Consider the following 115,343-nt stretch of genomic DNA (forward strand, 5'->3'; position numbering starts at 1 on the left):
TGCAAGTTGATGCGGTACTTGGTCAGCACGTTGGCGATCGCGTACAGCAGGCCCGTGCGGTCGTTGGCGGCCACCGACAGCAGGTAGTACTGGCCTTTTTCATCGGGCCGCAGGTCCACCGTCGGCTGGAAGGGGAAGGTGCGCGACAGGCGCGACAGCCGTCCCTTGCCCGGCGGCGGCAGCGGCGTTTGCGACTGCAGCAGCTCGCCCAGCTCATGCTCGATCAGGCTGATGATGTCGCGGTAGCTCTTGGCGAAGTTTTGCTCGGTGACGAGGAAGGTGTCGAGCGCATAGCCATTTTTCGTCGTGTGGATCTTCGCGTCGAGGATGCTGAAATTCTTGCGGTCGAAATAGCTGCAGATGCGCGCGAACAGGTCGGGCTGGTCGGGAATGTACACGGCCACCTGCAAGCCTTCGCCGATGGGCGCCAGCCGGCATTTTACCACCGGCAACTTGCTGTCGAGCTTGTCATACAGCGAGCGCGTCTGCCAGGCGATGTCGGACGCGTCGTGGCGCAGGAAATAGGCCACGTCCAGCTGTTGCCACAGTTTCAGGTGCGCATCGGGCGGCAAGCCATACAGGCGCAGGGTGGCCAGCGCTTCCTGCTGGCGGTTTTTGAGCTCGCGGTCGGCCGTGTGCGGCTCGCCGCCCAGCACGCGCAGGGTGATCTTGTACAGGTCTTCCAGCAGCTTGCCCTTCCAGGCATTCCACACTTTCGGGCTGGTGCCGCGGATGTCGGCCACCGTCAGCAGGTACAAGCCCGTCAGGTGGCGCTCGTCCTTGACCACTTTCGCAAAGGCGGCGATGACGTCGGGATCGGACAAGTCCTGCTTTTGCGCCACTTGCGACATGGTCAGGTGATTTTCCACCAAGAAAGCCACCAGTTCCGTGTCCTCGGCAGACAGGCCGTGCTCCTGGCAGAACTGGGTGGCGTCGGCCACGCCCAGCTTCGAGTGGTCGCCGCCGCGGCCCTTGGCGATGTCGTGGAACAGGGCCGCCACGTACAGCAGCCACGATTGCGAGAAATCGGCCATCAGCTGGCTGCAGAACGGATATTCGTGCGCGTGTTCGCTCATGGTGAAGCGGCGCATGTTGCGCACCACCATCAGAATGTGCTGGTCGACCGTGTACACGTGGAACAGGTCGTGCTGCATCTGGCCCACGATGCGGCGGAAATTCGGCAGGTAGCGCCCCAGGATGCTCATCTCGTTCATGCGCCGCAGCGCGTGGATGATGCCGACAGGGGCTTGCATGATGCGCAGGAACAGGGCGCGGTTGACGGGATCCTGGCGGAAGGCGGCGTCGATCTTGAAGCGCGCGTGCCACAGGGCCCGCGTGGCGCGCGAGGTCATGCCCTTCAGGGCCGGGCGCTCCGTCATGAGCACGAAGACTTCCAGCATGGCCGATGGGTATTGCTCGAACGTGTCGTCGGCGCTGATGTCGATCAGGCTGTTGACTTCATTGAAGCGCTCGTTGATGGGCACGGCCACGTCGTCCTGCGGGAACAGCCGCGCTTCGATGTTTTGCAGCAAAATCGTGTTGAGCTGGGTCACCGTCTTGGCGGCCCAGTAGTAGCGTTGCATGAGGAATTCGCTGGCACGGCGCATGTGCGGCCCGCTGCCCGTCGCTTGCAGGCCCAGCGATTCGGCGATCGCCGTCTGCACGTCGAACACGAGGCGGTCTTCGCGCCGCCCCGCGTGCAGGTGCAGGCGCACGCGGATATCCTTGAAGGCGCGCTCCTTTTCCATCAGCTGGCGCGCTTCCGTCAGGGTGATCAGTCCGCCCGTGGCCAAGGTGCGCCACGAGTTCGCCAGGCCGGCCGCCTTGGCCACCCACAGGATCACCTGCAGGTCCCGCAGGCCGCCCGGGCTTTCCTTGCAATTCGGTTCCAGGCTGAAAGCCGTGTCTTCGTACTTGGCATGGCGCTGGCGCATTTCCGCCGTTTTTGCCTGGAAGAAGGCTTGCGGGTCCATGGCCGCGTCATAGCGCTGCTGCAATTGCGCGAACAGGTCCGCGTTGCCGCACACGAGACGCGCTTCGAGCAAGCTCGTCTGCACTGTGATGTCGGCCTTCGATTCGACCAGGCATTCATCGACCGTGCGGATGCTGTGGCCGATTTCCAGGCCCAGGTCCCACAGCAGTTGCACCAGTTCCTCGAGCTTTTCCTGCGTGGCGGCGTCCGGCGATTGTTGCAGCAGGATCAGCAGGTCGACGTCGGAATACGGAAACAGCTCGCCCCGGCCATAGCCGCCCACGCCCACCAGGGCCGTGCCTGGCGGCAAGCCCGCTTCCTGCCAGGCCCGCGCCAGCACGCCATCGACGCTGTGGCGCAGGCTGCGCAGCAGTTTTTCAGGCTTGCCGTCGGTCTGGAAGGCCGCAATGACGACCTGGCGGTCGGCTTTCAGTTGCTGTTTCAGCTGTTCCCGAACTTGCTTTTTCATCTGGGCCCTGGGTGGCGGTGGGTCGGGTGGGGTCAGGCTTGATTAATGACGCTTATCAGGCTTTATTGCCGATAAAGGCGGGCGGCGGCGGCATGCCCGGCGAGACGGTCAGCACTTCATAGCCCGTTTCCGTGACCAGCACCGTGTGTTCCCATTGCGCCGACAGGCTGCGGTCCTTGGTTTTGATGGTCCAGCCATCGTTCATTTCGCGGATTTCGCGGCGGCCCGAGTTGATCATCGGTTCCACCGTGAAAATCATGCCCGCTTCCAGGCGCTCCAGGGTGCCTGGCTTGCCGTAGTGCAAGACTTGCGGCTCTTCATGGAAGACCTTGCCGATGCCGTGGCCGCAGAATTCGCGTACCACGCTGTAGCCGGCCTTTTCCGCGTGCTGCTGGATGGCGTGGCCGATATCGCCCAGGTGGGCGCCCGGCTTGATCTGATCGATGCCCAGCCACATGCACTCATAGGTGATTTCCGACAGGCGCTTGGCCAGGATGGTCGGCGTGCCGACAAGGAACATGCGGCTGTTGTCGCCGTGGTAGCCATCCTTGATGACGGTGATGTCGAGGTTGACGGAGTCGCCGCTTTTCAGGACCTTGTCGCCGGGAATGCCATGGCAGATGACGTCGTTGACGGAAGTGCAGATGGCTTTCGGATAGGGCGTGTAGCCGGGCGGGCAGTAGTTGAGCGGGGCAGGGATGGTGCCTTGCACGTTGACCATGTATTCGTGGCACAGGCGATCGAGTTCGCCCGTCGTGACGCCCACCTTGACGAAGGGGGTGATGTAGTCGAGCACTTCGGCGCCGAGCTTGCCGGCAATGCGCATGCCTTCGATGTCGGCGGCGGTATTGATACGGATGGTGGACATGGTGTAATTCGCAATCTGCAAGAATTCAGGTGAAAAGCACAGACGATTCCTGCTGTATGGGGAAAAGTCTGCAAATATGCCGAAATTATAAACGAGGCGCCCTGAATCCGCCGCCTCCTTCCTATGGCCGGGAGGGGATTTGTGGGGAGAAAGCGGATGAAAAGGCGGTGCGGCCACGCCTTGCACCATCGTGGTGCGCCGGCTGTTTCCGCAGGGCGCGCGATTTGCGGTGCGGACTTGATGTGGCAGGCATTTCAGTGTAGAATCCCGGGTTGCTTGAATTCTCTTTTAAGCAATGCAGTAAAACAGTGTCTTTAATTTATATAAACACGCGAATCCGGTCGACAAGGGTGCCTGTATGGTGACTGATCGGATTCCAGACCCAACCCTGGAGTTAATAATGTCCGTAACAATGCGCGAAATGCTGGAAGCCGGTGTCCACTTTGGTCACCAAACCCGTTTTTGGAATCCAAAAATGGCACCGTTCATCTTCGGCCATCGCAACAAGATCCACATCATCAACCTGGAAAAAACCATGGCGATGTACCAGGACGCAATGAAGCACGTGCGTCAACTGGCTGCAAACCGTGGCACCATCCTGATGGTTGGCACCAAGCGTCAAGCTCGCGAAATCATCGCTGCTGAAGCACAACGCGCTGGCGTGCCTTTCGTTGATCAACGTTGGTTGGGCGGCATGCTGACCAACTTCAAAACGATCAAAACCTCGATCAAGCGTCTGAAAGACATGGAAGTGATGATCGAAGACGGTTCGATCGAGAAGCTGTCGAAAAAAGAAGCGCTGATGTTCTCCCGCGAAATGATCAAGCTGCAAAAATCGATCGGCGGCATCAAGGACATGGGCGGCATTCCTGACGCAATCTTCGTCGTCGACGTCGGCTACCACAAAGGTGCGATCACCGAAGCAGCTAAACTGGGTATCCCGGTCATCGGCGTTGTCGATACCAACCACTCCCCAGAAGGCGTGAACTTCGTGATCCCAGGTAACGATGACTCCTCGAAAGCCATCATGTTGTACGCTCGCGGTGTTGCTGACGCAATCATCGAAGGCCGTGCAGCTGCCGGTAACGAAGTTGTTGAAATGGTTAAAGCAGCCGCTGGCGACGAATTCGTCGAAGTTAACGAACAGGCTTAATGGCCAGGCTATCGCAAGATAGCCGTTTGTAAGCACAGCAGTAAGGGAAAAGGGGTGGCAGCAGCTCCCCCTTTTTTTAACAAAAAAAACGATAGTGACCGCTGGCGAGGCATGCATGCCCGGCCGCGACTATCGACTCACCGAATCAGGAGAAACACATGGCAGCGATTACAGCAGCGATGGTAGGCGAATTGCGCGGCAAAACCGACGCACCAATGATGGAATGCAAAAAAGCACTGACCGAAGCCGAAGGCGACATGGCGCGTGCGGAAGAGATCCTGCGCGTCAAACTGGGCGGCAAGGCATCGAAAGCATCGGCACGCATCACCGCTGAAGGCGTCGTGGCAACTTACATCGCCAATGGCGTAGGCGCCCTGGTCGAAGTGAACTCGGAAACCGACTTCGTTGCGAAAAACGACGATTTCCTGGCACTGGCCAACAACGCTGCCCGTCTGGTAGCGGAACACAACCCGGCTGACGTCGCTGCCCTGCTGGCCCTGCCACTCGATGGCAAGACCCTGGAAGACGTGCGCGCTGCCCTGATCGGCAAAATCGGCGAAAACATGACCATCCGCCGCTTCCAGCGTTTCGAAACCAGCGCCAAGCTGGCTTCGTACCTGCACGGTTCGCGCATTGGCGTGATCGTCGAATTCGACGGCCCCGATGAGCAAGTGGGCAAAGACGTAGCCATGCACATCGCTGCCATGAAGCCAGTGTCGCTGTCGTCGAACGAAGTTCCTGCGGAACTGATCGAAAAAGAGCGTTCGGTTGCACAACTGAAAGCCGAAGAAGACGCAGCCAAAGCGGCCGCCGAAGGCAAGCCAGCGCAATCGCCGGAAATCCTGGCCAAGCGCCTGGAAGGTTCCGTACAGAAGTTCTTGAAAGAAGTTTCCCTGCTGAACCAAGCTTTCGTGAAAAACGACAAGCTGTCGGTTGAGCAAATGCTGAAGGCGGCTAACACCAGCGTCAAAGGTTTCGCCATGTACGTAGTGGGCGAGGGCATCGAGAAGAAGCAAGACGACTTCGCAGCAGAAGTCGCAGCACAGATGGCTGCCTCCCAGGGAGCGTAAGTAAAGCGGGCCGAGAGGCCCGTTTTTTTGGCCCGCCCGCACCTGTGTGCCGGGCGGCGGCATGGGCAGCTTCCTCCCGCCTATCCGGCGCTGCAAGGCGCTGCGCCATGTCATACTCGAATAACCTCATTTATGGAGCCCCAGCTCATGTCAAAACCAGCCTACAAGCGCGTCCTCCTCAAGTTGTCCGGCGAAGCCCTGATGGGCGATGATCCCTACGGCATCAACCGCGCCACGATCGAGCGCATGGTGGCCGATGTGGCCGAGGTGGCGAAGTTGGGTGTGGAACTGGCAATCGTGATTGGCGGCGGCAATATCTTCCGCGGCGTCGCGCCTGGTGCGCAAGGCATGGACCGCGCCACCGCCGACTACATGGGCATGCTTGCCACGGTGATGAACGCACTGGCCCTGGCCGATGCCATGCGCCATGTCGGCATTACCGCGCGCGTCATGTCGGCCATCGGCATCGAACAAGTGGTCGAGCCGTACGTCCGCCCGAAAGCCCTGCAATACCTGGAAGAAGGCAAAGTGGTCGTCTTTGCCGCCGGTACCGGCAATCCGTTCTTCACCACCGATACGGCAGCCGCCCTGCGCGGTTCCGAGATCAGCGCCGAGATCGTCCTGAAGGCCACCAAGGTCGACGGCGTCTACACGGCCGATCCGAAGAAGGATCCGAACGCCACCCTGTTCCACACGATTACGTTCGACGACGCCATCGCCAAGCATCTGCAAGTAATGGATGCCACCGCATTCGCCCTGTGCCGCGACCAGAAACTGCCGATTAAAGTGTTTTCGATCACCAAGCCGGGCGCGCTGATGCGCGTCATCATGGGCGAAGACGAAGGCACCTTGGTTCACGTATAAGGGAAGCGGAGCGCCGAGAAGCCGTCCATGGCTGCGTTGCAGTGCCTTGCCGTACATTCGGCGCCGCGCCTTGCCCTGAACGGTTTTTGGCACTCCCGACTGCGCTGGTGTTTTCATCGCAAGCGAAGTAGCAATATTCATTATTATCAAGACAAGGAGTACAGCAATGTCCTTAGCTGACGTTAAGAAAAATACCCAGGAACGCATGACGAAGTCGCTGGAAACACTGCGGGCCGACCTGGCCAAAGTGCGTACCGGCCGCGCCCATACGGGTATCCTGGACCACGTGATGGTCGAGTACTACGGTTCGCCGACGGCGTTGACCCAGGTGGCCAACGTGACCCTGATCGATGCGCGCACCATCGGCGTGCAGCCGTACGAGAAGAAGATGGCCAACACCATCGAAAAAGCCATCCGCGACGCCGACCTGGGTCTGAACCCATCGGCACAGGGCGACCTGATCCGCGTTCCGACGCCGCCGCTGACGGAAGAGCGCCGCAAGGAAATGGTCAAGCTGGTCAAGAGCGAAGCGGAAGACGCGAAGATCGCCGTGCGTAACATTCGCCGCGATGCGAATGAGTCGCTGAAAAAACTGGTCAAGGAAAAAGCCTGCTCCGAGGACGATGAGCGCCGCTCGTCGGAAGAAGTGCAGAAGCTGACGGACAAGTTTATTGCCGACATCGACAAGATGGTTGTCGACAAAGAAAAAGAAGTGCTGACCGTCTAGTTTTCAGTCCTTTTGGCGCTGCCCGGGAAAGCACGGCTTTTCCGGGCAGTGCTATTTGGAGCATAATAGTTATCTTTTATTTTTTGGTATTCGTGTTTTCATGATCTATTCGAGTTCGACAACGGCAGTACCTGAAGTGGGCACGGTGCCGCGCCATGTGGCAATCATTATGGATGGCAATGGTCGCTGGGCAACCAAGCGCTTCCTGCCGCGTGTGGCTGGCCACGTCAAGGGCGCGGATGCCGTGCGCGGCATCGTCGAGGCTTGTATCGAGCGCGGCGTCGAATACCTGACCCTGTTTGCTTTCAGCTCGGAAAACTGGCGCCGCCCGGAAGAAGAGGTATCGATGCTGATGCGCCTGTTCGTCACGATGCTGGAACGCGAAGTGGTCAAGATGCATGCGAACGACATCCGCCTGAAGGTGGTGGGTGACTTGTCGCGCTTCAACGACGAGCTGCAAACCCTGATCGCCAATGCGGAGCGCAAGACGGCGAACAACACGCGCCTGACGGTGTCCATCTGCGCCAACTACGGCGGCCGCTGGGACATCATGCAGGCAGTCAATAAAATGACGGCCGAGGCGCTCGCCGATGGCCAGCCTGCCGGACACGCTTACACGGAAGAGCAACTGGCGCCGCACCTGGCCATGGCTTACGCACCCGAGCCCGACCTGTTCATCCGCACGGGCGGCGAGCAGCGCATTTCCAATTTCCTCCTGTGGCAACTGGCGTACACTGAGTTGTTTTTCACCGAAACTTTCTGGCCCGACTTCAATGGCGAGTGCCTCGACGCGGCAATCGCGTCTTACCAGCAGCGCGAACGGCGCTTTGGCCGTACCAGCGCGCAATTAACTGAAAAGACAAACTGATGCTGAAAACACGGATAATCACCGCCCTGGTCCTCCTGGCGGTCTTGCTGCCGGTTCTGTATCTGAATTATTTCCCCGCCTTCGCCGTGATCGCCACGGCGTTCTTCGGCGCCGCCGTATGGGAAAGCTTCCGCATCTTCAAAAATCGCCAGGCGCTGCTGATCGCCGCCGTCTGGACTGCCGCCTTCGCGTATACTTTTTTTGTCGGCAACGGCATGGCGCAGCTCAATTTCTGGTTCGCCCTGTGCGTGGCCATCTGGCTGATCCGCTTCGTGCCTTCGCTGGCAACAGGCTTGCCGCCCACCGAAGGCCTGGGCAATACCTTGCTCAGCTTCGTGTACCCGGTGACCATCGTCGGCTGCTTCGTCGCCATCATCGCCCTGTTCCTGCATAGCCCTTTGTACCTGCTGTCCGTGATGGCCCTCGTGTGGATCGCCGATATCGGCGCCTATTTCTCGGGCAAGGCGTTCGGCAAGCGCAAGCTGGCGCCAAGTATTTCCCCAGGTAAGTCCTGGGAAGGCGCCATCGGCGGCGGCATCGCCGTGCTGGTCATCTCCGCCATCACCATCGTGGCCGCGCCATCGCTGCCGGTATTGCAAGACACCTTCGCCGTGCAGCTGCAATTGCGCCGCGGCTGGCTGGTGGCCTTGCTGGTGCTGCTGCTGATCGTTGCGGCCAGCATCGTCGGCGACCTGTTCGAATCCCAGCTGAAGCGCCGCGCCGGCATCAAGGACAGCAGCAAGCTGCTGCCCGGCCATGGCGGCGTACTCGACCGTATCGATGCGCTGATCCCGGTCTTGCCATTTGCCGCCCTCGTGGCCAGCTGGCTTTAAGGAAACTCATGCAATACATCACCATTCTTGGCGCGACCGGCTCGATCGGCGTGTCCACCCTGGACGTCCTCGCGCGTCATCCGGAGCAATACAGCGTGTATGCGCTGAGCGCCCACAGCCGCGTGGCCGAACTGGCCGCCCAGTGCTTGCAATTTCGCCCCCGGCGCGCCGTCGTCGGCACGGCCGACGCCGCCCTTGAACTGACGCGCTTGCTGCGCGGGCAGGGCGTCGATACGCAAGTCGAGTACGGCGTGGACGCCCTGTGCGACATCGCCAGCGCGCCGCAGGTGACGGGCGTGATGGCGGCCATCGTCGGCGCGGCCGGCCTGGCGCCCACCCTGGCGGCAGCGCGTGCCGGCAAGAAAGTGTTGCTGGCCAATAAAGAAGCGCTGGTCATGTCCGGCCAGCTGTTCATCGATGCCGTGCATGACAACGGCGCCGTGCTGCTGCCCATCGACAGCGAACACAACGCCATCTTCCAATGCATGCCGCACGCCCATGGCCGCGCGCCGGGCGCCGCGGGCGTGGCGAAAATCGTGTTGACGGCTTCCGGCGGCCCTTTCCTGACGCGCGACGTCGAGACGCTCGACACGGTCACGCCGGACCAGGCATGCAAGCATCCGACCTGGGCCATGGGGCGCAAGATTTCCGTCGATTCGGCCACCATGATGAACAAGGGCCTGGAAGTGATCGAGGCGCACTGGCTGTTCGGCGCGCCGGCCGACCAGATCGAGGTGTTGATCCACCCGCAAAGCGTGATCCATTCGATGGTTTCGTACATCGACGGTTCCGTGCTGGCCCAGCTGGGTAATCCGGACATGCGCACGCCGATCGCCCATGCGCTGGCGTATCCGCAGCGCATCGCTTCCGGCGTGGCGCAGCTGGACCTGGCCCAAGTGGCCACCTTGCAGTTCGAACGTCCCGATTTCCGCCGTTTCCCCTGCCTGGCGCTGGCCTTTGACGCCTTGCGTGCGGGCGGCACGGCGCCGGCTTTGCTCAATGCGGCCAATGAAGTGGCCGTGCAAGCGTTTCTTGACGAACAGATCGGCTTCCGCCAGATCGACAGGGTCATCGCGCACGTGATCGAGACGGTGCCGCATGGCGCCGCTTCGAGCATCGACGCCGTGATGGAGCAGGACCGCCTGGCCAGAGCGGCCGCGCACGCGTATATCGCGCAAAGGCTGGCTGCATGACGCTCATCACCACGTTGCTGGCCTTTATCGTCGCGCTCGGTTCGCTGATTACCCTGCACGAGCTGGGCCACTACCTGGTGGCGCGCTGGTGCGGCGTGAAAGTGCTGCGTTTCTCGATCGGCATGGGGAAAGTGGTGTATTCGCGCAAGTTTGGCAAGGACCAGACGGAATGGGCGATCTCCGCGCTGCCGCTGGGCGGCTATGTCAGCATGCTCGACAGCCGCGCGCAAGACCTCAGCGACTTGCCGGAAAGCGAATTGCGCCGCGAATTCACGCGCCAGAGCGTGTGGCGCCGCATCGCCATCGTGGCCGCCGGCCCGCTGGCCAACTTCCTCGTCGCCATCGTGCTGTACGCGGGCCTGTTCATGCATGGCATCGAAGAGCCGTCGAGCAAGCTCGGCCCCGTGGCCGAACAGACTGCCGCCCATGCGGCCGGCTTGCGCAGCGGCGATACGGTCGAGTCGGTGAATGGCAAGCCCGTGGCCAGCTGGTCCGAGCTGCGCTGGGAACTGATCCAGGCTACCCTCGACAAGCTGCCGGCGCGCATTGAAGTGCGCCGTCCCGACCGTGGCCAGCAGGAAGCGACCTTGCCGACGGCCAGCCTGACGGAGACGGATCTGGAAGGCGACGTGCTGGGCAAGCTGGGGTTGACCCTGGCCCGTTCCGCGCCCACGCTGATGGAAATCATGCCCGATGGCGCCGCCGCGCGCGCCGGCCTGCAGAAAAACGACCAGATCCTGGCCATCGACGAACAACCCGTGCACGACGTGGCGGCCGTCATCTCCACCCTGAGCCAGGCGCCGGGCCGCACCTTGCAATTGCAGCTCTTGCGCCAGGGCCAGGACCTGACCTTGCCCATTACGCCGGACGCCGTGCCGGGCGCCGGGGCAGAGGGAGCTGTAACAGTTGGTAAGATACAAGCAAAGCTGGGACAGGTGCCGGATATGATCACCGTGGCCTCCGGACCGTTCTCTGCCGTGGGCAAGGCGTCCGCCAAGGTCTGGGATACCAGTGTCATGAGCCTGAAAATGCTGGGCAAAATGATCACCGGCCAGGTTTCTCTGAAGAATGTGACGGGGCCCATTACCATCGCCGATTACGCGGGCCAGACGGCGCGCATCGGCTTGGTAAGCTACCTGAGCTTCATCGCCTTCATCAGTATCAGTCTGGGCGTGATGAATTTGCTACCCATTCCTGTTCTGGATGGCGGGCATTTGCTGTATTATTCGCTGGAAGTTTTGACCGGACGCCCCTTGCCGGAGCGCGTAGGCGAGATTGCCCAGCGCCTGGGGATAGGTTTGTTGCTGACCTTGATGGTGCTTGCCGTCTTTAATGACGTGTTGCGATTGCTGAATTAGGACGCTGGTTGAGGCCATTGCGTGAGTCGCACAAGCAATCTTTTGTGTATGTTGTCCATTGATTTACCCATTGAATAACCCCAATGAAATTACATTCTGCTCGTTTTGCCTTGCCTTCCTTTCGCCGCAGCCTGATCGGCGCCGCCGTCATGGCCATCTGTTCCGGCCACGCGCTGGCCGTCCAGCCATTTACAGTCAAGGACATCCGGGTCGAAGGGATCCAGCGTACTGAAGCGGGCACCGTCTTTGCCTACCTGCCGGTGCGGGTCGGCGAAACGTTCTCCGACGAGAAGAGCGTTGCCGCCATCAAGGCCCTGTATGCGACGGGCATGTTCAAGGATGTGCGCCTGGAAGCCGATGGCGACGTGCTGGTGGTACTGGTCGAGGAACGTCCGGCCATCGCCAGTGTGGCATTTACCGGTACCAAGGAATTTGAAAAGGACGTGCTGGTCAAGGCGCTGAAGGAAATCGGCGTCGGTGAAGCCAAGATTTTCGACAAGGCCTCCGTCGACCGCGCAGAACAGGAACTCAAGCGCCAGTACCTGTCGCATGGCCTGTACGGCGTGAAGATCACCACCACCGTCACGCCGATCGAGCGCAACCGCGTCAACGTGGTGTTCGCCGTCGACGAGGGCGACGTGGCCCGCATCAAGCAGATCAACATCGTCGGCAACAAGGCCTTCACGGACAAGGAACTGCGCGAGCAGCTGGCCCTGAACACGGGCGGCTGGTTCAGCTGGTACACCAAGGCCGACCAGTATTCGAAGACCAAGCTGACGGGCGACATCGAAGCGCTGAAGTCCTACTATCTGGACCGTGGCTACATCGAGATGCAGGTCGATTCGACGCAAGTGTCGATCACGCCCGATAAAAAAGATATTTATCTGACGATCAACATTACCGAAGGTGAAAAGTACAAGATCGCCGGCACCAAGTTCGAAGGCGAGATGTTCGGCCGCGAAGAAGAGCTCAAAGCGCTGAACCTGATGCGCGAAGGCGACATCTACTCGGGCGCGCGCCTGACGGCGACGAACAAGCGCATCCAGGACCGCCTGGCCACATTCGGCTATGCGTTTGCCAACGTCAACGCCAATCCCGAAATCAACCGCGAGAAGCATGAAGTCGGTTTCACCTTCTTCATCGATCCGGGCAAGCGCGTCTACGTGCGCCACATGAATATCGCCGGCAACACCACCACGCGCGATGAAGTCATCCGCCGCGAATTCCGCCAGTTCGAATCGTCCTGGTACGACAGCAACAAGATCAAGCTGTCGCGCGACCGTGTCGACCGCCTCGGCTACTTCAAGGACGTGACCATCGACACGCCGGAAGCGCAGGGCACGACCGACCAGGTCGACGTCAACGTGACGGTGGTGGAAAAACCCACCGGTAACTTCCTGATCGGCGGCGCCTTCTCGCAATCGGAAAAATTCACCCTGTCGGCCTCGATTTCGCAAGCCAACTTCGCCGGTAGCGGCAACACGGTCGGCATTGAACTCAATACCAGCCATTACAGCCGCACGATCGCGTTTTCGCAAACCAATCCGTACTTCACGGACGACGGCATTTCGCGCAGCTTCGAAGTCTATCTGCGCACGACGGAACCGCCGGCGCTGAACATCGGCAGCTACAAGATCAAGCAGACCGGTGGCCGCGTCAGTTTCGGCGTGCCGTTCTCGGAAGTCGACACCGTCTTCTTCGGCATCGGCGCCGAGCGCTCGCGCATCGAAACGGACATCACCAGCCCGATCCGCTTCAAGCAGTACGTGATCGACAATGGCGGCCCGTCCGACGGTATCGGTTCGGCCACCACGAATTCCATCCCGCTGACGGCGGCATGGCAGCGCGACAGCCGCGACAGCGCCCTGACGCCATCGATCGGCCGCTACCAGCGCGTCAACCTCGAGGCCGACCTGATCGGCGACCAGAAATACTTCCGCGCCATTTATGAGCACCAGTATTTCCGTCCGTTGTTCAGCAAGGTCACCCTGGCGCTGAAGGGCGAGATCGATTACGGCCACGGTATCGGCAAGCACGTGTATCCGGTCTTCAAGAACTTCTACGGCGGCGGCATCGGTTCGGTGCGCGGCTACCTGAGTTCCTCGCTGGGCGCGGTCGAACCGAGCACCAACGATGCCTTGGGCGGCGCTTCGCGCCTGATCGGTAACGCGGAACTGCAGATGCCATTCCCCGGTTCGGGCAATGACCGCAGCTTGCGCTGGTTCGGTTTCCTTGACGGCGGCCAGGTCTACCAGGAAGGCGAAAAAATGCGGATCTCGCAATTGCGCTATTCTGCTGGCTTGGGCATCAGCTGGATTTCACCGGTGGGCCCGCTCAAGCTGAGCTACGCCAAGCCGCTGAACGCCAAGCCGACGGACCGCCTGGAGCGCTTCCAGTTCCAGATGGGCACCGGTTTCTGACCGGCCATCTGAACGGGGGCGACAGCTTTTACTTTTTGACCATGGAGTATCATGAACACCGCATCCGCTACCCTGCCCAAGACCCTTGCCGTGATCGCATTGTGCTGGAGTTCGCTGTTGCCGGTGCAGGCGCAGGCTCAGGAGTCGAAGATCGCCTGGATCAGCAGCGAACGTATTTATAACGAATCGAGGCTGGCCAAGCTGGCCAGCGCCAAGCTGGCCGAAGAGTTCCGCTCGCGCGAAAAAGCCGTGCAGGAACTGGCTGCCCGCTTCAAGGTGGCCAACGAAGCCCTGGAAAAGGACATGCCGACCCTGAGCGAGGCGGAGCGCGCCAAGCGCCAGCGCGAGTTTTTCGAGCTGGACAAGGAGCTGCAACGCCGCCAGCGCGAGTTCCGCGAAGACCTGAGCCAGCGCACGAATGAAGAGCGCAGCGCCATCGCGGAAAAGGCCAACACCATCATCCAGCAGATGGCGCATATCGAAGGATATGACATCGTGCTGCAGGAAGCCCTGTGGGCCAGCCCGCGCATCGACATTACCGACAAGGTATTGAAGGCGCTGGACAAGTGATATTAGAATAGAGGTAATTAGATGGGCACTCGACTAGGAGAATTGGTCGAACGCTTCGGCGGGCAGTTGGCGGGCGATCCCAACCTGGAAGTGTCAGGTATCGCACCGCTGGCCGACGCCGGCGCTTCGCACATCAGCTTTCTCAGCAATAGCAAATTCCGCGCACAGGCGGCCCAGAGCGGCGCCGCCGCGCTGATCCTCACGCCGGCTGACGATGCGCTGATCGGCGGCGACTACGCCGGCGCGCGCATCGTCACCCCGAATCCCTATGTGTATTTCGCGCGCGCGGCGCAGTATTTCGCCGCCCTGCACGAGATCAAGGCACCAATCGGCATCCATCCGGGCGCCTTTGTCGACGCCAGCGCGCAGGTTGACGCCAGCGCCTCCGTCGGCGTGCATGCGGTGATCGAAGCGGGCGCCGTGATCGGCGCCGGCTGCGTCATCGGCCCCGGCTGCGTGGTGGGGCGCGACGCCGTCATCGGCGCCGGTACCCAGCTGTTCGCCAACGTGACCTTTCACGCGCGCTGCGTGATCGGCCAGCGCGGCATCATCCATTCGGGCGCCGTGATCGGCACCGACGGATTCGGCTTCGCCAACGAAGGCGGCGTCTACATCAAGATACCGCAGACGGGCAGGGTGGTGATCGGTGACGATGTCGATATCGGCGCCAACACCACCATCGACCGCGGCGCACTGGCCGACACCATCATCGAAGATGGCGTCAAGCTCGATAACCAGATCCAGATCGGCCACAACTGCCATATCGGCGCGCACACGGCCATGGCCGGCTGTGTCGGCGTGGCCGGCAGCGCCATCATCGGCAAGTACTGCACCTTTGGCGGCGCCGCCATGGTGCTGGGCCACCTGACCATTGCCGACCGCGTCCACGTGGGCTCGGGCAGCATGGTCTCGCGTTCGATCCTGGAAGCGGGCCAGTACACGGGCTTTTATCCGCTGGCCAAGAACGCCGACTGGGAAAAGAGCGCCGCCATCGTGCGCAACCTGTCAAGCATGCGCGAGAAGATCCGCGCGCTTGAAAAAACAATTAAAACACTGACCACGCAAGACGAAAAATGACTACTGAAAAAAAAACCCTCGATATCCTCGCCATCAAATCGCTGCTGCCGCATCGCTACCCGCTGCTGCTGGTCGACCGCGTGCTGGACTGGGAAGCCGATAAAACCATCACCGCCATCAAGAACGTGACGGTCAACGAAGAGTTCTTCCAGGGCCATTTCCCGCACAAGCCGGTCATGCCCGGCGTGCTGATGATCGAAGCGCTGGCGCAGACGGCGGCCCTGCTGTCGTTCCTGTCGATGGGCGTGAAACCGGATGAAAATTCGGTGGTGTACTTCGTCGGCATCGACAATGCGCGCTTCAAGCGTCCTGTCGAACCGGGCGACCAATTGAAGATGGATGTGGAAATCCTGCGCGTCTCGCGCGGCATCTGGAAATACAAGGCCGTCGGTACGGTTGACGGCAAGCTGGCGGTGGAAGCGGAACTGATGTGCACGATCCGCAGCGCGCAAGATGCCAGCCAGTCTGCGAGCCAGCCAGCGGGGCAGTAACATGGCGGCCATCCACTCCACGGCAGTCATCGATCCGAAGGCCGAGCTTGACAGCTCGGTCGAGGTGGGTCCGTACACCATCATCGGTCCGCACGTGCGCATCGGCGCCGGCACCAGGGTCGGCCCGCACGTGGTGATCGACGGCCATACGACGATCGGCCGCGACAACCACCTGTTCCAGTTTTCTTCCATCGGCGCGCAGCCGCAGGATAAAAAATGGGCGGGCGAGGCGACGCGCCTGGAAATCGGCGACCGCAACACCATCCGCGAGTTCTGCACCTTCAACACGGGCACCGTGCAGGGCGGCGGCGTGACGCGCCTGGGCAATGACAACTGGATCTCGGCGTATGTGCACCTGGCGCACGACTGCCTGGTGGGCAACAACACTATCTTTTCGAACAACGCGCAGCTGGCGGGCCACGTGGAAATCGGCGACTGGGTCATCATGAGCGGTTTCGCCAATGTGCACCAGTTCTGCAAGATCGGCGCGCACGCCTTTGTCGGCATGAGCACCAGCCTGACGCAGGATGTGCCGCCGTTTGTGCTGTTGAACGGCAATCCGGCACAGGCGCATGGCGTCAACATCGAAGGATTGAAACGCCGCGGCTTTACGCGCGAGCAGATCAACGGCATCCGCGCCGCGTATAAGCTCATCTACCGCGCGGGACTGACCCTGGAAGAGTCCAAGGCGGCCCTGTTCGAAGAAGAGCAGGCTTCCTCGCCCGAGGTGGCGCAACACATTCGCGCCATGCGCGAATTCCTTGGCGTGGCGTCGCGTGGCATCGTCCGCTGACCAGGACCGCGGCCTCGGTGTCGCCAATGTCGCCATCGTCGCCGGCGAGGTGTCGGGCGATTTGCTGGCCAGCCGGCTGCTGTCCGGCCTCGTGCCGCAGCTGCCCGGCGCGCGCTTCCACGGCATCGGCGGCGAGCACATGGCCAGGCAGGGCTTCGTGTCCGACTGGCCGCTCGACAAACTGACCGTGCGCGGCCTGTTCGAGATCATTCCCCGCTACCGCGAAATCAAGGGTATCCAGAACGCGCTGCGCGACCAGCTGCTGGCGGAGCGTCCCGCCGTCTTCATCGGCGCCGACTACCCGGGCTTTAACCTGGGCCTCGAACAGCAGCTGAAGGAAGGCGGCATCCCTACCGTGCATTACATCGGACCGCAGATCTGGGCCTGGCGCGGCGGCCGTATCAAGAAAATCATCAAGGCCGTTTCGCACATGCTGGTGATTTTCCCGTTCGAGGAAGAGATATACCGCAAGGCGGGCGTGCCCGTCACCTATGTCGGCCATCCGCTGGCCGAGATGATCCCTTTGCAGCCCGACGAGGCGGCCGCGCGCCGTGTCCTGGGCTTGCCGCAAGACGCGAATGTCGTGACCCTGATGCCGGGCAGCCGCATGGGCGAACTCAAATACAATACCGCGGCGTTTGTCGGCGCCTGCAAGCTGCTGCTGGCGCGCGATCGCTCCCTGCGTTTCGTCGCGCCCATGGCCGGCGAAAAGCAGCGCCAGTACTTTTTGCAACTGATCCGTGAGGCGGGCTTGCAGGACGTCGAGATATTGCTCACCGATGGCGGCTCGCACACGGCCATCTGCGCCGCCGATGCGGTGCTGGTGGCTTCCGGAACGGCGTCGCTGGAAGTGGCGCTGTACAAGAAACCGATGGTCATCGCCTACAAGATGATGCGCGCCTCGTGGGAAATCATGCGCCACATGGGCTACCAGCCGTGGATAGGCTTGCCGAACATCCTGGCGCGCGATTACCTGGTGCCCGAGCTGCTGCAAAACGCGGCCAGCCCGCAAGCGCTGGCGGACGCCATGTGGCAGCAGCTGAGCGACGTGCCGGGCCGTTTGCGCCTGGTGCAGCGCTTCACGGACATGCACCACAGCCTGCTGCGCGACAGCGCGCGCGAAAGCGCCAACGCCGTCATGCAGGTCATCGCCGCCAACCGCAAGTAAGCCCGAATCACCGCTTCAACCGCAGTACCAACCAAAGATTCAACGTGAAAAATATCTATCCCGGCCTGTTTGACGACTTGCCATTCTCGCTCGATGAAATCATCTGCGGCGTCGACGAGGCAGGCCGCGGTCCGCTGGCCGGCCCCGTGTTCGCCGCCGCCGTGATCCTCGACCCGAACCAGCCCATCGACGGCTTGCGCGACTCGAAGAAACTCAGCGAAGCCAGGCGCGACCTGCTGGCGCCGCAAATCAAGGCCAAGGCCCTGGCCTGGGCCATCGCCGAAGCGTCGGAAGAGGAAATCGACCGCCTGAACATCCTGCAGGCGTCGATGCTGGCCATGCGCCGCGCCGTCGAGGCCCTGGCGACCGTGCCGACCCTGGCCCTGATCGACGGCAACCGCTGCCCCGTGATGCCGATACGCGGCATGGCCATCATCGGCGGCGACGACAAGGTCGATTCCATTTCCGCCGCCTCGATCCTGGCCAAGACGGCGCGCGACGCGGCCCTGGTGCACCTGCATGCGGCCTATCCCGAGTACTGCTTCGACCAGCACAAGGGCTATGGCACCAAGCTGCACCTGGAGCGCCTGCACCTGCACGGCGCCTCGCCCGTGCACCGCCGCTCGTTCGCGCCCGTGCGCAACGTGATCGCGCTGTTTGGCGGGCAGGAGGTGGCGGCATGAAGACGATTACCTCGCGCGACAATGCGCAATACAAGGATTTATTGAAGCTGGCGGGCAGTTCGCAGGCGCGCCGCAAGTCGGGCCGCACCCTGCTCGACGGCGTGCACCTGTGCCAGTCGTACCTGCAGCTGCGCGGCATGCCGGAGCAGTGCATCGTCAGCGAAAGCGCCTTGCAAAATCCGGAAGTGGCGGAGATCGTCGGCCAGCTGGAAAGCCGGCGCGCGCACGTACTGGGCTTGCCCGATGCGCTGTATAACGCGGTGAGCCAGGTCGAACATGGCGTGGGCGTGATGTTCCTCGTCGAGACGCCGGAACGGGCCGTCACGCAGCCTCTGAGCGTGTCGGCCGTGCTGCTCGATAACCTGCAAGACCCGGGCAACGTGGGCTCCATCCTGCGCAGCGCGGCCGCCGCCGGCATCACGCAGGTGTACTGCAGCGCCGGCACGGCTTTCTGCTGGTCGCCCAAGGTGCTGCGCGCGGCGATGGGCGCGCACTTCGTGCTCGACATCTTTGAAAACGTCGACCTGGCGGCACTCGTATCGAACGCCAAGGTGGCGACGCTGGCCACCAGCGGCTACGCCACGCAGCGTCTGTACGACGTTGACCTGCGCCAGCCCGTCGCATGGCTGTTCGGCCATGAAGGGCAGGGTGTCGCCGACGACCTGCTGTCGATGGCGACGCACCAGGTGGTCATTCCCCACCTGGGCCAGATCGAATCGCTGAACGTGGCCGCCTGCGCCGCCGTGTGCTTCTTCGAGCAGCTGCGCCAGGGCCAGTCCTGACATTTTCACACCAAGGCCCGCCATGCCTGATCATCCGGTTTTTCCTTTGCTCGCCGACGGTGCCGCACGCGACGAGGCCTGGTGGCGCCAGGTCGCCGCGTTCTATCCCGCGCCGCCGGACGCCATCGTCAATCTCGAACACGGCTATTTCGGCGCCATGGCCGCCCCCGTGCAAGCGGCCTTCGAGCAGGCCGTGCGCTACACCAACGAGCAACTGAGTCCTTTCGTGCGCGGCGAATTCACGCGCACGCATGTGGATATTCTGCGCCGGCGCGTCGCCGCGCTGATCCATGCCGAACCGCATGAAATCCTGCTGACCCGCAGCGGCACCGAGTCCATGCAGGTGCTGATCACGCAATACCACGGCCTGGCGCCCGGCGATACCGTGCTGTGGAGTAATCTCGACTATCCGGCCATGCGCACGGCCATGCGCTGGCTGGCGCAGCGCCGTGGCGTCACCAGCACGCAAGTCGCATTGAACTTGCCCATCGGCGATGACGAGATCATCGCCCGCTACGCGCAAGCCATGCGCCAGGCCGTCAAGCCCAAATTGCTGCTGCTGTCGCAGGTGACGCCGGCCAATGGCCAGCAAATGCCGCTGAAGGCCATCATGGCGCTGGCGCGCGAACACGGTATCGACGTGCTGCTCGACAGCGCTCATGCGCTGGGGCAGGTCGACGTCGACGTGCAGGCCATGGGTGTCGATTTTGCCGGATTCAATCTGCACAAATGGCTGGGGGGGCCGGCGGGACTCGGCGTCGTGTATATCCGCGCCTCGCAATTGCACAAGATCGAGCCGCATTGTGGCGACGACGATTATCCGCTGAACGATATCCGCAGCCGCCTGCACATGGGCATGCCGCCGATCGGCGCCATCCTGGCCGCGCCTGCCGCCTTGGACTTCCATGCGCGCCTGGGCGGCACGCCGGCCAAGAACGAACGCCTGGCCTGGCTGCGCAATTACTGGGTCGAGCGGGCGGCGCAGTTGCCCGGCGTGCGCATCCTGTCGCCGCTCGATGCCAAACGCGGCACGGCGCTGGTCGCCTTTGCCGTCGACGGCATGAGCGCGCGCGATCTGCAGCAAGCCTTGCTGCAGCGCTTTGGCATATTCACCGTGCAGCGCAATATCGGCGATGCCGACATCGTGCGCGCCACGGTGGCAATCACCACCACCACCGCTGAACTGGACCAATTGGTGGCGGCGCTGACGGTGCTGTCCAGCGAGGCGAACGCCTGACAAAACCGTCGCGAGCGCACGCGCAGCAGGTTTGGTCAGGTGTTCTAGTACTCGCGGCGGTTCGGCTTGATCTCTTGCAGGATCGTCGTGGAGATCTCTTCGATCGACTTGGTGGTCGAGGAGAGCCAGCGGATACCTTCGCGTTTCATCATTTTTTCCGCCTCGTTGACTTCGTAACGGCAGTTTTCAATTGCCGCATACTTGCTTCCAGCGCGTCTTTCGTTGCGTATTTCCGACAAACGTTCGGGCGTAATGCTCAATCCGAAAATTTTATTCTTAAATTCCAGCAGGGCCGATGGCAGCTTGTCGCGCTCGAAATCGTCGGGAATCAGCGGATAATTGGCCGCCTTGATACCGTATTGCATGGCCAGATACAGGCTGGTCGGGGTCTTGCCAGAGCGCGAAACACCCACCAGAATGACATCGGCCGAGGACAGGTTCTTGTGCGACTGCCCATCGTCATGCGCCAGCGAATAGTTGATCGCCTCGATGCGGTTCTTGTATTCCTCGCTGTCGACGATATTGTGCGAGCGTCCGATGGTGTGGGTCGACATCACGCCCAGCTCCTGCTCCAGCGGGGCCACAAAGGTCTGGATCAGGTCCATGTGCATGCCGCTGGACTTGCGGATCACGGCCGACAGGTCGTTCTTCACCAGGGTGGAGAAAATGATCGGGCGCTGGCCATCGGCGGCGAAGGCTTCGTTGATCTTGCGCGCCGCATCGTATGCCTTGTCCATGGTGTCGATGAAGGGCAGGCGGATCTGACGGAAGCGCAGGTCGAACTGCGTCAGCACCGAGTGGCCGAACGTCTCGGCGGTGATGCCGGTACCGTCGGAAACGAAGAAGACGGTGCGGGCCGCGGAGGGCAGAGGAGGGCGTGGTTCTTGTGTCATGGGTTTTCGGATCAAGATTGTGCGTCGTCAATTTGCGCCGCACAAGGTAAAATGGCTGCAACGGTATGATTGTGCTGCACGACGCCAAGAATAACAAGAAGACTGTCTGTGCGCCGCGCGTAAAGATTTCTATCATCAGTAAGGGTGTCATTATGACCAACGCAGTATCGCAACAGCAGGAAGACAAGGACGCGGTGTATGTTGCCTCGTTCGAGCATTTGCGCATGACGGATGTCGAATCCGTCGGCGGCAAGAACGCCTCCCTGGGCGAAATGATCAGCCAGCTGGCGGAAGCCGGCGTGCGCGTGCCCGGTGGCTTTGCCACCACGGCGCAGGCATTCCGCGATTTCCTCTCGTATAGCGCCAACGGCGGCTTGCCGCTGGCCGAACGCATCGCCCAGCGCCTCGAAGGGCTGAACATCGATGACGTGCGCGCGCTGGCGCAAGCCGGCGCCGAGATCCGTCAATGGATCGTCGAAACGCCGTTCCAGCCACGCCTGGCCGCTGAAATCGATCAGTTCTACGCCAAGCTGGTGGCCGATTCCGACACCGAAATGTCGTTTGCCGTGCGTTCCTCGGCCACGGCGGAAGACTTGCCGGACGCCTCTTTTGCTGGTCAGCAAGAAACCTTCCTGAACGTGGTCGGCATCGACAACGTGCTCGAAGCCATGAAACAGGTGTTCGCGTCGCTGTACAACGACCGCGCCATCTCGTATCGCGTGCACAAGGGCTTTACGCACGCTGAAGTGGCCTTGTCGGCCGGCGTGCAGCGCATGGTGCGTTCCGACCTGGGCGCGGCCGGCGTGATGTTCACCATCGATACCGAGTCGGGCTTCAAGGACGTGGTCTTCGTCACTTCCAGCTATGGCCTGGGCGAAACCGTGGTGCAGGGCGCCGTCAATCCCGATGAATTCTATGTGCACAAGCCGATGCTGGAAAAAGGCAAGTCGCCTGTGATCCGCCGCAATATCGGCTCGAAGCTGCTGAAGATGGAATTCACGAACGAAGCGAAAGCCGGCCGTTCCGTGAAAACCGTCGACGTGCCCGTCGAAATGCGCAACCGCTACTCGCTGAACGACAGCGAAGTGGTGGAGCTGGCCAAGTACGCCGTCATCATCGAAAACCACTACGGCCGTCCGATGGACATCGAGTGGGGCAAGGATGGCCGCGACGGCAAGCTGTACATCCTGCAGGCGCGTCCTGAAACCGTCAAGTCGCAGCAAAAGGCGACCGACGTGCAGGAACGCTTCAAGCTGAAAAGCACGGGCACCGTGCTGACGTCCGGCCGCGCCATCGGCCAGAAGATCGGCGCCGGCCCCGTGCGCGTGATCCACGACCCGGCCGACATGGAGCGCGTGCAGCCAGGCGACGTGCTCGTTGCCGACATGACGGACCCGAACTGGGAACCGGTCATGAAGCGCGCATCGGCCATCGTCACCAACCGTGGCGGCCGCACTTGCCACGCAGCAATTATCGCCCGTGAATTGGGCGTGCCGGCCGTCGTCGGCTGCGGCGACGCGACCGACGTGCTGAAAGACGGCACGTTCGTCACCGTCGTCTGCTCCGAAGGCGACGAAGGCAAGATCTACGATGGCTTGCTGGAAACGGAAGTGTCGGAAGTGTCGCGCGGCGAATTGCCGAAGCTCGATACCAAGATCATGCTCAACGTGGGCAATCCGCAGCTGGCGTTCGACTTCCAGTCCGTGCCGAATGCGGGCGTGGGCCTGGCGCGCCTGGAATTCATCATCAATAACAATATTGGTGTGCATCCGCGCGCGATCCTGGAATATCCGAACATCGATGCCGACCTGAAAAAGGCCGTGGAATCGGTGGCGCGCGGCCACGCTTCGCCGAAAGCGTTCTATATCGACAAGCTGGCCGAAGGTATCGCTACCATCGCCGCCGCGTTCTGGCCGAAAAAAGTCATCGTGCGCCTGTCCGACTTCAAGTCGAACGAGTACAAGAAGCTGATCGGCGGTTCGCGCTACGAGCCGGACGAGGAAAACCCGATGCTGGGCTTCCGCGGCGCGGCGCGCTACCTGTCGGCCGACTTCTCCGAAGCGTTCAACATGGAATGCGAAGCGATGAAGCGCGTGCGCAATGACATGGGCCTGACGAACGTGGAAATCATGGTGCCATTCGTGCGCACCCTGGGCCAGGCCGAGAAAGTCATCGACCTGCTGGCAAAGAATGGCCTGAAGCGCGGCGAGAACGACCTGCGCGTCATCATGATGTGCGAAGTGCCGTCGAACGCCATCCTGGCCGACCAGTTTCTCGACCATTTCGACGGCTTCTCGATCGGTTCGAACGACCTGACCCAGCTGACCCTGGGCCTGGACCGCGATTCCGGCATGGAATTGCTGGCCGCCGATTTCGACGAGCGCGATCCCGCCGTGAAAGCCCTGCTGGCCCTGGCCATCAAGGCTTGCCTGGCACGCGGCAAGTACATCGGCATCTGCGGCCAGGGGCCTTCCGACCATCCGGACTTCGCCGTCTGGCTGATGGAGCAGGGCATCGAATCGATGTCCCTGAATCCCGACTCGGTGATCGACACCTGGCAAAAGCTCGCTGCGCTGAAAGCGTAAGCGTCTTTCCCGCCCTCTGAAAACCCGCTGCCACTGACCTGGCAGCGGGTTTTTTTATGCCTGCTGTGGAGCGCACGGCAGTATCCGATGGGCTTGCGCCAGATCAGCTAAAATGATTCCACCAATACATTGAAACGGGAGTTCACATGGCAAGCAAGAAACCGAGCAAAGTGGCAAAGATCGACATCGGCATTTCCGAAGCGGACCGCGCGAAGATTGCGGAAGGCCTGTCCGGCCTGCTGGCCGACAGCTACACCTTGTACCTGATGACCCACAATTTTCACTGGAACGTCAAGGGACCGATGTTCAACACCCTGCACCTGATGTTCATGACGCAATACACGGAGCAGTGGGCCGCGCTGGACTTGATCGCCGAGCGTATCCGCGCCCTCGGCTATCCGGCGCCGGGCACCTACAAGGAATTCGTCAAGCTCGCTTCGATCAAGGAAATCGACGGCGTGCCGCCGGCGCTGGACATGGTCAGCCACCTGGTGTCGGCACAGGAAGCGACCGCGCGCACGGCGCGCCGTTTGTTCCCGTTGCTCGAGAAAGCCAATGACCAGCCGACGGCCGATTTGATCACGCAGCGCCTCGATTTGCATGAGAAGACGGCGTGGATGTTGCGCAGCCTGCTCGAGGAATAAACGCCGGGCCGGCGGCGCTAATTCGCCGCCGGCTATTGACGTCATCCGGAATTGCGTTAGACTGCTTGTATATAGGTGTTTGGCAAGAATAATATCAGGCAGTGCAGCGCATTAAACCCCGTCGCTTATATAGGCTGCGGGGTTTTTTATTTTGGATTCACAAGGATGGAGGCATCATGGCTGAATGGGTGGGCTGGTTTGTCGCGGCTGGCGCGGTATTGATCCTGGAGCTGTTTACGGGCACGTTTTATCTGCTGATGATCGCCATCGGCGTCAGCGCCGGAGGATTGGTGGCGCTGGCGGGCGGAAATGGCAGCTGGCAGGCCCTGACGGCCGCCATTGTCGGCGTGGCGGCTACGCTGTTATTGCGGCGCAGCCGTTTTGGCAGGGCGGCGCGGCGCGATGCGGCGCAGGATCCGAATGTGAATCTCGATATCGGCCAAAGCGTGGCGGTCGCGCACTGGGTCGATGGTGCGGCGCGCGTCATGTATCGCGGCGCCTTGTGGGATGTGGAATTGATTCCCGGCAGCGATACGCAGGCCGGTCATTACACCATACGTGCCGTGCGTGGCAGCCGTTTGATTGTTGGATAACCTGGAGAATAGATTATGGAAGTAAGCATCGGAAGCGTGTCGCTGATCTTGTTATTGCTGGCGTTGGTATTTGTCTTCAAGACGGTCAATGTGGTGCCGCAGCAGCATGCCTGGGTGGTGGAACGCCTGGGCAAGTTCCATGCGGTATTGGGGCCTGGCCTGAATATTGTCGTACCTTTTGTTGACCGCATCGCTTACAAGCATGTACTCAAAGAAATTCCACTCGACGTGCCGCCGCAGGTGTGCATTACGCGTGACAATACGCAATTGCAGGTCGATGGCATTCTGTATTTCCAGATTACCGATGCGATGCGTGCTTCATATGGTTCGTCGAATTATATTGCCGCCATTACGCAATTGGCGCAAACGACCTTGCGATCGGTGATCGGTAAAATGGAACTCGACAAGACATTTGAAGAGCGCGACCATATCAATACTGCCATCGTGAATGCCATCGATGAATCGGCGGCGAATTGGGGCGTCAAGGTATTGCGCTATGAAATCAAGGATTTGACGCCGCCCAAGGAAATCCTGCATGCGATGCAGGCGCAGATCACGGCCGAGCGCGAAAAGCGCGCGCTGATTGCCGCCTCGGAAGGACGCAAGCAGGAGCAGATCAATATCGCCAGCGGCGAGCGCGAAGCGAACATTGCCCGCTCCGAAGGCGAGAAGCAGGCATCGATCAACCGCGCCGAAGGTCAGGCCACAGCCATCGTTGCGCTGGCACAGGCCAGTGCCGAGGCGTTGCGCCAGGTCGGCGCCGCCATCCGCGAGCCGGGCGGCGAAGATGCCGTCAACCTGAAAGTAGCCGAACAGTATGTGGGCGCCTTCGCGCAATTGGCGAAGACAAATAACTCGATTATCGTGCCGGCCAATCTGGGCGATATGAGTGGTTTGATCGCCGCGGCAATGCAGGTGGTCAAAACCCAGAAGCCGAAAGGTGGCGTGGCGATTCCTTGATTGCCGGTGAATAGCACACTCGTAGCAAGTTTTTCGTCAATACTGCCCGCCATATCGCGGGCAGTTTTCATTTGCGCCACTGGAATATATGGCAGCAGCAGGGCTGGAGTATCAGAGTTGGAATCAGTAGCGCTGAGAATATTTTCTTTATGCTATGCTGTGCGCACTTTCTGGGTTATATGCTGTCGTGCGACGCTTATCTTTTTGATTGAAGTGGAACCTGCTGCACCGATGTCCGCGATGGACGACGACGCGGGATTGGAGGCCGGTGCATGGTGGCCGATAGTATTGGCCCCGTGTATGTTTTGAATTGCAATTTTTAATTACTATAAATTGCAATGAAACAAAAAATACTGCAGAATAAATGTGACCGATGGCGCTGTATTGAATCGCCGCCGCACAAAATACAGGTACTGGCGCAGACGGTACACTGCGGTGTCCGTCCCCTTGATTGAAGACTTGCATCGCCTGAAAGCCGGGAAGTGGGGTTTTTGGAAAAGAATTGTAAAAAACAATCAAATCTTCAGAAAAAATCACCTCAATCGCGTTACAATTGGATAGAATTTAACTGTTCAGTTATATTTTTCAACTCACACAAGGAAATATCATGGATCTGTCCAGCTTATCCCTGTCCGAACTGCGCACCTTGCAGGACGACATCAAGAAGCAAATGAAAAAACGCGAACAAGACGATCTGTCCAAAGCGCGTGAACAAATCCTGGCGATCGCACAGAGCGTCGGCGTTTCCGTAAAAGATCTGGTTGGTACGGGTATCCGCGCTAAAACGGGCACGGTTGCCGTACGCTATCGCAATCCGGATGATGCGACGCAGCAATGGACTGGCCGTGGCCGTCAACCGAAATGGGTCAAAGAGTGGACCGATTCGGGCAAGTCGCGTGACCTGCTGAAGGTGTAATGTAATACGCCATTCATTCGGATGCTTGTCCTGAGCGGTAATACAGGTGTACAAGGCAGCATGCAAGCATCCGGAACTTTCCTCGTTTTTTGTCTTTGGCGAGGCAGGCAGAGTTGATGTCCTTCGCCGTATCTCCATGGCTTTTTCGCCAATAGCGCTTTATTTCCCGCCTTACCTCTTTCTTTTCCCTGCCTTATTCCGTCGCGCTGAGTTTTTCCCGCTTGCCGCAGGCAATCGGCAAAATAAAACCCGGCATATAGCCGGGCTTGTTGGTATTGGCGCAGCAGGCTGCGCGCGGTGCCGGATCAGCGGCGGTGCGATTTCATGGCCGCTTGCACTTCGCGCGCGCCATCGCGGTCGCGTTCCGCAGCGCGTTTGTCGTGCTGTTTCTTGCCCTTGGCCAGGCCGATTTCGCATTTCACGCGACCGCCCTTGTAGTGCAGGTTGAGCGGCACCAGGGTATAGCCGGAGCGTTCCACCTTGCCGATCAGTTTATCCATTTCAGCGCGGTGCAGCAGCAGCTTGCGCGTGCGTACGGCTTCCGGGTGGATATGGGTGGAGGCGGTCGGCAGGGCGCTGATATGCGCGCCGAACAGGAAGAGTTCATCGCCGCGGACGACGACGTAGGCTTCCTTGATTTGTACGCGGGCGTCGCGGATGGCTTTGACTTCCCAGCCTTCCAGCACGATGCCCGCTTCGTAGCGATCCTCGATAAAGTAGTCGTGGAAGGCTTTTCTGTTGTCTGCTATGGTCATGAGATGGTAAATGTGCGCGGGTCGGTTAAACTACTGTCTCGCGCAAGCGCGATAAAATCAAATGTATCCAACATCATAGCAAATGGTTCTTCAATGGCAGTAGTACATAAATCAGTTTTTCTCGGCTATAGCGCCGAACAAATGTTCGCGCTGGTGGCGGCGGTGGAAGATTATCCCAAATTCCTGCCCTGGTGCGGTGCGGTCGAGATTCGCGAGCGGGGCGAGAACACGGTCGTCGCCAGCGTGGGCATACATTACCACGGCGTACGCCAAAGCTTCACCACGTCCAACGAGAACGTGCCGCCGACGTCCATCAAGATGAAGCTGGTGGACGGTCCTTTCAAGACCCTCGACGGCGTGTGGACCTTCAAGGCCCTGCGCGAAGACGCCTGCAAGATCGAACTGGACCTGCACTACGAGTTTTCCAGCCGCGTACTGGAACAGATCATCGGCCCCGTCTTCGGCATGATTGCCAACAGCATGGTCGATTCCTTCTGCAAGCGCGCGGAGACCGTGTATGGCTGAGACCAGCATGCAGGTGCAAGTGTGTCACGCGCTGCCGGACAGCAGCTTTTTGCGCACCTTGACGGTGCCTGCCGGCACCACCATCGGGCAGGCGGTGGCGCTGAGCGGCTTGCTGCAGGAAATGCCCGGCATCGACCTGGCCGTGAACATGGTCGGCATCTATGGCAAAAAGAAGCCGCTCGATACCGTATTGCACGAGCATGACCGCGTGGAAGTGTACCGCCCCTTGCAGGCGGACCCGAAAGAGGCGCGCCGGCGCAGGGCCAGCGGCAAGCCTGCGAAGGGCTGAGCGGGCAGGGCGGCCGCTGCCTGGCGAGCGCCATTTTTTGCTATTTTCAAATATCTTTTCTATGCTGCAAGGACGGAGGGCGCTTTTTTCTGTATAATCTGCTTTTGCGCCAATAGGAAATGCTATGCGTCTACTTCAAAAAGCACTCACATTCGATGACGTGCTGCTCGTCCCAGCCTACTCCAACGTTCTGCCCGCCGATACGTCCCTCAAAACTCGCCTGACCCGCAACATCACCCTGAATATTCCCTTGCTGTCCGCAGCCATGGATACGGTGACGGAAGCCCGTCTGGCGATCGCGATGGCCCAGGAAGGCGGCATCGGCATCATCCACAAGAATTTGAATCCGAAGGACCAGGCACGTGAAGTGGCCCGCGTAAAGCGTTTCGAAGCTGGCGTGCTGCGTGATCCGATCACGATTCCGCCGGAAATGAAAATCCGCGACGTGATCGCACTGACGGAACAATACGGCATCAGCGGTTTCCCTGTCGTCAAAGGCAAGGAAGTCGTCGGCATCATCACCAACCGCGATTTGCGCTTTGAGCAGGAACTCGACGCGGAAGCTTCCGCCAAGATGACCCCGCGCGAAAAACTCGTCGTCGTCAAGGAAGACGCCGATACGGCCGAAGCCAAGCGCCTGATGAACAAGCACCGTCTCGAGCGCGTGCTGGTCGTCAACGACGCATTTGAGTTACGCGGCCTGATCACCGTCAAGGATATCCAGAAGTCGACCTCGCACCCGTTCGCGTCGAAAGACAGCCAGGGCAAACTGCTGGTCGGCGCTGCCGTCGGCGTCGGCGCCAAGGATGAAGAGCGCATCGACCTGCTGGTCGCCGCCGGTGTCGACGTGCTGGTGGTCGACACGGCCCACGGCCACTCGCAAGGCATCCTCGACCGCGTACGCTGGATCAAGACCAAGTACCCGCAAGTCGAAGTGATTGGTGGCAACATCGCTACCGCCGCCGCCGCCAAGGCGCTGGTGGAATACGGCGCCGATGCGGTCAAGGTCGGCATCGGTCCTGGCTCGATCTGCACCACGCGTATCGTCGCCGGCGTGGGCGTGCCGCAAATCACGGCCATCTCGAATGTTGCCGAAGCACTGGAAGGCACGGGCGTGCCATGTATCGCCGACGGCGGTATCCGTTTCTCGGGTGATATCTCGAAAGCGCTGGCCGCTGGCGCCTCGACCGTCATGATGGGTTCCATGTTTGCCGGTACGGAAGAAGCACCAGGCGAAGTGATCCTGTATCAGGGCCGCAGCTACAAATCGTACCGCGGCATGGGTTCGCTGGGCGCGATGTCCGACGGTTCGGCTGACCGTTATTTCCAGGATGCCACCATGAAGGCCGACAAGTTCGTGCCTGAAGGTATCGAAGGCCGCGTGGCCTACAAGGGCAGCGTGCTGGCGATCATCTTCCAGCTGGTGGGCGGCGTGCGTCAATCGATGGGGTACTGCGGCTGCGCCACCATCGACGAGCTGCGCGAAAAGGCGGAATTCGTGGAAATCACCTCGGCCGGCATGCGCGAGTCGCATGTCCATGATGTGCAGATCACGAAAGAAGCGCCAAATTATCGCTCCGAGTAAGCGGTAACGAAAGTCCAGACCGGCGCCCAGTGCGCCGGTTTTGCAATTGACCCTGAATAAAGCTCCGACCATGCATTCTAAAATCCTCATTCTCGATTTCGGTTCCCAAGTCACCCAGTTGATCGCCCGCCGCGTGCGCGATTCCGGCGTGTTTTCCGAAGTCTTCCCGTATGACGTCAGCGACGAATTCGTGCGCAACTATGGCGCCGCCGGCGTGATCCTGTCGGGCAGCCACAACTCCACGCTGGACGGCGACTCGCCGCGCGCGCCGCAAGCCGTGTTCGAGCTGGGCGTGCCCGTGCTGGGCATCTGCTACGGCATGCAAACCATGGCGGCCCAGCTGGGCGGCAAGGTGGAAAACGGCCTGGTACGCGAATTCGGCTACGCCGAAGTGCGCGCCCGCAGCCATACCAAGCTGCTCAACGGTATTGCCGACTTCGTCACCGACGAAGGCCACGGCATGCTGAAAGTATGGATGAGCCATGGCGACAAGGTGCTGGAAATGCCGCCAGGCTTCAAACTGATGGGCAACACCCCAAGCTGCCCGATCGCCGCCATGGCCGATGAAGAGCGCCAGTTCTACGGCGTGCAATTCCACCCGGAAGTAACGCACACGGTGCAGGGCAAGGCCATGATCGGCCGTTTCGTGCATGAAATCTGCGGCTGCAAGTCGGACTGGAACATGCCTGACTACATCAGCGAAGCGGTGGAAAAGATCCGCGCGCAAGTGGGCACCGATGACGTCATCCTGGGCTTGTCCGGCGGCGTCGATTCGTCCGTGGCCGCTGCCCTGATCCACCGCGCCATCGGCGACCAGCTGACCTGCGTCTTCGTCGACCACGGCCTGCTGCGCCTGGACGAAGGCAAGATGGTGATGGACATGTTCGCCAAGAACCTGGGCGTGAAAGTCATCCGCGTCGATGCGGAAGACCAGTTCATGGGCCACCTGGCCGGCGTCACCGACCCCGAGCAAAAGCGCAAGATCATCGGCCGCGAGTTCGTCGAAGTGTTCCAGGTCGAATCGGGCAAGCTGGTCAACGCCAAATGGCTGGCGCAAGGCACGATCTACCCGGACGTGATCGAATCGGCCGGTAAAGGTAAAAAAGGCCAGACCATCAAGAGCCACCACAACGTGGGCGGCTTGCCGGACACCATGAAGCTCAAGCTGCTGGAACCCCTGCGCGAACTGTTCAAGGACGAAGTGCGCAAACTGGGCGTGGCCCTGGGCTTGCCGCATGACATGGTCTACCGCCACCCGTTCCCGGGTCCGGGCCTGGGCGTGCGCATCCTCGGCGAAGTCAAGAAAGACTACGCCGACCTGCTGCGCCGCGCCGACGCCATCTTCATCGAAGAACTGCGCAACACGCCTTATGAGCCGGTGGTGGTGCCTGGCTTCGACCAGGATAGCGTACCGACCAACTGGTACGAAGCGACGAGCCAGGCTTTTGCCGTCTTCCTGCCCGTCAAATCGGTGGGCGTGATGGGCGATGGCCGCACCTACGAATACGTGGTGGCACTGCGCGCCGTGCAGACACAGGACTTCATGACGGCTCACTGGGCGCACCTGCCGCACAGTCTGCTGGGCAAGGTCTCGAACCGCATCATCAATGAAGTGCGCGGCATCAACCGCGTCGTCTACGATATTTCGGGCAAGCCGCCGGCGACCATTGAGTGGGAATAATCTCCCGTCCGGCACCGTAAGGTAACGCCGGGTCAATGCAACAGCTAAGCCCCTGATTTTTCAGGGGCTTTTTTTATTTTGTCTGGCAAACCCAAGCAACCCATGGCAGAGCCAAGCACGCTTTTTTGTGGGTATTTTTAAGGGGACTCAAATTGCCGTAGGGAATATTTAACATTTGGTTCTTACTGGTCATTTCCACCGCGAGGGTATCAATGAGGGTATTTTTTATGCCAAGTCATTGATTTTAAGGTTAATTTTAGGTTCCGGGGAAGCTCGTCGGGGCGAGGGTATCTGGGCCTCGCGAGTGGTGGTGGATATCACTTTTTTCGTACTCAGCGATTGATTGTTTGAAATGCGTCCGGTGCCGGTACAGACTTGTGAATGAATGGGAGGTGCCCATGCTGACCGATACAAAATTGAAAAATCTGAAACCAGCTGAAAAAGCCTACAAGGTGCCGGATCGTGATGGAATGTATGCAACGGTCCTTCCCAGTGGCACGATCTCGTTTCGCTATAACTACCGCCTCAATGGCCGATACGAAACCTTGGTGCTTGGACGGTACGGTGCCGGTGGCTTGAGTTTGCAAGAGGCGAGGGAGCGCCTGCAGGACGCGAAGAAAGCGCAATCGGAAGGCAAGTCCCCGTCGCGGCTCAAAGCCCAATCGCGCAATCAGCTGGCCGATGGAGAGCCTTTTAGCGTGTGGGCGGAGCGTTGGTTACTGAAGTACAAAATGGCGGAGTCGACGCGCGACATGCGGCGTGCGGTGTACGAACGCGATCTGAAACGCCCCTTTGGCAGTCTCCTGCTACATGAAATTACGCACAACGAGTTGCGTTCCGTATGCGATGCCATCCTCGCACGTGGCGCCCCCGCGACGGCCGTGCATGCGCGCGATATCGTGAAACTGGTCTTTAAGTACGCAGAACAAAGAGGGAAGAAGGTTGAAAATCCTGCGGATCTGGTTGCTCCCTCATCCATTGCTGTATTTGAGCCGCGCGACCGCGCGTTGGGTGCCGAAGAGATCGCGCTTTTCTACGAACATATCGAGTACGTGCAGTGCGCGCCGACCTTGCGCCTGGCTTGCAAATTACTGTTGCTCACGATGGTGCGCAAATCCGAACTGACGGACGCAACATGGAGTGAGGGTGCGCGCGGTCAATTGCAGTCCTACTTGACGCGACTACAAACTGCGGAGAGCATGCTGCGGCCCTACATGGGAACGCTGATCACGGTGAGGGGCGTCGTTATGACAGGGGACGGGGCGCCGCAGAGCTATATCGGGGCCACGCCATCGCAACGTAGCGACCCATATCTCAACGACGTTTTAGGTATGCAACCGCCTGGTTCTGTGATGCCTGGCGTGGAGACCCGTGACCAGAACCGGCTCGACTATTTTGTTGCTTTGAATGGTTCCGCTTAGAAGGAGTACTGGGCCGAGGAATGGCTGCTGGGGGGAAAGCTCGGCAACACCTTGTCGGGCACGTTCGGGCGGTGGTGGGCGGGAGCGGATGTGGCCTTGGCCGGGAAAGTGAGTTCGTCGGCTGGCGGCAATCTGAGCGCCAGTAAAATCACCGATAAAAGCATGCCGTTACGATTGCTCCCGTCGGAACAAGCCGTCCTTGCGCAAATAGGCAAACTGCCCAACACGACGCTGCAAGGCGACCTGCGCGAGTATGTGGCCAATAGCTATTTCATGCGAAATGGATTCACGTCGTTTGAGGGTAAATGCGGTAGAAATTGCTTTGATGGGGTATATGTCAAGGGGGATCTGGTGTATATCAACGAGGTCAAACCGTTGAATGCGAATGGGTCGATAAAACTCACTGGAGCGAATAGCGGAACTAAGCTGGACGCACAGATGACCGATGAATGGATATCTGGAGCGATTAAGCGTCTTAATGACTCAGGTGACGAAACTTTGATGCAGACCGCCGCGTTGTTGACCAAGGCGAAGAATAGCGGTCGACTTGTAAAAATGGTTACAGGTGTTGGCGATGATGGGGCAGTGGTCATAAAATTAAATGGAGGTAAAAAGTGACGGTAGAACGTAGTCCAGCAGACAGGTTGAAAAATCTTTTGTCGATTTTTGAGGGGGGAGTTCCCGACTCCGTTGATAGCTATATGTATCGGCGCAAGCAAATGCGGCTAGGTGCTGTTCTCACAACTCTGGCTGAACACGCGCGTGCGTGCGCCATTTACGGTTTCTTCGTGGAAAGAAATCTCGATAAGTTCAAGCAGAACTGTTATCTCGCTAGCCGGTTGACACTGGCGAGCATTGTGCAGGATGGTGGCGCGAGCTTCTGTGTTGGAGGTGAATTGTTGTATGGTATGCTTTCCGACAACGAGAAAGTGATCGCAGCAATCGCAGTTGCGGAAACCGAAGAGCTTATTCGACAGCGTAACGCCCCCACCCTCACTGCATTTCATGTCCACATGATCCAACTTGCATTGCGTGGTGACGACGGTGCCTTACTGTCCAAAATTGAGAAGGTGGCCAAGAATGGCCGCAAGCCAGATCGTGCCGATAGTGCTGCAGGCCAGGATTTTTTCTCCCTTTTGCTTAAACGTGACCAAGCTGGCTTGGAGAATTTCATACAGACGCGAAGCGCAAGCATCAAAAGCTCGGATGTGGCCGAGGAGGATTTCTTTTCCTATCTGGGTGTACTGCAGACCAAGCTATGCTGGATCAGGGGTATTCCTGTCCAAATCGATAGCCCTCTGGTACCGATGGCATTGATGCCGGTGCGCCCCTTGGCGCACTATGACGATGTCTATGAATTTCTTGCTCCTGAATGGGTTCCTGCTCCCCAAGGTGTCGTCGCAGACATTCTCCGTTGGCTAAAAAGACAGTTTAAGTAATTCGGTAAGCTGCTGAGCCAGCAGCGGGCCGGGGGCAGGTCCATCATTCATATACGATCTCAGCCTTGGCCGTCTTGATCTGCAGCAGGTGCGCTTTACTAAATACCGATACGGCTCGACTGACTGTTTTGCTCGATACGTGAAAAGCGGCGGCAGTGTGGAGCATGGTATAGGCCGTAGAAAGTTGTTGGGCCATATGTTTGTGAGATTGATTGTTCTCGCTAGTGAAGTACTGATCCCGTGTGGGTATTTCTGAGGGTATCGGCAACTGAATAACGTGGAAAACACTGAAAAATCAAGCGTTTAGCCAGCTCGTTGACAATCGAGTGGGAGCGAGTCCCCATAAAGAAACTTTGCATTTCCGAATAAAGCGAGTAAGCCAAAGCCCTGTTTTTACAGGGCTTTTTTTTTATACATCAATGCCGGACGCCATTGCCTGCTGTGCCGCCGCCGGGCCGCGCGGGGTTTTACTAGTGGTAATTGGATAGTTGAAAGACAGTTACCAAACAGCTAAAGTTCTCAAGAAATAAATAAAGTTGCCCTATAGAAATAATTAATTTATAATTTCCTTACGTAAATAATTACTTAAGGCAACATATGCACCTGCGCTTGACGCCATGGTGCGGTGTATTTTTGTTCAGCGGCACCTTGTGTGCCGCCGTGTCCGCGCAGACCCGTCCCGAAATCGCGCCGCCGCTTCCCACCCCGCCTGGCAGCAGCCAGCGCGACGATGCCAGCCAAGAATTGATCCGCCAGCAAGAACGCGAGCGCCTCCTGCGCCAGCAGCAGGAGCGCACGCCCGACGTGCGCCTGCTCGAGGCCCCCGCGGCCGCAGCCGCGAACCGCCTGCCCACAGGCGAATCGCCGTGCTTTACCATCGATCATCTGCAATTGCGGGGCGAGGACGCCGCCCGGTTCCAATGGGCGCTGGCCGCCGCCGGGCACGACGACCTGGGGGCGCCGGACTCGCCGCTGGGACGCTGCCTGGGCACGCAGGCCATCAATGTGCTGATGGGGCGCATGCAGAACGCCATCATCGCGCGCGGCTTTGTCACCACGCGCGTGCTGGCCGAGCCGCAGGACCTGAGCCGTGGCACCCTGGCCTTGACGCTGATACCGGGGCGTATCCGCCAGATCGGCTTTGCGCCCGGCACCAACCCCCGCGCCACCTGGTGGAATGCCGTGCCGGCGCGGCCGGGCGACTTGCTCAATGTGCGCGATACGGAACAGGCGCTGGAAAACTTCAAGCGCGTGCCGACGGCCGAGGCCGATATCCAGATCATGCCGGCCGAAGGCGGCAATGCGAAGCCGGGCGAGAGCGACCTGCAGATCCAGTGGAAGCAGGGTTTGCCGTTCCGCCTGGCGCTGGGCCTCGACGACGGCGGTTCGCGCTCGACGGGCAAACTGCAGGGCAGCGTGACTCTGTCGTATGACCACTGGCTGACCCTGAACGATCTGTTTTACCTGAGCCTGAACCAGAACGTTGACGGCAACCGCAATGGTCCGCGCGGCACAGGCGGCATGGTGGCCCACTATTCGATTCCCTACGCCTACTGGCTGCTGGCCTTCACGGCCAGCGACAGCCGCTATCACCAGTCCGTGGCCGGCATCAGCCAGGATTACAACTACAGCGGCGCCAGCCAAAACAAGGAAGTGAAACTGTCGCGCCTGGTGTACCGCGACGCGTCGCGCAAGACGACGCTGTCCCTGCGCGGCTGGCAGCGTGCAGCGCAAAACTTCATCGACGACACGGAAGTGGAAGTGCAGCGCCGCCGCATGGCCGGCTGGGAACTGGGCCTTGGCCACCGCGAATTCCTGGGGCAGGCCACCCTGGACCTCAACCTGCAATACCGGCGCGGCACGGGCGCGATGCATGCGATGGCGGCGCCCGAGGAAGCGTTTGGCGAGGGTACGTCGCGTTTCAAACTGATCCTGGCCGACGCGGCCCTGTCGGCGCCGTTCAAGCTGGCCGGCCAGCCGCTGCGCTACGCGGGCAGCTGGCGCATGCAGCACAACCGCACGCCGCTGGTGCCGCAGGACCGCTTTGCCATCGGCGGGCGCTACACGGTGCGCGGCTACGACGGCGAAAGCAGCCTGTCGGCCGAACGCGGCTGGCTGCTGCGCAACGAGCTCGGCGTGCCGCTGGGCAGCAGCGGCCAGGAAGCGTATGCGGGCCTGGACCACGGCGAAGTAGCGGGACCGTCCGCCGAATGGCTGATCGCGCGGCGCCTGACGGGCGGCTTTGTCGGCTTGCGCGGGCAGTGGCTGGGCGTGCAGTACGACGCCTTTGTCGGCTGGCCCGTGCGCAAACCTGAGCTGTTCCGTACGGCCAGCCATACGGCCGGCTTCAATTTGAACGCGAGCTTTTAATCATATATCCGACACCATGAGTACCTCTTCTTTGGACATTATCGCCCCCGCCTTGGGCTTGCCTGGGCACAGCGAGGCAGAACTGTTTGGCGCGCTGACATGGCTTTGCATGCATTCTAAGAATCATCGCGATCTGCCGCTAGCGTCTTTCAGCCAGACTTTGTTGAATCCGATCAAACAGCAGCAGTTCATGCTGGCGTTGACGTCGCTCGATGGCGTTCAGCAGCCGGTGGCTTACGTGGCCTGGGCAAATTTCGATGCCGATGCCGAAAGCCGCTATCTGGCAGACGGTAACCATACCTTGATGCGCCCGGAAGACTGGAATAGCGGCGACCGCATGTGGATTACGGACTGGGTCGCTCCATTTGGCCACACGGCATCGTTCGTACGCGAAGTTTCTACACGCCTTTCCGAATCCTGTTACCGGTTTTTGTATCACAAGGGAGACGAGACGGGTTTGCAAGTAAAAACATCCCGCGGTTGCGCGGTTTCCAAGGAGCAGGCGGCCAGCTGGTGGAGCGCCAGGCCCATGCATGCCAATTACGCCAAAACGACATCCATTTAAATATTTATAACACCTAGCGCAGCAAGTTTTGTTAGGTGTTCTCAACGAGAAGAATCCATGAATAAGCACCTGTACCGCATCATATTCAATCAACGCCGTGGCCAATTGATGGTGGTGGGCGAGAATGCCACGTCGCAAGGTAAAGCTCCTGGCGGCGAAAGTGTCATGAACGACGGTGCAGGGGGAGGTGGCGCGGAATTGACGCTGGCAACGTTGCGGCCGGCCTGCCTCGCGGTATTCAGTGCCTTGGGCATGCTGCTTTTTGTGACCGGTGCTGCGCATGGTCAGGTCGTGGCGGATCGCAATGCCCCGGGAGGCCAGCGTCCAACCGTGTTGCAGACAGCAAATGGCATACCGCAAGTGAATATCCAGACGCCGAGCGGGGCAGGCGTGTCGCGCAATACGTATAGCCAGTTTGACGTGCAGAGCAATGGCGTCATCCTGAATAACAGCCGTGGCAATACGCAAACCCAGACCGGTGGCTGGGTACAAGGCAATCCGTGGCTGGCCGGCGGCAGCGCGCGCGTCATCCTGAACGAAGTCAATTCCGCCAATCCCAGCCAGTTGCGCGGCTATGTCGAAGTGGCGGGACAACGCGCAGAGGTCATCATCGCCAATCCTTCCGGGGTAGCTGTGGATGGCGGCGGCTTTATCAACGCCAGCCGCGTGACGTTGACGACAGGTTCTCCCATTGTCAATGGCGGCAATCTCGACGGCTATGTGGTGCAGCGGGGCATGGTCACCGTCAGCGGCAGGGGACTGGATACGTCACAAAGCGATTACACGTCCATTCTGGCGCGGGCTGTGCAAGTGAATGCTGGCATATGGGCCAACGATCTGCGGGTCGTCACGGGCGCGAACCGGATGGATGCAAATCATGCGGTCGAGGCTGCCGCATCTGGCGATGGCGCGAAGCCTGCGTTTGCATTGGACGTCGGCCAGTTGGGCGGCATGTATGCCGGAAAAATTACACTGATAGGCACCGAGGCTGGTATCGGTACGCGTAACGCCGGAACCGTGGCCGCATCGGTGGGTAATGTGGTGCTGCATTCGGATGGCTGGATCAGCAACAGTGGCTATATTCAGTCTGGTGCTGAAGGTGGCCAGGTACAGGCCAGCGCAGCGGGGGATTTGCAAAATGCGGGCACGATTTATGCCGCAGGCGATACTGGTATTTCAAGCGGTGGTGATATCAGCAACAACGGCGTGATCGCTGCTGCTGGCAATACTGCGCTGCATGGAGGCGGCCGCGTTGATTCAGCCGCCGGTGCGGTGCTGGCTGCTGGCCTGAATGCTGACAATATGCTTCGTCCAACGGGCGATTTGACCGTCGAGGCAAATGCCGGTGCAGGTATCCATGGCATCGGCGCCGCGGGCAATACGGTGCGGATTGCGGCAACCGCAGTCGATCTCGCCGGGGCTAATCTGTCCGCCAGACAGCTTTCTGCCGTGGCAAGCCAGGGAGACCTGGATGCCCGGCACGCCGGGCTGGCCGCGCGCGACACGCTGGCGCTGCAGACCACGCGTTTACTGCGTACCGATGGTGCGCAGGCAACGGGCGGAGAGGTGAGTATTGCTGCGCATGACATATCGAATGTGGGCGGCCAGATTTTGCAACTTGGCGAAGGCGACCTTGCGCTTCGTCTGCCTGGTCAACTCGATAATAGTGCTGGACGGATTGCCACCAATAGCCACAACCTGACCGTGGATGTGGCGGCGCTGGTCAATACAGGCGGCAAGATCGAACATGCGGGCACGGGTGCCCTTGCTATTCATGCCGCCTCGCTGGCAAATCAGCGTGGACAGATAACCGGCAATGGCGACCTTGCGCTCGCGGCTGACGCAGTGGACCACCGCGAGGCGACAACGCTGGCCAGGCATCTGACTGTGCAAGCAGGTACGCTGGATAACCGCGGTGGCAGCCTCATTCAAACGGGAACCGAGCAAACAACGGTGGATGTTGCGCGGGGGCTGGAGAATAGCGGCGGCAGGCTGGAAACCAACGGCAGTCTTGGCCTGTCGGCAGCCAGTGTGCTGAGCGAGCATGGCCGCATTGCCGCAGCGCAGGCCGTCAACATGAACGTTGCCGGGGGCCTGAACAACACGGGCGGTGTGTTGGCTGCTGGACTTTCCCTGACCTTGAATGCTGGCGACGTGAACAATACGCGCGGCCAGATCCAGGCGGTATCCGGTGCGGCCAGCCTGGCCATCGGCGATTTGCGGAATACGGCCGGCAGCGTGTTTGCGGCGGGTGACCTGGCGATTGCGGCCGGCAAGGTCGACAACAGCGGCAGCCTGTACGCAGGCGCGCATCAAACGCTCAAGGCGACGGGTGCCATTGTGAACACGGGCGTGATCGCGGCGCAGGGCAATGCGACGCTCCAGGCGGCCAGCCTGGACAGTTCGGCATCGAGCCTGCTGGGCGCGGGCGTGAAGGCCGATGGCGGCTTGCTGGCGGCGGGCGACTTGCGCGTGACGACGGCACAGGCGCTGCTGGCCAAGGGACAAAACCTGGCGGCGGGCCAGCTGGCCCTGAGCGGCGCGGCGCTGGACCTGACGGGCAGCCAGACGGGCGCGGCGAACATCGCATTGACGGCGACACAGGGCGATGTGCTGACGCGCCAGGCACTGCTGACGACGCCGGGCACCCTGGCGGTGACGGCGGGAGCACATGCGGGCCAGACCCTGGTCAATGAACAGGGGCAACTGAGCGCGGGGCAGCTGGACTTGCAACTGAGTAACCTGGACAACCGCCGCGGCACCGTGGTGCAGACGGGCGCCGGCGATACGCGCATCGTGTTGAGCACGCCGGCCGGCGTACTGGACAACACCAGCGGCCGCATCGCCGTCAACAGCGCGAATGCGACCCTGGATGCGGGCAAGCTGATGAATACGGATGGCAAGCTCGAACATGCGGGCAACGGCACGCTGGCGCTCCACGCGGCAACGCTCGATGGCGAGCGCGGCAGCATCCTCGGCAATGGCCTGGTGCGCATCGACGCGGGCATCATGCGGCATGACCAGGCCAGCACGGTGGGGCAGCAAGTGACGCTGCAGGCCGATAGCCTGAGCAACCGTGGCGGCCATGTGCTGCAGACGGGCAATGCGGCGATGACGGTAGCCACGACGGGACAGCTCGACAACAGCGGCGGCGAGATCGGCGGCAACGGCGGCGTGCAGGTGCGGGCCGGCGTGCTGGACAACAGCAAGGGCCGCATCACGTCCGCGGCTGCGGCATCTGTCGCCAGCAAGGGTGCTGTGAATAACACCGATGGCGTGCTGGCGGCGACCACCGACCTGCAGGTCGGCGGTGCCGCGCTGGACAATACGCGTGGTGTCGTGCAAACGGGCACCGGTGCCTTGGCGCTGGATGTGGCCAGCCTGCTGAACCAGCAGGGCACGCTGAGCGCGGGCACGGACCTGGCGGCCAGGGTCGGCGGGGATCTGAACAACTCCGGCTTGCTGTATGCGGGCCGCGACCAGCTCCTGGTCGTCGGCGGCACGCTCGGCAACAGCGGCTCGCTGGCGGCGGGACGCGATGTCAGTGTGCAAGCAGGCAGCATCGACAGCAGCGGTTTGCTGGGCGCGGGCATGCGGGCCGATGGCACGCTGGGCCAGGCAGGCAGCCTGGTCGTGACGGCTACGCAGGCTTTACGGGCGACAGGCCAGAACTTGGCAGGGGGCGACGCAGTGCTGGACGGCGCCGCGCTGGACCTGACGGGCAGCCAGAGCAGTGCTGCGAATATTGCGCTGACGGCGCGCGCAGGCGACGTCCTCACCAGCCAGGCGCAGGTGAGCACGGCAGGCTTGCTGGCGATCACGGCCAATGGCAACAATGGACAGGTACTGGTGAATGCGGGCGGCCAGCTGAGTGCGGGACAACTGGCGCTGGCGGCGGCCAATGTGCGCAATGTGAAGGGAACGATCGTGCAGTCGGGCGCGGGCAGTACCGTCATCGACACGGGCGTGCTGGACAATACGGGTGGGCGCATCGCCGTCAACAGCGGCAACTTGAGTCTGGGCGCAGGCGCGCTGACGAATATCGATGGCAAGATCGAACATGCGGGCACGGGCACGCTGGCGATTCGCGCCACGAACCTGTATGGACAGCGGGGCCAGATCTCAGGCAACGGTGCATTGGTCGTGACGGCCGATAGCTTCGACCACCGCGACGGCGCATTGCTGGCCAGGCAGGTGACGCTGCATACCGGCACCCTGGATAATCGCCAGGGCAGCGTCACGCAGACGGGAACTGGCAGTGGCAGCGTGGCGGCCACCGGTCATCTGGACAACCGTGGCGGCAAGATTGAAGGCAATGGCGACATGGCGCTGAGCGCCGACATGCTGTTGAATCAGAACGGGCGCCTGGCGTTCGCCGGCGCGGCCGAGATCGTTACTGGCTCGCTGGACAATACCGATGGAGGCGTGCTGGCAGGCGGCCTGAATATACGTGGCGGCGACGTGAACAATACGCGCGGCCAGATCCAGGCGGTATCCGGTGCGGCCAGCCTGGCCATCGGCGATTTGCGGAATACGGCCGGCAGCGTGTTTGCAGCGGGCGACCTGGCGATTGCGGCCGGCAAGGTCGACAACAGCGGCAGCCTGTACGCAGGCGCGCATCAAACGCTCAAGGCGACGGGCGCCATTGTGAACACGGGCGTGATCGCGGCGCAGGGCAATGCGACGATCCAGGCGGCCAGCCTGGACAGTTCGGCATCGAGCCTGCTGGGTGCGGGCGTGAAGGCCGATGGCGGCTTGCTGGCGACGGGCGACTTGCGCGTGACGACGGCACAGGCGCTGCTGGCCAAGGGACAAAACCTGGCGGCGGGCCAGCTGGCCCTGAGCGGCGCGGCGCTGGACCTGACGGGCAGCCAGACGGGCGCGGCGAACATCGCATTGACGGCGACACAGGGCGATGTGCTGACGCGCCAGGCACTGCTGACGACGCCGGGCACCCTGGCGGTGACGGCGGGAGCACATGCGGGCCAGACCCTGGTCAATGAACAGGGGCAACTGAGCGCGGGGCAGCTGGACTTGCAACTGAGTAACCTGGACAACCGCCGCGGCACCGTGGTGCAGACGGGCGCCGGCGATACGCGCATCGTGTTGAGCACGCCGGCCGGCGTACTGGACAACACCAGCGGCCGCATCGCCGTCAACAGCGCGAATGCGACCCTGGATGCGGGCAAGCTGATGAATACGGATGGCAAGCTCGAACATGCGGGCAACGGCACGCTGGCTCTCCACGCGGCAACGCTCGATGGCGAGCGCGGCAGCATCCTCGGCAATGGCCTGGTGCGCATCGACGCGGGCATCATGCGGCATGACCAGGCCAGCACGGTGGGGCAGCAAGTGACGCTGCAGGCCGATAGCCTGAGCAACCGTGGCGGCCATGTGCTGCAGACGGGCGATGCGGCGATGACGGTAGCCACGACGGGACAGCTCGACAACAGCGGCGGCGAGATCGGCGGCAACGGCGGCGTGCAGGTGCGGGCAGGCGTACTCGACAACAGCAAGGGCCGCATCACGTCCGCGGCTGCGGCATCTGTCGCCAGCAAGGGCGCTGTGAATAACACCGATGGCGTGCTGGCGGCGACCACCGACCTGCAGGTCGGTGGTACCGCGCTGGACAATACGCGTGGTGTCGTGCAAACGGGCACCGGTGCCTTGGCGCTGGATGTGGCCAGCCTGCTGAACCAGCAGGGCACGCTGAGCGCGGGCACGGACCTGGCGGCCAAGGTAAGTGGCGATCTGAACAACTCCGGCTTGCTGTATGCGGGCCGCGACCAGCAGCTGACCGTGGGCGGTCTGCTGAACAACACGGCTTCCATCGCCGCCGCCAATCACACAACGATCTCCGCTGGCAGCGTCACCAGCAGCGGCTTGCTGGGTGCCGGCATGAAAGCGGATGGCAGTCTGGGTACGGCAGGCAATCTGACCGTCAACGCGGATGGCGTGCTGCAAGCGAGCGGGCAGAACCTGGCGGCGGGCAGCGCCGTGCTAATGGGTTCCAGCGTAGATCTGTCGGCCAGCCAAACGGGCGCTGGCAATATCGCCATCACCGCGCGCAGCGGCGACGTACTGACAAACAAGGCAGTCATTTCCGCCAGCAACGTGCTGGCCATCACCGCCAATGCCAATAATGCCCAGGCGTTGGTGAACAGCCAGGGTCAGCTGGTGGCGGGCCAATTGCAGTTGAATGTGGCGAATCTGGACAATGCCAGCGGCGACATCGTGCAGACGGGCACAGGCGATACCGTGATTACCACCGGTAAGCTGGACAACACGGCCGGCCGCATCGCCGTCAACAGTAATAACCTGGCCCTGAACGCGACGGTGTTGACGAACCTTAACGGCAAGCTGGAGCATGCAGGTGCGGGCATACTGTCCATCAACGCGGGCCAGTTCAACAACCAGTTCGGCAAGATCACGGGCAATGGCAAGCTCGACATCACGGCAGTCGCCTTCGATCACCGCAATGCGACGACGGTGGCGAATCAGATGACCGTCAACGCCGGCAGTCTGGATAATCGCGCCGGCAGTCTGGCGCAGACGGGCGCGGGCATGCTGACGGTGACTGCCACCGGGCAGCTGGACAATACGGGCGGCAAGATCGAGAGCAATGGCGATGCATTGGTGAAAGCTGGCGCCTTGCTGAACAATACGGGCCGCGTCGTGGCGGCGCAAGATGTCGAATTGAAAGCGGGAAGCCTGGACAATACGGAAGGCACGGTGGCGGCCGGGCGTCACTTGGTCTTGAACGGTGGTGACATCGACAATACCAAGGGGCAATTGCAAGCCGTTGCCGGTAACGCGACCTTGAACGTCGGCAAGCTCCACAACACTGCTGGCAGCGTGTTTGCAGGCGCCAACTTGAACGCCACGCTTTTCAGCTTGAATAACACGGGCAGCATGTATGCTGCCGGGAATCAATCCATTACCGCCAGCGGCGGCGTCGCCAATACGGGTGTGATTGCGGCGCAAGGCAATACCAGTCTTGCGGCCAATAGCCTCGATAGCAGTGCAAGCAGCTTGATCGGTGCAGGCATGCAGGCCGATGGCAAGCTGGGCGCGGTTGGTGACTTGACGATCAATACCGCGCACATGCTGGCCGCACATGGCCAGAACCTGGCGGCCGGCGCGGCGAACCTGTCGGGCGCCAATGTGGATATCACGGGTAGCCAGACCGGTGCAACGCAGATCAGCCTGGCCGCGACGAGCGGCGATGTGTTGGCCGCCAAGGCCGTGGTGAGCACGCCGGGCACGCTGACGGTCCGCGCGCACGATACCTTGCGCAATACGGAAGGGCAACTCAGTGCCGGCCAGCTTGACCTGCACGTGGGTCACCTGGATAACACCAAGGGCACCGTGATCCAGACGGGCACGGGCGACACCGTCATCCAGACGGGCAAACTGGACAATAGCGTGGGACGCATCGCCGTCAATAGTAATAATTTGATCTTGGGCGCGGCCAGCTTGACGAATGCGGGCGGCAAGATCGAGCATGCGGGTGCAGGTACCCTGGCCATCACGGCGGCCACCTTGCAGGGCGCAGGCGGCAGCATCATCGGCAATGGCGCCGTCGATCTCAAGGCCGGTCTGTTTGACCATGCCAACGCCACCACCACGGGGCGGTCCCTGAGCGTGCAGGCTGACAGCTTGAGCAACCGGGGTGGCCATTTGCTGCAGACGGGCGCGGGCGGTATGACGGTGGCCGTCAGTGGCCAGCTCGATAATACGAATGGGGAGATGGCCGGCAACGGCGTGTTGTCGCTGCAGACCGGCAGCCTGGACAATACCAAGGGCAAAATCACCTCGGCAACGTCCGCCGACATCGTCAGCACTGGCGCACTCGTCAATACCGACGGCGTGATCGCGGCGGCGACCGATCTGCACCTGGGCGGCGCCATCGACAATACGCGCGGCCTGCTGCAGGCAGGCACGGGCGCCTTGAGCCTGGATGCGGCCAGCGTGCGCAACGTACAAGGCACACTCGGCGCGGGCACGGATATCACGGCCAAGGTCAGCGGCGACGTCCTCAACGCTGGCGTGCTGTATGCGGGCCGCAACCAGACCCTGGAGATCGGTGGTTTGCTCAGCAATACCGGTTCGCTGGCGGCCCTGGGCAATACGGCGATCACGGCGGGCAGCCTGGGCGGCAATGGATTGCTGGCGGCAGGCATGCGCGCCGATGGCAGCTTTGCCTCGGCTGGCGATTTGACGGTGAAAACGGCCGGCGCCTTGCAAGCTGGCGGCCAGAACATGGCGGCGGGCCAGTTGCAATTGACGGGCGGGTCGGTCGACGTGGGCGGCAGCCAGACCAGCGCAGCCAATGTCGGCTTGACGGCCTTGACGGGCAATGTGACGACCAGCAAGGCCATCGTATCGACGAATGGCTTGCTGGCCATCACGGCGAATGCCGCCAACGGGCAGGCACTGGTCAACCAGGGCGGCAGCCTGAGCGCCGGGCAGCTGGCCCTGCGGGTGGCCAATCTGGACAATACCAAGGGTACCTTGATACAGACGGGCACGGGCGACACGGTCATCGAGACGGGCAAGCTGGATAACACCGGCGGGCGCATCGCCGTCAACAGCGCCAATCTGCGCCTGCAGGCGGGCGACCTGACGAATATCGATGGCAAGATCGAACATGCGGGCAAGGGTGTGCTGGATATCCACGCCACGCATCTTTACGGCCAGCGTGGCCAGCTCACGGGTAATGGCGCGCTGCAAGTGGCGGCCGATTACGTCGATCACCGCAATGCCAGCGCGATTGCGCGCCAGCTGACGGTGACGAGCGGTGCCCTGGACAATCGTCAGGGCGAGATCATCCAGTTAGGAACCGACCTGGCGAGCATCGTTGCCACGCGTAGTCTGGACAACAGCGGCGGCAAGATCGAGGGCAATGGCGATGTGCAGGTCGAAACGGCGACCCTGCTCAACGACCATGGCCGTCTTGTTTCGGCACAGAATCTCGGTGTGAACGCCAGTACGGCTTTGAACAATACTGAGGGAAATATTCTGGGTGGGCGCAAGCTGACACTGCGCGGTGGTGCAGTGGATAATACGCGCGGCCAGATCCAGGCGCTCGATGGCAATGCGGAGCTGGCTATCGGCGACCTGAACAATACTGGCGGCAAGGTGTTTGCCAGTATCGACCTGAATACGGTTGCCGCCAACGTCGTCAACAGCGGCAGCCTGTATGCTGGTGCCAACCAGACTCTGCGTGCCTCGGGCGATGTCAGCAATACTGGCACTATCCTGGCGCAAGGACACAACACGATCAATGCAGGCAGTCTGACCGGTTCCGCGTCGAGTTTGCTGGCTGCGGGCGTCAAGGCCGATGGCAGTTTGTTGGCCGCAGGCAACCTGAACGTGACGACGGCCCAGGCCTTGCGCGCCTCCGGTCAGAATCTGGCTGCGGGCAACATGGTTTTCAGCGGTGCTACGGTGGATGTGGCGGGGAGCCAAACCAGTGCGTCGAACATCGCGCTGAACGCGAGCGCGGGTGACGTCTCCACCAGCGGCGCCGTGGTAACGACCCCTGGCACACTTGAAGTCCATGCCGCCAATCACTATGGCCAGCGTTGGGAGAACGGCCGCGGCCAGGTCAGCGCAGGTCAATTGACCGTGCAAGTGGCGAACCTGGGCAATGTACAGGGCAGCATCATCCAGACGGGCAGTGGCGCCAGTTCGCTCAACCTCACTTCGCCCGGCGGCGTACTCGATAATACGAGCGGACGCATCGCCGTCAACAGCGTCAGTTTGAACCTGAACGCTGGCGTGCTGGCAAATACGGACGGCAAGATCGAACATGCGGGTAGCGGAACACTGACGATGCATGCAGGCCAGATCAGCGGCCAGCGGGGCCAGATCACCTCGAATGGCAGTCTGGACATGACCGCGGCGGCGCTTGACCATCGCAATGCCAGCACGATCGCGCAGCAGGTAACGATCTCATCCGGTACGCTCGACAATCGTCAAGGAAATATTACCCAACTCGGCCTCGGACAGACCGCTATCGGCGCCAGCCAGAGCCTGGATAACCGCGGCGGCACGATCGCCAGCAATGGCAGCACCAGCATCGCTGCCTACTCTTTGAATAACCAGGGCGGCACGCTGCAGGCGGCTGGCAGCGGCAGCCTGGATATTCGCGGTGGCGGCACGCTGGACAACAGCAAGAGTGGCGTGATCGCAGCCGGCGGCAATTTCACGGCGGCGGTGGGCGAGCTGTTGAACCAGGGCGGCAAACTGACGGCTGGCGGTACGCTGCACGCCAGCGCGGCCCAGGTGCTGCGCAACGAGGCCGGCTTGCTGGCCGCGACGGGTAACGTCGAACTGGCGGCTGGGTTCCTGGACAATACCGGCGGTAATGTTGCCACAGTGGCAGGTAACTTGAATGTCATCAGCGGCGGCGTCTTGAAAAACGACGGCGGCACGCTGCAGGCCGTTGGCGACATCACGCTTCGGAGTGCTGACTTGAGCAATACGGTCGCTGCCGGACAAGGCGCCGCCGGTATGATTGTTGGCAAGAATATCCGGATCGATACGGGCCTATGGGCGCTGGATAACCATCTGGGCACCATCGCCGCCAGCGAGACGCTGAGCGTGTACTCCGGCCCGTTGACGAATGACGGCGGCCTGTTGCAGTCTGGCGCTGGCATGCGCATCGACACGCGCGGCCAGGTCCTGAGCAACGGTAGCGCTGGCGCCTATGCTGCGCGCAACCAGGGCAATGTCGGCGGCATCGTCAGCGGTGGCGACGCCGTTCTGTCGATAGGCAGCTGGAACAACACGGCAGGTTATTTCGGTGCGGCAGGGGCGATCAGCGGCACCACCGGTTTGATCAACAATGCGGGTGGGCAGATCGTCGGCCAATCCAGCCTGGCGTTGTCTGGCGCTGGCCTCGATAACCAGAATGGCCAGATACAGGTGGTGGGCAAGCTGTCGTTCGCTACTCCCGGCGGCATCGACAACCGGAATGGATTGATACGCTCCGGCGCCACGGTCAGCCTGACGGCGGGCACGATCGACAACAGCACGACGCAAGGCAGTAACCAGGGTATCGAGGCGATTAACGCCATCCTGACGACGGGCTCGCTGAGCAACCGGGCGGGAGCGTTGCGCACCGATGGCAATCTGGATATCGTCGGCTCAGGTGTTTTTGATAATACACAAGGTCTGGCCAGCGCCGGCAGGGCGCTGAGCGTGGCCGATCTGGCGGCGAACCGCAGCCTTGCCATCATCAATACGGGAGGGACGGTGATTGCCGGCGCGCTGGCCGATGTGCGTGCCGCCAGTCTGACGGGCGATGGACGCCTGTTGTCGCAGCTGGACATGAACCTCGATCTGAGCGGTGGCTATAGCCATGGCGCCGGTGCGGAGCTCGTCGCCAACCGCAACCTTGGCATCGCCACCGGTGGTCAATTCCTGAACATGGGCAAAGTGCGCGCGGGCGGCACATTGACCCTGCGTACCAATTCCAACATCGATAACACGGCCTACGGTGACATCAGCGCGACCATCACACGCCTCAGTGCCGGCGGTCTGCTGGTGAATCGGGGCGTGATCGACGGTGTTGCCACTGAGATTAATGCAAACATCATTCATAACATTGGCACCGGACGCATCTATGGTGATCAGCTCAGCATTGGTGCCGGGACCCTGAACAATGATGTGGAAAATGGTGTTGCCGCGACCATCGCTGCGCGCAACGACCTGCAGATTGGCGCACAAACCATCAATAACTTCGAACACGCGCTGATTTTCAGCGCCAACAGCCTGTCTATCGGCGGCAGTATTGACGGCAATCGCCAGGCGACCGGGCGCACGGCGGTCTTGAATAACGCCAGCGCCACCATCGAAGCGTTGGGCAGCCTGAGCATGAGCGCTGCCCAGATCAATAATCTGAATAAGCATATTCAGATGAAAATGTCCTCATCGACGAAACAGGAGTCCGTGACCGAGTACCAGGGCGCCGGCGCGGCGAAACGCTATGTCGCCGGCACGCCGGGCGTGGAGACATATGATGACGAGTCGCTGCATCTGCGCACGCCAGATGGCGCGTATGAAGTGTGGACGCTCTACAAGACCACGCGTACTTCGCGCCAGAGCGAGATCGTCAGTTCCGACCCCGGGCGCATCATTGCTGGCGGCAATATCTCCATCAGTGCCGACCTGGTTGCCAACGAAGACAGCCATATCATCGCGGGCGGGCTGCTGGACATGCATGGCAGCCGCATCAGGAATGGACAGACGCAGGGACAGAAAATCAGTACTGACAAAGGTACGGCGACCCTATACAAGCGAAAGTTCAAAAAAGGGCGCGATAGTACCAGCATTGGAAAACCGGCGGCTTTTACCGGGGCCGAGAAAACCGAGAGCATCACTCTTAACATTGCGCGGGAAGAACAGTTTGCCACGCCGCAGGGCAGCGGCATCAGCTTGTCCGGCGCCGCTACTGGCGGCGTCAATGCCTCCACCAGCGCGGCCGGCGCGGCCAGCGCGCAAGTGCAGGGCAAGGCCATTGTCAGCGTGCTGGCAGGCCTGGCCGGGGTTGCCAATGCGGCAGGCCGTCAGGCCGGCGCGGCCAGCGGCGGCAGTGGGCCGAACGGAACGACGCGGGTGGCGGGGGCCGGCCTGGGCGGCACTGTCGGCAGCGTCTCCGGGAGCGCAGTCGATGCGGTTCAACAAGGCAATGGCCCGACTGGTGCTTACCCGGGCGCCATTGCGCTTGGCACGGCGGCAACGGGTGCCATGGCCCAAGAGATGCAGCATGTCGGCGGTACAGCTTCAACTACTGGCACGGATCGCCTCGGCCAGGCCGGCCAGGGGGAATTCGTTCGTACGGTCGCCGGCGCGCTTGCCGCCACCGTGACAGGTTCGAATCAGCTTGGCCAGGTCAGCCTGGCGTCCGGGAGCACGACTAGCATCGGCAATGCCTCCGGAGGCGTTTCCGCGGCGACCGGCGTCGGTGGCGTGCCGGGTGCGGCGCGCGGGGCCGGCGTCACGGAAGCGGCACTGGGCGTGCTGCCCGCCGACATGCAGGTGGGGCGCGTGACGGGGGCGGATGCACACGGCCAGGCCAGCCTGGCGCCGGCGGGCAGCACCAGCATCGGCAATGCATCCGGCACCGCCGCGCAGGCTGCCGGCCTGGGTGGCGTACCGGGCCAGACACGCCTGCCCGGCATTGCGCAAGTGGCGCTTACGGACGCTTCCGGCCGGGCGCAGTTCGTGCGCACCAGCAGCCCGTCAACGGCCTTGCCCAATGCAAGCCTGTTCCGCACCTTGCCGTCGCTGTCGTCGCGTTACCTGGTCGAGACGGATCCGCGCTTTGCCAATTTCCGCGAATGGACAGGTTCCGACTATCTGCTCAATCAGGTCAAGGTGGACCCGTCGGTGACGCAAAAACGCCTGGGTGACGGCTTCTATGAACAAAAGCTGATCCGCGAACAGGTGGCGCAGTTGACGGGGCAGCGCTTTGTCGGCGACTACACGAACGACGAGCAGCAATACCGTGCCTTGATGGACGCCGGCGTGGCATATGCGAAGAATTACGATCTGCATCCTGGTGTTGCATTGACGGCCGAGCAAATGGCAGCGCTGACGAGCGATATTGTCTGGCTGGTCGAACGCGACGTGGCGCTGCCAGATGGCTCGGTGCAGAAAGCGCTGGTACCGCAAATTTATCTGCGCCTGCGTGAAGGAGACCTGGACGGTAGCGGAGCACTGCTGGCCGGCAAGGACATCAATATCAATCTGTCGGGCGACCTGACCAACAGTGGCACGATTGCCGGGCGCAGCGTTGTCAAGCTGACCGCGGACAATGTGGAAAACATGGGTGGCCGCCTGAACGGCGACGCCGTCGCCGTGGCCGCAAGGAACGACCTGAACAATATCGGCGGCACGATCTCGGCCAACAGCGAGTTGATCGCTACCGCCGGGCGCGACATCCATATTGCCAGCACCACGCACAGTGCCAGCAGCAGCGCTGGAGGCAACAGTTTCAGCCGCACGGATATCGACCGGGTGGCGGGGCTGTACGTGACCGGTGATGGCAGCAGTGGCGGCGGAACGCTGGTGGTGTCTGCGGGCCGCGACGTGAGCATGCTTGCCGGGGTCATCGGCAATGCCGGCAAGGATGGCCAGACCATCGTCAATGCCGGCCGCGACATCAACCTGGGAACCTTGACGACGGCCAGCAGCAGCAGCCTGAGCTGGGATGCGAAAAACTACCGCAAGGACAGCAGCAGTACCGAGGTGGGTAGCCAGATCCAGGGCAGTGGCAGCATTGTGCTGCAGGCCGGCAACGATCTGACTGCCCGGGCAGCCGATGTGCAGGCAGGCGCGGGCCTGTCTGTGACGGCGGGCCATGACATCGTGCTGAGCGCTGCCGCGAACCAGCTTACCGTCGACGAGGGACATGTACAGACCGGCAAGGGTTTCCTGAACAAGAAGACCATCACCACGCGCGACATGCTGGACCTGGGTACCTCGGCCGGCAGTGCTTTTGGCGGCGCTACGGTGGCGTTTGCTGCAGGCAACGACATCAAGCTTACGGGCGCGCAAATTCTCAGCGATGGCTCCGCCAGTTTGCTGGCGAAGAACGATATCAGCATAGCCGCGGCAAGCGAAACGAGCAAGGAACTGCACCACCGCGACGTCAAGGAAAGCGGCTTCATGAGCGGTGGCGGCTTTGGCTTCAGTTATGGCACGCGCACCACGACTACCGACCAGGAGCGTGACGCCGTCATCCAGAGCGGCCAGGCGCGCAGCACCGTGGGTTCGACCAGCGGCGCCTTGACCATCGTTGCAGGCAAGGACCTGAAGATCGGCGGCAGCGATATTGTCGCGGCCACTGACCTGAACCTGGCGGGCACCAGCGTGAAAATTACGCCGGGACAAGATAGTGATAAGGGGAAATTCGAGACCAAGACCACGCAGGATGGCTTTACCGTCGCCTTGGGCGGCAGCGTGGTGAGCGCCATCCAGACCTTGCAAACCATGAGCACGGCAGCCAGCACGGCGAAGAACAGCCGGGTGACGGCCATGGCTGCGGCGACCACGGCCATGGCGGCGAACGCCGCGGCCAAGGACATGATGAAGGAAGGCGGACCAAGCATCAGCATCAGCCTGACGGCGGGCCATTCGGAAAGCCAGCAGACGCAAACGACGGCGAGCACCACGCACAGCGGCAGCGTGTTGACGGGCAACAATATCAACATCACGGCCACGGGTGGCGGCAAGGATAGCAATATCACCATCCTGGGCAGCGACCTGAACGCGAAGAACGATATCCGCCTGCATGCCGACAACAACGTCAATCTGCTGGCCGCGCAGGATACGGAAAGCCAGCACAGCAAGAGCTCAAGCATGAGTGCATCGGTGGGCGTGCAAGCCATTGTCAGCACCAAGGGCACCTCGTTCGGCTTCACGGCCAGCGTCAGCGGCAGCAAGGGGCATGAGGACGGCGATGGCACGACGCAGCTCAACACGCATGTGAACGCGGGCGACAAGCTGATCATCAGCAGCGGCGGCGACACCAACATCAAGGGCGCCGTGGCCAGCGCCAACCAGGTAATTGCCGACATCAAGGGCAACCTGAACCTGGAAAGCCTGCAGGACACGGCCAAGTTCGACAGCAAGAGCCAGAGCATCTCCGCCAGCGGTACCGTCGGCTTTGGCGCCAGCGTCAGCGGCAGTTATAGCCAGAGCAAGATGCATAACGACTACGCCAGCGTGCAGGAGCAGAGCGGCATCAAGGCGGGTGACGGCGGCTTCCAGATCAAGGTGGGTGGCAATACGGACTTGAAGGGTGCCGTCATCAGCGCCACGGAGGCGGGCAAGCTTGACAGCAGCTTGATTACCTCGACTTTGACGCATAGTGATATTGCCAATCATGCGATTTCGAAGGGGAGCAGTGTTGGGGTGTCGGGAGGAGTGTCGTTCGCAGGCACGGGGCCTAAGAACGATAACCTCACCAACGTCGGCGGCGAGAAGGATGCCAAAACCGCAGGTTTGCCTATTATCGTGGGGACTAGCGAAAATGCCAGCAGCACCACGCGCAGCGGCATCAGCGGCGGCACACTCGTCATCACAGACGACGCGGCCCAGCGCGCGGCGACCGGCAAGGGAGCGGAAGAAACTATCGCGGGTGTGAACCGCGATGTGACGACCGGTGTGGATAGCAGCGGCAAGATCGGCAATAATTTCGACAAATCCAAGCTGCAGGCGACGATGGATGTAACGGCGGCGTTTGCGGCGGCGGCGGCAAATGAGGTGGAGGAGTACGCCAAAGACAAGCTGGCGGAAGCATTTGATTTGAAGGACGCAGCGTTTCGTGAGCCTGACAAGACGAAAAGAGACGAAATGTTGCTCCAGGCAGCAAAGATTGAAAGCGATTGGGCTGAGGGGGGCACTTCCCGACTGCTGGCCTCCACGGCGATTGGTGCGCTGAGCGGTGGTTTGACTGGGGCGGCAGTGAATGCCGCTGGCACCAGTGCTTCTGGCTTACTCAATCGTCCAAAATTACCGGATTCTTTCAAGTTGTTGTCATTAGAGCAGCAGGCCCAAATTGGGTATATCGGAGCTGAGTTAGGCCTCAATGCGTCTAGTTCACCTGATGAATATAAAGTATTGAAGGAAGTGACTGATCTGCAGCACGACCCTTCATTGCAAGATATTTCGCCCGCTGAAAGACTGCGTCGAGTAGACAATTATTTGAGCTTACGAGGGGCAACAGCTGAGCAAATTGCAGATATCCATGAATCTTATGTGCGGGCAGGTTTCATTAAAAATCCTAATGTAGAGATGCACACCGTTCCTGCTTCGGACGTTTCGAATGAAAATTTATCAGATGCGAGCAGTGCGGTGCCAGACGCATTCTTGCTATTTCGACATCTCGACAAAGGTTCCCAGCATGTCGGGACTGCGGTCAAGGAATTTGGTAATTTTATTGAGAGTAAGCCTGAAGCGAAACTTGTCTTGGCCGGGGCGGACTTCATGGCCGGACCTGTGATGTTTGGTGTCAAGCGGGTTCCCGTAGTAGAAAAAATGATCGACAAGGCGACAGGGGAAGTGACCAACTTCCTTGCTGGAGGATTTGAACGAGCAGGCTACGTAGGCAGCGATGTTGACGATGGCGCCATTGGCACTACTGTTATACTGTCGACTGGTATTGGTGGTATTGTTGATGCAGTCAAAAAACTGGGGAAATCCATTGATTTTTCGCGCAATACTGCTCAGGTAGCAGAGCGAACTATCGACACTAGCCCAATTCCTATACGAAATGCGGAATTGATTGGCGCGGATGGAAAAGTCATAGCGCGCCAGAATCCGTTGACCAATGCATGGGAGCCTAGTGTTCCTGCTTTGTCGAAGGATGGGGAAGCCGCCGCAAATAAGGCTGCTAACGTGAGATCTTACCCTGATGGCAGTTTGCGTACGCCAGATGGAAAATTTTCGAGTGTTAGCGGCGCGCCTGCACCCGGTACAGTTAATGCCAGTAACTATGCTGATTTTTTAAGGTCAAATGGTGTAAATGTAGTGGGCACCGAGCTGGAAGTTGCCGGTCCACTCGGAGTTCGCAAATATGACATCATGACCAGAAATCCTGATAATTCATTATTTGGAATTGAAATTAAGAGCGGCGGTGCACGTGCTACACCATACCAAGCATTTTCGGATATGCATGTGAATCGATTTGGAGCAGTTGGGACTGGCCGTATTGGCGGGCAGCCAGTGACTGGTTCGATGACGATATATTTACCTTCAGGAGGTCATTAATTCATGCGTTTAGAAGTCGAGAAAAGACCTGTTGTTGAGCAAGTGAGCGTTGCGCAAGTACGTTCTGCCATAGCAGGACTGCGTAGTTATGGCCCCTCATCGTATGCGTCGTTAACCGACGACGAGGGGAATTATCTCCAAGTTGCCGGTGGTGGGATCACGTGCATGCTGGAGCGCCGCGATGTTGCCACAGGTCGCCACTATCGTGCTTATCACGACGTTGCAAGCAAGGTTTATCCGGACGGGACTATTCTTGCTTTCGGCGGAGGCGAAATAAAGTTGTTGGCAGATGAATGGTTTACCGCCCCCGTGGTTGCGGATGTTTTTGTTGCATTTGTTAACGGACATGAGCTACCGCCATCGGTTAAGTGGCGTGACGTAACGGCTACATTTACGGGTAGCTGATTGCAGAAAGAGGGGCGGGGTCGGATACTGTCTTGGGGGCGGAGGCAGGTCCGCCATTCGGGGAGCCAGGGTCAGGTCCGCCATTCGGAGAGCCAGGGTCAGGTCCGCCATTCGTACACGAGCTCAACCTTGGCCGTCTCGATCTGCAGCAAGTTGCGCTTTATTAAATGCCGATACGGCTCGACTGACTGTCTTGGTCGAGACGTGAAAAGCGGCGGCGATATGGGACATAGTAAAAGCGGTTGACAGATACAGGGCCAGGGTCACAGGGCCAGGGTCAGGTCCGCCATTTGTACACGATCTCAGCTTTGGCCGTCTCTTTTTTTTGCAAGTTGCGCTTTATTAAATGCCGATACGGCTCGACTGACTGTCTTGGCCGAGACGTGAAAAACGGCGGCGATATGGGACATGGTAAAAGCGGTAGACAGATACGCGCGTGCCATTGCCTCGTCTCTGTCGGCATAGCGGGCCTGATATTGCGCGAGTGACAGTGTGACTGCGCGGCGTTGCTGCCTTGGCGCATCTTTGAATGCATTGGACCGCTGCGATTTCTGATGTGCCGAAACAAAGGCGTCATCGCCCAGTAGCATCTGGTGGCAAGTGTGGGCGAGCGGACTAGTTTCACCCATACCGGCCGCGACAAACCGAGAATAGTTGGCGGCCGCCTCGTCGCGCGTGGCGCCAAACTGGCTCAAGAGCCAGTCACGCGACAACCAGCATGGAGACGCTGCTTCGTCCAAAACGTAGTGATGGCTGCTCCAGTACCAGTCGCCGGGTGATGCCACCATGTGCGCCCGGACTGGATTCAAGACGATGTAGCGGGCCAATTCCAACAGATAATTTTCCTGCTGTACCAAGATGGCTTTGTAGCGGCCTTGCAATACGTGCCCGACAAGCTTGTGGCGCCGATTGAAATGCTGGGTATAAACGCCATTCAGCTGGCGCATGCCCTGCGACAGATTCGCCTCGACCGTTTCAACGAGCAGATGATAATGATTGCTCATCTGGCAGAAACTGTACACGACAAAATGGTACCGCTCGCAGACCAGGGCTAGTACCTCTTGCCAGGCAAGGCGATCGGTATCGTCCCGGTAAATGGTGCCACGCCGGTCGCCGCGCGAAGTAACGTGGTAGAGGGCGCCGGGAAATTCAAGGCGTAGTGGTCGCGTCATGCGGTAGACGTTATCTGATTTGTACGCATTGCCACTGAGATCGCGCAGAGGTTTGGACATTGGCATGGCTGAGGTCGTGTTTGAATACCGGACCTGACCCCGTCCCCCAGACTCCATTTCCAATCAAGGTTCCACGAATGCAGTTTCAGATATCTCCCCCCGATTAACTGCTCGATTGGATGCTTGGCGCTCGTATCAGCAAAATGGTGGAAAAATGACACTGCAGGAATGGGTGCCGGCACTCAGCGACAGTATGGTGGGGTCTCAGGTGGCTATCAAAGTGGATATGCGAAATGGTCAAATAGTTTAGATGGTGTTCACGGAAATAGTTTATCGGCGTCTGGCCCACATGATGTTTATGTAATTCGGGATGCAAAATCGAGAGAGTTACTTTACTTCGGGGAAACAGGTCGTGACTACCTTACACGGTTTACAGAGCATCAGCGTGTTTTCGCGAAAAAAGATATAGCACTAGATGTCGATTTATTGCGTACGGCAGAGGGGAAGAAAAATGCAAAGGAGCTTGAGTTAAAATATATACAAACCTATACTAAAACTTTCGGAAAACGCCCTCCGTATAACCCAGTAAACCATTAGTCATATGAAAATTTCTCTCAGTTTTGCAGCAAAAAACCCTCAATTTTTAAAAAAAATACGCCGAATTAGATCGGACTTTGAAGGTTTTTTTGATGATTTCTCATTGGTGGATTTAATCAATCCAATTCATGAGGCAATATTAATTGGTGTGACTGAGTCAAGAGGGGATGATTTTTTGAAATAATTAAAAATAGAGATGGATACTTTAAAACTCTTGCAGGTTTGGGCGGCTTTAATGATGATGAGGTATTGAGGAGAAAATTATTCCTCATAGTGTCTAGATCAATATCGGCGTGCCCATTTTCAAATCCTGACAGGGAAAAATTTTCTACTCTTTTGAAAAAATGGGAGGATGAAATAATGAAAAATTGAGTTTCTCCGATGATCTAAGTATTTAGATTTGTGTGATTATGGCCCCATCCGTAGCTGGCCCCCTCTTCAAGGCTCGGCATGTTTTGAGTACACTCTTTCCTTCCGCCTAATACGGGAATCGACCGAGTCGCAGGCCGAGCTGGTGCGTCGTTACAATGTTACGCGGCAAACCGTCGGTCCCGGGGTCAGGTCCGCCATTTGTACACGATCTCAGCTTTGGCCGTCTCTTTTTTTGGCAAGTTGCGCTTTATTAAATGCCGATACGGCTCGACTGACTGTCTTGCTCGAGACGTGAAAAGCGGCGGCGATATGGGACATGGTAAAAGCGCTCGATAGATAAGCGCGTGCCATCGCCTCGTCTCTGTCGCTATCGTGCGCCCGAAACTGCTCTAATGACAGCATGACAGCGCAGCGCTGCGACCTTGGCGTATCTCTGGGCGTCTCGGTGCGCTGCGATTGCTGATGTGCTGAAATGAAGGCCTCATCGCCTAGAAGAATCTGGCGGCAGATGCGAGCCGCCTTGGATGCGCAGATCAGAGCACAGGGCTTCACGCCGCTTCCACCAAAAGTGGTCGTTCCTACACGCACACCAAAACCATGATAAGAGAATTCGATGACTGAGAAAGCATTTGCAATAGGACTTTATAGTTACACGACTCCAGCTCCAGGTGCTGATGGCTTGAAGGCATTCCATGATTTAGTTACGTCAATTTTCCATCGTATCGGGATTGCACCAACATATTTTGCGGCCGAAGGTTTAGGTTATAAAGGCGAGTTAACAAAAATTGGTGGAAGAGTATACACAAAGGCGCTGAAATCTGGCTTTTCTGATATTCATGTTATGTCATTGGTTGCAAATCCAGAAGGCAGCGCAGAGCCTGGCTATGATAGTTTTGCTTCGGCCTCTTTAAGTTATGTTGAAGAGATTGATGAGACGTTGTTTTGTTTGGCAATTGAAGAGCGCTTCTTGGAGTTTGGCGGCGATATTTTTGAAAGAATTTTAATGTCGTGTATTGGTCTGAGGCACTGGGATTTTGGGTATGCTCTTTCTGAATTTATTGAAAAGAAACCCGAATTCCATGTCCTGGGTCTGGACGTTGGAAAGCTGACGGCTGAGGATCGAAAGCGTTTAAATAAATGGTATGCGTCACTACCTGAAGTACGCTTCCAAAAAATTCGAGATGTGTATCCAGTAAACGTCCTAAATGATACACAATTAAATGCACAGGTTTCAGCTTCTCAGACCTTGGAAGATATTATTCGTGCAGATTCATTCTCTTCTTTGCGGCGTGTTGGCGATCGTCAGCTTTGGTTGTGGGAAGTCCAGCTAGGTGGTTTAGATGATCTTCGAAATATGCTTGCAACCGGCAGCGTATTGATCACCTAAGTAAGTGCTGATCAATTCGCTTTCGTAGCGAGTTTTGGCGCGCCAAATGGTCGACTGGCGCGTCGCTCGAGCCCGCACGGCCGGTGTCACGCACGGACTAGCTCAACCTAACCCCATCCCCCTGGATATGATGACGTCATTAAAAACAACTAAGCGATAATAAAGTGAGGAAGATTATGATTGAAATATTGCATCCAATGGAATTTGAATTGCCTTGTCCGCTACCCATTGAAATGTCCATAATATTAAATTCTGTTATAGAAAAGTATTTTGTTCATGATATAACTGCTGGTGATTATGTTAGGGCTGCTGAAGGTTTTTTCCGTTCTGTGAAAAGACGAAAAAATAATAATTATGTTGAGTATGTATTGGGGAAAACGCAGGAAATTTATGATGTGCTAATAAAAATCCAAGATTATATTAAAATTTCCAGGATTGACTATTTGCTAAAATCTGGGTTGATGATTGGTGTGTATGTTATGAAAGATAAGGGGGAAGTGGTCGGTTGCATAAAGGGATGCCGTGCGGATAAAATGACTGAGGAGGAATTTATTAATTCGAATTATGAGTAGTTAAGAAAAACTAATATTTTCTTTGGTTTGGCGGTTTGGTTGGCGTGTTAATAATTAATGAAATTTGTTTTTAAAAAATTAATTGATGCATGGAGAGCTGGCAGGAGCGGGGGCGGTGTTAGGTCCACCATTCGTACACGATCTCAGCCTTGCTTATGTCTATCTGTGACAAGTTGCGCTTATTAAATACCGATACGGCTCGATTACTGTCCTGCTTAAAATGGCAGAATAGCCACTGTCTATCCACCTCTCTATATGCTTCTCTCGTTCTGGTGTTGCTGGTAGCTCATTGCATGACTATACTTCAGGGGATATTTTTCACGTTTGGAAATAAAGAGCGATAGTGCATGATTTTTTCAAAACTTACAGGGTAGGCGAATTATGTTTATAGAAGCCATTGAATTCCCTTTTCTTGCTCGTTTACAAAATGAATGGTTGGTGATCAGGGATGAGCTTGTTGCGTTAAGGGCGGCTTGTTGGACGGAGTGGCCGGAGAGGGATATTTATGACGGCGACTGGAAAGTATTTGGCCTGTATGTTTTTGGTGAGAAGAATCTCGAATTTTGTAACCTGTGTCCGCGTACAACCGAAATTATCGAGGGAATTCCTGGCATGGTGACTGCGGGTTTTTCATCAATGGCTGCTAATACTCATATAACGCCACATCGTGGCTATACGAACGATGTATTGCGCTGCCACTTGGGGTTGGTTACTCCCGAAAATTGTGCTTTGCGCGTTTCGAACCAGATACGCACATGGACGCCTGGTTCCTGTTTTGTCTTTGATGACACTCAGGAACATGAGGCATGGAATCGGAGCAATGCTACGCGCATTGTGCTTTTGCTTGATTTTAAACGTGATGAAGGCATTGATATTATTTTCCCAGAGGAAGTGTTCGCATATGGCCTGAATTAATCAGCCAGAATGGCAAGTAGCCGCGACCGTTTCAACAAGCCGGAACGCCAGGGGCGAGTCGGCCAGTTGTGCACGATCTTAGCCTTGAGGCGTGTGGTATAGCTTGTAGCTTGAGGCCAGTCGCAAAACTGTTGGCGAGATTTGCATCGGCTAAGCCGTCTGTCCCAAGCCGACCAGCCGGCCCAGCGTCTCCTGCGCATTCATGCTCTTGGCCAGCTTGACGGCAGTCATGCCGCGGCTGTCCACGGCATCGATGCGGGCGCCGTGTTGCAGCAGCAGGTCGAGGATGGCGAGGCGGTTGAACATGGCGGCCATCATCAACGGGGTCTTGCCGTCCGGGCTGGCGCCTTCCACATGCGCGCCATGCTGGAGCAGCAGTTCGGCGATCTCCAGATAGCCCTTGTAGGCCACGCCGGCCAGCGGCGTCTGGCCCTGGTCGTTGGGGACGTTGGCGTCGGCACCCGCTTCGAGCAGCAGGCGCGATGTTTCCAGGTGGCCATGGTAGCTGGCCAGCATGATCAGGCTGTCGCCTTTTTCGTTGCGGAAGTTGACCGGCACGCCCTGGGCAAGCATGGGGCCCAGTTGCTGCGTATCGCCTTCGCGCACGAGGGCGAACAGGCTCTGGATGAATGCCAGGGTTTCGGCATCCATCGCTGCCGGGAGTTTTCGTACATCGGCGGTCATCGTGTGCTTTCTGTGAGGTTGGGCCAGGCTTGCAGTCTACTATGCGCCCGCCGCCAGCGCCTTTTGCCGCGATGCCAATGCCGCGCCGATGAACAGGGCGATGGCCGAGGCGATCAAGCCCCGCTCCAGTCCGGCCGGGCCGTCGGCGATCCAGCCGACGACGACGGGGCCGACGATCTGGCCCAGCGCGAACACGGTCGTGTAGGCGCTGATGCCGGCCGTCCACGACTGCTGCGGCAGGTTATGCCGCACCAGGGCCGTGGTCGATGCCACCACCGACAGGAACACGGCGCCGAAGACGAGGCCGGAGAGGAAGACGACGGGCACAAAGCTTGTCAGCGCGGGCAGGATGGTGACCACGCCCAGCACGCCATTTAATATCGCCAGCGATTCGCCGCCCCTGTAGCGGTCGAGCATGCGCGCCCAGATGCGCGACGAGGCCACCACCGCCAGGCCCAATACCGTATAGAACACGGTGATCAAGTTGGCACGCATGCCTTGCTGCTTGAGCAGGGCGATGACGAAAGTCATGTAGCCGATGTAGCCGACGCCAAACATGAAATAGCCAGCCAGGCTGGGAGAAAAGTCGCGCCAGGCGAAACGCCGCGGCGTGTCGAGGGCGCGCGGCGTTTCGCCGATCGTTTTGGCCGGCAGGGCCATGAGGGCGGTGGCGGCCAGGCAGGCGAGTCCCAGGGCCAGCCACGGCCATTGCCAGGCATGCGCGGCGCCGTGGTCTTGCGCGGCGGCCAATGCCGTCGGCACCAGCAGGGCCGACAGCGCGATGCCGAAGCCCGTGCCGCCGTAGTACAAACCGATGTAGAAGCCGGCGCGCTGGCTGTGCATGGAACCGAGCCGCGCCGCCAGCACGCCGCCGGCGATGAAAATGAAGGCGCTGGCCACGCCCGCACACACGCGCTGCAGGAACAGGGCGGCCGTATCGCTGACCAGGCCCGACATCAGCATGAAGACGCTGGCCAGCACGGAACCGGCGATCAGCAGGCGCCACACGCCCAGGCGGCGCATCAGGGCCGGCGTGGCCAGCGCGCCGAGAAAATAGCCGAGCGCATTGAAGGTGTTCATGGCCCCGGCCAGCAGGTAGGACCAGCCCAGATCGTCACGCATGGGCGGCAGCAGCAAGCCATAGGAAAAGCGCGACAGGCCCAGGGCGACTGCGGCACCCAGCGAGAGCGCCAGCGCCGTGGCCAGCGGATGGGACGGGGAATGATCGTGTGTCGGCATGGCCTAAATACCCGTTTATGTGAGAGCGTGGAGTGGGCGCCGGGCGGGGCAATCGGCGGGCAAGGTCTGTGCGGGACAGCGGCTGTGGCGCTGACGACACGCTTTTTTAATGCCAAGTTAATGAACAGGAGCCTGGAAGTCAAGCAGGGCCGCGCCTGTCATGGCAGTCAACAATGCAAATTCTGTCATCGTTACTTTTGGAGAGAATTGTGAGACATGCAATCTCATATAATTGCAATTAGGAAATTAACTTGCCAAAATTCAATTTTGCGGGTTGCTCCTGATCCTCCATATCTTAAGGGCACTATGAACAAGAATAAACCTGGCGCGTTGTTGATTGCAGCGCTGATTGGCGCGGCGTTGGCTGGCTGCGCTTCCGAATCGTCGCAAGCCCTGGCTGTTCCCACAGTCGCCAGTGCGGCCCGACCTTACGTCGGTCCACGCACGCTGATCGCTGTCGGCAAGTTCGACAACCGCTCCAACTTTATGCGCGGCATCTTTTCCGATGGTGTCGATCGTCTGGGCAGCCAGTCGAAGACAATTCTGATTGCACACCTGCAAACATCCAACCGCTTCAACGTCCTCGACCGCGACAATATGGCCGAGCTCAAGCAGGAAGCTGACTTCAAGAAGCAGGGCCAGAACATCAAGGGCGCGGACTTTGTCGTTACGGGCGACGTGACCGAATTCGGCCGCAAGGAAGTGGGCGACAAGCAATTGTTCGGCATCATGGGCCGCGGCAAGACACAAGTGGCATATGCCAAGGTCACCTTGAACGTTGTCAATATCGCCACCTCGGAAGTCGTGTACTCGGCCGGCGGCGCCGGCGAATACAGCCTGTCGAACCGCGAAGTGCTGGGTTTTGGCGGCACCGCCAGCTATGACGCCACCCTCAACGGCAAAGTCCTGGATCTGGCCATGCGCGAAGCGGTCGAGCGCCTGGTGGCCGGCGTCGAAGCGGGCGCATTGCGCAAACAATAAGGTATCCCATGACAACAATGATGAACAAGGGCGCTGCCCTGCTGGCCATGCTCGCCTGTGCCGCCCTGACCGGTTGCGCCACGCAATCGAAGACCCTGTACCAATGGGAAGGCTACCAGCCGCAAGTGTACGAATACCTGAAGGGCGAAAGCCCGGAGCAGCAGATGGCCGCCATGGAAAAAGACCTGCAAGTGATCGCTGCCAAGGGTAATCATGCGCCGCCGGGCTTCCACGCCCACCTGGGCATGCTGTACTCGATCGCCGGCAAGCCGGAGCAGGTCGCCGCACAGTTCGAGGACGAGAAAAAACTGTTCCCGGAATCGACGCCGTACATGGACTTCCTGTTGGGTAAATTGAAAAAAGGCGAGAAATTATGATGTCGCGCATGTTGAAAATGGCCCTGTGCCTGGGTCCCGCCATCTTCATGGTCGGTTGCGCCACCAAGCAGGCGGCATACGATTACACCGCCTTCAAGGCGGCCAAGCCCCGCTCGATCGTGGTCTTGCCGCCGTTGAACAACTCGCCGGAAGTCAATGCCGGCAACAGCGTCTACGCGCAAGTGACCTATCCGCTGGCCGAAGCGGGCTACTACGTGCTGCCGGTGGCCGTGGTCGGTGAAACCTTCAAGCAGAACGGCTTGACGAACGCGGCCGATATCCACGGCGTCGATGCCAAGAAGCTCAACGAGATCTTTGGCGCCGATGCGGGCCTGTACGTGACGATTTCCAAATACGGCACGACGTACGCCGTGATCGACAGCGTGACGGTGGTGGCGGTCGATGCCAAGCTGGTCGACCTGAAGACGGGCGCCTTGTTGTGGCAGGGCGCCGCCAGCGCATCGAGCAATGAAGGCAACAACAGCGGTGGCGGCGGCCTGATCGGCGCCCTGGTGACGGCGGCGGTCAAGCAGATCATCAACACCAGCACCGATGCCAGCCATCCTATCGCCGGCACGGCGAATGCGCGCCTGCTGTCGGCCGGCGTGCCGAACGGCTTGCTGTACGGCCCGCGTTCGGAACGCTACCTGGCGCAGTAAGCGTCCTGCCGCACCCGCACGGGGCCTGCATCCGCCAGGGCCTGTCGCAGGCCTGCCAGGCCGGTGTCGAAAGGCATGCCTGGCAGCGCCGAACTGTTCGTCCACGATCATCACATCCCGGCCTGCGCGATGCGCACCCGGACATGACGCAGCCCGCAGTCCGCGGAGCCTGTGAGACTTCGACTGGCGCAAGCCCACTTTCCCCAGCCACGTTAAGATAGCGGTATTTTCAAGACTGCGAGGGGACCAGGTGCGCGTGTTGCTGGTGGAAGACGATCCGATGATCGGGGAAAGCCTGGTCGAGGGCTTGCGCGGCGAGTGCTATGCCGTGGACTGGGTGCGCGACGGCCACGATGCGGAGCTGGCGCTGGCCGGCTTCGCCTACGATTTGATGCTGCTGGACCTGGGCTTGCCCGGCAAGCAGGGCATGGACGTGCTGCGCGCCATGCGCGCGCGGGGCGCCGAGTTGCCCGTGCTGATCATCACGGCGCGCGACGGCACGCCGGCCCGCGTGGAAGGACTCGACAGCGGCGCCGACGATTACCTGGTCAAACCGTTCGACCTCGACGAGCTGCTGGCGCGTATCCGCGCGCTGCTGCGGCGCCGGGTCAGCCGTTCGCGCTCCGTCATCGAGCATGGCGCGCTGATCCTCGACCTGGCCAGCCACGACGTGACGTTCGAGGGCGAACTGATCAAGCTGCCGCCGCGCGAGTTTTCCGTGCTGCGCGCCTTGCTCGACCATCCGGGCAAGGTGGTGTCGAAGCGTCAGCTGAGCGAAAAGCTGTACGGCTGGGATTGCGAAGTGGAAAGCAATACCGTCGATGTGTACGTCTACCAGCTGCGCAAGAAGCTGGGCGCGGACGCCATCCAGACCGTGCGCGGCGTGGGCTACAAAATGCGGGTGGCGTCTTGCTGACCATCCGCCGCCAATTACTGCTCGGCTTGCTGGCCGCCACCTTGCTGTGCGTGCTCGGCGCCGGCATTTCGCTGTTCCGCTCGCTGCTGGAAGAAACCAATGAACTGGCTGACTTGCAGCTGCGCCAGCTGGCCGTGGCCTTGCCCGACGAGTTCGAGCCGCAGGCGGGCCTGGCCGCCGCGCAGGAGCCGGAAGAGGCGTTCGTGCTGCAGGCGTGGGACGAGGACGGCAAGCCATTGCCCATCCTGCAGGGCCAGCCGGCATTGCCGCGCTATGCGCTGGCCGGCTTTGCCGATGTCACATTGCACGGCGAGGACTGGCGCCTGTACGGCGAGACGCGGCGCGGCCGCTACGTGCAGGTCGCGCAGGCGCAGGCCGTGCGTGACCAGCTGGCCTGGCAGATGACCATGCGCGCCGGCGCGCCCCTGCTGGTGTTCGCGCTGATCCTGGCGCTGCTGATCGTCGCCGTCGTGGGGCGCGCGCTGGCGCCGCTGCACCGGCTGGCCGCATCCGTGGCCGGCCGTTCGCCGGAAGCGCTCACGCCGCTGGCGGCCGACGACATGCCGCCCGAACTGCGGCCCGTGGCGCTGGCGCTGAACAGCCTGATGGGCCAGTTCGAAACGGCGCTGACGGCACAGCGCACCTTTGTCGCCGATGCCGCGCATGAATTGCGCTCGCCGCTGACGGCGCTGAAACTGCAGCTGCAGGTGGCCGAACGGGCCGGCAGCGAGGAAGAGCGCCGCGTCGCGCTGGGGCGCCTGCATGAACGGCTGGACCGCAGCACGCACCTGGTGCGGCAATTGCTCAGCCTGGCGCGCCATGAAACGGCGCTCACGGCCAGCCAGCTGCACACGGTGGACCTGGGGCAGTTGCTGGAAGCGGCCGTGGCCGACCACAGCGCGCTGGCCGACAGCCGCGCGATCGACCTGGGCGTGGTGGAAACGCTGCCGGCCCCGGTGCTGGTACAGGCCGATCCCGACGGCTTGCAGGTCTTGCTGAATAACCTGATCGACAACGCCTTGCGCTACACGCAGCAGGGCGGCCGGGTCGATCTGCAGGCGGCGCTGGAAGAGGGGCGGCCCCTGCTGCGCGTATCGGACAACGGCCCCGGCGTGCCGCGCCAGCACCATGCACGGCTGTTCGACCGCTTCTTCCGTCCCGACGGCAACGACGCCTGGGGCTGCGGCCTGGGCCTGTCCATCGTGCGCCACATCGCCGAGCACCACCAGGCGGACATTGTACTGGCCGAAGGCGAGGCGGGGCGGGGCTTGCAGGTGACGGTGCGCTTTCCGCAAGCGGCCTGAACGAAAAAAAAGCGAATGCCGGCGAGGGCATCCGCTTTTCAGTCACGCGCGAGGCGCTTAGGCCAGCTCGGTGATGAATTGCTCGCGCGCGGGGCGCACTTTTTTCAGGTCCACCAGCCAGTCGCCCTCGTCGGCGCGGTAGCCGAGCGGCAGCATGACGACGGAGCGCAAGCCTTTTTCGCGCAGCTTCAGGATCTCGTCGACCTTGGCCGGGTCAAAACCTTCCATCGGCGTCGAATCGACTTTTTCCTGCGCCGCGGCGATCAGGGCCGTCCCCACGCCGATATACGCCTGGCGCGCCGCGTGCTGGTAGTTGGTCTCGGCATCGCGCTGCGGATACGTGGCCAGGATCTGCTGGCGGTACGCTTCCCAGCCTTCATTCTTGAAGCCGCGCACGGTGTTGACCAGGTCAAAGCGGGCGTTGATGCGTTCTGCCGTGTAATTGTCCCAGGCGGCAAACACCAGCAGGTGCGAGGCGTCCGTCACTTGCGACTGGTTCCACGCATGCGGCTTGATCTGCTCGCGCAGGGCCGGATTCGTCACGACGAACACTTCGTAAGGATGCAGTCCGCTGGAGCTGGCCGTCAGGCGCACGGCTTCCAGGATGCGCTCGACCTTGTCTTGCGGCACCGTTTTCGTCGGGTCCATTTTCTTGGTGGCGTAACGCCATTGCAGTGTTTCGAGCAAATCGGACATGTGAATCCCTTTCAGAGTGAATAGTTCAGATTGGAAATGATAGCGGATTCAGCCATTTCAAGTGCGGCCCCTCAAAGAGAGTTGTATAGATGAGCTGTCTCTTGCCCTTTACAGCCCCACCATGGCCAGCTCCACTGCCGGGTAGCGCGCGCCTTGCACGCTGGCGGGCGCGATGGCGGCGCCGATGGCGGCCAGCTCGGCGCCGCTCAGGGTGAGTTGCGCGGCGGCCACGTTCTCTTCCAGGTGGGCCAGGCTGCGGGCGCCGGGAATCGGCACGATGTCGTCGCTTTGCGCCAGCAGCCAGGCCAGGGCCAGCTGCGCCGCCGTGGCGCCGCGCGCCGCCGCCAGGCGCTGCAGCTCGGCAACCATGTGCGCGTTGGCCGCCATCGCCGGCGGCTGGAAGCGGGGCAGGCTGTGGCGGTAATCGTCTGGCGCCAGCGCGGCGCTGGATGCGAGCCGGCCCGTCAGGAAGCCCCGGCCCAGCGGGCTGTAGGGCACGAAGCCGATGCCGAGCGCGCGGCAGGCGGGCAGCACGTCCGCTTCCACGTCGCGGCTCCACAGCGAGTATTCGGACTGCACGGCCGCAATCGGGTGCACGGCGTGGGCGCGGCGCAGGGTGGCGGCCGACACTTCCGACAGGCCCAGGTGGCGCACCTTGCCTGTACGCACCAGTTCGGCCATGGCGCCGACCACGTCTTCGATGGGCACGGCCGGGTCCACGCGGTGCTGGTACAGCAGGTCGATGCACTCGATGCCGAGCCGGGACAGCGATCCTTCCACCGCCTGGCGAATATGTTCGGGGCGGCTGTCGACACCCGCCATGCGTTCGACGCCCTGGCCGTGCGGCAATATCTTGAAGCCGAACTTGGTAGCGATGCTGACTTTGCCGCGCAGCTGTTTCAGGGCGCGGCCTACCAAGTCCTCGTTGGCGTAGGGGCCGTACACTTCGGCCGTATCGATCAGGGTCACGCCCAGCTCCACGGCCCGGTGCAGCACGCGCAGCGAGGCGGCCTCGTCGGCGCCGCCATAGGCAAAGCTCATGCCCATGCAGCCCAGGCCGATGGGGGCGACGCGCAAGCCGGAGTTGCCCAGTGTTCTGTGTTCCATTGTCATTTCCTTTCAAAAAAAGATGCAAGGAGTATGGATGAAGCAACAGCATGCGATAAGATGGCTAATCCTGCATGCATTACTGAATTTTTCTCATGAATTTTTTCCTCGACAATGGCTGACCTCAACGAATTGACGGCCTTTGCCGCCGTCGCCCGCCTGCGCAGCTTCCGCAAGGCGGCATTGGAGCGGGGCGTGTCCGCCTCCGCCCTCAGCCATGCATTGCGCGCGCTGGAAGAGCGCCTGGGCGTGCGCCTGCTGAACCGCACCACGCGCAGCGTCACGCCGACCGAGGCGGGGCAGCAGCTGCTGGCGCGGCTGGCGCCGGCCATGCGCGAGATCGACGATGCCTTGCAAGACTTGAGCGCCCTGCAGGATGTGCCCGCAGGCACGCTGCGCCTGAACGTGCCCCGTCCGGCCGCCCGGCTGCTGCTGGGGCCCATGCTGGCCGGTTTTGTCGCGCGCTATCCGCGCGTGCAGGTCGAAGTGGTCACCGATGACGGCATGATCGATATCGTGCGCGACGGTTTTGACGCGGGCATCCGCTTCGGCGAACAGGTGGCGGCCGACATGATCGCCGTGCCCGTGGGTGCGCCGCAGCCGTTCGTGGTGGTGGCGTCGCCCGCCTACCTGGCGGCGCATGGCGCACCAGGCACGCCGCGCGACTTGCTGGCGCACGCCTGCATAGGCCGGCGCTTTCCCAGCGGGCGCCAGTATGTGTGGGAGTTCGGGCAGGATGGGGAAGCCGTCAGCATCGCCGTCGGCGGTCCGCTGGTGTTCGACGACGATGAACTGATGCTGCGCGCGGCCCGCGACGGGGCGGGACTGGCCTATGTGTACGAAGCCGACGCGCGCGCCGATATCGCGGCGGGCCGGCTGGCGTGCGTGCTGGAGCGCTGCCTGCCGCCGCCGTCCCGTTACTTCCTGTACTACCCGAGCCGGCGGCAGATGCCTGCCGTGCTGCGCGCCTTTGTCGACATGGTCCGCGCCGACGGTCTTGCCTAGGCGGCGGCCGGCGGCGCGCCGTGCTCGACCGGCCACTTGACGGTAAACACGCTGCCGCCCGCCTTGCCGCGCGTGCAGGCGGCGCTGCCACCGTGCGCGCGCGCGATGGCTTCGACCACGGCCAGGCCCAGGCCGCTGCCCGCGTTCAGGTCGCCGCCGTCGCTGTCGCCGCGGCGAAACGCCTCGAACACGTGCGGCGCCAGTTCCTTTGCAATGCCGGGGCCCGCATCCTCGACGCTCAGGTAATACTGGCCGGCCTGCACGCGGGTGCGCACGCGCAGCAGGCCCGGCTGCGCATAGCGGCGTGCGTTGTCGAGCAGGGCCAGCACGATTTGCCGGATGCGCGCCGCGTCGCAGCAGACGGGATGGTCGGACAGGTGCAGCTGCAGCGTAAAGCCGGCCGCCTCCATTTCCTGCGCCAGCAGGCGGCCCACTTCCTCGATTTCCAGGGTCAGGTCCGTCCACGCCATGCGCAGCTGCATGTGGCCGCTGTCGGCCAGGCTCAGGGTGCGCAAATCCTCGATCAGGCGGCCCAGATCCTCGACTTGCGCCAGCAGGCTGGAAAACGGCACTTCCTCGGGTTTGAAGACGCCATCGACGACGCCCTGCAAGGTGCCGCGCAGGATGGTCACGGGCGTGCGCAATTCGTGCGCGATGGCCGCATTCCACGTTTCGCTTTCCTTGGCGCCCCGCTGCAGGCGCTCGGCCATGCTGTTGAAGTCATCGACCAGCATGGCCGTCTCGCCCAGGCTGCGGTCGCCCGCGAAGGCGCGCGCGGACAGGTCGCCGTGGGCCACGCGGCGCACGCTGTCCATCACGGAATTGATCGGTTTCAGGATGCGCGCGGCCAGCTTGAAGGCGAAAAAGGCGGCCAGCCCCAGGCCGAAAATGGTGATGGCAAAGATCCACAGCCATTCGACGGTGCTGGGCGACCAGTCGTCGGGCTCGGACAGCATGCCGGGATCGATCTTGAAGGCGACGGCAAAGAAGATCCACGAGCCGATCCAGATGATCAGGATGCTGCACACCATCAGCACGGACATCGACAGCACGATCTGCCGGTTCAGGCCAGTGAAGCGCATCAGAGCTCGCTTTCCAGGCGGTAGCCCACGCCGCGCAGGCTGGCCGGCATGTTCATCACGCCCGCTTCCTCGAGCTTCTTGCGCAGCTTGCTGACGTGGCTGTCCACCGTGCGTTCCATCGAATTGCTTTCGGGCATGCACGACTCCAGCAATTCCAGGCGGCTGCAGACGCGGCGCGGCGTGCGCGCCAGGTGCGCCAGCAGGCGAAATTCCGTCAAGGTCAGGCTCAAGGGCACGGGCGCGCCGTCGCGCAGCACGCTGGCCACGTACGTTTCCTGGTCGATTTCGATGGGGCCGCAGCGCAGGCGCTGGCCGCCCACCGGGTGGTGGCGCACGCGCGAGCGGCGCAGCACGGCGGCCACGCGCGCCACCACTTCGGCCGGGTTGAAGGGCTTGATGATGTAATCGTCGGCGCCCACGCGCAGGGCGGCCAGCTTGTCGGCATCCTGGTCGCGTGCCGTCAGCATGATGACGGGCGTTTCGCCGCGCCGCCGCACTTCGGCCAGCACGGCCCAGCCGTCGACGCGGGGCATTTGCACGTCGAGCAGCAGCAGGTCCGGCGCCAGCGCCAGGTGCTGCTGCAGCGCTTCCTGGCCATCGAGGGCGAAGGCCGTGCGGTAGCCGTCGCGCTCCAGATAACCGGCGAGGATGCGGGCGATTTGCGGTTCATCTTCGGCGATCAGGATGAGGGCGGAAGGGGGCGTGGTGGCAAGAAAAGAGGGCTGGCTGGCGCTGTGATGATAGTTCATGCAAATAGTCTAGCATTCTTCTTTCTCTCCATCGAATCTCCACATTTCTTTGACGAAATATCCACCTTGGCCTTTTATGCTGCGCTTATCTGTCGACCGGACCGCCGGTTGGGATCTGCCATAGAGAAAGACCATGCATCCGAGCCACTTCACCAAGAAAAACATGTTGATCGCCGCGGCACTGCTCAGCCTTGCCGCCTGTTCCAAACCCGCGCAGGAAGAAGCGGCCGCGCCGCCCGCCGCCGTCACCGTGCTCAAGCTGCAGGCGGCGCCCGTCGTCCTCAGCGACGAATTGCCGGGCCGGGTGGCCGCCTTCCGCACGGCCGATATCCGCCCGCAGGTGGGCGGCATCGTGCTGCGCCGCCAGTTCGAGCAGGGCGCCGACGTGACAGCGGGACAGAAGCTGTTCCAGCTCAATCCGGCGCCATTCCAGGCGGACGTCGATTCGGCCGCCGCCGCCCTGCAGCACGCGGTGGCCACGGCGAACCGCGCCAGCAGCCAGGCAGACAGGCTGAAACCGCTGGTGGAAGCGGACGCCATCAGCCGCCAGGCGTATGACGACGCCGTGGCCCAGCGCGAGCAAGCCGTGGCCACCGTGGCGCAGGCGCGCGCGACCCTGGCGCGCCGGCGCCTGGACCTGGCCTTTGCCAGCATCGAGGCGCCGATTGCCGGGCGCATCGGTTCCGAACTGGTGACCGAAGGCGCGCTCGTAGGCGTGGCCGATGCTGCGCCGATGGCGCGCATCCAGCAGATCGACAAAGTGTATGTCGACGTGCGCCAGCCGGCCGCCGCGCTGGCCGCGCTGCAAGCCTCGGGTACGGGCGGTGCCGACAAGCTGCCCGTGACCATTCTGGGCGCCGACGGCCAGCCGCATCCCGTCACGGGCCGCATCCTGTTCTCGGGCATCAGCGTCGATTCGGGCACGGGCGACGCCGTCATCCGCGTGCTGGTCGACAATCCGCAGCGCCAGCTCTTGCCCGGCATGTTCGTGCGCGCCCGCATCGCCCGCGCCGTGCAGGCCAACGGCGTGCTGCTGCCGCAGCAAGCCGTCTTGCGCAGCAGCGGCGGCCAGGCGCAGGCCTGGGTGCTGGACGGCACGAACAAAGCCAGCCTGAAACCGATCGCCGTGGGCGACGTGGTCGAGCACCAGTATGTGGTCAGCGGCGGCCTGAAGGCGGGCGACACCGTCGTCATCGAAGGCCAGGAACGCCTGCAGCCGGGCGCCACCGCCGCGCCGCAGCCATGGAAGCCGGCCGTCGTGGCAGCCGCAGCTGCCGCCAAAGCGCATTGATGCGCCATTTGAATCCAATGAAAGTCTAACGACATGCCTCAATTTTTCATCAACCGCCCCGTCTTTGCGTGGGTGGTGGCGGTCTTCATCGTCCTGTTCGGACTGATCGCCATACCGCAATTGCCGATTGCGCGTTTTCCTTCCGTGGCGCCGCCCAGCGTCAGCATCAGTGCCGTGTATCCGGGTGCCACGCCGCAAACCATGAACGATTCCGTGGTGGGCTTGATCGAACGCGAACTGTCGGGCGTCAAGCACCTGCTGTATTTCGAGTCGTCCACCGACACCTCGGGTTCGGCCTCGATCACCGTCACCTTCCAGCCGGGCACGGACCCGGAAATGGCGCAGGTGGACGTGCAAAACCGCCTGAAAGCCATCGAGCCGCGCCTGCCGCAAGCCGTGCGGCAAAACGGCTTGACGGTGGAATCGGCGTCGTCCGGCTTCCTGATGATCGTCAGCCTGATTTCCGAGAATGGCCAGCACGATGAAGTGGCGCTGGGCGACTACCTGGCGCGCAACGTGACGGAAGAGCTGCGCCGCATTCCCGGCGTGGGCAAGGTGCAGCTGTTCGGTTCCGAGCGGGCCATGCGCATCTGGGTCGACCCGGCCAAGCTGGTGTCGTACAACATCGCCATGGGCGAGCTGACGGCCGCCATCGCGCAGCAAAATGCGCAGATCGCCCCGGGCCGCCTCGGCGATTCGCCCGCCGTGCACGGCCAGCGCGTGACGATTCCGCTGACGGTGCAGGGCCAGCTGCAAACCCCGGCCGAATTTGCCGCCATCGTGCTGCGCGCGAATGCGGATGGCTCGAAAGTGACCATCGGCGACGTGGCGAAAGTGTCGCTGGGCGCGCAAAGCTTCAATTTCAGCATCCGCGAAAACGGCCAAGCCGCGTCGGGCGCCGCCATCATGCTGTCGCCCGGTGCCAACGCCGTGCAGACGGCGGCCGCCGTGCGTGCGCGCATGGCCGAACTGGCGCACACCATGCCGGCCGGGATCAAGTACTCGGTGCCGTTCGATACGGCGCCTTTCGTGAAAATCTCGATCGAAAAGGTCGTCGTCACCTTGCTGGAGGCGATGGTGCTGGTCTTCCTCGTCATGTACCTGTTCCTGCAAAAGATACGCTACACCCTGATTCCCGCCATCGTCGCGCCGATCGCCCTGATGGGCACTTTTACGGTGATGCTGATGGCCGGCTATTCCGTCAACGTGCTGACCATGTTCGGCATGGTGCTGGCCATCGGCATCATCGTCGATGACGCCATCGTGGTGGTGGAAGCGGTCGAGCGCCTGATGGCGACCGAAGGCCTGTCGCCTAAGGAAGCGACCTCGAAAGCGATGCGCGAAATCACAGGTGCCGTGGTCGGCATCACCCTGGTGCTGACGGCCGTGTTCATCCCGATGGCCCTGGCCAGCGGTTCCGTGGGCGCCATCTACCGCCAGTTCACGCTGGCGATGGCCGTGTCGATCCTGTTCTCGGCGTTTCTGGCCTTGACCCTGACGCCGGCCCTGTGCGCCACGATGTTGAAACCAATCGGACCGCATGACCATGATAAAAAAGGCTTTTTCCTGTGGTTCGACCGCCAGTTTGAGCGCATGACGGCCCGCTACGAAAAAGGCGTGGTGGCGATGCTGAAACGCGCCGGCCGCTCGATGGTGCTGTACGGCGCCATCGTCGCGGCGCTGGGCGTGGCCTTCATGCAGCTGCCGTCGGCCTTCCTGCCCGAGGAAGACCAGGGCTACTTCATCACCTCGATCCAGCTGCCGTCCGACGCCACCATGGAGCGCACGCTCGATGTCGTCAAGCTGTACGAGCAGCACGTGGCCACGCGTCCCGGCATCGAAGTGAACCAGTCGATCCTCGGCTTCAGCTTTTCCGGCGCGGGGCCGAACGCGGGCCTGGCCTTCACCATGCTGAAGGACTGGAAACAGCGCAACGGCGCCACGGCGCAGGAAGAAGTGGCGCTGGCGCAGGCCGCCATGTCGCAGGCGAAGGAGGGCGTGATCATGAGCCTGATGCCGCCCGCCATCGATGAACTGGGCAACTCGTCCGGCTTTTCCATGCGCCTGCAAGACCGCGCCAGCCAGGGCATCGCGGCCCTGCAGGCGGCGCAGAATCAGCTGCTGGGCCTGGCCGCGCAAAGCAGCAAGGTGGCGGGCGTGTATCCGGACGGCTTGCCGCCCGGCGCCAGCGTGCGCCTCGATATCGACCGCACCAAGGCCGAAGCGCTGGGCGTGCCGTTCACGGCGATTGCCGACATGCTGACGGCGGCCATGGGTTCGACCTATGTCAACGATTTTCCGAACGCGGGCCGCATGCAGCAGGTGATCATCCAGGCCGACGCGCCGTCGCGCATGCAGCTCAACGACGTGCTGGCCTTGCGCATCCGCAATAACGCGGGCGGCATGGTGGCCCTGGGCGAACTCGTGCGCCCCGTGTGGAGCGAGTCGCCGCTGCAGCTGGTGCGCTACCAGGGCTACCCATCGGCGCGCATTTCCGGCAGCGCGGCGCCCGGCGTGTCCAGCGGCGACGCCATGCTGGAAATGGAGCGGCTCGTGAAGCAGTTGCCGCCGGGCTTCGCGCTGGCGTGGACGGGCCAGTCGCTGCAAGAGAAGGAATCGGCGTCGCAGGCGCCCATGCTGATGGCGCTGTCGATGCTGGTGGTCTTCCTCGTGCTGGCGGCCCTGTATGAAAGCTGGTCGATTCCCGTCTCCGTGATGCTGGTGGTGCCGCTGGGTTTACTGGGCGCCGTGCTGGCCGTGATGCTGCGCGGCATGCCGAACGACGTGTTCTTCAAGGTGGGCATGATCACCATCATCGGCCTGTCGGCGAAGAATGCGATTCTGATCGTCGAGTATGCGCGCCAGTTGCAGGCGCAGGGCAAGGGGCTGGTCGAGGCGACGGTGGAAGCGGCCCGCCTGCGCCTGCGCCCGATTTTGATGACGTCATTGGCGTTCGCGCTGGGCGTGGTGCCGCTGATGCTGGCCACGGGCGCCAGCGCCGAGACGCAGCACGCGATTGGCACGGGCGTGTTCGGCGGCATGATTACCGCCACCGTGCTGGCCGTGTTTTTCGTGCCCGTGTTCTTTGTCGTGGTGCTGGGCGCCGTCGACAAGATGGGTACGTACTTCAACAAACGCAGTGATCGCATCGCCGTCAAGGCGGTGGAAGGAGAGTTGTAATGCGTTTCTTTTTTCTCACGCCCCTGGCCGCGCTGGCCTTGTCGGCGTGTTCCCTGACGCCGCCGCTGGTCAAGCCGGCGGCACCGATACCGGCCAGCTATGCCGAATCTGCCGCGCCAGCCGCGGCCGACACCGCGGCCGACTTGGGCTGGCGCCAGATGCTGCTCGATGCGCGGCTGCAGCGCCTGGTCGATATCGCGCTGGAAAACAACCGCGACTTGCGCGTGGCTTCGCTCAACGTGGAAGCCGTGCGGGCGCAGTACCAGATCCAGGATGCGGGCCGCTATCCGGCCATCGGCGCGAATGCGGGCGGCGTGCGCCAGCGCGGCGCCGATGTCAAGGTTCAAAACACGTTCACGGCCGGCATTGCCATGAGCGCATTCGAGATCGACCTGTTCGGCCGCCTGCGCTCGCTGTCGGACGCGGCGTTTGCCCGCTATCTGGCCACACAGCAGGGCCAGCGCGCCGCGCATATGGCCCTGATCGGCGCCGTGGCCGACGCCTACCTGGAGCAGCGCCTGGCCGAGGAACAGCTGGCGCTGGCCCGGCAAACCCTGCTTGACTGGCGCCAGGCGCTGCTCCTGACGCAGCGCCTGCACGGCGCACAGCAGGGCAGCGGCCTGGACGTCGCGCAAGCGCAAGGGCAGGCGGCGACAGCGGAAGCGGACGTGCAGGCGCGAGAACGGGCCAGTCTACTTTCGCGCAACAACCTGGAATTGCTGCTCGGTGCGCCGCTGCCCACGGACTTGCCCGCCGGCCGGCCGCTCGATGGCCAGCCCGTGCTGACGCAGCTGCCGCCCGGCCTGCCGTCGGACTTGCTGGCGCGCCGTCCCGATATTTTGCAAGCCGAGTACACGCTGGCGGCGGCGAATGCGGAAATCGGCGCCGCCCGCGCCGCCTTCTTCCCCCGCCTGTCGCTGACGGCGTCGCTGGGCTTTGCCAGCCCGGAACTGGGTGACCTGTTCCGCGGCAGCGCGCGCAGCTGGTCGTTCGCGCCGCAGGTGACGCAGCCGCTGTTCCAGGGCGGCCAGCTGCGCGCGGAACTGCAGCTGTCGCGCCTGCGCAAGGACGTGGCCGTGCTGCAGTACGAGCAGGCGATCCAGGCGGCGTTCCGCGAGGTGCGCGACGGCCTGGCCGGCAGCGCCACGTTTGCGCAGCAGATCGCCGCGCAGGAGCGCGTGGTGGCGGCGGCGCGGCAGCGCCAGCGCCTGTCGCAGCTGCGCTACGACGCGGGCCAGGACAGCCGCCTGGAATTGCTCGACGCGCAGCGCCAGTCGTATGCGGCCCAGCAAGCCCTGCTCGACGCGCGGCGCGACCAGTTCAAGTCGGCCGTGGCGCTGTACAAGGCGCTGGGTGGCGGCCTCGAGGAGTAAACCTCCGTCTACCAGGGCAGCGTCACGGGCACGCTGTCGCGGTGCTTCGCCTGGTAGTGGGAACGCAGGAATTGCGCCAGGAAGGTGAATTCGTTGTAGCAATGCATGAGCAGGGCGCGGGCGAATGCATCGGGGAAGAGGGCGGCGATCTCTTGCGGGCTGTGGCCGGCGTCCGGCAAGTCCTGGCCCATGTAGAAATGGCTGCGCAAGGTCATGCCCCAGGCCGTGTCGCGGCCCATGTGCAGCAGGCGCCCGCCGATGACGGCGCCGTCCGCGGTGCGGGGCGGCGCATAGCTCATGCCCACCCTGGCGCACACGGCGGCTGAAATGCGGCCCTCTGCCCGCGCCGCCTCGTATTGCCGTCCCTCGAAGAATTCACGGGGATCGCGGAACTGGATGGCCAGCTGTTCGGCCGGCATGCCGCTGAAAAATTCTTCCGCCAGATGGATGGAGCCGATGTGCGTCTCGGCGCTGCCTTCAGCCCAGCCGCTGGCCAGGTGGTCGACCGGGTGCCACATCAGGTAGCGTTCCGTGTCGGGCCGCGAGCGGAACCACCATTCAAACATCTCGCCAGTGCAATTTGGCAAGTCGGTGCGGCACGCCACGTGCAGCACGCCGCTGGGCAGCCGTTCGAAGCCCGTTTCCAGCGCCAGGGGAGCGGGGTGCAGCAGGGCGTGGACGTCGTTGAGATCCATGGTCTTACCTTTCAGTGTGGGTGGTGGAAACAGCGGTGGTGCCGGCCGGGCGGCGGCGCAGCAGCGGGGCGGCCGCCACGGCCGCGCCCAGCAGGGCCAGTGCGGCCGTGGCCGCAAACATCGCCGCGTGGCTGCCGGGCAGATACGTCATGAAGGAAGAGAGAAATTGCCCGCCGAAGATGGCCATCGACAGATAGGCGAGGTTGCGGTTGCGGCTGGGCAAGTGGCTGCGCTCGACCGTCATGTGCGTGCACAGGGGCACGGACAGGCCGAAGCCCATCCCCAGCGCCACGGCGCCGGCCAGCAGCGTGGACAGCGCGGCGGCCCCCGCGAACAACAGGTGTGCCAGCGCATAACAGGCGAAGGCGGCGCCCAGGGTGCCGTGTTCATGCAGGCGCCGGACCACCTGGGGCATCAGCCAGGCGGCCGCCACGGCCACCAGCGACACGAAGGAAAGCAAATACCCGGCCCGGTCCTCGCTCCAGCCCAGCTGCTGCAGGCGCAGGGGCAGGATGATGATGGCGGCGAAAAACACCGTCATGGAGAGTGCCGCCAGCGCATGGACGAAGAGCAGGGCGCGCGACGGGCCGGGCGCTGGCGGCGCGCCATCCATGCCGGCATCCCCGGCAGGGGCAAGTGCCGGCACGCAGCGCCAGGCGCATGCCAGCAGCACCCACGAAGCCAGATACAGCAGGAAGGGATAGCGCCAGCCCGCCGTGGCCAGCAGGCCGCCCAGGGCGAGGAACAGCACGCCGCCCAGTTCGATCGTCATGCCTTGCCTGGCGATCATGCGCAGCCTTGCCTGGCCGCTGAACAGGGCCGAGATCAGCCCGGTGCCCGATGCCATCACCAGCGCCGTCGGCGCGCCCAGCAGGAAACGGTTGGCGAACACGGCCAGGTGGCCATGCAAAAACATGCCCGAGACGCCCAGCAAGCCGTACAGGAACAGCCCCGCCAGCAGGCTGCGGTGCAGTCCCAGGCGCTGCATGAGCATGGCGGCGAAGGGGCCGGACAGCACCACGCCCAGCGAGGGCAGCGTGACGAGCCAGCTGGCGGCGTCGGCCACGCCGAGCCGCGCGGCGATGGACGGCAATCCCGGGACCAGCACGCATCCCACCATGATGGTCAGGCTGGCAACGGAAAGGAGCGTGCACGTTGCTGTCTTCGATATACTGCGGCTGGACATGCGCCTCCCCCGGTGCTTACGTTAAAAACCGTTAATCGGAACACTGTTCCGAATGATGGAACAATTATAGGGCCATGTACAATGCCGGTCAATGCCATCACGGCAGCTATCGTCATGCACAATTGGGTAAAGAAATGAGTGAAGAAAACGAAGGCAATAGCGGCAAGCAAGTCATTGCGCGCGCGGCGGCGGTGCTGCGCGCGCTGGAAAACCAGACGGGCGGCCTGAGCCTGGCGCAGATCGCCAAGGGCGCGGACTTGCCGCGCACCACGGTGCACCGCATCGTCGCCGCGCTGGAAGCCCAGCAACTGGTCAGTTCCGGCGCCGGCGGGGTGAAGCTGGGTCCGGCCATCGCGCGTCTGGCGGCGTCGGCGCATACGGACGTGGTGGCGGTCCTGCGGCCGTATGCGGAAGCGTTGGGCCGGCGCACGCGCGAAACGGTGGACGTGTGCGTGTACCGCGGCCTGCATGCGGTGTCGGTGGACCAGTACTGTTCCGACCATGAGCTGCGCGTCGTGTCGGCCGTGGGAACGGCCTACCCGATCCACTGCACCGCGCATGGCAAGGCCTTGCTGGCGCGGATGCCGGAAGACGCGCTGGCCCGGCTGTTCGGCGAACGCCTGGAAGCGCGCACGGACCAGACCATCACGGCGCTTGCGCAACTGCTGCCGCATCTGGAACAGGTACGCGCGCAGGGCTACGCCGTCGATATGGAAGAGCACGCGCCGGGCGTGTGCGGCATCGGCGTGGCCCTGAACACGGGGACGAGCGAGCGCTACGCGCTGTCGCTGGGCGTGCCGGCCCTGCGTTTCCACGCCCAGCGGGAACAGCTGCTGTCGGCGCTATTGCAGTGCAAGGCGGAAGTCGAAGCCGTGCTCGGTGCGCCGGGCGGTGCGTAGCGCACACCATGTGCAGGCATAAGATGGCTTGATTGCCGGCGAATCTGCTTTCGGAATGCTACGCGGGCTTGACGCATCGCCATTTCCCGCTGTTGCTTGCCGCCATGCGTATGGGGCGCGCCTGTCGTGCGTGGAAATGATTTCAAAATAACAAGCGTTCTGCCGCCTTGATGTTATTATAATTGTAACATCACTATTCCTCAGTGTTCTGCGGGACTGGTGTCTTTTCTGGTTCACATTGCAAAAGGAGTAGATATGCGTCAGTCCCATGTCGCGCTGTTGTTATCGGTTTGCATAGGCGGCGCACACGCTGCGCCCGCGATCCTGGCATTCGATGCCGATCACCTGAAGGTGGTTGAGGGCCAGCCGGTGCGCCTGCACTGGGAGGTGAGCGGGGCAGCCACGGTCACGCTCAATGGCGTGCCGGTCAGCGGCAACAGCCAGATTGTCAGGTATGCGGCCGGCGATGCCTCCACCTTACGCCATACCTTGACGGCCAGCACTCCCGGCGGGGTGGAAACCGCCACACGTACCATCGAACTGTCTCCCGGGATAGTGCTGGACAAGGACTATATTCCCGAAGCGTACGCGACCGGCTGCAAACCCGTGCAGGAGCCCGATTTTGTCCTCAGCCATGAGTATGCGCGCATCGAGCCGCGCGACTGCGCCTCGGTGAAGGTGCGCAACCCCGTGTTTGTCTGGCCGGAGATTTATAACGCCACGCAGATGGTCTTGACGCTCAATTTCCCTAGCGGAAAGAGTCCATTGCAGATAACCACGACGCGTACCTCGCTGATCCTGCCGGAACTGTTGAGTGAAACCGGGCTGTACACGTGGCAGGTGCAGTATCGCCTGCCGAACGGCCAGAGCAGGTCCGGCGCGGTCCGGCGCTTTCATTTCGACGGCAATGCCGTCGACAACCTGCCCGATCTGCCCACCGCCGCCGAAGTCATCGCCAGGATAGGACCGCGTTTGCATCCGCGCTTGATTCCGCTGGCGGCCGATGGCCAGGTCATGCAAGCGTCGGCCATCCACGCCGCCGTGCAGGCCAGCCCCCTGGCGGCATCCTACAAAACGTACCTGGCCGAGGCGGAGCAGGTATTGGCCAATACGAAGTACGCCATGCCCGCGGAGCCCATCGGCCTGAAACCGGAAGTTATCGCCGACGCAGCGTTCAGGGCTGCCCAGGGGATAGAGCGGTTGTCCGTGGCGGCGCTGCTCAAGGGCGACCAGCGGTATCACGCACAGGCCATCGCCCGCCTGCTGCAGCTGGCCAGCTGGGCGCCCGACGGCGCTACCGGCGAATGCCAGCAGGACCAGGCCAACAGGCAGATCATGCTCACCCTGGCCCAGGGGCTGGACATGTTTTACAACAACATGAACACGGCGGACCGCTATGTGCTGATCAATGTGATCAACCAACGGCTCAACCCGCTGATGTACAAGATGGAGGCGAGTTTGCGCGCCAATCCGTATGACTCCCATGTGCTGGCCGCGGCCTATTATGCGGTGCAAACCCTGATGCTGTCGGCCGGTGCCGTCGGCCAGGGACCGGCCGGCGACGTGACGTTTGAACAGGGTGCCGAATATGACAAGTCCTGCAATGCAAAAGGCAAGCCGCTGGCGCCGGTTGACCGTTTTACCACTGCCTGGGAAACGCTGATCACGAGTTCGGGCACGTGGGGTGGCGGCACGGACAGCGCGTTCGGCAATGGTGTCAGTTACGCGTGGAACACGCTCAATGCCTATGCGCCGGCCTTGGCCTCGTATCTGTTGATGGCCAACGTGGATCTCAGCCGTATCCCCGCGCTGCGGCAGTTCGGCGATAATTTCCATGCGCAGACGGTGCGGAACCGCTGGAGCAAGGTGCGCGGCACGTTCGGCGACGGCAGCAACCTGACGGGGGATTATGAATCCTATGCCTGGAACTCCTACCGCCTGTTTGCCCAGGTATCGCAGAATCCTGTCGATGAATGGTATTACCGGGACAATATTGAGCAGACACAGTCCTTTGCCTTGCCTTTCCATCATTATTTTCTGACGGCAATCAGACCGCCCGTTGAGCCCGCCGTGCTGCCCATCTTGAAACGCACGTATCTGTTCGAGGATGCGGGCGTGGTCGCCATGCATTCCAATACGGCCTATCCGCAGCGTTCCAGCCTGTTCTTCCGTTCCAGCCGTCTTGGCGCCATCAACCACAGCCATGCGGACAACAATGCGTTTACCTTTGTGTCAAAAGGCAAGAGTATTTTCATTTCGGGCGGCATCTATGATGAATTTGGCAGTTTGCCGGAGCAGAAGATAAGGCGCGCCACGCGCTACAAGAATGCGCTGACGTTCGACGCGGGAGAGGGATATGAGGACGCCGGCATAGGCCAGGCCGAGCCGGCGGCAAGCCCCGTTGCGCCGGGGGCGCCGCTGTTTTATATGCAGCCACATGGCAGGCTGATCAATTTTCATGCGGCCGAGACGAGCGACTGGTCGGTCGCCACCGGGGATGCCACGGACGCCTACCGCAGCCGCGACATAAAAACGTCAGTCTGGAACCCCTTGCTGCAAGGCGCGGTGCGCACGGTCGCCTATAACCCGAAGGCGGGCGTGGCCCTGATCTACGATTGGGCGCAAAGTGCGACCAAGCGCCGCTGGCAGATGAATTATCAGACGCTGGTGGCGCCGGTGGACATCGGCGCGCGGGAATTCCGGGTCGATGCGGGCGATGGCGTCAGCGTCTGCGTCAGTTATCACGGCTATGACGGAACGTTTTCGGCGCCGGAAAAGATGTCCAAGGTAGCCCAGGATACGCAACTGGCATGGCCGGCAGGGGAACCTGAGCAATATCATACGGCGTACAAGACGAATATACGCAGCAATTCCATGGCCAGCCTGATCGTCCTGAAGGAAGACTGCGATGCTGTTTCCGTGACGGCCGAGTATTTGTCGCCGACCAAGCTGCTCGTCAAGGTCGATACGAGCTGGTTCCTTTTCGATAAAAAAGCTGTGCAGCTATCGGAATAGGGAGGGCTTGGCAAGGCGCCGTGCCGGCCAGTTGCGGTCAGGTGAATGATGGCTTTGATTCTATTTGATATTTCCAGTATTATGGAATCATTGCATCCACTCACCGGCCTTGGCGCGATTGCGCGCCTTGCTGCCCTCTCCGGAACCTTGCCGTATGCTCACCGCCTTCCTGATCTTTCTCGCCACCTTAACCCTCGTCATCTGGCAGCCGCGCGGCCTGGGCATCGGCTGGAGCGCCGTCATCGGCGCCGGCGCGGCGCTGCTGGCCGGCGTGATCCACTGGGGCGACATCCCCGTCGTCTGGCATATCGTGTGGAACGCCACCGGCACGTTTATTGCCGTCATCATCATCAGCCTGCTGCTGGACGCGGCCGGCTTCTTCGAGTGGGCGGCGCTGCACGTGGCGCGCTGGGGCGGCGGCAGCGGGCGCAAGTTGTTTACCTTGCTGGTCTTGCTGGGCGCCCTGGTGTCCGCCGTGTTCGCCAACGACGGCGCCGCGCTGATATTGACGCCCATCGTCATCGCCATGCTGCGGGCATTGAAGTTTTCCGCCAGGGCCACCCTGGCCTACGTGATGGCGGCCGGTTTCATCGCCGACACGGCCAGCCTGCCGCTGGTGGTGTCGAATCTGGTCAATATCGTCTCGGCCGACTATTTCAAGATCGGCTTTGCCGAGTACGCGTCCGTGATGGTGCCCGTCAACGTCGTCGCCGTGGGCGCCACCCTGGCGGCCTTGCTGATCTTTTTCCGCCAGGATATCCCGTGCGACTATGACGTGGCGCAGCTGAAGCGCCCGGGCGCCGCCATCCGCGACTTGCCCACCTTCCGCGCCGGCTGGCTGGTGCTGGCGCTGCTGCTGGTAGGATTTTTTTCGCAAGAAGCCCTGGGCGTGCCCATCAGCCTGATCGCCGCCGTGGGCGCCGCGTTGTTGCTGGGCGTGGCGGGCAAGGGCCATGTGATTTCCACGCGCCATGTGCTGCGCCATGCGCCATGGCAAATCGTCGTCTTTTCGCTGGGCATGTATCTGGTCGTGTACGGCTTGCGCAATGCGGGCTTGACGGCTTACCTGACGGGACTGCTGAACCACTGTGCCCAGTACGGCGTGTGGGGCGCGGCCATGGGCACGGGCGTATTGACGGCCTTGTTGTCGTCCGTGATGAACAACCTGCCGACGGTGCTGGTGGGCGCGCTGGCCATCGACCCGACGACGGCGCAGGGCGCCGTGCGCGAGGCGATGATTTACGCCAACGTCATCGGCAGCGACCTTGGCCCGAAGATCACGCCCATCGGCAGCCTGGCTACCTTGCTGTGGCTGCATGTGCTCGACAGCAAGAATATCCACATTTCCTGGGGATATTACTTCCGCGTCGGCATCGTGCTGACCGTGCCCGTGCTGCTGGCGACCCTGGCGGCGCTGGCGCTGCGCCTGTCCTGAGTTCCGTGTATGGTGGTGGCTGACAGCAACTTTAACGGGAAAGCCATGAAATTATTGCTTGTGGGCGCCACCGGCCTCGTGGGCCGCGAAGTGCTGCGCCTGGCGCTCAGTGACGCGCGCGTCAGCCAGATCGTCGCCCCCGTGCGCAATCCCTTGCCCGCGCATCCCAAACTCGATGCGCCGCTCGTCGATTTCGACCGCTTGCCGCCCGGCGCGCCGTGGTGGCAGATGGATGCCGTCATCTGCACCCTGGGCACGACCATGAAGGTGGCCGGTACGCGGCAGGCGTTCCGGCGCGTGGACCACGACTATCCGCTGGCCGTGGCGCGCCTGGCGCTGGCGGCCGGCACGCGCGCGTACGCGCTCAATTCCGCGGCCGGCGCCAATCCCGGCTCGCGCATCTTCTACAACCGCGTCAAGGGCGAACTGGAACGCGACCTGGAGCAGCTGGGCTTCATGTCGCTCACCTGCGTGCGGCCCGGGCTGATCGGCGGCGAGCGCGCCGTGGCGCGCACGGGCGAGGGCGCCGCCTTGCGCCTGCTGCGCGTGCTGGGCCCCGTGCTGCCGCGCCGCTGGCGCATCAATCCCGCGCCGCACATCGCCGGCGCCCTGCTGGAAGCGGCGCTGGCCGCCGCGCCGGGCGTGCATGTCGTCGGTTCGGAACAGCTGGCCTGAACGCGCAGCCCGTATAATCGGCGTTCATGTTCTTTTGAGTACGCAAAATGCAAACAGTACGTCCTTACCGCGCCGGCGACCGCGACGCCTGCCTGGCTCTTTTCGACGGCAATACGCCGCGCTTTTTCGACCCGTCCGAGCGCGCGGCCTTCGTCGCCTGGCTGGAAGCATCAACGCAGCCGTATCTGGTCATCGAACGTGAGGTCGAGGGAACAACGCGCATCGTCGCCTGCGGCGGCCATGCCATCGAGGCGGGCGGCACGGTCGCCAGCCTGTGCTGGGGCATGGTGGCGCAGGACGTGCACGGCCAGGGACTGGGCCGCGCGCTGACGCAGGCGCGCCTGGACGCCATCCGCGCCGCGCCGCAAGTGGCCGGGGTGAGCATGAACACCAGCCAGCACACGCAGGGCTTTTATGCGCGCTTCGGCTTCGTGCCGGTCAAGGTGACGTCCGATGGCTTCGGACCCGGCATCGACCAGTGGGACATGATGTTGCAACTGCCGGCGTAGCCATTGCAGACAGCCATGGCGTCAAGTGGTGCTCAGATATTGATTGAAATGCCAACCTTCATCGCCTACCATCGTTGGATGTTTCAACTAGGAAAGATTCCCATGCAACCTACGTTCTTGTCCGATTTTGCACCGCACAGCTTCGCCAGACACGGAGGCCACCATGGCGGATGACCGCCACCCGACGGCGCCGCTCGTCATCGTCGCCAGCAACGGCACCGGCGGCGACATGCAACCGTTTATCGCGCTGGCGCAGGGCTTGCGGCAACGGGGGCGGCGCGTGCTGCTGCTGGTGCCGGGCTGGCAGGAAGCGGCTGCGCAGGCGTCAAGGCTGTCGTATCGCACCTTCGGCACGCAGGAAGAGGGGCAGGCCATGCTGGGCGACCCGGGCCTGTGGGATGAGCGCAAGGGCTGGGGCGTCGTGTGGCGCGGCCTCGTGCCGTACCTGGGCGCCGTGCGCGACGTCGTGCAAGGCTTGCCGGACGGTGAAGAGTGCGTGGTGCTGTGCCATCCCTTCCTCGTGCCGATGGCCGCCCTGGCACGCTCGGTACGCCCGGACCTGCGCATCGTCGCGGCCTATCTGGCGCCATCGAACCTGTGCAGCAGCCATGATTTCCTGGCGGCCGGCTCGCTGCGCATTCCCGCCTGGGTGCCGCTCGCCTGGCGCCAGGCCCTGTGGCGGATGATCCACCGCGGCATGGTCGACCCGGTGCTGCTGCCTGGCCTGAACGGCGCGCGCGCGCAGCACGGACTGCCGCCCGAAGCGCATTTTTTTGCGCACATGCTGGCCGCGCCCGATGCCTCGCTGGGGCTGTTTCCCGCCTGGTTCGCCGCCCCGCAGGCGGACTGGCCGCCGCATTTCGTGCAAGCCGGTTTCTCCGGCGCCGCCCCGCATGGCGCCGCGGCGCTGCCGCCGGAGCTGGAACGCTTTCTGGGCGAGGGCGAGCCGCCCATCGTCTTTACGCCCGGGACCGGGCACCAGCACGCGCAGCGCTATTTCAGCATCGCCCTGGACGTGTTGCGGCGGCTGGGGCGGCGCGGCTTGTTCCTCACGTCCCATGCGGCGCAGCTGCCGCAGCACTTGCCCCCCAGTGTCATGTGGCAGGCGTACGCGCCGTTCGCGGCCCTGCTGCCGCGCGTGGCGGCCGTGGTGCACCATGGCGGCATCGGCACCAGCGCGGATGCCTTCCGCGCGGGCATCCCGCAACTGATCGTGCCGTTCGCCTACGACCAGTTCGACAACGGCTGGCGGATCAAGCGGCTCGGCGTGGGGGATGTCTTGCTGGCCAGGCGTTTGTCGGCCGGGCGCATGCGGCGCCAGCTGGCGCGTTTGCTGGCCGCGCCCGAGGTTCAATTGGCGTGCGGCGAGGTGGCCCGCCGGATGGGGCAGGGGCCGCAGCCAACGCACTTGCTCGATCAGGTCGAAGCGGCGCTGGCGGCCCGGACTGCTTAGGGCGTGTTGTGCGGAGTATCGTCGAGGGCGATGACGCGGTCGTGCGGGCCGGGCACGCAGCCGTCGGCGACCGGTTCCCAGCCCCGGTGCACCACCACCTGCTTGCCGTCGTGGCAGATTTCCACGCGCTCGCTGGCGGGCAGGCGCTGGCGCGCGAACGCTTCCAGGCTGGCCGGCAGGCTCACTGCCAGCCGCATCGTGCCGATGGCTTCGGGCGGATGGTCGTCCATGTGCACGAGGGGCACGAAGATGGAACCGAGCATCAGCCAGCGGGCGCCCACGTCGACGGGCGCTGGTTGATACGGGGCGGCGCGCAGCCAGTCCTGGGCCCGCGCGCGCAAGTCGCTGCCTGCGGCCAGCTCCCCCCAGGCGGCGGCCAGCATTTCCGCCACCCACTGATTGCAGTTCTGGTATTTCAAATTGAAGGCGTACGCATTGGCGCTGTAGCGGCCCGCCAGCAGCTCTTGCACGCGCACGGGGTCGAGCAGGGCGCGGCGCAGGGGCGGCACGGTTTCGGCCGGCAGTTTCACGAGCGCGATGTAGCCGAGCGCAGGATTGGCCGTGCCCATGGCGAAACCGGCCGTGCCCTGGTCGAAGATGCGCGGACGGCCTTCATCGCAGGCGTAGTACAGCTGGCGCGCGGACCAGCCGCTGTCGTTGTCGTGGCGCCAGGCCAGCGCCGCGTGCGAATAGCGGATGCCGAAGCGGGCCAGGTCCAGGCCGGAGCGGCTGATCAGGGCCACGCTGCCTTCGCTGGCGGCCAGTTCCTCGCGCACGACGGCGGCAAAGCGCAGCAGCCGGTCCTGTTCCGTGGCCGTGAGTTCCTGCGCGCGGTCGCAAAAGCGCGACGAGGCCAGCGAGGTGCCTGCCTGGGCGGCGCCAGCGCTGAAGATGGCGCAAACGCCCAGCAGCAGTGCCGGGCGGTGCGGGAGAAAACGAATCAAAGGCTGACGGGACGCGTGGCCAGTTCGCCGTACCAGTCGTCGGCCAGCACGAGGAAGAAGGCGGCGCGCGTGTCGTTGCGCGAGAATTCGATGCCGTAGGCGCGGTTTTGCGCATGCACCAGGTCGCCTTGCGCCAGCTGCTGTTTGTCGAGCGCCGCCTGCGGCAAGTCCAGCACCAGCGGCGTGGCCGTGGCCTCGGCCTGCATGGTCAAACGCGTCATGCCGTCGCGGCCCGGCACGGCGGCCACGTCGATGATGCGGTAGGGGCCATTGGCCACCTTGTTGTCGCGCGAGGAACTGTTGCTCGAACCGTTGAGCGAATCGGATATGCTGCCGCTCGACTGGGAGCCGGCGCTGGAGGCCGAGGAAACGAAACTGTCGGCGTTGGCGTTGCACGCCATGGTCAGAGCTGCGGCCAGGCCGAGCATGCGTAGGGAGGTAGTCAAGGCAGTTTTCCAGTGCGCGTCAATGAAAGCGGGCCGGGTCCGTCCGGGCCTGCGCCATCATAGCAGATCGGCCGTCAGCTGAGCAGCACCTTGATCAGGGCCTTCGCTTCGGCCGACGGCTGCGTGCGCAGCGCCTGCAGCACGGGGTCGTGCTCCAGGTAGGCCTGCAGCGGCGCGCTGATGGTGACGTAGGCCTGCGGCAGCGGCGAAGGCACGGGCGCCAGCGCCTTGGCCAGCAGCAGGGTGTCGCGCAAGCCTTCGGGCGGCAACATGATGGTCGAGCCGGGCAAGGCGTTGACGGCATCGGCCACCGACAGCGGCACGCCCAGCTGGCGCATCAGCGCGCGGCCGATCACTTCCAGCGTGGAGGCCATCTGCGTTTCCAGCTCGGCGTACAGGCCCGGGGTCTTGTCGGCCTGGGCCAGCAAATAAAAACCGGCTACTTCATGCACGATACCGGCGAACAGCGCCGTATCGGCATCCGTCTGCGTGACGGCGCCTGCCAGCGCATGCGCCAGCGCCGCCACATGCACGGTATGCGCCCACAGCTGGGTGGCGCGGGCGCGCAAGGCGTCGTCGCGGATGCCCGCGTTCAGCTGGCGGATGACGGCCGCCGTCGCCAGCGCATACAGGTTGCGGTGGCCCAGCCGCTCGACGGCGGCGCGCACGCTGGTGATGGCGGGCGTGTGGCCGGACGCGAACATGGCCGAATTGGCCAGCGCCACGGCGCGCGCCGACAAGGTGGGTTCGCACAGCAGCAGCCGGCTGATGTCGGCCGAGTGGCAATCCGGGTTGGCCAGTTCCTTTTGCAGGAGCAGGGCCGTGTTGATACTGGTGGGAAAGGCCAGGGTTTCCGTTTCGGCGCTGGCCAAAAGTTGCGCAAGGCTGCTGAGCGTGTTGACGTGCATGGATAAGAGGGAGCGAGAAGTAGCAATGTCCCCATATTATCAGGCAATCCGGCTGGCATGGCGTTCGCATGCCCAACCGGCCATGCCCGCCATCGGGAGCTGCGTTCCAGCGCCTTATGGCAGCAGCAAGGAGTGCTGGCTGGCCGTATGGAAATCGCGCCACACGCGGTTGATGGTGCTGTCTTCGCGGGCCGCGTACAGGCCGCAGTACGGATACAGGCCGTCGACTGCCGCGCGGCACGCGGCGACCAGGGCCAGCGCACGCTCTTGCACGGCCTGCATGGCGTCCGCATCGAGCGTTGCGCCGGCGGCCACCGTTGCCCAGCTGTCATCGAGCACGGCATAAAAGCGCGCGCGGGCGGCGATGAATGCGTCTTGCTTGTCTTGCAACATGGATAATACTTCCGGCACCTCCAGCAGCGGCAGGCCGGCGCGCGCGTGGCGGCGGTGGCGCATGCATTCTTCGGCCAATTCCATGAAATGCGCGGTCATGCCGGCCACGTTGGCGGCCAGGGTCACGTAGGCGAGCGAATAAAACGGGTAGCGGTACAGGGGGCCATCGGCCGTCGCGGCTGCGGGACTGATGGTAAAACCGTGTTCCTTTCCGAGCCACTGGCCGTCGATGCGGTAGCTGTGCGAGGCGCTGGCGCGCATGCCGATGCTGTTCCACGAGGGCACCAGCCGCACCAGCGCGGCGGGCACGAGGAAGGCGCGGATGCGCGGCTGGCCTTGTTCGTCGAGCAGGGGCTGGCCAGCGCGCCGCAGCCGGGCGTTCAGGGTGAAGTGGGTGGCCATGGGCGCGCCGCTGGCGTAGTCCCAGCTGCCCGTGATGCGGTAGCCGTCGCCTTCTTCCTCCGCGTCCCCGGTGGCCGCGCCGCTGCCGCCCAGGCAGGCGCGCGGCGTGCCGATGATGGCGCGCGCCATGTCGGGCGCCAGAAAGCCCGCGAACCAGCCGGCGCCCGCGCACAGGGTCAGCACCCAGCCCATGCTGCCATCGACGGCGGCCACGGCTTCTTCCAGGCGCACCACGTGTGGCAGGGGCAGTTCGGCGCCGCCCGCGCTGCGCGGCGCCAGCATCGTCAGCCAGCCGCGCCGGTGCAGCAGCGCCTGCTGGGCCGGATGCAGGAAGCGGGCGGCATCGGCCGCCTGGGCGTGGCGCGCGATGCGCCGGGCGTCGCGCTCGGAAAGGGCAGCAAGGGTAGCGAAGGCAGCGTGCGGCATGGGCAAAGTCCGGCAATGGCGAAGGCGGGCATTTTCGCACAGAGCCGGGCGTGCCGCGACACGGCCGTTCAAGCGGCCTTGGCCAATCCTTCCGCATCCCAGGCAGCCTTGACGCTGTCGCGCTGGGACACTCGGCCCAGGAAGGCTTGCAGATTTGCCAGCGCGGACAAGTCCACGCCCACGTTCGGCGCCCAGCCCGTGATGACGAACAGGTAGGCGTCGGCTACCGTGAACGTGTCGCCGGTCAGATAGGACCGGCCTTCCAGGCGGCTGTCCACCCACTTGAATTTTTTGCCCAATTGCTCGATGAACAAGGCCTTGGTGGCGGCATCGAAGCGGGGATCGAACAGGGGACTGAACGATTTGTGCAGCTCGGACGTGATGTAGTTCTGCCATTCCAGCACCTGGTAGCGGGCCAGGCTGCCCACGGGCGGCAGCAGGTCCTGCCTGCCGGCCTGTTCGGCGATGTACTGGGCGATGACGGGGCCTTCGCTCAAGGTCGTCCCATCGTCGAGCGCCAGCAGCGGCACCTGGCCTTTCGGGTTGAGTTCATAGTAATTGCCGCCTTCCTGCGTGCGGTGCTGGCCCAGGTCGACCTTGGCCAGGGTGAATGGCATGCCCGTTTCGCGCAAAATAATGTGCGGTGCTTGCGAGCAGGCGCCCGGCGAGTAAAAGAGTTTCATGGCGATCCTATCCTCGAACAGGTTGGGAAGACGCCACTATAGTCCTGCGGGAGCCGCCGGTAAATGCGTGTTCGTGCGGTGGCTGGTCACGCCCGGCGAACGATTGCGCTGGCTCAAAGCCCGGGATAGCGCAAGGGGGCAAGCAGCAAGAAAAACGCGTGCGCCATGCTGCTGGTGCGGATGGCTCACGCGCGCCCGCCGAGGCTGCCTCCGCCATCCACTGCCAAGACTTGGCCTGTCACGTAACTGGCTTGCTCCGATAGCAGGAAGCCGGCGGCGGCAGCGACTTCATCCGGCTGTCCCAGCCGCCGCATCGGTATCGTGGCAAGCACCTGGCGTTCCATTTCGCTGCCGACGGGGCGCGTCTTGCGGAACAGTGCCGTTTCCACGGGGCCTGGGGCGATCGCATTGACCGTCACGCCGTGCTGGGCCAACTCCAGCGCCCAGGTTCTCGTGCAGCCGACCAGGGCGCTTTTGGCGGCGGAATAGGCGGTGCGGTCCACGCTGCCGTAGACTGCGCGGCTGCAGATATTCACGATGCGGCCATAGCGGCGCTGCTTCATCGCATCCACGAACTGCTGTGTCACCTGGATGGCGGCGCGCACGTTCAGGTCGAACACGCTCTGCAAGGTGGCAAAGTCGATTTGACCCAGCGGCTGGGGTGAGGCAATGCCCGCATTGTTGACGATGCCATCGATATCAAACTGTTTTTCCAGCGCCTTGAGAACCTGCGCCGTCTGCGCCAGATCGGCCAGATCGCAGGCCACCAAGGTGCCCGGAAAGTCGACGCCCGCAACGTGCCGCGCGATGCCGATCACCCGATGGCCTTGCTGATGCAGCAGGGTGCAGATGGCATGGCCGATGCCGCGTGTCGCGCCGGTGACGAGGAAAGTACGAGATGTCATGGGGAGGAGGTCCTTTGGCCTGGAAATGCCCGCCTGCGAAGGCTACACTTTTTTGCAAAGTCACGTCGCCGCAGCGGCTGACCATTCGCGCAGCAATTGCCCGAACGCTTCGGCGGCCGCCGTGGCGCCGGCGTGGCCCAGCTTGCGCTCGCGCAAGGCTTTGGCGCCGTGATGCTGTACGGCGGCGTGGCCGCCTGCCTGTTCGCCGTGGCCAGCTAGCTGGTGTTTGGCGCCGGACGGGAAGGTGCGTCAAGGGCGGGGAGGCTATAATCGGGGCATGTTGGCAAGTCTTGCTCAACGTCATTACGAGGCCGCCCATGCATAAACTGATTTCCGAACTCACCCGCCTGTACCTGTTCGAGGAACAGCAGCACTACGTCGATGCGCAGGGCGGCGTCCAGCCTTTGACGCCGGCCGTGCTGGCACGCCACCTGTCGGGCGAGCAGACGGTGGCCGTGCAACTCGTGACCGAGAGCGGCCTGACGCGCGCGCTGGTGCTGGAGTTTGGCGGCAAGGGCGGCGGCGAGGCGCACTGGAGCGCGCTGTGCATGATCGCCAATGCCGTGCAGCACGAGCTGGACTTGCCGGCGCCCGCCGTCAGCATCTCGGGCACGGCGTTCCAGTTATGGCTGTCTCTGGCCATGCCCGTGCCCGTTGCCCAGGCGCGCCAGTTCGTGCAGCTGCTGCGTTCCACCTTTTTGCCTGCTTCGACCGACATCCTCGCCGCAGCGCCGCCAGACTACGTGACGCAGGCGGCGCTGCCGCCATGCCTGCAGCCATCGGGCAAGTGGGCCGCCTTCATCCACCCCAGCATGGGCGCCGCCTTCGTCGACGAGCCGGGCCTGGACATGCCGCCGCCGCCCGCCGCCCAGCTGGGTTTCCTGGAAAGCTTGCGCAGCATCACTCCGGCACAATTCGCGCAGGCGCTGGCGAAGCTGCAGGGACATGCGGGGCTGGCTGATGCCGTGCCCGCTCTCGCGCCCGTCGCCGCGCCATTACCGGCGGTAAAGCCCGTTACGCAGCCAGGCTTGCTGCTGCAGGACGCCACACTGGAGGACATCGTGCGCTGGCTGCATGCGCGTAACATCGAGCCGACGTTCCGGCACAGGTTGCCGTAGCGGCTTAGACACCCAGGAGGCAATATGACAGTCAAGCGCATGGACAACGTCGGCATCGTCGTGGAAGACATCGATGCCGCCATTGCGTTCTTCACCGAACTTGGTCTCGTTCTCGAAGGGCGCGCCCCAATTGAAGGCGACTGGGCCGATGGCGTCACCGGTCTGCGCGGCATGCGCGTGGAGATTGCCATGATGCGTACGCCGGACGGTCACAGCCGTCTCGAGTTATCCCGTTTCCTCGCGCCGGCCGTGGTCGCCGATCACCGCGACGCCCCAGTGAACGCTCTCGGTTACCTGCGTGTCATGTTTACCGTCGAGGATATCGACGATACGCTCGTCCGGCTCGTCCAACGCGGCGCGAAGCTGGTCGGCGAAGTCGTCCGGTACGAGCACATGTATCGGCTCTGCTACATCCGTGGTCCCGAAGGCATCCTCATCGGACTTGCCGAACAGCTCCCGCAGCAGACGTCCTGAGGGAAGCCGCCGGAAGTAGAAAGCCAAAGGCTCGCCGTCCAATCGCTTGCTGAGGCAGGCCTGCGCGAAACGCCGCGGCGGGAAATTGCTGCCGCATCGCCGCATATCGGCCGGCGCCTTTCTGTCATCAGGGCATGGTCATGTCCAGACCGACCATGCTGACGACGAAGAAGGTGACGATCCCGAGTGCCAGGAGCAATAGCGCGAAGATGGCGACCACCTTGCCGCTCGCGCGCAGCACCGCGCGATTCTGCTTCGCCTTGTCCTTATCCTTCTTGCCTTGATCGTAATGCCACTTGATGGCGAAGAACATGCCCGTGGCGAGCACGAGTGCCTTGAATGTCACGAAGACTATAGGGGTCCAATCGATCATTTTGCGTATTTCCAGTCTATTACTTGATTACTTGACACTATCTGTCGTGAGGCGCACTGCCTCAAATTGCTGCTTCAGCAGCTTCTTTTCCAACTTTTTCTTCCACTATCCCCCCAGGCATCCTGTTTGACTCTTTCATTATAGCCAGCTCTGAAATAACGACGGTATCGAGCGCAGCGATGTGCCGCATGCGGATGAGTGAGGAAAAAACGTCTGCGACTGCCATGCAAGGATGGTGTTGATGCACGTTATGAGGCATACTACCTTAAAACAATCTCCATACATTGAGACAAAATGTCCCAGTTAAAAACCATACAAGATGAAAATTTGACGAGCTGGTTGCCGCGATTGGCCGGGAACAAGGGGCCCCGTTTTTTGCAAATTGCGGATGCCTTGCAGGTGGCGGTGGCAGACGGCTCGCTGACAGCGGGCGACCGTCTGCCGACGCAGCGCCAGTTGGCGGCACAGCTGGGCGTCGACCTGACGACGATCACGCGCGCCTACGACGAAGCCAGACGCCGCAACTTGCTGGAGGGGCGCGGCGCGCGCGGCACGTATGTCGCGGCGCCGAAAGTCGAATTGACCGCTATCCTCGACCTGAGCATGAATACGCCGCCACCGCCGGAGGGCGTGGACTTCGACGACATGTTGCGACAAGGCTTGTCTCAAGTACTGATGCGCGCCGATAATGAGTTGCTGATGACCTATCACTTGGGCGGGGGAAGCGACTCCGACCGCAAGGCCGGAGCCAGATGGCTGGAACCGATGTTCGGACCTCTGGATTCAAGGCAGGTGGTTGTCTGTCCCGGTGCGCAAGCGGCGATCGCCGCATTGATCCTTGCGCTGACGGAGCCTGGCGATGTGATCCTGGCGGAGCCGACGAGTTATCCGGGCTTGCGTGCCGCAGCGGCCCAGTTCGGCCGGCACGTCATCGCGGTGGGCGCGGACAAGCACGGGATGCTGCCTGAGCTGCTTGAGGAAGCGTGCCGCCAGCACCAGCCCGCGCTGGTCTACCTCAATCCGACATTGCAGAACCCGACCGCCATCACCATGCCGGAACGCCGGCGCAGGGAGCTGGCCGGCATTGCGCAGCGCTGCAATGTACGCATCGTCGAGGACGATCCCTACTGGCTTCTTGCCGATGCGCCGCCGCCGCCCGTTGCCGCGTTTGCCCCGGCACAGGTGCTCTACATCTCGACGCTGTCGAAATGCCTGACGCCCGGCTTGCGTGTCGCCTTCGTGCTGATACGCGACCCGGCGGAGCGCGAGCGTTTCCTGGTCGCGCTAAGATCATTTGCGCTGATGGTCGCTCCTCTGACGGCGGCCCTGGCCACGCAGTGGATACTCGACGGCTCGGCTGACAGATTGATGGGAGGCGTACGCAAGGAGGCGCGCCTGCGCCACCGGATGGCGCGCGATGTGCTGGCGGGACGCTACAGCGGCGCCGGAGACGGTCTGCATGTATGGCTCGAGTTGCCCGCGTATTGGAACTCCTCGCAGCTTGCGCTCGCAGCCGCCAGCTACGGCATCGCCGTCACGCCGGCGGAGGCGTTCGCAACGGGCAGCGCATCGGTGAACGCCATTCGCATCTCTTTGGGCAGCATCAAGGACCGTGGACGCTTGCAGGCCGGTCTTCAGCGGCTGTCTCACCTGCTTGCGCGGCGGCCCGAGTCATTCAGCGCTGCCGTGGTGTGACTGGCCGGGATGCGCCTCCGTATTGCCAGAAGCATCCCGGCATCAGGCCGCCATTTCCCTTGCCAGTGCCGACACCAGTTCCTCCGCCCCCATTTCCCGCGCCAGCGGCGCGCCCTGGCCGGCCCATTGCGCGGCGAAGTCGCTGTCGCCGTGCCGGCTGGCCAAGGCGTTCAATTGTTTGGCGGCATCGTAGGCGACGGGATAGTCGGCGGGCGGCGGGCTGCCCGGCGCTTCGCCATGCTCGATCAGCCGGTTCACCATGCCGCGCGCCAGTCGGCCCGAGAGCACGCTGGTCAACCGCGTGCTTGCCGCCCGCGCGCTTTGCAGGTTGGCGCGGTAGCCCGCGTTGGCCGACGATTCCGGGCACAGCACGAACGCCGTGCCCAGCTGGGCCGCTGCGGCGCCCAGGTCCAGCGCGGCGCGGACGCCTTGTCCATCCATGATGCCGCCGGCCGCGATCAGGGGCAGGGTGGTGCGGCCGGCCAGCAGGCGCAGCAGCACGCTGGTGCTGTGGCGCTCGTCCGGCGCTTGCGGGTCGAAGACGCCCCGGTGTCCGCCCGCTTCCACGCCTTGCGCCACGATGGCGTCGACGCCCGCCTGTTCGATCAGCGCCGCCTCGCGCAGATTGGTGGCCGTGGCCATCGTGTAGACGCCGGCCTGGCGCAGGGCGGCGATCTGCTGCCGCGCCGGCAAGCCGAAATGGAAGCTGACGACGGCGGGGCGCAGCTCCAGCAGCAGGGCGAACGCTGCCTCATTGCCGAGAAAGGTTTGATATATCTCGTCGAGTCCCGTAGGCACGGCCGCGCCCAGTTCCGCGAACAGGGGCGCCAGATGGGCCAGCCAGGCCGATTCGCGCCGCGCATCCCTGACCGCCGGCGCATGGCAGAACACATTCACGTTGAAGGGGCGGTCCGTCAGCGCGCGCGTGTCGGCCATCATCTGGTGCGCCTGCGCCACGGTGCCGGCGCCGATGGCCAGCGAACCGAGGCCGCCCGCGTTCGAGACGGCGGCCGCCATGCGCGGCGTGGAGACGCCCGCCATCGGCGCCTGGATGATGGGGTGCTGCAAGCCGAGACGGTCGAGGAAGCGCTGGGACGTGCTCATGATGTTTCCTTGATGAAGTTGACAATGCTTGAGGATGTTGCGCAATATTCTTATTTGAAGAATATAATAGCATGATAATTCTTGAATTGAGAACATGATGGACATGGAATCCCTGACGATTTTTTGCGCCGTGGCCAGTGAACTGAGCGTCACCCAGGCCGCAGCCAGGCTGGGCCGCGCGCCGTCCAGCGTCACCACGCGCATCCAGCAGCTGGAAGCCGATATGGGCGCGGAATTGTTCGTGCGCGCCAATAAACGCATGGCCCTGACGGCGGCGGGCGAGCGCTTTCTCGAGTATGCGCAGCGTTTGCTGGCGCTGGCGGAAGAAGCGCGGCATGTCGTCACGGGCGGGCGCGAGGGCGGCACCCTGCGCGTGGGCAGCATGGAAAGCACGGCGGCCAGCCGCTTGCCGGCGCTGCTGGCCGCGTATCACGCCCGCCATCCGGACACGCGCCTGGCGCTGAGCACGGGGCCGTCGCGCCCCCTGATCGAGCAAGTGCGCACGGGTTTGCTCGACTGCGCTTTCGTCGCCTTGCCGCCAGCGTTCGGCGGCGCCGCCGCGCTGGAAGAGCTGGGGCTGGCATCGACCGCCGTGTGGCGCGAGGAACTGTGTCTGTTGCTGCCGGCCAGCGAAGGGCAGGCGCGCCGTGCCGCGGACGTGCGCACGCGCTCGCTGGCGGCCTTTCCGCAGGGCTGCACCTACCGCGGCATCGCCGAAGAGCTGCTGGGCGTGGCAGGTTCGACCGATTGGCGCGTGCAGGAGCTGAGTTCGTATCACACCATGATCGCCTGCGTGGCGGCCGGCGCCTGCGTGACCGTGCTGCCGGCCAGCGTGCTGGCGCTGTCCGATGCGCCGGCCACCTTGACAACGCTGTCCGCCGGGCAAGCCGACACGGTGCTCGTGTGGAGAGTCGGATTCGGCGTGCCCGCCTTTCAGCATTTGCTGGCGCTGCTCGGCGAGGCGGCGCCGTGAGCGGGGCGGCCAGGCTGCGTTCGGCCATCGCCGCGGCGGTCATTCTCGCCATCGGCATGGGCTTTGGCCGCTTCGCCTTCACGGCCATCTATCCGCAGATGGTCGAGGAAGGCGTCTTGAGCTTGCGCGAAGGCAGCCTGGCCGCCTCGGCCAACTATGCCGGTTACCTGCTGGGCGCCATCCTGGCCATGCGCGCGCGGGCCCACGACGCGCACCGGCTGTGCCTGTGGTCGGCGGCCGGCACGGCGCTGTGCCTGGGCGTGCTGGCGGTGCCGATGCCCGTCTGGCTCATCGTGGCGGTGCGGGGCGTGGCGGGCGTCTTCAGCGCCCTGGCCATGGTGGCCGCTTCCTTGTGGCTGCTGGAACAGCGCCGGCATGGCCGCGGCGCGCCGCTGCTGTACGCGGGCGTGGGCGTCGGCATCGCCGTCTCGGCCGAATTGCTGGTGCTGGCCTCGCAGCTGGGCTGGCACAGCGCGGGCATGTGGCTGCTGCTGGCCGGCGTCGCCGCGCTGGCGGGGCTGGCGGCCGCGCCCGCGATTGCCGCTGGCGGACTGGCGACGCTGGACGCGCCAGCGCAAAGGGCAGCTCCGGCGCTGGCGTCCGTGGCGCCGTGGCCGCTGGTGCTGATCTACGGCTTGGCGGGACTCGGCTACATCGTCACGGCCACGTATTTGCCCGTGCTGGTCGGCGCGGCCTTGCCCGGCTTGAATTCCGCCCACGTGTGGGCCGTGTTCGGCCTCGGGGCGGCGCCCTCGTGCTTCCTGTGGCACCGGCTGCACGAGGGCCTGGGCACGCGCCAGGCGCTCAGGCTGAACCTGCTGCTGCAGGCGCTGGGCGTGGCTTTGCCCGTGCTGGCGCCCTCGGCCGCCGGCTACCTGCTCAGCGCCATCCTCGTCGGCGGCACGTTCGTCGGCACGGTGACCATCGCCATGCCGGCCGCGCAGCGGGCAGCCGTCAAGGCGGGCACCAACATGATGGCAGGCATGACGGTGGTGTATGGCGTGGGTCAGATCATCGGCCCCATGCTGGCTGGCAGCCTGTATGCGCAGTCGCACAGTTTCAACAGTTCGCTGCTGGCGGCCGCCGGCGCGCTGCTGCTGGCCATCATCGTGAGCTTGCGGCTATAAAGTTCAAAGACCGAAGGCGCGGCGCATGAAAGCGTGCCGCAGCGCGTTGACCCTGGCGGAATCGCGCGTGAAGTACAGCTTATTGGTCAGCAGCACCGCATAGCGGCCGCGCTGCGGGCTGATCCACAGGGCCGTGCCGGTGAAACCCTGGTGGCACCAGATGTCGTCCTGCGGCCCGCTGCCTGCCGCCGGGTGCCAGAACAGGCCGCGCGACGGGCTCAAGGAACCCGTTTGCACGGTCAGCGAATCACGCACCCAGCCGGCGTCGAACACCTCGCCATGGCGCTCCTGCGCCAGCATCGCCTGCAGGAAGCGTTGCAGGTCCGGCACATTCGAAAACAGCCCGGAAATGCCGCATACGCCGCCCAGCAGCCGCGTCGAAAAATCATGCGTCACGCCGGCAAGATGGGCGCCCGCCTGCTCGCAATACTCGGTCGGCGCGACCAGCTTGCCATGCGCAGCCGGCAGCGGGCCAAAGCGCGTGGCGGCCATGCCCAGCGGCCGCAGCACATGCTCTTCCAGGGCCTGGTCCAGCGGCATGCCCAGCAGCCGCTCGATGACCAGGCCGAGGATCAGGGCCGCGCGGTCCGTGTAGTCGACCGCCTGGCCTGGTATGCCTTCCAGCGGTTCGCGCAGCACGCCGCGCACGATATCGTCGTACACCTCGCCATAGCTGGCCCGCAGGCGGGCGCGCAGCGGCAGGCCGGCCGTATGCGTGAGCAGCTGGAAAATCGTGACGGGCGCCAGCGCATAGCCGTGCGTGCCGGGCAGCACGTCGGCCAGGCGGGTGTCCAGGCCCAGGCGTTCCTGCTTCAGCAGCCGGCCCGTCAGCGACCAGACGCTGATGATCTTGGTCAGCGACGCGATGTCGAACAGAGTGTCGACCTGCATCGCGGCACTGGCGGGATCGGGCGTGAGCCGCCCGGCCGCGCCCGCCATGGCGTCGTCGACGGTGCCCACGGCCCAGGCCGCACCCGGGAAAATGTGCTCGCGTACGCCGGCCTCCGCCAGCGCTGCCAGCTGGTCCGTATGGTTGCTTATCTGCATATTGATTGGGTTGTGTTTATCTGCTTGTCGTCTGCCGCTGCCACTCCCAGCCAGCGCGCCACCGATTGCGCCAGCCATTCGCCCTCATCGAGCGGCAAGTCGTGGCCGGCGTCGCCGTGGATCAAACAGTCGGCTTGCCAGGCGCGCGCCAGGCGCTGCGAGCAGCGGTGGTCGACCAATTGATCTTGCGCGCCGGCCATCACCAGCACGGGCATAGCCGGACGGCTGGCGGGGGCGCGGTAGCGGGCGGCCGACAGCAGCTGGCGCAGCGCATTGCACCGGTTGACCGGATATTCCTGCTGGTAACTGAGCCATTCGGCCAGCAGCGCCGGATTGCCATGGGCGTGCCTGCGGCTCGTCAGGCGCAAGATCAGCGCTTCCTGGCTGCGTGCATCGCCGGCCAGCAACTGGCGCAGCAGGGCGCCGTAGTTTTGCCAGCGCAGGCGCCGGTAAAACGGGCTGTAGGGCCGCATGCTCGTGTTGACGAGCACGCAGCGTGCGATTTCCTGCGGATAGCGGCTTGCCCATTCGACGGCCACCATGCCGCCCAGGGACAGGGCCAGCAAGTGGTATGGCGCGGGGATGCCGCGCGCCAGCAAGTGCTGGCGGAAGTCTTCCACCATGACGGCCACGCGGGTGGCGCTGTCTTCGTCGTGGCGCGTGCCGTTGCCGGGCAGGTCGGGCGTGACGATGCGGGCGCCGGGCAGGGCGCGCGCCAGGGTGGCGGGGAAGCTGCCCCAGTGGCGCTGTTCGCGCATCAGGCCGCGCAATAAAATCCAGGTGGGCGTCGTCATGATTCGTACCATTGCGCCAGGGCGCGCCGGCGCTGCGCCTTGCGCAGCAAGCCTTCCGGCATCCAGCGGCCGTGGCTGCTGGCGGCGCGCATGAGGAAATCGAACCACACCAGGTGCCGCCGCAGCACGCGCTGCAAGCGGTGCGCGGCCGTGGGGTTGAAGATGCTGACCCGGTTGAACAGCTGGCGCGGATTTTTCTTGACCCACAGCCACGAGCCCATTTCCAGGGTCAGGGGCAGGAACACGCGGCCCGTGTAGCTGGTGCCGTTCAGGTACAGATAGTCCCACAGGTCGCCATGCGTGCGGTATTGCCGGCTTTGCGGCTCGAACACATAGTTGTGGTTGGGGTAGCTCTGGCTGAACAGCTCTTCCAGCGCGCCGATCTCGGCCAGGTGTTCGATCGGCACCTTGGTGTGGGCGTGCGGAAACCAGATGCGGTCGCGCAAGCCGAAGCCGGAATGGCAATCGAGGGCGATGCTGAACTGGCGCGACAGCAGTTCGCGTTCGACGAGGTCGCACACGGCCTGGCTTTCCCGCTCCATCGGCCCTCCGGCCGCGCCCCGGTACCAGGGCAGGCGGGGGCTGTAGCGCTGGCCGCCCAGCATGAACGGCACATTTTCGCGCGCACTCAATGGCGCGTTGCGCATCAGGTCCACGCCGCGCGGATTGCTGCGCGTCGCTTGCCACATGCCGCCCGGATTGACCAGCGGCATGAACACGAGGCGCATGGTTTCCAGTTGCTGGTGCAAGGTGGCGTCCCAGCGCAGGCGCGCGACCAGGCTTTCCAGGAACGAGAGCAGCACTTGCGTGCCGATGCGTTCGAGGCCGTGGATGCCGCCGAAAAAGCCCAGCACGGGCACGTCGGGGCTGGGATTGCCCATGGCGATCGAATACACGGGAAATGCGCGTCCATCGATGGCGATGCTGCAGGGCGCGGCCACTTCCAGGTGACTGCCGCCCTCGTCGATGAGGCGCTTCAGCATGACCAGCTCGGGCAGATTCTTTTCGATCATCAGGCGTCTGAAAGGGAAAGTAGCAGCCAGTGTAGCCGAAATCATTGCCGCGTCCGACGTCCCGCATGGCGAAATTTATTGGTGATAAGCATGTCACGAAGCCGTCATGTTTGCTGTGTAGTCTGTTGCAGTTGACGCAAGGATTGTTCATTGTAAACACCCCAGGCGTCCGCTTTACTCCTCACACGATAGCGACACGATAGCGATATGACAGGCAGCCCGGCATCCGTCCATGTGCTTGCGCTGGCCGGATACCTGGTACTGCTGGGTTTCCTGGCCGCGGTGGGGCCCGTGCGGGCGCAGCCGGCCGACGGCGCCGTCTTGCAGTTCGATATCGCCGCGCAAAACCTCGGCGACGCGCTGGATATATACAGCCGCCGCACGGGCATCGCCGTGCTGATCGACCAGCGTTACGCGCAGCGCCAGTCGGCCGCCGTGCGCGGCCCCTATGCGGCGGGCGCGGCCCTGCAAGTCTTGCTGGAGGGCACGGGTCTGCAATCGCGCCTGTCCGACGCGCAAGCCGTCATCGTGTATGCCCCGGCCGCGGCTTCGGCGCTAGCCGCAGCGGATCTGCCGCCGGCCGCGATGCTGGCCGCCGCCGACATCCCGGGTGCCACGCAGGGCGGCGGCGACCACGCGGCCTATGTGGGCCGGCTGCAGCACGTGCTGCTGGGATTGCTGTGCCGCGCCGCGCAGACGCGCCCCGGCGGCTACCGCCTGGCGCTGCAGCTGTATCTGAACCGCGCCGGCGTCGTCGACCGCGTGCACCTGCTCGACAGCACGGGCTTGCGCGCGCGCGACACGGCGATTGCGCGCGTGGTGCTGGGCATGCGCGTGGGCGCCGCGCCGCTGCCGTCGATGCCGCAGCCCGTTTCCATCCTGCTGCTGCCGCAAGGGCCGGGCAGCGAAGTCGATTGCGCCGCTGGCGTGCAAGGAATCTCCGCGCCATGAGCCTGCCCGACCTGCGCACCAGGCTCAAAGGCCACCTCAGTTCGCGCTACGCCGTGCTGCGCTGGCGCCTCGAACGCGTGGTCGGCTGCAAGCACCATGCGGCCGATGCGCTGCAGGAAACCTGGCTGCGCCTCGAGGCGATGGTGGCGCCCGGTCCCGCCGCCGCGCCCGTCCATAATCCCGACGCCTACCTGCTGCGCATGGCGGCCAATATCGCCACCGATGCCTACCGCCGCGACCGCATCATCGTCACCGAGCGCGAACGCGAGGAGCTGATGCACATGGCCGACGAGACGGGCGACGACATCAGCGACCCGGCGCGCATCGTCTCGGCGCGGCTCGACGTGCAGGCGCTCGACGCGGCCTTGGCGGGCCTGTCGCCGCGCCGCCGCGCCATCCTGACGGCGGCGCGCATCGACGGCATGCTCAATGCGGAGATCGCCGAGCGCTTCGGCATTTCCGTGGCGATGGTGAAGAAAGAATTGCAGGCCGCCATGCAACACTGTAAAACGTGCATGGCCGACGCCGATGCGGCCCAGCGCAGCGATGTGTCGGGCCGCCGTAAATATTGATGAATCCCATGACCGCTTCCGACCGCGATCCACGCGACCTTGTTGAACATGACGACACTGCCATCGGCCGGGAAGCCGCCGCCTGGTGGGCACGCCTGCGTGCCGACGATTTCACGCAGGCCGACGCCGACGCCTTGCGCGCCTGGTGCGCGCGCAGCCCCGCGCATGCGCGCGCCTGGCGCGAACTCAGGCAGGTGTGGCAGGCGCTCGATCCCGCCTTGACCCGCGCCGCCGCCGCGCCGCCGCGGGCAAACGTGCTGGCGTTCCCGCTCCGTCCCGGACGGCGCGCTTTTCTCGGCGGCGCGCTGGCGGCCGGCGTGGCCGTGCTGGCCCTGCGCCCGCCGCTGGGCGCCTGGCCGTCGCTGCAGGAGCTTGGCGCCGACTACCGCACGGGCACGGGCGAGCAGCGGCAACTGGCCCTGTCGCAGCAGATGACGGTGCAGATGAATACGCAGACGCGCATCGATGTGCGGGCGCCCGAGTCGATCGAACTGCTGGGCGGCGAGGCGGAAATCCTCGCCAGCGGCGCGCGCCAGCCCGTGTCGGTGGTGGCGGGCGCGGGGCGTTTATTGGCGCAGTCGGCCCGCTTCAATGTGCGCCACACGGGCGACGCCGTCTGCGTGACTTGCTTGGCGGGCGCCGTCGAGGTGGTCTGGCAGCAGCGGCGCCAGACCCTTGATGCAGGACAGCAACTGGTGTACGACGACGGGGGCGCGCAGGCGGCCACGGCCGCACCAAAGGGCGAAGCGAGCGCCTGGCGCACGGGTGCGTTGTCGTTTGCCGGCAAGCCGCTGTCCCAGGTGGTCGATGAAATCAACCGCTACCGGCCCGGCCGCGTGCTGCTGCGCAATCCCGAACTGGGCCGCCGCCTCGTGCGCATGCGCTTTTCCATCCGCCAGATGGATGGCGCGCTGGCGATGATACGCGACTTGACGGGAGCAGAAATGATCAGTTTGCCGGGCGGCATCGTCTTGCTGAGCTGATTTCAGCGGATGCCGGATGCCCCGGCGGCACGCGTATCAAAATATTTTTCAAAAAACATTATCCCTTCCGCTGCCCAGCTACGTCATGGAGGCATGGACGCTTGCGCTAACGCCAGGCTCCGTTCCCATCCCACTAGCCAGGAAACCATTGCCATGACCAAGCTTCACACTGCCCAGCGCCCAGTCCCAACCGTTGACACGGGCGCGCAGCGTACTTCCACGCTGGGCAGCCGCCTGCGGCTCACGCCGCTTGCTTACGCACTGACCACCATGCTGATGGCGGGTGCCTTCAGCACGCCGGCGCGGGCGCAGCAGGCGTTCAGCGGCGGCTGGTTCGCGGCCAAGGGGGCGGCGCAGAATACGGCTGCCACCTCGGGCCGATTGCCGAATGGCCAGCCGCTGCCCCTGGGCAGCCGGCCCGAGGGCCAGCAACAGCAGGCCAATCAGCAGTTGCAACGCTCGCTCAACAACCTGAACCTGGCCGCGCGCGCCATCGCCGCGCAGCAATCGGCCCAGGCGCAGGCGCGCCAGAGTGCCGCCGGCGGCGCCAGCGCGCCGAACGGCCTGGCGCAGGGCGGCTTGCAGGTCGACACCAACAGCCTGACGGCCGGCTGGCTCAATGCCCAGGCGCCCGTGCAGACGGTGGCGAACGGCAAGACGGCCGTGGTGGTGCAGCAGACGGCGGACAAGGCCATCCTGAACTGGGAAACATTTAATGTGGGCAAGGATACGACCCTGACCTTCCAGCAGCAAAAGGACTGGGCCGTGCTGAACCGGGTCAACGATCCGCAAGCGCGTCCCAGCCAGATCCAGGGGCAGATCAAGGCCGACGGCACGGTGCTGCTCGTCAACCGCAACGGCATCGTGTTTACCGGCACGAGCCAGGTCGACACGCGCAGCCTGGTGGCGGCCGCGGCCCGCATCAGCGATACGCAATTCCAGAAAAACGGCATCTACAGCGCCGGCACGGCCGGCGCCACGACATTTACTGACGCGGCCGGAAAGGTGCAGGTACAGGCGGGCGCGCGCCTGGCCAGCAATGCGCCCAAGGGCAGCACGGAAGGCGGCGGTTACGTGATGCTGCTGGGCAAGGAAGTGCACCAGGCGGGCGAGATCGCCACGCCCAAGGGCCAGGCCCTGCTGGCCGCCGGCGACAGTTTTACCATTAAAAAAGGCGTGGGCACGGATGGCAATCCGCTGTCGAGCACGCGCGGCAGCGAAGTCACGCCGCAGTTCGCGGCCGGCAGTACGGCGGGCAAGGTCGTCAACACGGGCCTGATCCAGGCGCGCGAAGGCGACGTCACGCTGGCGGGGCGCGACGTGCGCCAGGAAGGCGTCGTGCTCGCCTCCACCACGGCCGCCACGCGCGGCACGATACACCTCAACGCCCTGGGCAGCGAAGCGGCCGTCACCGTGGGACGGGGCGCCACCACGGCCATCGTCATCGAGGACGACGGCAAGACGACGGCGCTCGACAGCCAGCGCGACGCCATGCGCGGCCCGGCCGCGACGTCCACGGAAAACATCGTTGCCGTCAGCGACCGCCGCGACCAGTCGCGCATCGAGATCGGCAGCGCCGGCACGGTGGAATTCCTCGGCGACTCGCTGACCCTGGCCACGGGCGGCCAGATCGCCGTCAACGCGGCCAGCCGCAGCCTGCTGCGCGACGGCGCCCAGCTCGACGTCTCCGGCGCCGTGGGCGTGAAGGTGGCCATGGAGGCGAACAATGTCGAGATCAACGTGCAGGGCAACGAGCAGCGCGACGCGCCCGTCAACCGCGACGGCAAGGCCTTGCTCAACAGCAGTATCTGGGTCGACCGCCGCAAGCTGGTGTTCGTACCGAAAGGCACGAACGGCTACGACAGCGACCGCTGGTACACGGCCGGCGGCTTGCTGGAAGTGGCCGGCTACCTGGGCACGCAGGGCCATTCCGTCAGCGAGTGGATGGCGCAGGGCGGCACCGTCAGCTTCGGCGGCAAGGATGTCGTCACGCAGCTTGGCTCCGCCATCAACCTGTCGGGCGGCACCCTGGACGTGCAGACGGGCGCGGTGCGCCAGACCTGGCTCAAAGGCCTGGACGGCAAGTTGCATGAGGCGGGCAGCGCGCCGGCCGACTTGCCGTACGCGGGCGTGTACAAGGGTTATGAGGAAGAACATGCGCGCTGGGGCAAGGATGCCAGCGCGTTCTACGCCAATCCATTGATCGCCGCGCAACAGCGCCTGGAAAACGGCTACACGGTGGGCCGCGACGCGGGCAAGCTGGTGGTCGCCACCGGTTCGGCCGTGCTGGAAGGGGGCATCGCGGGCGAGGTCTTCCAGGGCGAGCGCCAGACCCAGGCGCCGCAGGCCCTGCTCGACGGCTACCAGCAGTCGCAGTTCGCCGCCGCGCAGCGGGGGCAGCTGATCGTCGGCCAGTACCAGCCGATGTTCGACAAGCGCACGGGCGTGCTGCAGCATGCGCTGTCGGCCGTCATGGACGAGGTGCGCCTGACGCGTATACAGGACGGCATCGCCGCCGGCCTCGACGTGGCCGACGTGCTCGCGTCAGAGCGCCAAGGCAAGCTGCTGCTCGATACCAACTTGCTCAACAGCCAGCAACTGGGCGCCATCCGCCTCGCCGCGAAAGGCGCGATCACGGTCGACAGCGCGCTGCAGGTGGCCGACGGCGGCAACATCACCCTGTTCGGCAATGACGTGGCCATTAACGCCAGCCTGCGCAGCCATGGCGGCAGCATCATGGCCGGCAATGTGCTGAACCAGCTCGGCGCGCTGGGCATGTTGGACACGGTCGTCAACCCGGGCGGGCCAGCGGGCCAACTGGTGCTGGCCGACGGCGTCACGCTCGACACCAGCGGCCTGCTCAGCAACGTGCTGCGCGATCCGCTGGCCGCCGCCGGCCTGCCGTATATCAACGGCGGCAGTGTGTCGCTGCGGGCGAACGGCGACGTGCGCATCGGCAGCGGCAGCCTGATCGACGCCGGCTCGGGCGCGGCCATCCTGTCGCAGGCGAAACAGCAGGGTGGCAAGGGCGGCAACGTGAGCCTGGCCAGCTACGGAACGACATCGGACCTGGTGCTGGGCGAAGGCGCGCAAGTGCGCGGCCATGGCGTGCAAGGCGGCGGCAAGCTGGAATTACAGGCAAACAAGATTTTGATCGGCAAAACTGAAAAATCCGAGGCCGGCACCCTGCAACTGGGCGGCGACTTTTTTGAGCAGGGTTTTTCCAGCTACAGCCTGGTCGGCAAGCAGGGCTTGACGGTCGCGGACGGCACGCAAGTCGACGTGCGCATGCCCGTGCTGCGCGTAGTGGACAATGAAAAACTGGCCCTGTGGATGCCGGAGCAATACACGGAAAACCCGCTCAAGGGCACCTTGACACAGCGCAAGGGCGCCAGCCTTGCCCTGCAGGTGGGCGATATCCAGTCCGGCGCGGCCGACATGGCCGGCGCCGAGTTGCTGATAGGCAAGGGCGCCGTGGTGAGCGTCGATGCGGGCCAGTCCATCAAGCTGGCCAGCGTGGGCCAGTTGACGGTGGACGGGCGCCTGAACGCGTGGGGCGGCAAGATCAGCCTGGGCGGCGTGGGCGTGGACGTGAACGTGTCCGAAGCGGTGGAAGCGGCCGGCCATGGCCGTTCCATCTGGATCGGCGACAATGCCGTGCTCGACGTCGCGTCGCGCGCCGTCACGGCCACCGATGCGCAGGGCCGGCGCTACGGCAAGGTGGCGGACGGCGGCAGCATCGTCGTCGGCGGCGAAATCGACCATGCGCAGGGCAGCACGTCGGCGGCCAGCCTGTTCGTCGTCGTGCGCGACGGCGCCGTGCTCGACGCGTCCGGCGCGCATGCGGTGCTGGACGTCAATGGCGCGGCTGTCGACGTGGCCAGCGCGGGCGGCAGCATCGCGCTGGCGTCGAACAACGGCTTGTACCTCGATGGCCAGCTGCTGGCCAAGGCGGGCGGTGCGGGCGCGGCGGGCGGCAGCCTGTCCGTGGCCACAGGCTCGCCCGTCTACCTGAAAACGCTGGCGACGGACAAGGTGCTGCAGGGGCGCCAGCTGATCCTCTCGCAGCGCCAGCTTGCCAGCGACCTGGCCGCAGGCATCGGTGCGCAGGACGGCCAGCAGGCGCTCCAGTACGGCCATGGCCGCTACTCGGTGGAGCAAGTGGAGGCGGGCGGCTTCGGCAACCTGGCCCTGCTGGGCGCCGCCTCCTTCGATGGCGACGTGTCGCTGACGTTGCAGCAAAGCTTCCAGCTGTATGGCGCGCCCGTGCTGGCGCCAGGCAGCAAGCCCGGCGCGAAGGTCGGCATCGCGGCGCCGTACGTGCGCCTGGCCAGCGTCAAGCCGGCGGGACGCGATTTCTATGTCACGCCGGGTACGGCGGGTCAGTCGCCGATGGCCGGCCAGGTCAGCATAGCTGGCGACCTGATCGACGTGCGCGGCCTGGTCGACATTCGGGCGGACGACGTGCGCCTGACGAGCCGCGGCGACGTGCGCTTCCTGCTGTCGCCGCTGGGCTGGGACGGCAACCAGCCGACGACGGTGCTGTCCACGCCGGGCGACATGACCCTCAGCGCGGCCCAGCTGTACCCGGAAACGGGCGCCGGCGCCGCCGTGCGGGCCGGCTATGGCATCGTCAACGGCAAGATTGGCTACGATCCCGCCCACAGCCTGAACATCGCCCGCAGCACGGCTGACGTGCCGCTCATGCCGTATTCCGCTTTCGGCTCGCTGGAACTGGCCGCCGCGCACATCGAGCAGGGCGGCGTCGTGCGCGCGCCGCTGGGGCGCCTGGCCATCGGCGCGGCCGGCTATGAGAACGACAGGAGCCTGACCGTTAACTTGTTGCCAGGTAGTATCACCTCCGTCAGCGGCGCCGGCCTGGTCATGCCGTATGGCGGCACCGTCGATGGCCAGACCTGGAACGTCAACGGCAAGCCGGTCACCCTGATGGGCGTGGGCGGCATCAATGTGCAGGGAGGCCTGCGCATCGGCGTGGACATCGCCGGCGTGGCCGTGGACGTGCGGCCGGGCGCGCTGCTCGACCTGTCGGGCGGCGGCGAACTGACGGGTGCAGGTTTCATTTCCGGGCGCGGCGGCTCCACCGACGCGCGCACCCATCCGCTGGTGCAGGTAGGCGCGAATGGCGGCTTCATCCTGCCGGGTCTGGCAACCAACCCCGTGTACGCCATCGTGCCGGGCGCGCAAGCGCCGCAGGCGCCGTCGGGCGGCGACAAGGGCGCCTCCGATGCGGCCATCGGCCGGCAGGTGACGATAGGCAGCGGCGTGCCGGGTCTGCCCGCCGGCACCTACACCCTGATGCCGTCGACCTATGCCTTGCTGCCGGGCGCCTTCCGCGTGGAACTGAACGGCCTGGCGGGGCAAGGCAGCGCCGGCTCGCTGGCGCAGCCGCTGCGCAACGGTTCCTGGGCCGCGCCCGGCACCCTGTCGATCGCCGGCACGGACATCCGCGCGCCGCTGGCCAGCCAGCTGATACTCACGCCGGCCAAGGTCTTGCGCACGTATTCCCAGTACAACGAAACCGGCTATGCGGCATTCGCGCTGGCCGATGCGAAAACGCGCGGCATTCCCCGCGCACTGCTGCCTGCCGACGCGAAAACGCTCAAGCTGACCCTGGCGCAAGGCGGCGGCCCGGACACGTTCCAGTTCAAGGGCACGGGCAAATTCTCCACGGCCGAGGGCGGCTACGGCGGCACCGTGGTGCTGGCGTCGAGCAATGTCACCGACGGCGACATTGAAATCCTCGCCGACGGTGCGCCGGCCACCAGCGTCGCCGGGCAGCTCAGCGTGCGTGCCTCAAGCCTGAACAATATCGGCGCGGCCCGTATTGTGGTGGGCAATGCACCGTCTGTGGAATATGGCCAGGGCGGCAACTACGTGAACTTCGGTTTCAACTCGGCGCGTGCCATCTACCTGCGCGCAGGCGCCATCCTGTCGGCGCCGGAAGTGTTCCTCGTCGCCCAGGACCCGGGCAATGACCAGCTGGGCGACGGCTTGATCGATATCGCGCCCGGCGCCGGCATCAGCACTGTGGGGCGCGGCAAGGCCCCGTACGACGCCAACGACGGCTTTATCTACCAAAAAGGCCGCGCGGACGTGCACATGCTGGCCGCCTCGAACGGCTTGCTCAACGTGGCGCCCGTCAGCGGCACGGCGCGCGGCGGCATCCGCATCGGCGTGTGCGGCGACACCTGCACCGACAAAGGAACAGCGAGCCTGTACTCGGAAGGCACCTTGCTGTTGTCGACGAACGGCAGTTTCGCACTGGACGACACGGCCCGCTACGGCACGCGCAACCTGAGCCTGGCCGTGGGCGCCATCAACATGGGCAGCAGCGAGGCGCTGGCGGCGGCCCAGGCCAACGGCACGCGCTCGAGCGGCCTGGCCATGAACCAGGGCGTGCTGGACCGCCTGCTGCGCGGCGACACCAGCACCGGCGCGCCAGCCCTGCAGGCGCTGATGCTGAACGCGGCCGACAGCGTCAATTTCTATGGCGACGTGGTGCTCGATACCTACGACAAGAGCACGGGCAAATCCACCTTGGACCGCCTGGTGCTGACCACGCCGGCCATGTATGGCCAGGGCGGCGCCGATACCGTGGCGACCATCCGCACGGCCAACCTGATCTGGGGCGGTGCCCTGTCGCCGGCCGGCAATGTCATCACGCATGGCGCCGGCACGGGCAGCGGCACCCTGAACCTGGAAGCGGAACGCATCGATTTCGGCTTCGGCCCGTTCACGCAGCCGGCCGGCGTCGCCTCGTTCGACCGCCTGGCGCTGGGTTTTGCCAACGTCAACCTGAAGGCGTCGGGCCAGGTCACGGCCAACCACAAGGGCAGCCTGTCCGTCTATCAGGCGCAGGGCGCCTACGAGGCCGGCAAGGGTTTCCAGTACAGCGGCGGCAACCTCAATATCAGCACGCCGCTGCTGACGGGCGAGGCCGGTTCGGCGCACAGCTACACGTCGGGCGGCGCGCTGAAGGTAGCGGCGCCGGCCGGTACGGCGCCAGCGGCTCCCGTCAAGAATAACGCTGCGCTGGGCGCGCAGCTGGCGCTGAACGGCGACAGCGTGAGCGTGGCGACGGCCGTGGTGCTGCCGAGCGGCAAGCTGACCATCAACGCGCAGCACGACATCGCCGTGGCCGACGGCGCGCGCATCGACATGGCGGGTCGCAAGAGCACCTTCTTCGACGTGGACAAATACAGCTGGGGCGGCGACGTGATCCTGGACAGCCGCGCCGGCGATATCGGCCAGGGCGCTGGCAGCGTGATCGACCTGTCGGCCGAGAACAACCGCGCCGGCAGCCTGAAGGCCGTGGCCCTCGATGGCGCGGCCGGCATGGTGGATTTGCAGGGCAAGATACTGGGCGGCGCCAGCGGCAGCTACGACGCGGGCGGCACCATGGTCCCGTACAAGAAGGGCAGCGTGGACGTGCGCGCGCAAACCCTGGGCGCGGGCGGCGCGCCGGACAGCCAGTTCGCGTTGCTGAACACGCGCCTGAACGAAGGCGGCGTGACGGGTGCGCGCAGCTTCCAGCTGAAGCAGGGCGACCTGACGATAGCCCATGAGCTGAAGGCGGGCGAAGTGCAGGTATCGCTCGACAACGGCCGCCTGACGGTGGCAGGCACGATCGACGCCAGCGGCGAGCGCGTGGGCAGCATCCGCCTGGCCGGCAAGCATGGCGTCACCCTGGCCGGCAACGCCGTGCTCGACGCGCATGGCACGCTGTTGCGCGTCGACAGCTACGGCAAGATCATCGACAGCCCGAACCGGGCCATGGTCGAATTGAACGCGGGCGAGGGCGTGCTGGACCTGGCCGGCGGCGCGCAGATCGACGTGCGCCATGCCACGGCAGCCGTGGCCGGCAAGGGCAAGGGCGAATACGACGGCGCCGCGCGCGGCACGGTGGAACTGAGCGCGCCGCGCCTGGGCAGCGGCGGTTCCCGCACGGATGCGGACGCGGCCACCTTCGGCGACATCGCCATTGCGGCCGGCGGCGGCTTGACGATACGCGGCGCGAAATCGATCGCCGTCAACGCCATGCAGCGCTACGACGATGCGGCCTACGCCGCGGACCTGTCGGCCAGCGGCCGCCCCTACCAGGTGATCAACCAGGCATATCTCGACAGCAAGCATGCGGACAGCACGGCTTTCATCGATGCGGCGCTGGCCAACACGAACTTGCGCAACGGCAAGCTGGCGGGCCTGGCCACGGCCGCGTATGCCGATGCGCTGCATCTGCGTCCCGGCGTCGATATCGTCAGCAAGACGGCGGACGGCGACCTGGTGGTGCAGGGCGACCTGGATCTGTCGGGCATGCGCTACGCCAGCCTCAATCCGCGCTTTCAGGCAACAAATGTGCGCGGGTCGGGTGAGGTGGGCAGCCTGCTGCTGCGCGCCGGCGGCGACTTGAGCATCTACGGCAGCATCAACGACGGTTTCGCGCCGCCGCCCGCCACCAAGGATGACGGCGGCTGGGTCCTGCTGCCGGGGCGCGACATCAATGGCAGCGACGTCATCGTCCCGGGCCAGGGCGTGACCCTGGCCGACGGCACCTTGTTCCCGGGCGGGATCGCGCTCAATTACGACGTGCCCGTCAAGGGTTTCAATCTGCAGGCCAATACGCGCCTGCCCGTGGCCGTCGTGCTGGACCAGGCCATGACGGTGCGGGCGGGCACCGTGCTGGCCGCCGCCGTGCGCGACAGCGACGGCAATATCGTCCACGCGGCCGGCACCCTGCTGACGACGCAACAAGTGTTTACGCCCGGCATGCGCCTCGATGCGGGCAGCGTGCTGGCGCAAGCGGTCAAGGTGCGCGCCATGAGCTGGCCCAAGGGCGTGCCGCTGCCGGGCGTGGCTGGCGAACGCAGCGTTTTCGTACTTGATGGCAACTTGGCGCTGGCCGTGGGCGCATTGATCCCGTCCGGCACCGACGTCAAGCTGCTGCCCGATGTGAAGTCGATTCAGCTGCGCCCTGAAGTGGCGGGCAGCCAGGGCAAGCTGTGGGCCATCGCGCCCATGCTGGCCGAAGGCTCGCAAGCGTGGGGCATGCGCCTGGTGGCCGGTGCCGACCTCGATGCGGCTGACACGCGCAGCGTACAGGCGCACCCAAGCCACGGCACCCTGCGCCTGGCCGACAGCCATTACGGCATGTATGGCATCCTGGTGCCGCCGAAAGGCGTGCAGTACTGGAGCGAAGCGGCTGCGGAACTGGGCGTCGAAGGCATCGTGGCGGGCGAAGTCATCACCGAGGAATTCACCAGCCAGTTCGGCCAGACTGTGGCGGAGCTCTGCGCCAGCGACCCGTCCCTGTGCGTGCTGAAGGTGGCCTACGTGTGGACCAAGGCCGGCGCGGAAGAGTTTGCGGATGACAACGTGAAGGCGGGCGACCTGCTCGACCCCGTGGCGCTCAAGTGGCCGACGGTTTGCGAGGAAAAGCCCACCTGGTGCGGCACGGCCAACGCCACGTTCGACTACAAGGCCTCGAGCCTGCGCCACAGCGTGCTGCGCACGGGCACGGGCGACCTGGACCTGGTCAGCGGCGGCGACCTGCGCATGGACAGCCTGTATGGCGTGTACACGGCAGGCATGTCGTCCGTGGCGACGTCGGCCGGCGATCCGTACAACCAGGCGCGCGGCCGCAATGCCGACGGCAAGGTGCTGAGCAATCCTGACGGTGCGCACGAACACCTGGTCGACGGCGGCGCCGACAGCGTGTACCGCGCCTGGTACCCGGACCAGGGCGGCAACCTGCTGCTGAACGTGGCGGGCAACCTGACGGGCTCGCTGATGACGGGCAGCAGCGCGATCAATCTGCGTCCCGTCGGTTCGGACAGCGGCCACGACAGCGCGGCCGTCGGCAACTGGCTGTGGCGCCAGGGCAGCGGCGCGGTCGCCACGGGCGGCCAGGCGCAGCCGGCGGCGTGGTGGATCAACTTCGGCAGCTATGTGGGCGATGCCAGCGGCAACAAGGGCGCCGACAAGCTGCTGGGCTTTACGGGCTTCGGTACCCTGGGCGGCGGCAACGTGCGCGCCGACGTGGCCGGCGACGCGGGCGTGCAGGCGCTGCTGTCCGGCAGCAGTTTTGACAACAATATCAATACCCGTTCGCAGGGCCTGCTGCTGGCCGTGGGCGGCACGGGCCGCGTGCAGGCTGATGGCAGCCTGCTGCTGACGGGCGGCGGCGACCTCGATCTGCGCGTTGGCGGCGCCCTCAATCCGGCCGGCACGGCAGGCCTCAACCACATGAATGGCGCGCTGGTCGATGTGCGCGGCCACGCGGCCACGTCGGCCGCGCAACTGGGCAGCGTGGCGCTGGAATACGGCTCGCAGCCTACCCAGCACGTGCCGCTGGAAACGCGCGCCTACGATGCCTTCACCGCGACGCGCGCCGAGCCGAAGGGCGGCATGACCCTGGTGCCGGGCGACGCCACCTTCACGGTGGCGACCCTGGGCGACCAGGT

Annotated in this window: 88 protein-coding genes and 1 pseudogene (2 of these 89 cut by a window edge); 63 read left to right on the top strand and 26 right to left on the bottom strand. The window is 63.1% G+C overall.

All coding sequences use genetic code 11. From position 1 onward, the window contains the following. Both JAB8_RS01055 and map read right to left on the bottom strand, forming a co-directional pair. On the bottom strand, nucleotides 1-2,441 hold the 5' portion of the coding sequence (locus JAB8_RS01055; protein WP_070287998.1) for a [protein-PII] uridylyltransferase. Its footprint begins 127 nt before the window's first position; 2,441 of the gene's 2,568 nt are visible here — the first part of the coding sequence; it begins with the start codon at nucleotides 2,439-2,441; its stop codon lies off the left edge, out of view. A 55-nt stretch (nucleotides 2,442-2,496) separates the two neighbouring features. After that, the gene (gene map / locus JAB8_RS01060) at nucleotides 2,497-3,309 is read right to left on the bottom strand and encodes a type I methionyl aminopeptidase (RefSeq protein WP_070221576.1); all 813 of its coding nucleotides are present in this window, start codon (nucleotides 3,307-3,309) and stop codon (nucleotides 2,497-2,499) included. Nucleotides 3,310-3,709: 400 nt separating this feature from the next. On the opposite strand from map, the gene rpsB reads away from it, so the two are divergent. From rpsB to JAB8_RS01145, 17 genes are all read left to right on the top strand, one after another. Then, nucleotides 3,710-4,462 (top strand): 30S ribosomal protein S2, encoded by a 753-nt coding sequence (rpsB, locus tag JAB8_RS01065; protein WP_010397614.1) that lies wholly within the window; start codon nucleotides 3,710-3,712, stop codon nucleotides 4,460-4,462. A 158-nt stretch (nucleotides 4,463-4,620) separates the two neighbouring features. After that, nucleotides 4,621-5,532: a translation elongation factor Ts gene (tsf, locus tag JAB8_RS01070; RefSeq protein WP_070221523.1), complete on the top strand. Its 912-nt coding sequence runs from the start codon at nucleotides 4,621-4,623 to the stop codon at nucleotides 5,530-5,532. A gap of 147 nt (nucleotides 5,533-5,679) precedes the next feature. Next, nucleotides 5,680-6,396, top strand: a complete 717-nt coding sequence (gene pyrH, locus JAB8_RS01075) for a UMP kinase (RefSeq protein ID WP_034752258.1) — start codon at nucleotides 5,680-5,682, stop codon at nucleotides 6,394-6,396. A gap of 166 nt (nucleotides 6,397-6,562) precedes the next feature. Then, nucleotides 6,563-7,123: a ribosome recycling factor gene (gene frr / locus JAB8_RS01080; RefSeq protein ID WP_070221522.1), complete on the top strand. Its 561-nt coding sequence runs from the start codon at nucleotides 6,563-6,565 to the stop codon at nucleotides 7,121-7,123. A 100-nt stretch (nucleotides 7,124-7,223) separates the two neighbouring features. Next, the gene (uppS, locus tag JAB8_RS01085; protein ID WP_070288000.1) at nucleotides 7,224-7,991 is read left to right on the top strand and encodes a polyprenyl diphosphate synthase; all 768 of its coding nucleotides are present in this window, start codon (nucleotides 7,224-7,226) and stop codon (nucleotides 7,989-7,991) included. Then, nucleotides 7,991-8,824, top strand: coding sequence for a phosphatidate cytidylyltransferase (locus JAB8_RS01090; protein ID WP_070288002.1), 834 nt, complete (start codon nucleotides 7,991-7,993; stop codon nucleotides 8,822-8,824). Before uppS ends, JAB8_RS01090 begins: the two co-directional genes overlap by 1 nt. Before the next feature lie 8 nt (nucleotides 8,825-8,832). Next, nucleotides 8,833-10,017, top strand: a complete 1,185-nt coding sequence (ispC, locus tag JAB8_RS01095; RefSeq protein ID WP_070288004.1) for a 1-deoxy-D-xylulose-5-phosphate reductoisomerase — start codon at nucleotides 8,833-8,835, stop codon at nucleotides 10,015-10,017. After that, the gene (gene rseP / locus JAB8_RS01100) at nucleotides 10,014-11,375 is read left to right on the top strand and encodes an RIP metalloprotease RseP (protein WP_070288006.1); all 1,362 of its coding nucleotides are present in this window, start codon (nucleotides 10,014-10,016) and stop codon (nucleotides 11,373-11,375) included. Before ispC ends, rseP begins: the two co-directional genes overlap by 4 nt. Before the next feature lie 83 nt (nucleotides 11,376-11,458). Next, nucleotides 11,459-13,795: an outer membrane protein assembly factor BamA gene (gene bamA, locus JAB8_RS01105; RefSeq protein WP_070221517.1), complete on the top strand. Its 2,337-nt coding sequence runs from the start codon at nucleotides 11,459-11,461 to the stop codon at nucleotides 13,793-13,795. 51 nt (nucleotides 13,796-13,846) lie between these two features. After that, entirely contained in the window at nucleotides 13,847-14,365 is a 519-nt protein-coding gene (locus JAB8_RS01110) for an OmpH family outer membrane protein (RefSeq protein WP_046684967.1), read from the top strand. A 21-nt stretch (nucleotides 14,366-14,386) separates the two neighbouring features. Next, nucleotides 14,387-15,442 carry a UDP-3-O-(3-hydroxymyristoyl)glucosamine N-acyltransferase gene (gene lpxD, locus JAB8_RS01115; protein ID WP_070288009.1) on the top strand — a complete coding sequence of 352 codons (1,056 nt, stop codon included), beginning with the start codon at nucleotides 14,387-14,389 and terminating at the stop codon, nucleotides 15,440-15,442. Continuing rightward, complete coding sequence (fabZ, locus tag JAB8_RS01120; protein WP_034752234.1) at nucleotides 15,439-15,933, top strand: 3-hydroxyacyl-ACP dehydratase FabZ; 495 nt, start codon at nucleotides 15,439-15,441, stop codon at nucleotides 15,931-15,933. The genes lpxD and fabZ overlap by 4 nt, the downstream gene beginning before the upstream one ends. Nucleotide 15,934: 1 nt before the next feature. Then, nucleotides 15,935-16,726, top strand: coding sequence for an acyl-ACP--UDP-N-acetylglucosamine O-acyltransferase (gene lpxA, locus JAB8_RS01125; RefSeq protein WP_070288012.1), 792 nt, complete (start codon nucleotides 15,935-15,937; stop codon nucleotides 16,724-16,726). Then, on the top strand, nucleotides 16,710-17,894 hold the full coding sequence (gene lpxB / locus JAB8_RS01130) for a lipid-A-disaccharide synthase (protein WP_070288510.1): 1,185 nt from the start codon (nucleotides 16,710-16,712) through the stop codon (nucleotides 17,892-17,894). Before lpxA ends, lpxB begins: the two co-directional genes overlap by 17 nt. 44 nt (nucleotides 17,895-17,938) lie before the next feature. After that, nucleotides 17,939-18,577: a ribonuclease HII gene (gene rnhB / locus JAB8_RS01135; RefSeq protein ID WP_070288016.1), complete on the top strand. Its 639-nt coding sequence runs from the start codon at nucleotides 17,939-17,941 to the stop codon at nucleotides 18,575-18,577. Beyond that, nucleotides 18,574-19,359, top strand: coding sequence for an RNA methyltransferase (locus JAB8_RS01140; protein WP_070288018.1), 786 nt, complete (start codon nucleotides 18,574-18,576; stop codon nucleotides 19,357-19,359). Before rnhB ends, JAB8_RS01140 begins: the two co-directional genes overlap by 4 nt. 22 nt (nucleotides 19,360-19,381) lie before the next feature. After that, nucleotides 19,382-20,596, top strand: a complete 1,215-nt coding sequence (locus JAB8_RS01145) for an aminotransferase class V-fold PLP-dependent enzyme (RefSeq protein WP_070288021.1) — start codon at nucleotides 19,382-19,384, stop codon at nucleotides 20,594-20,596. 44 nt (nucleotides 20,597-20,640) lie between these two features. Here the strand turns inward: JAB8_RS01145 and JAB8_RS01150 are convergent, their stop codons facing one another. Continuing rightward, on the bottom strand, nucleotides 20,641-21,489 hold the full coding sequence (locus JAB8_RS01150) for a pyruvate, water dikinase regulatory protein (RefSeq protein WP_070288024.1): 849 nt from the start codon (nucleotides 21,487-21,489) through the stop codon (nucleotides 20,641-20,643). 152 nt (nucleotides 21,490-21,641) lie between these two features. Between JAB8_RS01150 and ppsA the strand changes: the two genes are divergently transcribed. From ppsA to JAB8_RS01175, 5 genes are all read left to right on the top strand, one after another. Next, nucleotides 21,642-24,074, top strand: a complete 2,433-nt coding sequence (gene ppsA / locus JAB8_RS01155; RefSeq protein ID WP_070221573.1) for a phosphoenolpyruvate synthase — start codon at nucleotides 21,642-21,644, stop codon at nucleotides 24,072-24,074. A 146-nt stretch (nucleotides 24,075-24,220) separates the two neighbouring features. Continuing rightward, nucleotides 24,221-24,718: a Dps family protein gene (locus tag JAB8_RS01160; RefSeq protein WP_034752224.1), complete on the top strand. Its 498-nt coding sequence runs from the start codon at nucleotides 24,221-24,223 to the stop codon at nucleotides 24,716-24,718. Between the two features lie 176 nt (nucleotides 24,719-24,894). Next, nucleotides 24,895-25,311 (top strand): NfeD family protein, encoded by a 417-nt coding sequence (locus JAB8_RS01165; RefSeq protein WP_070221510.1) that lies wholly within the window; start codon nucleotides 24,895-24,897, stop codon nucleotides 25,309-25,311. A 15-nt stretch (nucleotides 25,312-25,326) separates the two neighbouring features. Beyond that, nucleotides 25,327-26,271, top strand: coding sequence for a stomatin-like protein (locus JAB8_RS01170; protein ID WP_070221509.1), 945 nt, complete (start codon nucleotides 25,327-25,329; stop codon nucleotides 26,269-26,271). A gap of 607 nt (nucleotides 26,272-26,878) precedes the next feature. Beyond that, nucleotides 26,879-27,187, top strand: coding sequence for an H-NS histone family protein (locus tag JAB8_RS01175; protein WP_010397665.1), 309 nt, complete (start codon nucleotides 26,879-26,881; stop codon nucleotides 27,185-27,187). A gap of 305 nt (nucleotides 27,188-27,492) precedes the next feature. Here the strand turns inward: JAB8_RS01175 and smpB are convergent, their stop codons facing one another. Next, nucleotides 27,493-27,942 carry an SsrA-binding protein SmpB gene (gene smpB / locus JAB8_RS01180; RefSeq protein ID WP_034784131.1) on the bottom strand — a complete coding sequence of 150 codons (450 nt, stop codon included), beginning with the start codon at nucleotides 27,940-27,942 and terminating at the stop codon, nucleotides 27,493-27,495. Nucleotides 27,943-28,035: 93 nt separating this feature from the next. On the opposite strand from smpB, the gene JAB8_RS01185 reads away from it, so the two are divergent. The 11 genes and pseudogenes from JAB8_RS01185 (at nucleotide 28,036) to JAB8_RS27960 (ending at nucleotide 56,006) form a co-directional block, all read left to right on the top strand. Beyond that, a complete protein-coding gene (locus JAB8_RS01185) occupies nucleotides 28,036-28,467 on the top strand; it encodes a type II toxin-antitoxin system RatA family toxin (protein ID WP_035818194.1) in 432 nt (143 codons plus the stop codon). Further along, nucleotides 28,460-28,756, top strand: coding sequence for an RnfH family protein (locus JAB8_RS01190; RefSeq protein WP_070221508.1), 297 nt, complete (start codon nucleotides 28,460-28,462; stop codon nucleotides 28,754-28,756). The genes JAB8_RS01185 and JAB8_RS01190 overlap by 8 nt, the downstream gene beginning before the upstream one ends. A 124-nt stretch (nucleotides 28,757-28,880) precedes the next feature. Further along, entirely contained in the window at nucleotides 28,881-30,341 is a 1,461-nt protein-coding gene (gene guaB / locus JAB8_RS01195) for an IMP dehydrogenase (RefSeq protein ID WP_034752206.1), read from the top strand. A 70-nt stretch (nucleotides 30,342-30,411) separates the two neighbouring features. Continuing rightward, nucleotides 30,412-32,022 carry a glutamine-hydrolyzing GMP synthase gene (gene guaA / locus JAB8_RS01200; RefSeq protein WP_070288027.1) on the top strand — a complete coding sequence of 537 codons (1,611 nt, stop codon included), beginning with the start codon at nucleotides 30,412-30,414 and terminating at the stop codon, nucleotides 32,020-32,022. 398 nt (nucleotides 32,023-32,420) lie between these two features. Then, nucleotides 32,421-33,167: pseudogene (locus JAB8_RS01205) on the top strand (Arm DNA-binding domain-containing protein); the annotation flags it as partial. 327 nt (nucleotides 33,168-33,494) lie between these two features. Beyond that, complete coding sequence (locus JAB8_RS01210; protein WP_070288032.1) at nucleotides 33,495-34,061, top strand: hypothetical protein; 567 nt, start codon at nucleotides 33,495-33,497, stop codon at nucleotides 34,059-34,061. A gap of 26 nt (nucleotides 34,062-34,087) precedes the next feature. Next, nucleotides 34,088-34,882, top strand: a complete 795-nt coding sequence (locus JAB8_RS01215; RefSeq protein WP_139142885.1) for an Imm49 family immunity protein — start codon at nucleotides 34,088-34,090, stop codon at nucleotides 34,880-34,882. 597 nt (nucleotides 34,883-35,479) lie between these two features. Further along, entirely contained in the window at nucleotides 35,480-37,252 is a 1,773-nt protein-coding gene (locus JAB8_RS01220; RefSeq protein ID WP_083287517.1) for a ShlB/FhaC/HecB family hemolysin secretion/activation protein, read from the top strand. A 16-nt stretch (nucleotides 37,253-37,268) separates the two neighbouring features. Beyond that, the gene (locus JAB8_RS01225) at nucleotides 37,269-37,817 is read left to right on the top strand and encodes a toxin-activating lysine-acyltransferase (RefSeq protein ID WP_070221506.1); all 549 of its coding nucleotides are present in this window, start codon (nucleotides 37,269-37,271) and stop codon (nucleotides 37,815-37,817) included. A gap of 57 nt (nucleotides 37,818-37,874) precedes the next feature. Continuing rightward, nucleotides 37,875-55,601 (top strand): hemagglutinin repeat-containing protein, encoded by a 17,727-nt coding sequence (locus tag JAB8_RS28745; protein WP_070288035.1) that lies wholly within the window; start codon nucleotides 37,875-37,877, stop codon nucleotides 55,599-55,601. Between the two features lie 3 nt (nucleotides 55,602-55,604). Beyond that, the gene (locus tag JAB8_RS27960) at nucleotides 55,605-56,006 is read left to right on the top strand and encodes a hypothetical protein (RefSeq protein WP_071654368.1); all 402 of its coding nucleotides are present in this window, start codon (nucleotides 55,605-55,607) and stop codon (nucleotides 56,004-56,006) included. 302 nt (nucleotides 56,007-56,308) lie between these two features. Here JAB8_RS27960 and JAB8_RS01235 read toward each other — a convergent pair whose 3' ends face one another. Then, complete coding sequence (locus JAB8_RS01235) at nucleotides 56,309-57,238, bottom strand: transposase (protein WP_254679413.1); 930 nt, start codon at nucleotides 57,236-57,238, stop codon at nucleotides 56,309-56,311. Nucleotides 57,239-57,361: 123 nt separating this feature from the next. On the opposite strand from JAB8_RS01235, the gene JAB8_RS28750 reads away from it, so the two are divergent. Both JAB8_RS28750 and JAB8_RS28755 read left to right on the top strand, forming a co-directional pair. After that, entirely contained in the window at nucleotides 57,362-57,775 is a 414-nt protein-coding gene (locus tag JAB8_RS28750) for a hypothetical protein (RefSeq protein ID WP_139142886.1), read from the top strand. 4 nt (nucleotides 57,776-57,779) lie between these two features. Next, nucleotides 57,780-57,959, top strand: a complete 180-nt coding sequence (locus tag JAB8_RS28755; RefSeq protein WP_139142887.1) for a hypothetical protein — start codon at nucleotides 57,780-57,782, stop codon at nucleotides 57,957-57,959. Between the two features lie 398 nt (nucleotides 57,960-58,357). Here the strand turns inward: JAB8_RS28755 and JAB8_RS28760 are convergent, their stop codons facing one another. Further along, nucleotides 58,358-58,699: a hypothetical protein gene (locus JAB8_RS28760; protein ID WP_139142888.1), complete on the bottom strand. Its 342-nt coding sequence runs from the start codon at nucleotides 58,697-58,699 to the stop codon at nucleotides 58,358-58,360. Nucleotides 58,700-58,760: 61 nt separating this feature from the next. On the opposite strand from JAB8_RS28760, the gene JAB8_RS28765 reads away from it, so the two are divergent. The 3 genes from JAB8_RS28765 to JAB8_RS27965 all read left to right on the top strand — a co-directional run bounded on the left by JAB8_RS28765 (nucleotide 58,761) and on the right by JAB8_RS27965 (nucleotide 61,021). After that, nucleotides 58,761-59,534 carry a hypothetical protein gene (locus JAB8_RS28765; RefSeq protein WP_139142889.1) on the top strand — a complete coding sequence of 258 codons (774 nt, stop codon included), beginning with the start codon at nucleotides 58,761-58,763 and terminating at the stop codon, nucleotides 59,532-59,534. A gap of 176 nt (nucleotides 59,535-59,710) precedes the next feature. Then, entirely contained in the window at nucleotides 59,711-60,106 is a 396-nt protein-coding gene (locus JAB8_RS28770) for a hypothetical protein (RefSeq protein ID WP_139142890.1), read from the top strand. Between the two features lie 381 nt (nucleotides 60,107-60,487). Then, entirely contained in the window at nucleotides 60,488-61,021 is a 534-nt protein-coding gene (locus JAB8_RS27965) for an aspartyl/asparaginyl beta-hydroxylase domain-containing protein (RefSeq protein WP_071650208.1), read from the top strand. A gap of 150 nt (nucleotides 61,022-61,171) precedes the next feature. On the opposite strand, the gene JAB8_RS01245 is transcribed toward JAB8_RS27965, so the two are convergent. Then, entirely contained in the window at nucleotides 61,172-61,705 is a 534-nt protein-coding gene (locus tag JAB8_RS01245) for an ankyrin repeat domain-containing protein (protein WP_070288043.1), read from the bottom strand. Nucleotides 61,706-61,744: 39 nt separating this feature from the next. Then, a complete protein-coding gene (locus tag JAB8_RS01250) occupies nucleotides 61,745-62,944 on the bottom strand; it encodes a YbfB/YjiJ family MFS transporter (RefSeq protein ID WP_070288046.1) in 1,200 nt (399 codons plus the stop codon). A 306-nt stretch (nucleotides 62,945-63,250) separates the two neighbouring features. Between JAB8_RS01250 and JAB8_RS01255 the strand changes: the two genes are divergently transcribed. The 5 genes from JAB8_RS01255 (at nucleotide 63,251) to JAB8_RS01275 (ending at nucleotide 67,181) form a co-directional block, all read left to right on the top strand. Further along, nucleotides 63,251-63,925 carry a CsgG/HfaB family protein gene (locus tag JAB8_RS01255; protein ID WP_070288048.1) on the top strand — a complete coding sequence of 225 codons (675 nt, stop codon included), beginning with the start codon at nucleotides 63,251-63,253 and terminating at the stop codon, nucleotides 63,923-63,925. A 17-nt stretch (nucleotides 63,926-63,942) separates the two neighbouring features. Next, nucleotides 63,943-64,302 carry a DUF4810 domain-containing protein gene (locus JAB8_RS01260; protein ID WP_205602385.1) on the top strand — a complete coding sequence of 120 codons (360 nt, stop codon included), beginning with the start codon at nucleotides 63,943-63,945 and terminating at the stop codon, nucleotides 64,300-64,302. A gap of 47 nt (nucleotides 64,303-64,349) precedes the next feature. Further along, on the top strand, nucleotides 64,350-64,961 hold the full coding sequence (locus tag JAB8_RS01265) for a DUF799 domain-containing protein (protein WP_227742175.1): 612 nt from the start codon (nucleotides 64,350-64,352) through the stop codon (nucleotides 64,959-64,961). 250 nt (nucleotides 64,962-65,211) lie between these two features. Further along, a complete protein-coding gene (locus JAB8_RS29350; protein WP_070288051.1) occupies nucleotides 65,212-65,877 on the top strand; it encodes a response regulator transcription factor in 666 nt (221 codons plus the stop codon). Then, on the top strand, nucleotides 65,871-67,181 hold the full coding sequence (locus tag JAB8_RS01275; protein ID WP_070288053.1) for an ATP-binding protein: 1,311 nt from the start codon (nucleotides 65,871-65,873) through the stop codon (nucleotides 67,179-67,181). The genes JAB8_RS29350 and JAB8_RS01275 overlap by 7 nt, the downstream gene beginning before the upstream one ends. 57 nt (nucleotides 67,182-67,238) lie before the next feature. Here the strand turns inward: JAB8_RS01275 and JAB8_RS01280 are convergent, their stop codons facing one another. Together JAB8_RS01280 and JAB8_RS01285 are read right to left on the bottom strand one after the other, a co-directional pair. Then, nucleotides 67,239-67,877: an NAD(P)H-dependent oxidoreductase gene (locus JAB8_RS01280; RefSeq protein ID WP_070288056.1), complete on the bottom strand. Its 639-nt coding sequence runs from the start codon at nucleotides 67,875-67,877 to the stop codon at nucleotides 67,239-67,241. Nucleotides 67,878-67,985: 108 nt separating this feature from the next. Next, nucleotides 67,986-68,984: an aldo/keto reductase gene (locus JAB8_RS01285; RefSeq protein WP_070288058.1), complete on the bottom strand. Its 999-nt coding sequence runs from the start codon at nucleotides 68,982-68,984 to the stop codon at nucleotides 67,986-67,988. Nucleotides 68,985-69,098: 114 nt separating this feature from the next. On the opposite strand from JAB8_RS01285, the gene JAB8_RS01290 reads away from it, so the two are divergent. Beyond that, nucleotides 69,099-69,989 carry a LysR family transcriptional regulator gene (locus tag JAB8_RS01290; protein WP_070288061.1) on the top strand — a complete coding sequence of 297 codons (891 nt, stop codon included), beginning with the start codon at nucleotides 69,099-69,101 and terminating at the stop codon, nucleotides 69,987-69,989. Here the strand turns inward: JAB8_RS01290 and JAB8_RS01295 are convergent. Then, nucleotides 69,986-71,071: an ATP-binding protein gene (locus JAB8_RS01295; protein ID WP_070288064.1), complete on the bottom strand. Its 1,086-nt coding sequence runs from the start codon at nucleotides 71,069-71,071 to the stop codon at nucleotides 69,986-69,988. The two genes, JAB8_RS01290 and JAB8_RS01295, sit on opposite strands and share 4 nt — an antisense overlap. Next, the gene (locus tag JAB8_RS01300) at nucleotides 71,071-71,820 is read right to left on the bottom strand and encodes a response regulator (protein ID WP_070221491.1); all 750 of its coding nucleotides are present in this window, start codon (nucleotides 71,818-71,820) and stop codon (nucleotides 71,071-71,073) included. The genes JAB8_RS01295 and JAB8_RS01300 overlap by 1 nt, the downstream gene beginning before the upstream one ends. 163 nt (nucleotides 71,821-71,983) lie before the next feature. Between JAB8_RS01300 and JAB8_RS01305 the strand changes: the two genes are divergently transcribed. From JAB8_RS01305 to JAB8_RS01315, 3 genes are read left to right on the top strand one after another with little or no spacing between them, the layout of a single operon-like run. Continuing rightward, nucleotides 71,984-73,111 carry an efflux RND transporter periplasmic adaptor subunit gene (locus JAB8_RS01305; RefSeq protein ID WP_217494184.1) on the top strand — a complete coding sequence of 376 codons (1,128 nt, stop codon included), beginning with the start codon at nucleotides 71,984-71,986 and terminating at the stop codon, nucleotides 73,109-73,111. Between the two features lie 33 nt (nucleotides 73,112-73,144). Next, nucleotides 73,145-76,291, top strand: coding sequence for an efflux RND transporter permease subunit (locus tag JAB8_RS01310; RefSeq protein ID WP_070288067.1), 3,147 nt, complete (start codon nucleotides 73,145-73,147; stop codon nucleotides 76,289-76,291). After that, nucleotides 76,291-77,664, top strand: coding sequence for an efflux transporter outer membrane subunit (locus tag JAB8_RS01315; protein WP_070288070.1), 1,374 nt, complete (start codon nucleotides 76,291-76,293; stop codon nucleotides 77,662-77,664). The genes JAB8_RS01310 and JAB8_RS01315 overlap by 1 nt, the downstream gene beginning before the upstream one ends. 8 nt (nucleotides 77,665-77,672) lie before the next feature. On the opposite strand, the gene JAB8_RS01320 is transcribed toward JAB8_RS01315, so the two are convergent. Both JAB8_RS01320 and JAB8_RS01325 read right to left on the bottom strand, forming a co-directional pair. Then, nucleotides 77,673-78,359 carry a hypothetical protein gene (locus JAB8_RS01320; RefSeq protein ID WP_070288073.1) on the bottom strand — a complete coding sequence of 229 codons (687 nt, stop codon included), beginning with the start codon at nucleotides 78,357-78,359 and terminating at the stop codon, nucleotides 77,673-77,675. A gap of 4 nt (nucleotides 78,360-78,363) precedes the next feature. Next, a complete protein-coding gene (locus JAB8_RS01325; RefSeq protein WP_070288076.1) occupies nucleotides 78,364-79,545 on the bottom strand; it encodes an MFS transporter in 1,182 nt (393 codons plus the stop codon). A 134-nt stretch (nucleotides 79,546-79,679) separates the two neighbouring features. Here JAB8_RS01325 and JAB8_RS01330 point away from each other — a divergent pair, with 134 nt between their 5' ends. The 6 genes from JAB8_RS01330 to JAB8_RS01355 all read left to right on the top strand — a co-directional run bounded on the left by JAB8_RS01330 (nucleotide 79,680) and on the right by JAB8_RS01355 (nucleotide 87,531). Then, the gene (locus JAB8_RS01330; RefSeq protein WP_070288079.1) at nucleotides 79,680-80,444 is read left to right on the top strand and encodes an IclR family transcriptional regulator; all 765 of its coding nucleotides are present in this window, start codon (nucleotides 79,680-79,682) and stop codon (nucleotides 80,442-80,444) included. 219 nt (nucleotides 80,445-80,663) lie between these two features. Next, nucleotides 80,664-83,459: a DUF4962 domain-containing protein gene (locus tag JAB8_RS01335; RefSeq protein WP_139142892.1), complete on the top strand. Its 2,796-nt coding sequence runs from the start codon at nucleotides 80,664-80,666 to the stop codon at nucleotides 83,457-83,459. A 154-nt stretch (nucleotides 83,460-83,613) separates the two neighbouring features. Then, a complete protein-coding gene (locus JAB8_RS01340) occupies nucleotides 83,614-84,894 on the top strand; it encodes an arsenic transporter (protein ID WP_070288085.1) in 1,281 nt (426 codons plus the stop codon). 45 nt (nucleotides 84,895-84,939) lie between these two features. After that, nucleotides 84,940-85,569, top strand: coding sequence for an NAD-dependent dehydratase (locus JAB8_RS01345; RefSeq protein ID WP_070288513.1), 630 nt, complete (start codon nucleotides 84,940-84,942; stop codon nucleotides 85,567-85,569). Nucleotides 85,570-85,616: 47 nt separating this feature from the next. Beyond that, nucleotides 85,617-86,078, top strand: a complete 462-nt coding sequence (locus JAB8_RS01350; protein WP_070224317.1) for a GNAT family N-acetyltransferase — start codon at nucleotides 85,617-85,619, stop codon at nucleotides 86,076-86,078. A 163-nt stretch (nucleotides 86,079-86,241) separates the two neighbouring features. Continuing rightward, on the top strand, nucleotides 86,242-87,531 hold the full coding sequence (locus tag JAB8_RS01355) for a nucleotide disphospho-sugar-binding domain-containing protein (RefSeq protein WP_070288514.1): 1,290 nt from the start codon (nucleotides 86,242-86,244) through the stop codon (nucleotides 87,529-87,531). Here the strand turns inward: JAB8_RS01355 and JAB8_RS01360 are convergent. From JAB8_RS01360 to JAB8_RS01385, 6 genes are all read right to left on the bottom strand, one after another. Next, nucleotides 87,528-88,475: a DUF2145 domain-containing protein gene (locus JAB8_RS01360; protein WP_254679414.1), complete on the bottom strand. Its 948-nt coding sequence runs from the start codon at nucleotides 88,473-88,475 to the stop codon at nucleotides 87,528-87,530. The two genes, JAB8_RS01355 and JAB8_RS01360, sit on opposite strands and share 4 nt — an antisense overlap. Beyond that, entirely contained in the window at nucleotides 88,472-88,903 is a 432-nt protein-coding gene (locus JAB8_RS01365; protein WP_070288088.1) for a hypothetical protein, read from the bottom strand. Before JAB8_RS01365 ends, JAB8_RS01360 begins: the two co-directional genes overlap by 4 nt. Nucleotides 88,904-88,995: 92 nt before the next feature. Then, nucleotides 88,996-89,793: an HDOD domain-containing protein gene (locus JAB8_RS01370; RefSeq protein WP_254679415.1), complete on the bottom strand. Its 798-nt coding sequence runs from the start codon at nucleotides 89,791-89,793 to the stop codon at nucleotides 88,996-88,998. 150 nt (nucleotides 89,794-89,943) lie between these two features. Beyond that, nucleotides 89,944-91,050, bottom strand: a complete 1,107-nt coding sequence (locus JAB8_RS01375; RefSeq protein WP_070288093.1) for an acyl-CoA dehydrogenase — start codon at nucleotides 91,048-91,050, stop codon at nucleotides 89,944-89,946. Nucleotides 91,051-91,118: 68 nt separating this feature from the next. Continuing rightward, nucleotides 91,119-91,733: a glutathione transferase GstA gene (gene gstA / locus JAB8_RS01380; protein WP_070288094.1), complete on the bottom strand. Its 615-nt coding sequence runs from the start codon at nucleotides 91,731-91,733 to the stop codon at nucleotides 91,119-91,121. A gap of 185 nt (nucleotides 91,734-91,918) precedes the next feature. Next, nucleotides 91,919-92,638, bottom strand: a complete 720-nt coding sequence (locus JAB8_RS01385; protein WP_070288097.1) for an SDR family oxidoreductase — start codon at nucleotides 92,636-92,638, stop codon at nucleotides 91,919-91,921. A 96-nt stretch (nucleotides 92,639-92,734) separates the two neighbouring features. Between JAB8_RS01385 and JAB8_RS30090 the strand changes: the two genes are divergently transcribed. From JAB8_RS30090 to JAB8_RS01395, 3 genes are all read left to right on the top strand, one after another. Then, nucleotides 92,735-92,857: a hypothetical protein gene (locus JAB8_RS30090; RefSeq protein ID WP_275528092.1), complete on the top strand. Its 123-nt coding sequence runs from the start codon at nucleotides 92,735-92,737 to the stop codon at nucleotides 92,855-92,857. 98 nt (nucleotides 92,858-92,955) lie between these two features. Further along, on the top strand, nucleotides 92,956-93,756 hold the full coding sequence (locus tag JAB8_RS01390) for a hypothetical protein (RefSeq protein WP_070288100.1): 801 nt from the start codon (nucleotides 92,956-92,958) through the stop codon (nucleotides 93,754-93,756). A 24-nt stretch (nucleotides 93,757-93,780) separates the two neighbouring features. Further along, nucleotides 93,781-94,230, top strand: a complete 450-nt coding sequence (locus JAB8_RS01395; protein WP_070288103.1) for a VOC family protein — start codon at nucleotides 93,781-93,783, stop codon at nucleotides 94,228-94,230. 127 nt (nucleotides 94,231-94,357) lie between these two features. Here JAB8_RS01395 and JAB8_RS01400 read toward each other — a convergent pair whose 3' ends face one another. Both JAB8_RS01400 and JAB8_RS29355 read right to left on the bottom strand, forming a co-directional pair. Next, nucleotides 94,358-94,603, bottom strand: a complete 246-nt coding sequence (locus JAB8_RS01400; protein ID WP_070224327.1) for a hypothetical protein — start codon at nucleotides 94,601-94,603, stop codon at nucleotides 94,358-94,360. Between the two features lie 61 nt (nucleotides 94,604-94,664). Beyond that, on the bottom strand, nucleotides 94,665-94,829 hold the full coding sequence (locus JAB8_RS29355) for a hypothetical protein (protein ID WP_175445139.1): 165 nt from the start codon (nucleotides 94,827-94,829) through the stop codon (nucleotides 94,665-94,667). A gap of 68 nt (nucleotides 94,830-94,897) precedes the next feature. Here JAB8_RS29355 and JAB8_RS01405 point away from each other — a divergent pair, with 68 nt between their 5' ends. After that, nucleotides 94,898-96,298, top strand: a complete 1,401-nt coding sequence (locus JAB8_RS01405; protein ID WP_175445140.1) for a PLP-dependent aminotransferase family protein — start codon at nucleotides 94,898-94,900, stop codon at nucleotides 96,296-96,298. A 42-nt stretch (nucleotides 96,299-96,340) separates the two neighbouring features. On the opposite strand, the gene JAB8_RS01410 is transcribed toward JAB8_RS01405, so the two are convergent. Then, entirely contained in the window at nucleotides 96,341-97,402 is a 1,062-nt protein-coding gene (locus JAB8_RS01410; RefSeq protein ID WP_070288105.1) for a nitronate monooxygenase, read from the bottom strand. Nucleotides 97,403-97,499: 97 nt separating this feature from the next. On the opposite strand from JAB8_RS01410, the gene JAB8_RS01415 reads away from it, so the two are divergent. Then, nucleotides 97,500-98,375, top strand: a complete 876-nt coding sequence (locus JAB8_RS01415) for a LysR substrate-binding domain-containing protein (RefSeq protein ID WP_070288106.1) — start codon at nucleotides 97,500-97,502, stop codon at nucleotides 98,373-98,375. Then, on the top strand, nucleotides 98,372-99,502 hold the full coding sequence (locus tag JAB8_RS01420) for a YbfB/YjiJ family MFS transporter (protein ID WP_070288108.1): 1,131 nt from the start codon (nucleotides 98,372-98,374) through the stop codon (nucleotides 99,500-99,502). The genes JAB8_RS01415 and JAB8_RS01420 overlap by 4 nt, the downstream gene beginning before the upstream one ends. Nucleotides 99,503-99,505: 3 nt before the next feature. On the opposite strand, the gene JAB8_RS01425 is transcribed toward JAB8_RS01420, so the two are convergent. The 3 genes from JAB8_RS01425 to JAB8_RS01435 are packed head-to-tail and all read right to left on the bottom strand — an operon-like array spanning nucleotide 99,506 to nucleotide 102,356. Further along, nucleotides 99,506-100,549: a serine hydrolase domain-containing protein gene (locus JAB8_RS01425; RefSeq protein ID WP_217494178.1), complete on the bottom strand. Its 1,044-nt coding sequence runs from the start codon at nucleotides 100,547-100,549 to the stop codon at nucleotides 99,506-99,508. After that, nucleotides 100,540-101,343 (bottom strand): alpha/beta hydrolase, encoded by an 804-nt coding sequence (locus tag JAB8_RS01430; RefSeq protein ID WP_070288112.1) that lies wholly within the window; start codon nucleotides 101,341-101,343, stop codon nucleotides 100,540-100,542. Before JAB8_RS01430 ends, JAB8_RS01425 begins: the two co-directional genes overlap by 10 nt. Continuing rightward, nucleotides 101,340-102,356, bottom strand: coding sequence for a M14 family zinc carboxypeptidase (locus JAB8_RS01435; protein ID WP_070288115.1), 1,017 nt, complete (start codon nucleotides 102,354-102,356; stop codon nucleotides 101,340-101,342). Before JAB8_RS01435 ends, JAB8_RS01430 begins: the two co-directional genes overlap by 4 nt. Before the next feature lie 207 nt (nucleotides 102,357-102,563). Between JAB8_RS01435 and JAB8_RS01440 the strand changes: the two genes are divergently transcribed. From JAB8_RS01440 to JAB8_RS01455, 4 genes are all read left to right on the top strand, one after another. Continuing rightward, nucleotides 102,564-103,307: a hypothetical protein gene (locus tag JAB8_RS01440; protein WP_139142893.1), complete on the top strand. Its 744-nt coding sequence runs from the start codon at nucleotides 102,564-102,566 to the stop codon at nucleotides 103,305-103,307. Next, the gene (locus JAB8_RS01445; RefSeq protein WP_070288122.1) at nucleotides 103,304-103,879 is read left to right on the top strand and encodes a sigma-70 family RNA polymerase sigma factor; all 576 of its coding nucleotides are present in this window, start codon (nucleotides 103,304-103,306) and stop codon (nucleotides 103,877-103,879) included. Before JAB8_RS01440 ends, JAB8_RS01445 begins: the two co-directional genes overlap by 4 nt. An 8-nt stretch (nucleotides 103,880-103,887) precedes the next feature. Next, nucleotides 103,888-104,862 carry a FecR domain-containing protein gene (locus JAB8_RS01450; RefSeq protein ID WP_070288125.1) on the top strand — a complete coding sequence of 325 codons (975 nt, stop codon included), beginning with the start codon at nucleotides 103,888-103,890 and terminating at the stop codon, nucleotides 104,860-104,862. Nucleotides 104,863-105,015: 153 nt separating this feature from the next. Next, on the top strand, nucleotides 105,016-115,343 hold the 5' portion of the coding sequence (locus tag JAB8_RS01455) for a filamentous haemagglutinin family protein (protein WP_083287519.1). Its footprint extends 2,296 nt past the window's final position; 10,328 of the gene's 12,624 nt are visible here — the first part of the coding sequence; the start codon lies at nucleotides 105,016-105,018; its stop codon lies off the right edge, out of view.

It is taken from the genome of Janthinobacterium sp. HH106 (assembly GCF_001758725.1).
Lineage (GTDB): Bacteria > Pseudomonadota > Gammaproteobacteria > Burkholderiales > Burkholderiaceae_D > Janthinobacterium.

Bases quoted from the DNA above. Each gene is read 5' to 3' on its own strand.
- JAB8_RS01220 (WP_083287517.1), top strand. From the start codon at position 35,480: ATGCACCTGCGCTTGACGCCATGGTGCGGTGTATTTTTGTTCAGCGGC.
- JAB8_RS01175 (WP_010397665.1), top strand. From the start codon at position 26,879: ATGGATCTGTCCAGCTTATCCCTGTCCGAACTGCGCACCTTGCAGGAC.
- JAB8_RS01435 (WP_070288115.1), bottom strand. From the start codon at position 102,356: ATGATCGAAAAGAATCTGCCCGAGCTGGTCATGCTGAAGCGCCTCATC.
- JAB8_RS27960 (WP_071654368.1), top strand. From the start codon at position 55,605: ATGCGTTTAGAAGTCGAGAAAAGACCTGTTGTTGAGCAAGTGAGCGTT.
- JAB8_RS01300 (WP_070221491.1), bottom strand. From the start codon at position 71,820: ATGAACTATCATCACAGCGCCAGCCAGCCCTCTTTTCTTGCCACCACG.
- JAB8_RS27965 (WP_071650208.1), top strand. From the start codon at position 60,488: ATGTTTATAGAAGCCATTGAATTCCCTTTTCTTGCTCGTTTACAAAAT.
- JAB8_RS01405 (WP_175445140.1), top strand. From the start codon at position 94,898: ATGTCCCAGTTAAAAACCATACAAGATGAAAATTTGACGAGCTGGTTG.
- JAB8_RS01190 (WP_070221508.1), top strand. From the start codon at position 28,460: ATGGCTGAGACCAGCATGCAGGTGCAAGTGTGTCACGCGCTGCCGGAC.
- JAB8_RS01145 (WP_070288021.1), top strand. From the start codon at position 19,382: ATGCCTGATCATCCGGTTTTTCCTTTGCTCGCCGACGGTGCCGCACGC.
- ispC (WP_070288004.1), top strand. From the start codon at position 8,833: ATGCAATACATCACCATTCTTGGCGCGACCGGCTCGATCGGCGTGTCC.
- JAB8_RS01430 (WP_070288112.1), bottom strand. From the start codon at position 101,343: ATGACGACGCCCACCTGGATTTTATTGCGCGGCCTGATGCGCGAACAG.
- JAB8_RS01225 (WP_070221506.1), top strand. From the start codon at position 37,269: ATGAGTACCTCTTCTTTGGACATTATCGCCCCCGCCTTGGGCTTGCCT.
- JAB8_RS01285 (WP_070288058.1), bottom strand. From the start codon at position 68,984: ATGGAACACAGAACACTGGGCAACTCCGGCTTGCGCGTCGCCCCCATC.
- JAB8_RS01350 (WP_070224317.1), top strand. From the start codon at position 85,617: ATGCAAACAGTACGTCCTTACCGCGCCGGCGACCGCGACGCCTGCCTG.
- JAB8_RS01160 (WP_034752224.1), top strand. From the start codon at position 24,221: ATGGCAAGCAAGAAACCGAGCAAAGTGGCAAAGATCGACATCGGCATT.
- JAB8_RS01320 (WP_070288073.1), bottom strand. From the start codon at position 78,359: ATGGATCTCAACGACGTCCACGCCCTGCTGCACCCCGCTCCCCTGGCG.
- JAB8_RS01310 (WP_070288067.1), top strand. From the start codon at position 73,145: ATGCCTCAATTTTTCATCAACCGCCCCGTCTTTGCGTGGGTGGTGGCG.
- JAB8_RS01260 (WP_205602385.1), top strand. From the start codon at position 63,943: ATGATGAACAAGGGCGCTGCCCTGCTGGCCATGCTCGCCTGTGCCGCC.
- JAB8_RS01325 (WP_070288076.1), bottom strand. From the start codon at position 79,545: ATGTCCAGCCGCAGTATATCGAAGACAGCAACGTGCACGCTCCTTTCC.
- JAB8_RS01330 (WP_070288079.1), top strand. From the start codon at position 79,680: ATGAGTGAAGAAAACGAAGGCAATAGCGGCAAGCAAGTCATTGCGCGC.
- smpB (WP_034784131.1), bottom strand. From the start codon at position 27,942: ATGACCATAGCAGACAACAGAAAAGCCTTCCACGACTACTTTATCGAG.
- JAB8_RS01340 (WP_070288085.1), top strand. From the start codon at position 83,614: ATGCTCACCGCCTTCCTGATCTTTCTCGCCACCTTAACCCTCGTCATC.
- uppS (WP_070288000.1), top strand. From the start codon at position 7,224: ATGATCTATTCGAGTTCGACAACGGCAGTACCTGAAGTGGGCACGGTG.
- fabZ (WP_034752234.1), top strand. From the start codon at position 15,439: ATGACTACTGAAAAAAAAACCCTCGATATCCTCGCCATCAAATCGCTG.
- JAB8_RS01345 (WP_070288513.1), top strand. From the start codon at position 84,940: ATGAAATTATTGCTTGTGGGCGCCACCGGCCTCGTGGGCCGCGAAGTG.
- JAB8_RS01315 (WP_070288070.1), top strand. From the start codon at position 76,291: ATGCGTTTCTTTTTTCTCACGCCCCTGGCCGCGCTGGCCTTGTCGGCG.
- JAB8_RS01375 (WP_070288093.1), bottom strand. From the start codon at position 91,050: ATGCCGCACGCTGCCTTCGCTACCCTTGCTGCCCTTTCCGAGCGCGAC.
- JAB8_RS01185 (WP_035818194.1), top strand. From the start codon at position 28,036: ATGGCAGTAGTACATAAATCAGTTTTTCTCGGCTATAGCGCCGAACAA.
- guaA (WP_070288027.1), top strand. From the start codon at position 30,412: ATGCATTCTAAAATCCTCATTCTCGATTTCGGTTCCCAAGTCACCCAG.
- JAB8_RS01445 (WP_070288122.1), top strand. From the start codon at position 103,304: ATGAGCCTGCCCGACCTGCGCACCAGGCTCAAAGGCCACCTCAGTTCG.
- JAB8_RS28765 (WP_139142889.1), top strand. From the start codon at position 58,761: ATGACTGAGAAAGCATTTGCAATAGGACTTTATAGTTACACGACTCCA.
- JAB8_RS01390 (WP_070288100.1), top strand. From the start codon at position 92,956: ATGCATAAACTGATTTCCGAACTCACCCGCCTGTACCTGTTCGAGGAA.
- lpxD (WP_070288009.1), top strand. From the start codon at position 14,387: ATGGGCACTCGACTAGGAGAATTGGTCGAACGCTTCGGCGGGCAGTTG.
- JAB8_RS28755 (WP_139142887.1), top strand. From the start codon at position 57,780: ATGAAAATTTCTCTCAGTTTTGCAGCAAAAAACCCTCAATTTTTAAAA.
- JAB8_RS01450 (WP_070288125.1), top strand. From the start codon at position 103,888: ATGACCGCTTCCGACCGCGATCCACGCGACCTTGTTGAACATGACGAC.
- JAB8_RS01305 (WP_217494184.1), top strand. From the start codon at position 71,984: ATGTTGATCGCCGCGGCACTGCTCAGCCTTGCCGCCTGTTCCAAACCC.
- ppsA (WP_070221573.1), top strand. From the start codon at position 21,642: ATGACCAACGCAGTATCGCAACAGCAGGAAGACAAGGACGCGGTGTAT.
- pyrH (WP_034752258.1), top strand. From the start codon at position 5,680: ATGTCAAAACCAGCCTACAAGCGCGTCCTCCTCAAGTTGTCCGGCGAA.
- rpsB (WP_010397614.1), top strand. From the start codon at position 3,710: ATGTCCGTAACAATGCGCGAAATGCTGGAAGCCGGTGTCCACTTTGGT.
- JAB8_RS28745 (WP_070288035.1), top strand. From the start codon at position 37,875: ATGAATAAGCACCTGTACCGCATCATATTCAATCAACGCCGTGGCCAA.
- JAB8_RS01250 (WP_070288046.1), bottom strand. From the start codon at position 62,944: ATGCCGACACACGATCATTCCCCGTCCCATCCGCTGGCCACGGCGCTG.
- JAB8_RS01150 (WP_070288024.1), bottom strand. From the start codon at position 21,489: ATGACACAAGAACCACGCCCTCCTCTGCCCTCCGCGGCCCGCACCGTC.
- JAB8_RS01165 (WP_070221510.1), top strand. From the start codon at position 24,895: ATGGCTGAATGGGTGGGCTGGTTTGTCGCGGCTGGCGCGGTATTGATC.
- JAB8_RS01295 (WP_070288064.1), bottom strand. From the start codon at position 71,071: ATGCGCTTCACTGGCCTGAACCGGCAGATCGTGCTGTCGATGTCCGTG.
- JAB8_RS01140 (WP_070288018.1), top strand. From the start codon at position 18,574: ATGAAGACGATTACCTCGCGCGACAATGCGCAATACAAGGATTTATTG.
- JAB8_RS01110 (WP_046684967.1), top strand. From the start codon at position 13,847: ATGAACACCGCATCCGCTACCCTGCCCAAGACCCTTGCCGTGATCGCA.
- JAB8_RS28770 (WP_139142890.1), top strand. From the start codon at position 59,711: ATGATTGAAATATTGCATCCAATGGAATTTGAATTGCCTTGTCCGCTA.
- JAB8_RS01410 (WP_070288105.1), bottom strand. From the start codon at position 97,402: ATGAGCACGTCCCAGCGCTTCCTCGACCGTCTCGGCTTGCAGCACCCC.
- JAB8_RS01385 (WP_070288097.1), bottom strand. From the start codon at position 92,638: ATGACATCTCGTACTTTCCTCGTCACCGGCGCGACACGCGGCATCGGC.
- rseP (WP_070288006.1), top strand. From the start codon at position 10,014: ATGACGCTCATCACCACGTTGCTGGCCTTTATCGTCGCGCTCGGTTCG.
- gstA (WP_070288094.1), bottom strand. From the start codon at position 91,733: ATGAAACTCTTTTACTCGCCGGGCGCCTGCTCGCAAGCACCGCACATT.
- JAB8_RS01415 (WP_070288106.1), top strand. From the start codon at position 97,500: ATGGACATGGAATCCCTGACGATTTTTTGCGCCGTGGCCAGTGAACTG.
- JAB8_RS01235 (WP_254679413.1), bottom strand. From the start codon at position 57,238: ATGTCCAAACCTCTGCGCGATCTCAGTGGCAATGCGTACAAATCAGAT.
- JAB8_RS01090 (WP_070288002.1), top strand. From the start codon at position 7,991: ATGCTGAAAACACGGATAATCACCGCCCTGGTCCTCCTGGCGGTCTTG.
- JAB8_RS01290 (WP_070288061.1), top strand. From the start codon at position 69,099: ATGGCTGACCTCAACGAATTGACGGCCTTTGCCGCCGTCGCCCGCCTG.
- frr (WP_070221522.1), top strand. From the start codon at position 6,563: ATGTCCTTAGCTGACGTTAAGAAAAATACCCAGGAACGCATGACGAAG.
- JAB8_RS01365 (WP_070288088.1), bottom strand. From the start codon at position 88,903: ATGCTCGGCCTGGCCGCAGCTCTGACCATGGCGTGCAACGCCAACGCC.
- JAB8_RS01245 (WP_070288043.1), bottom strand. From the start codon at position 61,705: ATGACCGCCGATGTACGAAAACTCCCGGCAGCGATGGATGCCGAAACC.
- JAB8_RS01265 (WP_227742175.1), top strand. From the start codon at position 64,350: ATGGTCGGTTGCGCCACCAAGCAGGCGGCATACGATTACACCGCCTTC.
- lpxA (WP_070288012.1), top strand. From the start codon at position 15,935: ATGGCGGCCATCCACTCCACGGCAGTCATCGATCCGAAGGCCGAGCTT.
- JAB8_RS01425 (WP_217494178.1), bottom strand. From the start codon at position 100,549: ATGCAGATAAGCAACCATACGGACCAGCTGGCAGCGCTGGCGGAGGCC.
- JAB8_RS01355 (WP_070288514.1), top strand. From the start codon at position 86,242: ATGGCGGATGACCGCCACCCGACGGCGCCGCTCGTCATCGTCGCCAGC.
- JAB8_RS01255 (WP_070288048.1), top strand. From the start codon at position 63,251: ATGAACAAGAATAAACCTGGCGCGTTGTTGATTGCAGCGCTGATTGGC.
- JAB8_RS29355 (WP_175445139.1), bottom strand. From the start codon at position 94,829: ATGGCAGTCGCAGACGTTTTTTCCTCACTCATCCGCATGCGGCACATC.
- JAB8_RS01395 (WP_070288103.1), top strand. From the start codon at position 93,781: ATGACAGTCAAGCGCATGGACAACGTCGGCATCGTCGTGGAAGACATC.
- JAB8_RS01440 (WP_139142893.1), top strand. From the start codon at position 102,564: ATGACAGGCAGCCCGGCATCCGTCCATGTGCTTGCGCTGGCCGGATAC.
- map (WP_070221576.1), bottom strand. From the start codon at position 3,309: ATGTCCACCATCCGTATCAATACCGCCGCCGACATCGAAGGCATGCGC.
- JAB8_RS01400 (WP_070224327.1), bottom strand. From the start codon at position 94,603: ATGATCGATTGGACCCCTATAGTCTTCGTGACATTCAAGGCACTCGTG.
- JAB8_RS01280 (WP_070288056.1), bottom strand. From the start codon at position 67,877: ATGTCCGATTTGCTCGAAACACTGCAATGGCGTTACGCCACCAAGAAA.
- JAB8_RS01170 (WP_070221509.1), top strand. From the start codon at position 25,327: ATGGAAGTAAGCATCGGAAGCGTGTCGCTGATCTTGTTATTGCTGGCG.
- guaB (WP_034752206.1), top strand. From the start codon at position 28,881: ATGCGTCTACTTCAAAAAGCACTCACATTCGATGACGTGCTGCTCGTC.
- bamA (WP_070221517.1), top strand. From the start codon at position 11,459: ATGAAATTACATTCTGCTCGTTTTGCCTTGCCTTCCTTTCGCCGCAGC.
- tsf (WP_070221523.1), top strand. From the start codon at position 4,621: ATGGCAGCGATTACAGCAGCGATGGTAGGCGAATTGCGCGGCAAAACC.